Below are 115343 nucleotides of genomic sequence, written 5' to 3' on the forward strand. Positions count from 1 at the left end.
ACTCATTGCCTGCCGTATCTACTGCAGTAACCTTGATTTGATACGTCTTGCCATTTTCCAAATCATTAAGCTTGAGACTTGTCGCTGTGATCGGGCTTGCCGTCACCAACTTGCCGTCTCGATATACGTTATATCCGGCCAAGTCTGCTTCTGTATTCGCTGTCCAGGACACGGTTACATTGCCGTCACCGGCAACACTTTCCAGTCCCGTCGGTTTTAAAGGTGCTTCATTACCCACAACAAGATCATATCGGGCATCTGCGAAATTCACGAACGTGAACAGTTCCTCATGATCGTTGTCTGTAAGATTGGCGGACATTTCCATTGCATTCGAAATGGTATCAGGCAGACGAATTTCATCCCCATCAATAGAATCCGTCATCCGAAGCTTATAGGTCTCAGAGAAATCCAATCCGCTATCGATTATGAAATACAAGTGATAATCTTCCTCTCCGAAAATTTCCACGCTGCTTATTGGATATTCGGTGCCATGGCTATCAACCAACTCAAAGTCGGATGCCGATATGTGTTCTTTATTCAAGGTAAAAGGAATCGTAATACGCTCACCTGCATTTAAAGAACTCACACCGTTAAGTCCAATACTCAAAAAGGAAGTAGTAGCATCGTCCGTATAAATGGTTTCAGCCGATTTACTGATTGGATTAAACGTAGCGAGAGTATCCCCCGTTTTCAGCTTGTAGCCCTTAGGTTTGCTGTTAATAAAACCAATGCTGTTAAACACACTCGGAATTCGAATCTTAAATGCATCACTCTTGTCCGATTCCATTCCGTTCGTACCTACTGCTGTAACCTCAAAGCTTTGGAGGCTAAGCGGTGCAAGATTATGAATAAAAAATACCTTTTCCTTGGTTTCACCTATTTTTTCACCATTCTGATACACATTGAAATGATCCAGTCCTACTGCCGCTCCTACATTTAACCACTGAATAGATAAGCTCGTCCCTCCGCCATCATAAGAGAAGCCATATTGATTCTCAAAAACCGGTATCGCCGGGGCTCCTTCAGGCATAGATGTGATAGAAACTTGAGGCGATTCATTACCCGCATGATCAACTGCAGAGACACTGACATTATAGGACCTGAAATTCTCCAATCCGGTTAAGGTATAACTTGTCGTACCTGCCGGTCTTTGTGCGAAGAATGTACCATCCAGATAAATCTTGTAGTTATTCAAATCTTCCTCTGAATTCGCAGCCCATGATACCGTAATCGACTTATCGCCAGCCAGTCCTTCCAGGCCGGTCGGTTTTGCTGGTGCCGATACATCTGATCCATCGGTTAACACCAACTCAGAGTCGATATCTCCGAAAGTTATATTAGTACCATTATCATAATCATTATCAGATAGATAAGCGGACATTAACATTGAATCCGTGACCGTATCCGGCAGTTTGATTTCATCTCCGTAAATAGAGCCTGACAGCTGCAGGGTGTACGTTTCAGAAAAATCTAATCCGCTATCAATTGAAAATACTAAGTAGGGCTCGTCTTCCCCATTGACGTTCATACCTCGGATTGGCATTTGATTTCCTTGACTATCAACCAATTGAAAATCCGCTGCTGTCAGATGAGCTCGATTCAAAGTGAATGGAACGGTACTCCACTCACCATTGACATACGTGTGTACTCCTCCAAGATGAACCATAAAAGTGGATTGAGTAGCATCGTCTGAATAAATACTTTCAGCTGATTTATCGATAGGATTAAATGTGACAAGAACGTCTCCGGCCTTCATGGTATAGCCCTTCGGCTTTCCGTTAATAAAATCAAGCCTGTTGTACGGGCTAGGTACACGAAGTTTGTAAGGATTGCTCTTCTCGGATTCGATACCTGCTCGATTTACCGAGGTAACCTCAAAACTTTGAATACTGAGCGGCTTAATTTGATTGAAGGTATAGGACAAAGTCGAGGATTCACCAACTTTTTCGCCATTTTGATAAATATTATAATGGTCGGCATTTGCTAAATTCTCATCTTTCCAGCTAATCTCTAAATGAGTCCCTTCGACATTGTGCCAATATGAATATCCTGTCTCAAGCACAGGTGCCGTTGGTGCGATAAGAGTTACATCGCCTACAACCAGGTCTGTCTTGTAGTCACTGAAGAACACTTGTGTTAAATCAGAGAAACTGTTATCGGTCAGATAAGCAGCCATCAATAGAGAGTTAGAATTCGCATCTGGCAAGCTGATTTCATCGCCATCGATGGAGTCCGCCATTCGCAATGTATACGTCTCCGAGAAATCCCATCCTCCGTCGATTTCAATGGCTAAATAATATTTTCCATCTATGGGGTAAATATTCAGAGTACTAATAGGAAGACTGTTATTCTGACTATCAACCAACTCGAAATCGGATGCCGACAGATGTTCTTGATTCAACGTAAACGGTACGGAAGCTTTGCCCGTCGATGCTTGTCCAAGCAAGACGGTCAAATAAGATACAGTTGCATCGTTCGAATAAATAGATTCCGCATTTTTATCAATCGGATTAAGCGTTACAAGGGAATCCCCAGCCTGCAACGTATAGCCCTTTGGTTTTTCGTTCATAAATTCGATGTGATTATAGTAACTTTGAACACGCAGTTTGTAGGCTTTGCTCTTCTGCGATTCTTGACCTTTTGTATCTACCATCGAAACTTCAAAACTATGTACGCTTAGCGGCTCTAGCTGCAGCACCTCGTAGTAGGCACTCGTCGATTCCCCTATTTTGACTCCGTCCATATATACATTAAAGTGGTCCAGATCAAATACGATCGGAGCGTACCATGTAAAAGATACATTCGTCTTACCGGAATCATACCAATAATTAAATCCGCCATGGATCTCCGGTACAGGCGGAACATCATTCTGCTCAGCCGAATAATAGACATCATCCCTTACGGATGGCGTCAACTCGGTTACCTTCGAAAGATCCGGTCCCTCATACACCGATATTTTATCCAGAATATGCCCCGTTCCGATATTGCCATGAATTCGATACGAATAAACATCGTCACGAACGTAAACATTGTCACGCACCAAGTATGAACCTGGCGTTATGTTCACCTTATCTGCGATGTCGAGAAATTCTCCATTCTCACTTAGCGACAATCCGACCGTATCGGAGTCCGAATAAATCTCGCCGGAAACATTTCCGGTAGATGCGTCATAATCAATCTTGATGAAGCTGGCTGCATAAGCCAAAACCGGCATGCAAATAGTGAGCAGTAAGCAGCTCAACACAGCGATGCTTATTCTGCGCATAATGGATCGTTTCAACATTTATTCCCCCTAGTAGATGTATACCTTCCCATATTAAGAGACAACCTACCATATTTCAACAATTAAATAGATCAACGTTCCCATTTTTTAAGATTTTGTGTAGAAAAAATAGACTTCTGCATCCGCTGATAGACCGAGTACTCGGGAAGAATCCGATTCGCTAGATCTATCTCCTGACGGGCTAACTCCATATAGGATCGATCCTTGGTCCTATTCATGTAATTTATATATACTTTCGCCAGCTCATAATGCACCGAATGTATCCAAGGCAGCAGTTCGCCAGCCCTTCTTAGCGCAGCTATTGCTTGATCCGGCTTGTCCGCAACTACGGCGGCAGTCTTTACCCCCTGTGATTTGATTCCATAACCAACAGCACCATAGCCGAAGCATACGCCAACGAGTAGGCACAATAACAGAAGTAGAGCTCGAGCCCCGCGCCAAACTACAGTTCGAGCTTCTTGTTCAGGCAGTAGATCACAGCCCAGCATGATGAACAATCCACCGCAAAGCGGAAAAGCAAAATCGATATCAAAGCCCAAGTGGAGCAGCAACGCGATAAACAAGATCAGCGGAATTCTATGCTGATCGAATCTACGAGTACCCGAACTTACAGCAAGCGCTATGAATGCCATGAAAACCAACAGTCCAAGGACGCCTACATCCAGTACAAGCTGTAAGTAGAATTGATGGACGTACTTCACAAAATAACCCGGAGGGTGCACAATTGCCCAGCCGCCACCTCCATATCCGAGAAGCCAGTGCCGTTTGATCAATTGCCAGCTGTCCGCCCAATAGATGCGGCGAAGCTCAAATTCATCTGCCCCCCAGCTTATATTCATAATTCGGCTCGCATAACGCTGACCGACTGCAGCAATCATACCGAATAGAATCAATAAACCGAGCCCCACCACGACAGCAGCCCAGCCTCTAATCTGCTTACGATCAGCATGAAGCCAATATCGTGACGCTTCAATGGCTGCAAAGAGCAGCAATAACAGCAATACCGCACGTGACTGAGTAAGAAACAGTCCGATTCCTTGGACCGCGATAAGGGCAATATATCGTTTCCCTTTCCCTTGCAAATACGCGCGCCATCCCAGTCCAATTCCGGACAGGATGAGAATTGCCAGTACATTGGCATAGCCAAATGTCGACTCCAACCGCCCTTCTCGGAATAATCCAAACGCAAGTCCCCATATCGTGAGGAAAGCACCGAGCCATGCCCACTGTCTCATGAGTGCATCACGTTTGACTCTGGAAAGTGACGCAAACATCATAGCCAATGGCAATAAGCTCGAAATTCGCCCCGCTTCCAAGATTGCCCCTTCCAAATCGACCGCGCAGATACACGAGATCCAATAACAGCAAATGAGCAGCAATAACAGACCGTGAAGCATGGTCACTCGCAGCGGTACGGAACGCCAAATAGAATAAGCCAAGCCAATGAATAGCAGCGTATTTAACGACAAAAAGGGTACTTCAAAGAAGTACCCTGCGCAGAACGCACCTACCCAGAGGTAGGCCGTCAATAAACAATATAAAAGTGTATCTGATTTGTTGGTTTCTTGCGTCAATGTGGTCATAGTTACATGGTTCGACATGCGAATGCTAAACTCCTACTACATCCACTCAAACTTCCGTTCCTTAAAGCACCTTCGACAAGAACGCCTTCGTCCGTTCCTGCTGCGGACGTTCGAAAATCTGCGCCGGCGTGCCTTGCTCGACAATGTAGCCCTGCTCCATGAAGATGACGCGGTCGCCTACTTCGCGGGCGAAGCCCATTTCATGCGTGACGACAACCATCGTCATGCCTTCCTTCGCGAGCTGCTTCATAACCGCGAGTACCTCACCAACCATCTCCGGATCGAGCGCCGATGTCGGCTCATCGAAGAGCATGATCTTCGGCTCCATCGCTAGTGCGCGTGCGATGGCGACGCGCTGGGATTGACCGCCGGACAGCGAAGCCGGATAAGCATCCGCTTTGTCGGCCAAGCCTACTTTATCGAGAAGCTCAAGCGCTTTGGCGCGCGCTTTCTGAATCGGCCATTTGCGAATTTGAATCGGGCCAAGCGTAATATTGTCCAGCACCTTCAGATGCGGGAACAAATTAAACTGCTGAAACACCATGCCAACCTCAGTACGGATACTGGTGATGCTTGTATTCTTGTCCATAAGGGACTTGCCTTCGATCACAATATTGCCGCCGGTCGGCTCTTCCAATAGGTTAAGGCAACGCAGAAACGTCGATTTCCCTGATCCGGAGGGGCCGATGACAACGACAACCTCTTGGCTGTTGATGTCGACATTAATATCTTTGAGCACGACATTCGAGCCGAACGCTTTCGACAACCCGGTAACTTGAATTATTGGACTCATGTGCATTACACTTTCCTTTCCAATGCATTGAGCAGCTTACTTAATGAGTAAGTAAGAATGAAGTAAATGAACGCGGCAGTCAGGTACGGCTCCCATACGCGGATGTACTGCCCTTTCATGACGTTGCTCCAATACATAATTTCAGGCGCCGTAATAAGGGCAACCAGTGAAGAGTCCTTCACAAGGACGATAAATTCATTTCCGAAAGCCGGAATCATCCGTTTGATCGCCTGCGGCAGCACGATAAAACGCATCGTTTGAGCATGGGTCATACCAAGCGATTTGGCCGCTTCCGTCTGACCTTTGTCGATGGACTGAATACCAGCCCTGTATATTTCAGCCGTGTAGGCTGCAGCATTCAAAGATAAGGCGGTTATAGCCGCAACAATGGCATTCGTTTTCCCGTAAATGAGCGGAACAAGACCGAAGTGCACGATATAGATTTGCACAAGCAGCGGCGTTCCACGGAAGAAGTTGATGTACGACTGCATCGGCCACCGAAGAAACCAGCGACGCGACATTTTTCCGAAACTAACGATCAAGCCAAGAATCGAACCAAGCAGAATGCCCGATAAAGAAATTAAGATTGTATAGAGCGTCCCCTTCAATAGAAGCGGCGCATAATCCCAAATAATATCAAATCTAAAATCCATCTTAATTCGCCCTTTCGTCTTCTCTACACCGATGATTAGCCTAAGCTACAGCGAATACTCCTTAAATGGACAAGAACAAAGGACATGCGCCACTAACGCATGCCCTTCGCGTCCCTATTACTTCGCGCTTAGCAGATTCGCCGTATTCGGCTCTTCGCCAAACCATTTCTTATACACTTCTGCATATTTGCCGTTCTCGATGATCGCTTTGATCGCCGGATCCAGCTTCGCTTTCAAATCGCTGCCTTTCGGATACAGAATGCCGTAATACTCCGGCGTGAAGTTTGTAGTATCCGAAACTTCTGCGTATTTCTTGTCCGGGTTGTTCTTAATGTAATCACGTACGATCGCGATATCCGCAACTACTGCATCAGCGCCGCCTTGATCAAGCTCAAGCAAAGCAACCGCGTTGCTGTCGAACTTCTTCAAATCCGTGTTGCTGTTGCCCATAATCTTCGTCATAAGGATATCAGCAGTAGTACCGGTTTGAACCGCAACCTTCTTGTCTTTCAGGTCAAGTGCGCTCTTAATGTCGCTGCCTTCCTTCACCATGATGACGTTGATCGATTCGAAATACGGCATGGAGTAATCGTACGTTTGTTTACGATCATCCGTAATCGAAATACTGGAGACACCCGCGTGATATTCCGTGCCTTGCTTGACGCCTTCCAGCATTCCGTCCCAGCCCGTGTTATCCACTTCATACTTGATGCCGGCTTCCTTCATCACTTCATCAAGGAACTCGATATCGAAGCCTGTGATTTTGTCTTTGTCCATATATTCCATTGGAGCATAAGCCGCATCTGTTGCGAATTTGTACGTTGTAGCGTCACTGCTGTTGCCCGCTTCGCTTCCTGCGTTATTGTTGCTGCTCTTCGCGCCGCAACCAGAGAGAATTACTGCTGTCACTAGTGTAAGAATAGCTATAATATACCACTTTTTCATTCTGCTTCCCCCTATTTAGTAGCTTTAATTAACTAAGATTCTATCAAGAAAAGTGGCTTGTTTCAATTTAAATTTTTAAATTGTCAGGTAATCTCACATATTACCAAAATAAATGGATATCCACGGTCGTGAATAAATGTGAGCCGAAACCCCAGTATCTATTCTTCTCCAATTTCGATGTTTGGATTAAAATCCGCTACAACAAGCACATCCATGTGCCGACCTTCACGCAAAATGGTGTCGACCACGCATTTATGACGCAGCTTGCTCCAGAAGCCTTGACCGGATTGGCCAAGTACCATTTGCGTACTTTTCAGCACGTTCGCCTTCGCCAGCAAAGCAGCAGGTACATCGTTACGCGAGACGTTGCGCTCCACCTCGAATGTGCCGCCAAGACGCGCCGTCAGCTCCTGCAGCTCTTCAATCCGCTCCTCTTCGCCCGGCATCGCTTCCGTTTGCACGTAATGGACATGCCAATCCGCTTTGAGCCGATGCGCAATTCGGAAACCGCGGCGAATGAGTCTCTCCGCTTTCTTGTTCACCGTGACTGCTACGAAGATCGACTCATGGCGACGCCATGGGCCGCGGAGCGAGCCGTTGCGTTCCCACGATTCCAGACGCTCATCGACATCGTCGGCGATTTCCCGCAGGGCAAGCTCGCGCAGCGCAATCAGGTTCCCTGTCTTAAAGAAACCGCAGAGGGCGTCCTCTACGTCATCATTTTTATAAATATGGCCTTCCCGCATCCGCTGCTGCAGCGTGTCAGGTGCCACATCAATCAGTTCAACCTCATCGGCAAGTCGCAGCATCATGTCCGGTACGGTTTCTTTCACAGCCGTCCCTGTAATCTGCTCCACCGCATCCTTCAAGCTTTCCAGATGGTGTACATTCATCGTAGCGATGACGGAAATGCCGGCATCCAAAATCTCCTGTACATCCTCGTACCGCCGTTTGTTACGGCAGCTCGGCGCGTTGGTATAAGCCAGCTCGTCAATCAGCACAACCTCCGGGTTGCGTGCGATAATGGCATCCACATCCATCTCCGAGTAAACCTTGCCGTCACATTCAATGGACTTACGAGGCACAACCTCAAGCCGTCCGGCCTGATCCTGCGTTTCCGCACGGTCATGCGTCTCCATGAGTCCAACTACAACGTCGATATCTTTGCGCAGCAAATCATTGCCCTCGCGAAGCATCATATAGGACTTACCCACTCCCGGCGCTGCGCCGACATAGACCTTGAATTTCCCGCGGCGAATCCGCTCGATCTTCTTCTCTACCTCTTGCGCGCTGAGCCTCCGGTATGGTTCGGCTGTCAGCTTCGGCGTCGCCCGTTTCGTTGGGAGCACTCGCTCGCCCTCATGATCGGCTCTGTCCGCCATGAAGAAAACGTCGATGTTGCGCATTTGTTTCAGCACGCTGCCCGCGATAGAGCCTTGTGCGATCTCCTGTGCACGCGTCTGCTTGGAATGCCCCATGACGATGCGGGTTGCATTGATCAGCATCGCGTATTTAATGAGCGCGCGCGGAATTTGTCTTCGATTGCTCACCGTAATTTCTCGGAAGCCCGCGTACACCTTCTCGGTCAGCTTCAGAATGGAGCGCTTGAAGTCATCCCGTTCCTTCGTAGGCTCCTGGCTCGAATCCACGAAGACGACAACCTCCAGGTCGCCGCTAAGACGCTTCGCGATTTGCTGGCCGCGCCGTATATAGATGGAACCATTCCAGTGATACTGCGCCGCTACCAGGATGCGTTCCGTCGCGCCGGACGGACCGATGAAGCCCTGCTCCTCGCGGTATTTCTCCAGCGACTCATTCACGCCCTCGGCCATCAGCCGCAGGGCAATCTCTCTGAGCTTGCCAAGGTTCCCGCGCTTGAGCAGCCCGGGATCTTTAATATTGTTTAAACGCCCTTCATTTAGGCGTGACAGAATCGTTTCCGGCGATGCATCGATAAGCCTTACCTCATCCGCCAATTCCAGCAGATCCGCGGATACTGTACATTCCGCCGAGATGCCTGTCAGCTTCTGCGCAAGCTCGGTTACCCCTTCGAGTTCGTATACATTCACGGTTGTGATGATACTGATACCGTGACTCAGAAGAAATTGGATGTCCTCCAGACGCGTCGGGAATTTCGCTTCCGGCCGGTTCTCGTGCGCCAGCCCGTCAACGAGCAGCACCTCCGGATTCCGTTCCAGAATCGCATCCAAATTAAGATCTTTCTTCTCCACGTCCCCCTTGTACCAATGAATGCTCGGGATCCGCTCCAAATCAGCAAGCTGCTCCACCGTTTCAGGCCGGCGCATCGTCGATACTGCGCAGATGACAACCTCAATGCCTTGCTGCTTAAGCGCTTGGCCTTCACGCAGCATATGATAGGTTTTGCCTGAGCCGCTCACGGCACCAACATAAATTTTAAGACGGCCGCGATGAATTTTGGAGATGGATAAGAGCATTTCTTCAGGGGTTTTGCGGCGGTAACCAGCCATGACAACTTCGCCTTCCTTTCTACACCTTTAAACTTACATAATCTTCGCAAACTTATTCTTCTTTGTGTCCACCTTTATTCTAATAAACAGCACAAAAAAGAAGCCTGCAGGAATTGCCTCTTTAACACAGAGGAACGCCTCTCGCGGCTTCTAGGCACAAGTTATCATCAAAGTGTCTATATGCACGAACAATCGTTGCCTCTCGTATACGCTTTCGAGGTTAGCTGACGGATTCGGGCGTGAGAGTCGCCCTACTTAAAGCATGGACCGAGCGGTCCGTTCTTCAAGATTCACCCCAGTTGAGTGGTTCCCCCGATTTCTAAACAGAAATTCAGCGCTATAGCAGAAGATTAAGCATGAATCGTATGTTACGCCTGCGCATGTCTTTTGTAAAGGAACGCCGCAAACGGTTTCGTTCTCATTTCCAGCCAACTGGCGCGAATATAACGCTTACAATGGAGTCGATCGCAAGCAGTCTCACTCTACCTCACTAATTTGCCGTTTCTCGCAAATAAGGCGAAATAGAACGGACTGCCGGCTTCTTCTCCTTAGTTATAACCGAAGCCCATCTCAATTAACCGCAATAATAGACCGATCAGGAAACCGCAAACGGCACCATTGACCCGAATCCATTGCAGGTCCTGCCCAACTTTATCTTCTATTAATTCCACCAGTTGATCATTGTCGAGGCGATCGAGGTTCTCCTTCACAAACGAGCCGATCTTCGTGTGATTCCGCTCAATGAGTCCGGCAACCTGCCCTTTCAGCCATTGCTCGGCATCCTGAACCAGTCCATGGTTGGCTTCCAGGCGATCAAGAAGCCCCTCCAGCATCGGCCATACCTTAGCTGCAAAATCCTCCGAGCGGAGGAATGTGATTCCCTTCTCGCGCAAAGATTCGAACATGCGCGTCATCTCGCCGTCCAGATCAAATGAAGCGAGAAGCTCATCGCGCAGCGCATTCAGCTGCCCTGTTTCGGCCAAACGGGTAATCAACATCTCGAGTCCTTGATGCAGATGCTTCATAATAACAGCGCGACGATCGGTGCCCTGAACCTTGAGCTCATGGATCTTCGTCAAAATAAAGGATTGCAGCATCGTGCCCAGCTTATCCTCATCCAAATAGCCGATGAACGCGTTGACCGCAAACTGCATCAGGCCGCCTAAATTCAGCCCTTTCACAAGCGTCATCGCCGCATTGCCCAGCTCGCGGCGCATCCCCTCCGTGCTCGCCCACTCTTCCGCGCGCTCCAGCAGCAAATCGAGCAGACGCTCATCTACGCCATTCTCTACCGCGTTACGCAGGAAGCCGCGAAGCGCCGCTTCCAGATCAATACGCTCCACCGCGGAGCGAATTTCCCCCGAGACAATAGGGACCAGCTTCTCCAGCTCTATCGTACGCAGCGCTCCCTCCAGGAGGTGAGGCAGACGCTCGCTGTGTACGGCTGAATGAGCCGCCTGCCGAAGGGCCGGCAGCAGCTGCTTTGCCAGCTCGATCTGACGCAGCTTCTCGATCATGCTATCCTTAGCAAGCAGCCGATCTTCTAGAACGCGTACGATGCCGTCCGACATCTTCTGGCGATTGCGAGGCAGCAGCGCCGTATGCGGAATCGGAATTCGCAGCGGATGGCGAAACAGCGCCGTCACGGCAAACCAGTCCGCGAGCCCCCCGATGACGCCGGCCTCGAAGCCGACATGCAGCAAGCTAAGCCCTGCCCCGCTGAACGGGATCGTGGCTGCGAAACCCGTTGCCATGATGCCCAGCGATATATTTGCTATATGTTTATTTTTTCTTGAATCGTTCGCCATGTTCTTCCTCCTACTAGTGCTTCTTTACACCATACCACTTCATACGAATCAGTTGCAAAAACAGTCGTGAAAACAACAAAAAAGAGACAAGACCCGGGGTCTGTCTCTTCTCCGCCAAAGCCGCTCTTGCGCTCGTCAGCTCTTCCAGCGCTCCAGCTTATGAATGCCGCGCGTAAAGAACCCTGTCGTAAACTTCGGAAAACCCATGTCGGCGAGTTTGCCCTTCACATGTGCCTTCATGCCGTCTGCCATAAGATCGGGCAAAGTGAATTTGCCATCAACGTAACAGTGGATGCAATACTTGAAGCTCTTCGCTCCGCTTCCTTCCGTGCCGTTCTTATCGCCTTTAGCTATAGGCATGCCGCAGCTTTGACAGTTCTTGTAGCTGACACTCACGTCGAACACTCCCCGAGGGTAATTTTGGATTTATTATATGCTTTTCTCGAAAGCTTGTACATGAACGAACGGAAATTAAACTTGAAAAATAAAGCAGCCTCCTCTACAATAAGAAAAGAAAACGAAAGTTAAAGCACTTTAACTTTGTTTGGGAATGAATTACTTCATCCTAGGTTTTGACCCTATATTTTTTTGAATAAAAGTATAACCGCTTTAACTTTTATCGACAGAGGAGAATGCATACGCATGAAGGTTAGTATTTTCGATGTCGCCAAGAAGTCGGGCCTCTCTGTCGTCACGGTATCCCGCGTGCTTAACGGTGCAGGGTCTGTGCGTGAGAAGAATCGACAGAAGGTGCTTGAGGTGATGAAGGAGCTTGATTACCGCCCGAGTGCGGCAGCTCGCAGCCTCGCCCGAGGCAAGACCGGTATTATCGGTCTCATCATGACCACCATGCAGGATTCTTTCTTCGATGAAATCGTGAATGAGATTAACGGAATTCTGGCTGCGCAGGGATACTTCCTTGCTGTAGCTGTGACGAAGAGCATCACGCAGGAAGATAGTCATTACCTGATTCAAGAGGATCGCGTGGACGGCATTATGCTGCTCTCCCCGATTGAAGAAGACCATTATATTATCGAAATGAAACGACGGAATATTCCTTATGTTCTCATCGATAATCAGAAGCCGGAGAACGATGCTTACTCGATTACAGTGAACAATTTCAAGGGCGGGTACGCCGCGGCCAAACACCTGATTGAACTCGGGCACTCCTCCATTGCGCATCTCAGCGGCAGCGAGATGTTTAGAAGCACCAAGGAACGCCGCAACGGTTTCCTGGAGGCGCTTCAGGAAGCCGGCATCCAGCCGTTCGAGCTCGTTTCCGGCGAATACTCGGCTGAGTTCGGCTACCAAACGGCTAGGCGGTGGATCGAAGAACAGCAGCTTCCGGGCGCCGTCTTCGCCGGCGATGATTATATCGCCATCGGAGTTATCAATGCCTTTATGGAGGCTGGGATCCGTGTTCCGGATGAAGTTTCCGTTATTGGCTATGACGATCAACAGGTCGCTTCGCTGCTGCGCCCCCTCTTAACGACGATTCGGCAGCCGGCAGACCGTATCGGAGCAGCCGCTACAGAAGTGCTGCTTAAACGAGTCGACGGCACGATGAAGCGCGCGGCAAATCTGCGGATTGATCCGGAGCTTGTGCTCCGCCAGTCAACCGGAGCTGTCAAGAAACGCGGCTAACCGGATCATCCTTACTTAATTTCACAAATCGTTTGGAGAACAAACGTTACTATGGAAAGCCTATTCAGACAGGAGTGGCATTAATGGCTTATTACTTAGGCATAGACGGCGGCGGAACCAAAACGCACGCCCTGCTAACCGACGAACACGGCAATATGCTCGGCAAAGGCCAAAGCGGAAACGGTAATCATCAGATTGATGCTGAAGGGGCCGCTCGCCATTTGACGGAAGCCGTAACCGCGGCACTTGCGCAGGCGGGCGTCAAACACGAGGATGTACAGCATGCTTATTTCGGTCTCGCAGGCGCTGACCGGGAAGCGGATTATCGCATCCTGCATCCGATCGTTAGCGCAATCGGACTCCCCCGTTATTCGATCACTTGTGATACGATGATCGGATTGCGCGCGGGTACAGATCGCGCCTACGGTATTTCTGTCATTTGCGGTACCGGCACCAACTGCGCCGGACGCAACAAGGAAGGCGTCCATCTCCAATGCGGCGGCTTCGAATATATGCATGGCGATTTCGGCGGAGGCGGCGCTCTCAACATCGAAGCGTTCCGCACCGTAATTCGCGCATGGGACGGTCGCGAGAAGCCAACGCTGTTGACTGATTTGCTGCTTCGTTACCTGGGATATCCCGATGTGGAAACGATGCTTCACGACTTCCTTGATCATGACAAGAAAGTACCGGTCGATGTCACGAAGCTGCTGTTTGAAGCAGCGGCGCATGGCGATGAGGCGGCTATCGCTATCCTCCATCACCAAGGCGTGGAGCTGGGCAAGTCGGTGGTCGCTGTTGCGCGGCGTTTGGGGATGACAGGCGAGACCTTTGATGTCGTGCTCGCAGGCAGTCTGCTGACGCGCGGCGACCGCGGCGGCTGGATTCGCGGGCCGATCGAAGAGCTTGTTGCGGCCGTTGCCCCTTCGGCTGCGCTGGTCACGTTGACGGTCGATCCGGTCTTCGGCGCCGTCTGGTCTGCTATGGAAGCTGATGGCTTAACAATTAAGCAAGAGATTTATGACCGCATGCGGGCACTTGGCGAATTTGACGATATCAAGCTATAACATACGACTTATAATTTGGGATGGGATGTGACTAGGATGACAGAAGGATTGAAGGTTGTTGTTATTGGGGGCGGTTCCTCGTATACCCCTGAGCTGGTAGAGGGATTTATTCGATTTCATCATGAGCTGCCGGTACGAGAGCTGTGGCTCGTGGATATTGAGGCTGGACTTCATAAGCTGAATATTGTCGGAAATTTAGCCAAACGCATGGTGGAACGCTCCGGCCTTCCGATCGAGGTGCATCTGACGACAGATCGCCGCACTGCGATCAAAGGCGCTGATTTCATCAGCACCCAGATGCGTGTCGGCATGCTCGAGGCCCGCGGCAGAGACGAGTCCATTCCTTTGAAATACGGCGTGATCGGGCAGGAAACAACCGGTCCGGGCGGCATGATGAAAGCGCTGCGGACAATTCCGGTATTGCTGGATATCTGCCGAGACATCGAGGAGCTGGCACCTCAAGCATGGCTGCTCAATTTCACGAACCCTGCGGGCATCGTAACCGAGGCCATCCATACCCATTCCAACGTACGCAGCGTCGGCCTCTGCAACGCGCCGATCGGTCTGACGAAATGGTTGACTACCACATACGAGACAGCACCTGAGCACATTTATACCGAGTTCGTAGGCTTGAACCACTTGCACTGGGTGACGCGCGTGGACGTAAACGGCGTGGATAAGCTTCCTGAGCTGTTGAACAATACGGAAGGCTTTAGCGGCAAGAACGTCCCGCAAACGGGCTGGAATCCGGATTTCCTCCGCTCGCTCGGCGCGCTTCCTTCTTATTATCTGAAGTATTTCTATATGACAGATGAGATGCTGGCCGATCAGCAAGAATCCTTCAAACGGGACGGGAACCGTGCAGCAGTCGTGAAGCGCGTAGAAGACGAGCTCTTCCAGCTGTACGCTGACCCTGAGCTGAGCGAGAAGCCAAAGCAGCTTGAGCAGCGCGGCGGAGCATATTACTCCGAGGCTGCCGTTAATCTCATGAAATCGCTCTACAATGGCAAGAACGACATCCAAACCCTTAATGTCGCTAACAATGGCACGATCGACTTCCTGCCGGACAGCGCATCGATAGAGGTGAACTGTATCGTAACGAAGACCGGCCCGTTGCCGCTTCCTCTGACGAATGTCCCTCTGCATGTTAAAGGATTAATTCATGCCGTTAAAACCTACGAGCAGCTTACAATTGAAGCAGCCGTAACCGGCAGCCGCGATATCGCGCTTCAAGCGATGGTTCATCACCCGTTGGTACCAAACGTGGAAGTCGCAATCAAGCTGCTGGACGAGATGCTCGAAGCGAACAAGGATTATTTGCCGCAGTTCTTCCCACAGGCGTAATTATATAGAAAGACCGAGCAGAGAGGCTGAACTCTCTGCTCGGTCTTTTGTCATTTCTTGAGAAGCAAGTACAGGAAGTAAGGTCCTCCGATGAAGGCAATCATAATTCCTGCCGGAACACCTGAATCGACCAAGTTGCTGCCGATGGTATCCGCAAGCAGCAGCAGCCAGCCGCCCATCAGAATCGAAACCGGCACATACAAGTGCACGCGAGTCCCTACCAGTGATTTGGCGATATGAGGTGCCATCAGTCCGACAAAGGCAATTCCTCCCGTTACCGAAACCGCCGCCGCCGCAAGAGCAACGGAGATCACAAGCAGCACCATTCGTTCCCGATTCACATCTACACCGGAGCCAATCGCGGATGATTCATTGATGGACAGTATATTTAGCGCATTCGCCTTGTACAGCGTATATGGAAGCAAAATCACGAGCCACGGGAGAAGCGCCACAATAAACGGCCAATCCGTTCCCCAAATGTTGCCCGCAAGCCATTTCGCGATAAAATCCACCTTGATTCGTTCGGCAGATGAAATAATAACGACCATCGCGCCGGAGAGCGCCATAGCGAAACCGACGCCTATCAGCACCAGCTTAACCGGCTGCAAGCCGTCTTTCCTGCTGTAGGCAAACAAATAAATAAGCGCGGCTGTAATAAGTGCTCCCGCAAACCCAACGAGTGGCAGCATTATGGGGGCTATTCGGCGAGAATGCTGTGTGTTTTGCAACATCCAGTCGTAACAACGGAATACAAAAAGGGCTGAGAGATCGCATACGATCACTCAGCCTTGAGCTACTACTACTGTTGTTGGGGGAAAAGCACACCGGGAGATCTACTTGAGAGCAAATTCGGTCAAATCGGCGAAAGAAGCTCACCTAGGGATCTACCTGGCAGCAATTTCAGCCAAATTGGCGAATGAAGCTCACCTAGGGATCTACCTGGCAGCAATTTCAGCCAAATTGGCGAATGAAGCACACTAGGAGATCTACTTGGATCTACTTGGATCTACTTGGATCTACTTCTACTTGGGAGCTGCTTCAGCTTCATGCCCGCCGCTCCCGCTTGCCTGACTACCGCTCCGCCATCAGCTGCTGGCGGTACTCCGTCGGCGTCACGTTCATCTTCCTGCGGAACACTTGCGTGAAATGCCGCACATCCGCGTAGCCGATTCGCTCGGCGATTTCGGCCAGCTTGAGGCCGGGCTGCAGAAGCAGCTCCCTCGCTTGCTCGATGCGCAGACTGATGACGTAGTCCTTGTACCCTTGGCCTGTCTTCTGCTTGAACAGCTGGCTGAAATAGATCGGGTTCAAGAACACGACCGATGCCACCTTCTCAAGTGACAGCTCCTCGTTATAGTGCGCCTTTAAATATTGCAAAGCCACCTCGATTGCCTTGTCCCCGCCCTCTTGGCGATCGCCTGCCGTCGTCACCGACGATTGGCGCAGACGCCTCACCTCGTCCGGGATGCGGGTAAATTCCCGAATCATATCGGAATACGTAATATGAAACGGCACCTTCAAATAGTGGCTGAGATGCGTCCGCAGCTCCTGCAGCAGATCGCCCTCCGTTCGGTTATCCGCAAGCTGTACAAGCCCCAGCAGGCTCTGTCGGTCGAAGTTGACGACAAACCCCTGTCCATGCCGATCAATGAGCTCAGATAGCACATTTTCGATAATAAAATGCTCCAGCTGCACGTTCTTAACCGCTTCTTCAATCCGCACCATGATCAATCGGAATTCCGGGTACCGATCGATCAGCTCGCCAATGTCCATATTGCCGATATCAAGCCCCGAAGCCAGCCGCTGAAAGACGGCTTCCCGCAAGTACTTCAGGTTCGTCTTCAGCAGCTCGCTTTCCTTCGAAATCGCGGACTCCTGTTTCGCTTCGTCTGCCAGCTGGGCCATCAGCTCGACAAGGCGCGTTTTGCCGATCGGCTTAAGCAGATAGTCGCGCGCACCGAGGCGTACCGCCTTCTGGGCGTACGAGAACTCGGAATGCGCGGAGATGACGACCCATTTGACATGGGGGTACTTCCGGCGTGACATTTTCATAAACTCCAGACCATCAATGCCGGGCATCAGGATATCCGTCAGCACGATATCAATCGGCTGGCCGTCCATGAGCTTAACCGCTTCCTCTGCCGAGGCTGCCAAATGAATGGAATAGTCGGGAAAAGCCCGCTTAATCGTCCGTTTCACACCCTCACGAATGACGCCTTCATCATCCGCGATGAGAATATTAACTGCCATGGGCATTTCCTCCTTCCTTGGTCAGCGGCAGAAGAAGCGGCACCGTAATGATCGCCGTCGTCCCTTCGTTCAGCACACTCTTAAGTTCTACACCGTAGGCTTCACCATACATATGCCGAATACGCCGCTGAAGATTAACAAGGCCAATGCCGCCTTCATGCCGAACATCCTCGTTCGCTTCACGCATACTCGCTTCTTCCGGGTTAAGCAGCGATTCGTTCAACCTTGCCAGTGCCGCCTCATCCATTCCCGCTCCGTTATCCTGCACCATAATACGCAGCTGGCGCTCATCCTCTTCCGCGTAGACCCGCAGCATGCCGCACCGGTCAACAAGCGGCTCCAAACCGTATTTCACCGCATTTTCGATAATGGGCTGCAGTGTCATTTTGGGCAATGGGATGTTCAGCCACGGTTCCCCTACATCAATATCCACGGTCAACCGCCCTTCGAGCCGTGTCACGATGATCGTCAGGTAATGCTCGGTCTGTTCGATTTCCTCCCGCAAGCTGACTGCGCCTTCATCCCAATGACTGCTGTAGCGGAATAAGCGCGATAGCGACAGCACGACCTCGCCCAGTCGATCATGGCCTTTCTCATCGAGCATCCAGTAGATCATATCGAGCGTGTTATAGAGAAAATGGGGATTAACCTGCGATTGCAGCGCCTTCAGCTCCGCGTTCTTCTCACTGACAGAGGATATCTTCACCCGTTCAATGAGCTCGGCGATTTGATTCACCATCTGATTAAAGGAGGCGACCAGTATATTAATTTCCTGATAAGAGATCACATTCAGCGAGCCGCGGAAATTCCCAATCTCCACTTGCTTCATTTCGGAGATCAACCGCTTAAGCGGCGATGAAATCGTCCGCGAGAAAATCGTTGCAATGAGCGTTGCGACCAGCACAAGCGCTGCGCCTACCAGAAGCAGAAACCGCTGCGTCTCCGCTAGTTCCACATTCAGATCTTTATCCGGCGTCACGCTGAGCACCGTCCAATCTGCGTAAGGGAGCTTCGAGGAAACGATTAATTGATCATCCTGCTCCACCACAACCGGAACGCCATCATGCGGTCGTTCCAAGCTCGCAAGCCACGGTTCATCCCATGTGATGGAGGTCGTCGAAATGACTTTCCCTTCACTGGACATCAAAAAAACCTGGCTATGCGCGCCAAGCTTCAAATTGTCCATAGCCGCAATAATCGCCCTCGGACTGGTTTCAAACAGCTCAATCCCCACCTGCTTATGATTGTTCAAATCATAGATCGGCCGGCCAAAAGCAAACACGGAGCGATTCTCCACCTGATCGATAATGGAGTGTTCAAACACACCCAGCCATACCATGCTGCCGGTGGACGCTTTGATCTGCTTATACCAATCCGACTTCGCATAATCGGGGTCCACTACATTGGCGTAGTTGCCATAGTTATACACTTTCCCTTTATCGGTCAATACATGAATCCCGATAATATCTTCCTGCGACAGGAAGGCAGCGCCGAGGATATTGGTAATATTCCGCTCATTAAAATAATCGACAGCAGGGCTGTCGACTACAGGATTGCTCAGAATGCGAGCCAAATCATTATTGCCGATGACGGACTTCGACAGACTGTCATAGCCTTTCAGAAGAAGGTCAAACAAACCTACCGTCTGCGACACGTTCTGCTTGGATAAGCCGCTGACCTTCTCATGAAATTGCACCGTCGTTCGGTTATAGTACAGAATGCTGACGATCAGTAAGATTGCAGACATACTGATGAGGAACAGCACGAATAATCGGTATTGAATCGAATGAAATCCGCGCGACACTGGGCTTTCCGCCTCTCCTAAGAGTTTTGCCAGCAAAACTCATTTCAGAAGCATGAGCTTAGGGTCCTTACCCTTTTACCGCTCCGGCAACCATACCCTTCGTAATTTTCTCGGAGAGTACGAAGTAAACGAGCATGACCGGCAAAGCGCCAAGTACCAGGTATGCACCGATTGCACCAAAATTGGCGTTGTACTGACTAACGAAATTATATATGCCGAAAGGAAGAGTTTTCAACTTTTCTGCAGAGATAAATGTCGCTGCCATGATGTACTCATTCCAAATCGTGATGAACGTCAAGATTACGACTGTCATAATCGGCGGTACCGATATCGGCAGAATGATGCTGCGGAAGATCCGGTACACGCTTGCTCCGTCCATAAAGGCCGACTCTTCGATCTCGGCAGGGATACCGCGCATAAATCCACTAAGGATAAAGACGGCGATCGGCGTCGAGAATGCGATATACGGCAGAATGAGCGACAAACGTGTGTTTAGAATATCCAAGTTGCTGAAAATAACCATAAGCGGCAGAAGAGTTGCTTGCATCGGAATCATCATACCGAGCAAGAAGACCAGCGTTACAAGCGGTCCATACTTCCATTTGAAACGCGAAATCGCATAAGCCACCATGGAGCTCAGCACGATAACGCAAACCAGTGTGATCGAGGTAACGATAAGGCTGTTGCTCAAGTATTTCAGGTAGTGACCGCTCGTGTAGGCGGCTTTATAGTTACCCCATTGCGGCGAGGTCGGCAGGGAAAAGAAATGTCCGCCGAGAATTTGCTCGTTCGTTTTGAGCGAGTACATCACAAGCCAGAGCAATGGGTAAATTTGCGTGACGACAAGGATCGAGAGAAGTAGATACACGAGCCCTTTTTTAATACCTGCCATGTTCTTTGTTCTCCCTTCTAGCTGTATTTCGCTTCGACTTTTTTGAAGACGAAATTGATGACGACCGTAAAGATTAAGCAAATCATTACAAGGATTGTAGCGAGTGCACTTCCGTATCCGTATTTGAGCGATAGGAACGACATGTTGTACATATGCATCGAAATGGTATCCGTCGCATGTGCAGGACCGCCGCCCGTCATAACCCAAACAAGGTCGAAGGCTTGCAAGGAACCGATAAACGCCAGAATGATCGAGATTTTGAAGATCGGAATCGCCATCGGATACGTGATGTACCAGTCGGATTTGAAGCCTTCCGCGCCGTCGATTTTGGCCGCTTCATAAATTTCGCTAGAAATGTTCTGCACACCTGTGTATTGAATGAGCAAATGGTATCCGAAGTATTGCCATAGCGATACAAAATACAAACAGTACATCGCAACTTTCGGCTCTGTCAGCCAGCTGCGTGTCCAGCTTTCCAGTCCAACCGCGGTCAGAACGCCATTGAGCATACCGCCCATTTCAGTTGGGTTATAAATGGTTTTCCAAAGCTGACCAATGATAACAACAGACAGAATTACAGGTACAAAGTATAGCGATACCAACGTGTTTGCTTTGCGCACGTAACGATTCATCAGTGCTGCGATAAAGAGACAGATCGGAATTTCCGCCATGGAAAATACCGAGTACATCAATGTGCGGCGAACGGATGGCCAGAAGTTGTTATCTTCGGTCAGGATCGTTTTAAAGTTATCGAGCCCGATAAATTTCGCCTTGTTGATGCTGTCCCAATCCAGCAAGCTGTCGTAAACCGAAACGACGATCGGAACGAACACGAGGCAGATATAGAGAAGCAGACACGGCAGGACGAAAACTGCAATAGTGCGGGCCGGGACTTTTAAAACATTCACTGGGGTTGCCTCCTGATCGTAATGGATTGAAGAAAGTCGTAAACGGGTGGAAGCCGCTAAGAATGCTCCCACCCGCAAACGACTAGCTATTAAAGATTCTTATTTGTTCGCGTCAAATGCTGCTTGGTGCTCCTGAGCTACTGCTGCAGGGTCAACCTTTTGAACGAACATGTTTTGGATGCTGCTTAGGTGAGCTTGCGCGATAGCTGGTTTCATTGTGTTATCGAATGCCAGGTCGCCGCCTTTAACGCCTTTGAACAGGTCAAGTACGCTGATTGCAAGGTCGGAGTAGCCAGCTGCTTTGAAGTCGCCTTCAATGATTTGACCGCTACCTACTGCGTTTTTCAGCTCGAACTGTTTCTTAGGCATGTTCAGCATGAAGTAGTTAAGGAAATCTTTTGTAGCTTGCAGGTGTTCGCTGTTAGCCGAGATCGCGAATGCGGAACCCGGAGCTAGCATGAATTGGTCTGGATCGCCTTTGCCGCCAACTGTAGGGAATTTGAATGCGCCCACTTTGCCGCCAACGGAGGAAGCATCGATTGCTCCGGTTTCCCAAGTACCCATGATCATCATGGCAGCCTTACCTGTTTTGAAGAGGTTACCGCCTGTATTGTAGTCAACGGAAGTTGCGCCTTCGTTGAATGCTTTAGCTTGGATCAGATCTTGCATTTTGGATACTGCGTCTACGAATGCAGGATCGTTGAATGTTTTCTTGCCGTCTTGCACGTCTTGCAGGAATCCAGGGCCGCCGTTTGTGCGAAGCAATACGTTCATGAACAAGAACGAACCTGTCCAGGAATCCTTTTCACCGATTGCGATTGGCGTGATGTTTTTCGCTTTCAATTTCTTCACGTCATCGATGAACTGCTCGTAAGTCGTAGGAACCTCAGTGATTCCTGCTTGTGCGAACAGATCTTTGTTGTAGTAAACCACTTCGATGTTGTTACCATCAGGCAACGCGTATACGTTATTGTCGAAGCTATAGTAGTCGAGAAGACCTTTTTGGAATGTATCTTTCAGGCCGTTCTGATCCAGCATATCGTTCAGCGGAGCGAAGAGGCCAGCGTCTACGAAAGGCTTCATTTGTGCGGATGGATTCACGATCGTGATGTCCGGCACTTCTTTGGAAGCGGCTTGCGTTTTCAATTTCAGCTTCTGTTGGTCTGTGTTCAATGTGTCCAGCTCGATCGTTACGTTCGGGTGATCCTTCTGGTATTGATCCACAAGAGAGTGAAGCATTTTGTACGAAGGCGTTTCAGGATCTGGATAGATGTTTTGGAACGTGATCGTTACTTTCTCATCGCCAGCGTTCGTGCCTGCATTCGTACCTGCATTTGTACCTGTATTCGTATTATCTGCTGTGTTGTTTTCTTTGTTACCGCATGCTGTTGCTCCAAGCAGCAATGCTGCTGCCGTCAACGCAACTGCAGTTGTTTTCATCGTTTTGCTTGCCATGTTCTCTATTCCCCCTCGGGTTGATATACGCTTATTATCATGCACAGAGGCATCAGCAACAATGCGCGAAATCAAGGAGTGAGGTTTGCTTTTTCAAGGTTGTGTGAAGAAAACCAACTCCTTCTGCAAACATAAGTAGAGGAAAATGGCACAAAAAAATACAGGTTTAGGAGCAAGTGCAACGAGTTGATTAACCAGTAAGTTAAGGTTGGAGCAGCTGTGGCGAGTTGACTTTAGAAGTAAGTAAAGGATTAGGAGCATCTGCACCAATTTCGCAGCTTAATGAAACCACCTCTACCGTGCTATGATGTTTATAGCGTTAGAACATTGCTGTACTCCCCATTCCCCACATGCGAAAGGACGTTTATCCATGGAATCAATCCGTAATATTTATTGCGTTGGACGCAATTATGCTCTGCATGCAAAAGAGCTCGGCAACGATGTGCCGGAGGAGCCGATGATCTTCTCCAAGCCGACTCATGCGCTTCATCCTGCTGTAGGCAAATTGGAATTGCCGGGCACCATAGGCGAAATTCATTATGAGCTGGAGGTTGTCGTGCGCATCGGTACAAGCTATCGCCCGGGCATGCGCGCCGATGAGCTGATCGACGGCCTCGCGCTCGGCATCGACCTGACGGCGCGTGATGTACAGTCGAAGCTGAAGGAGAAGCGCCATCCATGGCTGCTCGCGAAAGGCTTCGTCGGCTCTGCGGTGCTGAGTCCGTTCACGCCGTTCACGGGCGTGGAGGATTTCACGCAATTAACCTTTAGCCTGCTTAAGAACGAAGAGACGGTGCAAGCCGGCTGTCCGCAGGACATGATCTTCTCGCTGCAGCAGCTGGTCGACTTCATCGGTACCAACATGGGATTAGGTGCCGGCGATGTCATCTACACCGGCACACCGGCCGGCGTTGGTCCGCTGGCGGACGGCGACATGCTGGAGATGAAGCTGGTTGCCGGCGGTAAGGAAGAGACATATGGTCCACTTTATGTGGACATGATTTGATTGTTGGCCGCCCCGGTTATATGGGGCGGCTTTTTTATTGGGGCCGCTTAGTGGCGGGGGCGACACCGCAATGGCGGGCAGCGCTCCAGTAACATGCAGACCTCTAGGTGAGCTTCCTGCGCCATATTCGCTGCTTCCGCTACCATGTAGACCTCTAGGCTTGCTTCTTGTGCCATATTCGCTGCTTCCGTTAGGGGAATTGGGTTAGTTTGTTTGCTGAGAGTCGGTTTTCGGAACTCTCAGCTTCTTTTCGGTGTGGTTTCTGCGCTGAGAGTTCGTTTTTCGCACTCTCAGCGTCCTTTGCCAGGGAGAATTGGGTTAGTTTGCTTGCTGAGGATCGGTTTTTGGAACTCTCAGCTTTTTTTTGGTGTGGCTTCGGCGTTGAGAGTTCGATTATCGCACTCTCAGCACCCTTCGTGGGAGAAGTTTCACAAACACAAAAAAGACAGCTCCATAAGCCCGAGCTGCCCTTCCCTTTATTCATACATCGCAAGTCCCGCTACCGAGATCGCCACGATCTGGTCGTTCTTTAACTCGAACTCCAGTGCCAGCCGATTCTCTTTGTCGATGTAGCCTATCGAATTCCCACGCGTATAATAGCTCTCTCCGTACAGCTTTTGTGCGCTCTCTTTGGTGTCGCCTAGTTTCACGCCTTTCGCCGTAGCCACTTTGGGGCCGAGCGAGTAGGCGAGCACGACATTATCGAGCGAGGTGTACTGGTATTCCTCATACATGAATAGAAAAGTCCGGCCGTTATTGAGCGTGCGCTGCGGCTTACCCAACTTGGCAACGAGTTCCTGCTCCGTGAGGCCAAGCTTTACGCCATCATCGCTTTTCTCCGCCCTCAAGTCTGTCGAGCCGACTTTCTCAATGAATGTCAGAGGCGTTTCACTCTTGCCACCACATGCCGCAAGCAGCACGGCAATGCCGCTTAATAAAATAATCAATTGCATCATTCGTTTCATTTCAAACCTTCACTCCCTCTTACCTTAAACGGCGCGAAACGCCAGCTTCCCGCTTCCAAACCCTCAGCTTACAGCATCCCACGAAGCCTGTCCGCAAGCACCTGCATCATGCTGCGCAGGACGCCAATGTTCTGGAAGCACAGCGTGAACACTTGGTCGCGGTGCAGTTGGAGCAGTACCGCCCGGCTCGCTGCTGTACAGTCTGCGGAACGAAGTCCGCTGTCGATGACAGCCATTTCGCCGAAGCATTCGCCTTCTCCAAGTGTCGCGAAGGTTTCGCTGCCCTTATGTACACGAACGCTTCCTTCTATAATACCGTACAACGTATCGCCGTAATCATCAACCCGGCAAATCGATTCCCCCGCCGCATACTCGACTTCCTCAACAAGCTGCGCTAGCGCGATGACATCCTCTTGGGATAAACGAGCAAACAGGTCGATCTTTTGAAGAATCAGCACGCGTCGCAAAATAGTATCGTTCGCCATGCCGTGCTCCTCTTCCGAAGACTCCGTGACTCCCCCGCCTGCATCGACAGCAGATGCCGCCGCAACTTCCGCTTGATGCTCATCCGTAGGTATCGCACCTACCGATGATTTCTGTGCCAGCTTGGAACGCAGACGCCTCGAAAGCAGCTTCATCATTTCAAGCGCAATGCCCGTGCGGTCAAAGATGACATCGTAGAAACCCGACGAATCGAGCTTCCACAATACAAGACCCTCCTCCGCCATGACAGTTGCCGTTCGCAAACGGCGCGTCAAGATCGCCGTCTGTCCGAAGCAATCCCCGGCCGTACGCTCATTGAGCTTCTCTGCTCCCCGATAAATACCGGTTCGTCCGCTCTGAATGAGATAAAGTGCGTCGCCCGGGTCATTCACCTGAAACACGGTAGCACCCTTCGGATAGGTCACCCGCTCCATGCGCATCGCAATCATCGACAACTCTCGGGATGACAGGCCGTCGAACAAGGAGACATTTTTCAACATCGCGATCCGTTCCATCTGCTCGCCTAACCACGACTCATCCACGGCATGACGCCCCGGTGCCGCCGCCGTCCCATCCACAACCACGCGTTTGCTTCTTGAAGCAAATTGAATGACTTGGCAAAGCCACTCATCCCCCTGCTCATTCATCCAATCTAATTCAAGCGCCGCCTCGTTCTTCACGGCATTCGCCGTCACCGTACGGGAAGCCGACATCAGCTTCGCCAGCTCCATTCGCAGGTTCCCCTGAACCAGCTGGTCGATAATTTCAGCCGCATTCGCTTGTTGGCGCGCTCCGCCTTCTGTCCAGTTAGCGTACACCGCTTGAATGGTTTTGGCCTCATAGATAAACCCGAGCAGTTGGAATATCCGCTTAATCATCGCAGAACGGACCTGCTCGACCGCTTCCGCTACTTCCTCGTAGCCTTCAACTGCGATCAGATCGCCTTGGTACGACGTAAACCGCCCATACAGTTCAAGTTCTAGCAAGATGTTCGCTTCGAACCCTTTGGCATCCACCTGCTGTATTCCTTTGCGCATCCGGGTCATCGCTTCCAGCAGCTTGTCTCTCATTTCAAAATTAGCCGGTTCATACCGCTGGAACAACAAATCGAAAGCCTGCTGCCCGCCAATTCGCTCAAACACTTTCGGCAAATGCAAGGTGACGGATTCCACATCAAAATACGTGACCAGCAGCTTCAGAATATCCCGCTCATCGTAGGCGGCCAGCGTTTCGATCGCGGCCTCCCTCGTCTCATTATGCTGCAGCATCGGCACGATATGCGGTACAAGCTCCGGTACCTGCAGTACAGCGGCGGATTGCACAGCATATTTCCGAACCTGCGGCGCCTCATCTCGCAGCAGCGGAATCAGCGGTTTGTAGAACTCGCGGATGCCAATTTGTCCGAACAGGATTGCCATTGAGGTTCGTTCATCCTCGCGGGAGCTCTCCATAAGCTCCTTCAACGTACCAACGGCGCGGAACATCCCTTCGATGCCGTAATATTTGATCAATCCCGCAATGGCCGCCGACTTCACATCCATATCCGCTTCGCTTAGCCTTGCCGTAATTTCATCCAAATGCTCATCCTTCGCATAAGCCGCCAAAGCAAGAATGGCTGCAGCACGAACGCGGCTGTGGCCTTCACCTATAAGCGCGAGCAGCACTTCCTCTTGTCCGGCCGGCTGCTTGCGTTCCATGTAACGAAGCGCCTCAACACATACCTCTTGCGAGGGATGGCGAAGCAGCCCTTCCAGATGCGGCATGAGGTCAAAGCCATCGATATCCTGCAAAATCTTCAGCGCATACAGCACCTGCACCTTATCGGGCTGCACAAGGGTATCCGTCAGCACCTTCAAGCTGGCAGGATCCATCAGATCGAGCTGCCCTTCGTTCAAGTCATGTCCCCTTGTTTTCAAGGTAGACAGAAGCGCTTCAAGGTAAGCACCCTTTACCTTCACGGCCGCTACGATGCAGACGCAAAGCAGCGTCAATATAACATAACTGAATTGCTGCGTCGTGAGCAGCTGAGACAGCAGAATCAAGCTTATTGCCGCGATTCCTTTGGCACCGTTACGAACGATGCCGTCTAAGAAGCTCTTCGCCGAGTTGCGCCACTCCGGCGGAATCGGGAACATGACGAGCTGGCTGACAGAGGAATAAATCGTATCGCCAAGCACTTTGTCGCTTCCTTTTACGATCACAACCATCGCAAGAACGGGCATCATCAGCACGCCAAGGCTTCCGGTGAACAGCGCAATCGGGAATACCAATATCGCAGTCATGACGCCAAATCGGGTCAGCAGCTTGCCAGCGACGAAGAGCTGAATAAACAAAGCCAGCAATCCCGAGAATCCATAAAAGCTACCCATAAATCCGGCCAATGCCTCGTCCTGAAGCGTACCGCGCAAAATCACCTTAAACTGATAGTCGATCAGCGTCAGCGTAATTACAAGCGCCGCCGACATGATCGCTATATATTTGAGATGCGGAACATTGCGGAATAAGCCTCCGCTCTCCTTCTTCTTCGCACCGCCACTGCCGCCTGCCTGCTTACGCTGGGGCTTGACGGAGGTGAAGAGGTCTGACCCTTTCCCTGCAAGTTTCAACAACCGGATTACCGCTACAAGCGCAAGCAGTTGTAGCGCGGCATAGAAGCAAATGAGGTTCGCTGTCCCCACCAGAGGAACGACAAGCTTCAGGCCGAAACCGCTTATGATACCGCCCATAAGGCCGCCGCTGCCGACAAGACCGATGGTCCGTTTCACCTTGCGCTGATCCAGAACGGATGCCGCAAACTGCCAGAAACAGACAATCATCAGGAAATTGAACACATCATAACCAACATAGATAACCGGATACACCCAGCTGAAATCCATGCCCACACCAAGCCGCGAGAGCAGTACCAGCGCAGAAATTAGCGGAATGAGCAGCTTCAGCAGATGATCCATCCGAAACCGCGGACTGAATCGCTGGAACAGCAGTCCGATTAACAGAAGCGCCGCCGACTGCGGCACATACATAAAGGAAAGCTGCGAGGCGCCAAAACGGGACAGAAACAGTGCATCCGCCGCAGTTCTGCCCACTGTGGAAGCCGATGAAACCGCAAACAAATAAATAAAGAGGAAAAGCACCTTCGTGTACTCTTCCTTGTCTTCGCCAAATTTGCGAAAGGTTTGACCAAACGCATTCCCCGAAATTAATTTCATACCGGCTTCTCCTACCCGAACAATTTAGTGACATCTTTTAGTAATTTTCGACAGATAGATCCCCATTCCCTCCAAAAGTCACAAACAAAGAACAGGAAAAAAGTCCCATGCAAGTTAATCGTTCAGAACAACGCAAAAAGAGCACAGACCTCTAGGATCCGTGCTCTTCCTTCACGCTCTTACTTGCTGCCCGCTGCTCCGCTGTCTGCTTCCTCCGCAGTTGTTTGATAGGCGATCAATACGATATTGCTGGCTGTTTGCTTTCGCAAATCCGATTCGAATTGCTGCAGCTGCGCCAATAGCTGTCCGTCTAGTTGGGCCGGTTTATAATTCACGAGATTCCCTCCATTGCTAGATTTCAGGTTTACTCTCATTGTTAACGGCAACAGCCCTGCTTATGCGTGGACCGGACAGATTTATGGCAAATCGATGAGCATGAATTGCCCGCCATTCTCACTTGCGACGACCAGGTCTTCTAGATCGGTAATACGTGCGGAATCGCTTCGGCTCAAACGATGCTCACCGTTTAATGTCACTTCGCCTTCCATTACGAACAGGAAGATTTTGCGTGCGGCATCTTGCTTGAACGAAACGCTGTTTCCCGCTTCCGGACGAGAAAGATAGATGGTCAGATCCTGATGAATCGATGTGATCGTTTCGCTTTGCAGTTGCTTCGAGACAATGGGAAGCAGTGCGTTCTTCATCGCAGCAGGATCGAACGACTTTTGCTCATAGGATGGCGTAAGTCCTTTCGCTTCGGGAAGGAACCACATCTGCAGCAGATTGGCTACTTCCGTGTCTGACGAATTGACCTCGGAATGCAAAATGCCCGTTCCCGCTGTCATGCGCTGTACCTCGCCGGCTCTTAGGATTTCTTTGCCGCCCGTATTGTCCTCATGCGCCAGCTCGCCTTTCATCACGACCGTAACGATTTCCATATCGCGGTGCGGATGCGTGCCGAATCCTTTGCTAGGTTGAATATAATCCTCGTTAAATACGCGCAGCGGACCAAAATTCAAATTGTCCGGATCGTAATAATCTGCAAACGAAAAACTAAAATTAAACTGTAGCCATCCCAAGTCCCCAGAATGTCTCGATGCTGCCGGATATATTGTGATCATGGTCCAGAACACTCCTCATGATTTCATTTTTTCTCACTTACTTTATGTAAGTATGTGTGCTATAGTTAGCTTTGTCAAGGAGGGATTCCATTGGATCATTTGTACATTCGCCACACGGTTGGCGGCCGATTATTTCTCGATTCGAAGAAGCATGAGCTCCCGTTCTCCGTCGCACCCGCAGAGGGCCGGGAAGGCTGGAAGCTCTGCATTGATGCCGTGGATGAGTCCATGGGCTCAGCGATTTGCCGGCACAATGACGAGCTCAATATCTTTCTCGTCGAAGATGGCGCGGTTGATCACAAGACTTGGTATTATTCTACACACGGCCTCGTCGAATATGACGCCGCAGCCAAACAGCTCATCATCTGGGCCGATGGCAAAATCGACTACACGGTCTAGCTTGCGTAAGCTCGCTTCACCTTTATACCCAGCCCCAGAAAAACCCGTCTCGCTCCCAAGCTGCACGCCCGCCGTGCAGCTTTTTGAATGCTTTCTTTACTTCCTTGTCGATGGATTCGTTGCCATTCTCATTGACATAAATAAACTGCTCCCCGAAATGCGCCTTGATATGCGCGACCGCCTGCTCCTGACGCAGCATGCCCGCCGACTTCAGCTCCTGTACCATCCACTCTGCTGCTTCTTGCGCTGTATGTTCCATTTCCCAATCGCCTCTTCCCGCTTGCATTTGTTGAACCATTTGTTCGCCAACCTCGTATGTATCCCTTAAGTACGCATACCTATTTACTAGGAGGGGTTGCCATTATGCATGTTGTGGAACCGAATGTGAAGAAGGTTAATTTCAAGCCTTATATTCTGTACGCCTTGCTGATTGTGGTCGGCGTCATCGTCGCCTTTAACGGGTTTCAAACTGTCCAGTACGGCAATGTCGGTTTGTACAAAACGTTCGGCAAATTGAATGATAACATACTGGCGCCCGGCATTCATATGAAAATCCCATTCGTGCAGAGTATCATCCAGGTGAATGTGCAGGTGACCAAAGCCGAGACGGATACGAGCGCGTCCTCCATGGATCTGCAGCCTGTCTCGACCCACGTGGCAGTCAACTATTCCGTTGACAAAACGGCCGCGTATAAGCTGATGAACAACGTCGGCGGCTCGTTCGACAATGTGATCGTGAATCCGGCTATTCAGGAAATTGTCAAAGAAGTGACGGCCCGCTACCCGGCGGAAGACTTAATCGCGAAGCGCGATGTCGTCGCGGGGGAAATTCGCGAGCATCTCACAACGAGACTGGCCAAGTACAATCTAATCGTGAATGACATTAATATCGTCAATTTTAAGTTCTCCGATGCGTTCAATCAGTCCATTGAGGCGAAGCAGGTGGCGCAGCAGCAGGCGTTGAAGGCTGAGAATGATCTCAAACGGGTGCAAATCGAGGCGAAGCAAAAGATCGCGCAAGCCCAGGCGGAAGCGGAGTCGCTGAAGCTGAAGAAACAAGAGGTGACGCCGGAGCTGATTCAACTTAAGCAAATCGAAGTGCAAGAGATGGCCGTGGACAAATGGGATGGTAAGCTGCCGAGCGTGACCGGCGGAGCGACACCGTTTATCGATGTGAGCAGCTTTGGGAGCAGCGTCGGGAAATAAGCGGGGGTAGTTAGAAGGTTGGTAAGTGCGCTTGGTAGAAGGAGGGTTAGAAAGCTGGGAGCCAAAGGTTGGGGCTCTCGGCTTTTTTGTGTTTTAATGGCGGTTGGTTGGGGGACGCGCGGCAATGTAGATCACACAAGGAACTACTTGCGCTCGCTTCACTGAACTCGCAACAATGTAGATCACCTAGGGATCCTCTTGCTCTCGTTTTGCAGAAATCGAGCCAATGTAGATCAACTAGATATCCTCTTGTTCCCGTGATGCCTCCTTATCTCGGAGACCTCGCCCCCTGAGCGAGAGTGCCGAAATCAACGGGAAACTTGACGAACGGCACCTGCCGCGGATGCGCGAGATGACGCGTAAAACCACTTTGTTTAGCGAATGAGCACTTCCTTTGTCGCCCTTGCAGGGAGTGGTTGCGAGAGCGCGAATTACCTATGCATTCCACCCGAACGGAGTGATAGGAATGGAACTTGTCAAAAGCAAGGACGCAGCTGAGTCGTTGAACGTCAGTCAAACCACGGTCAAACGCTGGGCTTCCCACTTCCCTCATTATTTTCAAAAGGATCGATTCGGCCATTATGTCTTCTCGCCCGGTGACCTGTCGATGCTCGCTTATATCAAAGAATCGCTTGAACGCGGAGAAACGATGGATATGATCGTGTTGCCGGAACCCGAGCAGAAGCCGGAACGCCTAAGCCTATTGGGTTCAGAAGTACAGACCGACGATTCCGGTCAGCAGTCCGTCCCCCACGGCTACAACGAGCAAGTGGCTGCCGCATCAGAAGCGCAGGACTCCGAGCTTCGCTGCCGCTTGGTTCAGGTCGAGCGCAGGCTTGAACAGAAGGCCGACGAGGTCGTCGCTGCGCAAATTTTGCAGCATCGCTCCGAGCTGGAGGAGCTGCGCAAGATGATTGATCATCTGAGCGCAGCAATCGAATATGCCAAGCAGCCAATTCCGCCCTTGAGCATACCTCCATACGCCGCCGAAACCGCAGCAGCTATAGAAGTGCCGGTCTCTGTCCCATCGCCTGCGCGTAAACGCGGCTTGTTTCGCTCATTATTTGTTTGGTTTTGATTTCCCCGGAAATTGAAGGGCAAAGGGGACAATGATGACCGTTACGACCGCTAGAGCGCCGATTGCCAGAACGCGTTCATCGAGCAGCAGCTGCACGAGCAGAGATAATACGATGCCGCCCATATTGCCGAACAAGAGCAGCAGCCCCGTTATTGCGCCTGCAGTGCGCGGCTCCGCTTTGGCCTCGGCAAACGAAAGCACAATAGGCAAGTCCGCCAGCAGCAGTAGACCGGCTAATGCCAGCAGCGACATAAACAGCCAAGTCGGCATCCCTGTCGCAAGGAACACAAGCAGTATCGCGCTGACCGCGAGTGACAGCACAAGCACGTTTCGTGCACGATTCCCGCGCATTGCGAAGTCCGGCAGCACCGCCGCCCCGATAATACCAGCCGCCGTCATGAGTCCAAGGCCTGTTCCGACCTGCACCGAGTTGTAACCGATTGCATCCGCCAATACTTCGAGCCATGTCGCCAGCGTAATGAAAATGCCGAAGCCTGCGAATAGGAGCAAGCTAAACAACCGAACCCACCGCTGCGACCACAGCGCCTTCAAGGTACGAAGCGCAGGAGCCGGCTCTGTATCCGTCGCCCCTTCATACAAGGGTGTCTTGCGAAGCGTCATCAGCAGCGCCAAGCAAGCGACTGCACTAATCATCGCCTGCGTCCACAGGACGGCAGGCATTCCGCCCCATCCCAGCAGAAAAGGCACCGTCACATTGGAAATCATAATGCCTACAAATAAGCTGGCTGTGCCGGCCGCAATGGCAATTGGACGTTTGGGCGGTGCCGCAAAAAGCACCGCCATTTTGTTTACAGCATTGAGCACCAGAGGCTGACCTACGGCGATGACGAACTGCCCGGCAAGCGCATATTCATAACCGGGTACGACCCGGATTAGCGCACCGGCTACGGTAAGTCCGGCACCCCAAGCAAGTGCACCGCGGAAGCTGCGATCCGATGCGAGGCCAAATGGTATAGATAACAGAACATAGACAAGCGGAAAGACTAGTGACAGCCACCCAACGGCATCTACAGATACCCCCCAGTATTCGGAGGCATCTGTTGTAATGGGCGTAAAAGTCACCCACAGCAGCTGAGTGACAGCCACTAACCCCGCATAAGCAGCGATAACGGACCAGCGCGTGCCCCCCGTCATAACGACAGCTCCGGAACGCCAAACAGCTTCTCCAGATAAGGATTCAGCAGCACGCCATCCGGATCGTACTGTTCCCGCAGACGGACGAATGCGTCCCACATCGGATAGAGCTCCTGCAGCTGCGACGCGCGAAGGGAATGCATTTTGCCCCAGTGCGGCCTTCCTCCGTGACGGAGGAAGATCTTCTCCATAGCCGCAAAATAAGTCCCATACGGCATCCCTTTATACATATGTACGGCAATATAGGCAGAATCCCGGCCATAAGCAGGACTCAGCCAGATCTCATCCCCTTTGGCATACCGGCATTCAATCGGAAAATGAACCGCGAACCGCTCCTGCTCCATAACCGCACGCATCTCTTCGATGACTGCCGGCATAGCCTCCGCAGGCAAGTTGTATTCCATTTCGTTGAAACGCACGAGACGCTGCGTCGCGAACAGACGATGGCTATACGACACCTTACTGAACTGAGGGAACTGCGCCGCAGAGAATCGGCTCACGGATCTGCACAGCTTCGGAATCCGGCGGCACAGTCCCGAGAGCAGACCGAATGCGCCGTTCTCAAGCACCACATCGCTGATATAATCGCCTACCCGCCGCGGCGTGACAGGCTCGGACGTTTCATTCATGATTTTGAGCTGACACGACTCCGCATAGGGGAACCAGTACATCTCGAAATGACGGTGCGAATCAGCAAGCGTTGACAGCTGCGTCAAGCTTTCCGTCAGCTTCGCCCGCTTGCTCTCGTAGCGCATTTTGAATGCCGAACGAAGTCTCAGCTTCACCTGCACCAGTATGCCAAGTGCACCTAGCGAGACCTGCATCCCTCGAAACGTCTCCGGATGGGACTCCATCGAGCATTCGACGACCTCGCCGCTCCCGGTTACAAGCGTCAGCCCAATAACCTGCGTCGCTATGTTGCCGAATGCCCGGCCCGTACCATGCGTGCCTGTGCTTATTGCACCTGCAATGGATTGGACGTCAATGTCGCCAAGGTTCTCCTGTGCCAGACCCTGCTTAAACAGCAGATCGCCAAGCAATTTCAGCTTCGTACCGGCCCAGACCGTCGCCGTCTCAGCTCCGGTGTCGACCTCAACCAAACCTTGCATCCGGTCTAGTGAAACAAGCACATCGCCGGAAGCCGCAATTGGCGTAAACGAATGCCCCGTTCCGACAACCCGGAGCTTCCTCCCCTCGCGCCTGCACGATCGAACGATATCGACGACCGCCTCTATCGATTCTGGATACAGAATCACACTCGGTGTTGCCTGTACGGAGCCTGACCAATTCGACCACGCTACGCGCATCGCCGCATGTCCATTCATAGAAAACAAGCCCCCATTCCGCGATAGGTTGCATATTCGCCGACGATTTGCCCATTCGACACGGCAACCATGAGCAAGAACCGCTCGCACAGCTCGCCTGCTTTGGCATGACGGAAGTAGACCGGGTCGCCAATCGCGGGCGCAATCCCGTTCTTTAGAACGCGCAGGGGCGTTTGCACTTCGCCTGCCCCCTCAAGAGGAAACAACTCCAGCCCCTCCGGCAAATACACCTGCGCCTGCTTCTCAATGCCAACTGCCCCGGAGGCTGTGTAACCGCCCCCCATACAGGTGATAATATCCGGCCTTGGACGGCGCACAACCTCCACCGCATAGCCCGCCGCAGGCTCATAGCGAAACCCCGCGTACCCGTCAAACAAGCCCGGCGCATAGAACCCTGAGCCTGCCGTAATCTCGGTCACGCATGCTTCCAGCCGCGAGCTGTCCATGCTGCCGGTGCCGCCGGCATTCACGAACCGGAGCTTCGCCCCCCTCGCTTCGAGGCCCTCCACCACTTCGCGTCGCCGCTTTGCTACTTCGGCGATCGAGCGTTTCTTCAGCCAGCGGATCACGCTGTTCTTCAGCCGTTTGCCGGGCAAATTATCGCCAAGACCGGCAATTTGCGCCTCATAGCCCATAATGCCGTCCAGCTTAAGCCACGCAGAGGAGAGAATGAGCTCCGCAACAGGACGCACTTGTTCCCAGCTCGATAATGGGGACCGCCAGACGCCAAAGTGCAATCCCGGATAATCCGCCGACATATCGATATCCAGACATAACGGGACGACGACTCCTTGTTCTGCGGCAATCCGCTCCATCTGCTGCACATGCTCGGCACTGTCGACCATAAACGTAATCGAGCGACCCTCCCCGATTGCCTTCACCAGCTCAGCAATTCGATCCGGCTGCCACTGCGGGTAACCAAGCAGCAGATCATCGAAGCCCTCGCGCACGAGCATCGCCGCTTCATCGGCGGTGTAGCACATGATCCCTTGATAGACCGGACTGCCGGCCAGAATCCGCCGCATCACCTCCGGGCAGCGGATCGATTTGCTCGCGATCCGCACCTTCTTGCTTCCCGCAGCCCGCGCAATAGCCGCGATGTTGCGATCCAGCATATCCAAATCTACGAATGCATACGGCATCGGAACGCCTTCAAGAACCGTTTTGTAATACGAATAGGTATCCTTCATAGTCGCGGCTGCACATCCTCTTTCGCCTAAGGCTTCATTAGCATGCGAATAAACTTGAGCCCATTCTTGGCAGACGGGTAACGGAAAGGGAAATCAAACCATGTTGTCTGCTTCAGCACACTCTTCATATGGGAGAACGTCCGGAAGCTTTGCTCGCCGTGATAGCTGCCTGTTCCGCTGTGGCCTACCCCGCCAAATGGCAAATACGGTGTTCCGATATGCAGCAGCGTATCGTTGATGCAGCCGCCGCCGAAGGAGATATTCCCCGTAAACAGCTGCTGCACCGCTTGATCCTTGCTGAAAACATACAGCGCCAGCGGTTTGGGCCGCGCATTCACGATCGCTACCACCTCGCGCGGGTCATCATACGTGAACACAGGCAGGATCGGTCCGAAGATTTCTTCCTGCATGATCGGGGAATCCCAGGCAACATCCTCGAGCACCGTCGGCGCGATGCGCAGCTTCACGTCATCCGTCCCTCCGCCGATGGCAGCCGTGCCATCCGCAATAAACGCGCGAAGCCGATCGTAGTGGCGGCGAGTGATGATCGCGCCATAGTCCGGATGCTCCAAAGGCGCCTCGCCGTAGAACGCAGTCACAGATTGATGAATAGCGGCAAGCAGCTCATCCTTCACGCTGTGATGCACAAGCAAATAGTCAGGTGCGAGGCAGGTCTGCCCGCTATTAAGAAACTTCCCGAATGCAATCCGCCTTGCCGCAAGAGCAATAGACGCGTCATGATGCACAATGCACGGCGACTTGCCTCCGAGCTCCAAGGTAACAGGAGTCAGATGCTTCGCGGCTGCGGCCATCACCGACTTGCCGACTTCTACGCCGCCGGTGAAGAAGATATGGTCGAAAGGCAGCGCCAGCAATTCGCGGCTCGCCTCTACTCCGCCTTCAACGACAGCGATATAGTCAGGCTGGAAACTATCGGCGATTATTGCGGCAATTAGCGATGTCATCGCCTGCGATAGCTCGGATGGCTTCAATACGGCGGTATTGCCTGCGGCGATAGCGCCTATAAGAGGAACCAACGTGAGATTGAAGGGATAATTCCAGGGGGCGATGATGAGCGATGCACCAAGCGGATCCGGCATGACATAACTTTTGCTGCCCAGATGCGTAGACGGCGTCTTGACCCGCTTCGGCTTCATCCATTTCTTCAGATGTTTCATCGCGAAGTTGATCTCGGTGTAGAAGGGGCCTATCTCCAGCGTGTACGCTTCATGCTCGCTCTTATTTAGATCCGTGTGGAGCGCTGCAATAATCGCAGCCTCGCGCTCCACTACGGCTTGTTTCAATTTCTGCAGCTGCGCCATGCGAAACGCATAACCTCGGCTTGCGCCCGTCTGAAACCAAGCCTGCTGCCGTTTCAACAGTTGTTCAAAGGAAGCCATGATATCCCTGCTCTCCCGGTCTGCCGGACGAGGCCGGCTCCCGATTGTAAGTGCTTACACGAATTCGTAACAAAGAAGCAGACGCCTTAGCGTGCCTGTGCAATGACCGCATTGTGCGCCTTGATGTAGCCATGGCGGATAATGTCGAAGCCATTCTCGTATATATATAAGCCCATCTGCTCCACCGTCATCAGCTCGCGATACGTGTGATTCATAATATCGGCCATTATGACGTAGAACAGCCTGCTTTTCCATTGGTTGCGCGGTGTTGTGAAGATCGCATAGCCGCCGTCTTTGAGGAATCTGCGGTGCCAATCGACAACCTCCGGTTTGTAGGTATCCGGGAAATGCTCCAGCAAGCCGACCGAAAGCACAATATCAAACGTCTTGCCAAACGATAGATTCCGAATGTCATCGACCACGTATTCGATATTGAAATCAGATTTATAATATACCTTCGCTCCGCCCGTAGATGAGCTTGAGCCTAGAAACGGATAAGAATCGGGAAACTCGCCGTGACGAACGGTTTTGCAATACGCGTCATAGTCGACCAGCACAACCTCGGCTCCCGGATAGAGCGCCGCCAGCTGCATCGCTTCATATCCCTCCGCCGCACCGAGAAACAGAATGCGCGGACGCGTGACATTCAGTCCTTCAAACAAAGATCGTTTGCCGCGCGGGTCCCAGACGCCATCTTGAATGCGGTGCACATAATTCCAAAAATGAATGCGGGCTACATCGCCCAAGGCCGCACTGATTTCCGAAGGCTTGAACGTGGCGAGACTCTTGAGAAACGCAGACTGCTCGCTGCCGATTTCCTTGGGAATGTCCTTATCGAACCACTCATGAAAGGCTTTGTTAAAATACGTCCACGATGTCTTCGCATCCATCGCTTTCTCATGCTCTTGCTCCCACTGCTTACGGGTTTCCGACATCGTCCGCACCTCGTACGGCTTGCCTACCCGCTCCCAGGTCAGCTGCGACCAATCCTTCACCGTATTCACCCGGATAAAGCGCTCGTACGCCTTATCTTTGTGCGGTCTTAGGTCAACCCGGTAGGAAGGCGTAAGCTCCGTTAGGCCAAGCTGCCGCTCCGAGTAGGGCTGCTCTAAGCGGGAAGTGTCTGCTTGCTTTGCTATACTCATTCCTTACTCACCTCGCTCAGTAAAATGACCAACTATACAACAAAGTATATCATCAGCCGCTCATCTTTAGTGGTGAATTATTCCCAATTCTCCCGCCGGACTAGGCTATTTTCTGCAAAGATTGCAGCAGCACCGTGTAAATCAAAGCCGGATCAAACGGCTTGGTCAAATAATAGTCCATCCCCGCCTCAAGTACCTCTTCCTGCACGCCTTTCATCGCATCGGCCGTCATCGCAATAATCGGTGTCTGCTTCGCATGCTCGATCCGGCGGATGAGCCTTGTCGACTCATAGCCATCCATAATCGGCATCTGCAAATCCATCAGAATAACATCGTATTGCTTGCCGCGCACGCTGTTCACCGCTTCCTCGCCGTTATCGACGACATCGATGAGCATCCCCATTCCCTTGAGCAGCTCCATCGCTACAAGCTGATTGATCGCATTATCCTCCACAAGCAGCACGGAAGCACCGCGCAGCAGCGCGTACTTCTCGGCAAACTCGACATTTTCCGTCTCGAGCAGCTTTACGCCAGCTTGCGGCTTAATCAGCGAAATCACTTCATCGAACAGATGCGACTGGCTGATCGGATAGAAGAGTACCTTCTCGATTGCCGGTGACGGTACGCCTCTTTGCAGCTCCATCTCGTGATAGGCGCTCGTAAGCACAATAGCCTGCGATTTGCCCGGCAAATCCCGTTTGATCCGTTCCGCAAGCTGCACCGCATCCCCGGCCTGCAGCTTCCAATCCACCATAATCAAGTCATAACGGTTATGCATGGAGATGTTATAGATCGCTTCCTGCTCCGATGCAGCCAAGCTGACAATAAACTTAAATTGCTCCAGCTGGTTACGCAGCACCTGCTGCATCTCCGGATTATCGCATATGAGCAGCACGCGCAGAAACTTCATATCGAGCTCCAGCCCCTGCCGCATAACCGGAGCATCCGTACTTCTGAACTCGGCCATGAAGGAGAAGCAGCTCCCTACGCCCGGCGTGCTTTCAACCTCAAGCTTCCCGTTCATCAGCTCGACGAATTTCTGACTGATGACAAGTCCAAGCCCCGTCCCGCCGTACCGCCGCGTAGTCGACATATCTGCCTGCGTAAAGTTATGGAACAGCTTCTGCTGCTGCTCAGCGCTGATGCCTATGCCTGTATCTCTCACTGCAAAATGCAGCGTAACGTCATGCTCACTGCGTCCCACGAAATCGATGGCGATCGCAATTTCTCCTTGATGCGTAAATTTAACGGCATTATTAACGAGGTTAAGGAGGATCTGCTTCAAGCGCAGCGGATCGCCGCTCAGCATTTGCGGTACACGGTGATCAATCGCGAAATGCAGCTTTAGCTCCTTCTCGTACGCTTTTACAGCCACAATATTAGAGAGATCATGAATAACCTCATATAAGTCAAAAGCGATCTGCTCCAGCACAATCTTGTTTGCTTCGATCTTGGAGAAATCCAAAATGTCGTCGATAATATTAAGCAAGCTTCTCGTCGATAGGATCGATTTGTTCACATAGTCCTTCTGTCTGTCCGAGAGCTCCGTTTTCTGCAGCAAATAATTAAGGCCCAGAATGGCATTGATCGGCGTCCGAATCTCATGGCTCATCTGGGCCAGGAACTGACTCTTCGCTTTGTTAGCCCCGTCGGCCTCGCGTTTGAGTTTCCAATCGGTCAGATCATGGAAGGTGACCTTGATTCTCGTCTTCCCTTTCACGGTCATAGGCAGAATCGTGACGGAGAAGCTTCGCGGGGATCGATTCTCGAAATATAGTTCCAGCTCAAACCGCCGCATCTCCTTCGTTTCGACCCCTTCGCGGAAATTCCGTTCCCATTCTTCCTCTTTGCCGATGCGCACCAAATCCGTGAGCCGCTTGCCCTCAATCCCATCCATACCCAGATCCAGCAGCTTAGCCAGTTTCGCGTTAACCGATAGTATCGTCCCATCCCCGTTGAACGCAATGAAGATATCGTTGGAATTCTCTACGATGGTCCGGTAGCGCTCCTCGCTCTCGCGCAGCTCGTCTTCCGCTTGCCTCCAATTGGTAATATCGGTGCTGGAGAGAATGATCTCCGCGACTTGTCCGTCCTGATAGATCGGCTGCACAATATTAAATGTCCGAAACCCATTGAAGCCGGACTCGTACCTGACTTCCTCACCTCGGAATGCACGATCGTAAATGGCCGCCACCATTTCAAAATGCTCCTGCGACAGTCCTTCCAAGTCGTTCAGTCGCTTACCCGTTATCTCGACATCCTTCCAGCCTTGTTTGTGCAGCAGCTGCCCTTCAATTAAGGAATAGCGGTAATCGCCGCGGCTGTCCCGGATAATCTTCGCCGTCATCCCGGATTGGAGATGCAGCAGGCGATGAAGCTCCTCGCTTGCCCGAAGATTCTTCTGCTCCAGCTCGCTCGCGCGGATCAGATAAGACCGGAAATAAATCATGGCGTAACAGCCTAATGTATTGGCGAAGCTGAGAATCATCAGAATCTTCACCGGAATGTGAATCATCTGCGTCCCGATAATTAGGAAAGCAATTTCGCTGAACAGGGTGGCATATATCCACTGGCGAAAGAGGCTTTTGACGCGCAGCATAATGAATCCAACTCCGCCTACGTATACGAGCATCGTCACGAACGCAGTGATGGTGCCAATTCCTAACGGTGACACCGTCATCCGGTACAGAATAACTAAAGCTCCCGCTATAGCCGCAGCCCAAAATCCTCCGAAGTAAGTTGCCATCAAGACCGGCACATACCGTAAATCGATAACAATGCTATCGGTCAAACGGACGCCGTAGTACACCAGAATACAGCCAAGAATTCCTTGTACAATGCCTAATCTGAGGATTTCTTTCCACTTGCTATATGTTCTATTCGTTGCAAACAGCCTGCTGGAGAAAAAGGTGATCATGGTCATGAAAGCTGCGTTAACAACCAAATCTTTTATCATTTATGCTCACCGTCCTGCTGTCGATTTCAACTATATTCACATCCAATATTCGACATAATTCGATAACATCCTCTGTTTGTCGACAAAATAAAAGAGAGGCACCGGCTCGGCACCTCTCTTCTCATTTACTTTATATTTACGGTTAATAACTCTTGGTCTCCAGCTCATTGAGCGGCTTAAAGGTGTAGCCTTGCTGCCTTGCCGCGTCGATGATTTGCGGGAGGGCTTCCGTGTTGTCTTTGGACACACTGTGCAGCAGAATGACGGCTCCCGGATGAAGCTGCTTCATGACGTTATCGTAGGCGTAACGCCAGCCTCGCTGCGCCGTCGGCTCCCAATCGCGATAAGCGATCGACCAGAACACACTCGTATACCCTTGCTCCTTGCTAACGGCGAGTACTCGACTATTGAAAATCCCCCGCGGCGGACGAAGATACTGCATCTCCTGCTGCCCGGTCAGCTCTGCTACGGCCGTCTTCACTTTGGCGAGCTCCGTTTGGATCTGGCTGCTCGGAATAACGCTCATATCCGGGTGGCTCCACGAATGATTTCCGACCAGATGGCCTTCCGCGACCATGCGCTTCACCAGCTCCGGCTTGTCCTTCACATAATGGCCCGTTACGAAGAAGATGGCCGGAACGCCCTTCTCCTTCAACACATCCAGGATGCGGCCTGTGAAGCCATTCTCATAGCCGTTATCGAAGGTCAGATACAGCTCTCTTTGTTTCGTATCGCCAAGGAAAATCGCCCCATGCTGCTCCAGAATCGGCTGGAAGCCTTCTTCTCTAATCGAGGGCAGCATGCCGCCGACGCTTTTCTTAAACCCAAAATGATAGGGGCCCCCCGGCGCACCAATCGTTTCCGATGCCATCGCCGTACCTGCAACGGATAGCATGAGGACAAGCGACGCCAACAGAGAAAGCCAAGCTTGTGGGCGAAGACGGTTTGGTTTGTACATGATGTTCGATGCTCACCACTTTCTTCTCGCATGTTGCCTGCTGCATATTGGAACCATACAGAAGTTACTGTATCCCGGAATGCTGGAAGTTATGTGAATTTTTCGGACAAGCTGCAAGGTTAGGGTCACTTCTATGCTAAAATAAGCGGAGCAAATGGCGAAAGCGAGGAGAAATCGACAATGGCTTCGATTGTGAAAATAAGAGGAAGTGTATTTATCGGCGGCTTGCAGTGGCTCCCTGCCATGACCGACCCCGAAACCGGCCTGATCCACGAATATGCAGGCGATGCGCGGGAATTTACGCCTCATGCGGTGAACACGGGGCGATCTCGCGTGGAGCAAGAAGTCGTCGTCGACTTCGTGAAACGCAAGCTGTTCACGTATGCGAATACAGGCTCTACCACGCTGCGAGTGACGAAACCGGGCGGCATCTCGGAGTTTAAGCAAGGAAAAGCCTCTGCCGAAGGCGTGACCGTCTCGGATGAAACTTGGGACGCATCCTCGGTTTCCTTCATCATGAGAGCAACTGCCGCCAATCCGCTGCGCCCGGCTGCTCCGGCAGTAGATTATGAGCTCCAAGTAACCGTTCATGAAGAAAACGGTGCAGTTGAAGTGAAGGGCAGTCACGATGGGTTCCCTTGCTTCGAGTTCTATAAGCAAGTTGATTTCGGCGATTTCGAGCTGCTGTACAGCCACGATTTCCGCGTTACGGGCGATACGCCTGCCGCCATGGCCGGAGATATGGAATATCACTTTGAACGCGTGCTCTCTGCTAGTATTGGAGCCTAAGCTAAGGAAGGAGGGCCTTTCATGGCCTTGTACCGCCGTCTCCAGACGGATGACGATTTCACCGAGGCGATGGAGCGCCAATATAAGCTTCGCGTCTACAAGGACGACCACATCGTCGATTCCGGCGGCATCATTATCCGCTTCGATGACACGACCGTCGTCAGCCAATCCAGCGTCAGCGATGTCGCTTACCACGACCGTAACGCCTGCGAGTTTTTTGAAATTCGCAAACGGTAGCGTTACGCGGAGTGCTCTGCAGGGATGATCTACAAGCCTGCTCAGCAGGGTCGTTGGTCTGCCTGTTGTTCTGCTGGGCTGTTCTGCTGGGTTGTTCTGCTGGGCTGTTTTGCAAACCTACTGCGGTTCTAATCTGCTGATCTGCCCGTCTGCTTGAAATGTTGCCTGTTGTGCAACATTCCTTCTATAATCGAGGCAGCGCAGATGAAATGTTGCTTGGATTGCAACAAATTCCTCTTCAATCGCCGCTTGGCCGCCAATTCGCATTGAAATGTTGCCTTTTAGGCAACATCTAGCCGTTTTGAGCACTCAGCGAGCTGAGATGTTGCCTATTCTGCATCTTTATTGATGATCTATACGGATCGTTCGCTCGTATACCAACCAACCGTTCCCCTTAACAAAGAAGAGCTGCCCCAAATATGGGACAGCTCTTCTTTGTTTGATAAACAGCTCGATTATTCGTAGCGAACCGTTTGAATCTCGTATGGCTTAAACGACAACGTAAGTACGCCGTCAGCACCGATGCTGCATGGTTCCATTTCATCCTCAAGCAAATTGACGATGCTCGCGCGCTTCGTACCTGCCGGCAGCTGGATTTTCACTTGATCGCGGCTTCCCGTTGATTCGTAGAAACGGAGAATCGTCCCTTCACCGCGTTCTGCCGGCTTGACGGTATCAAGCAAGACCGTGCGGCTGTCCAATTGCAGCATTGAGAACGATGCCGGCAAGGCGTTCGCCGACACGTTGCTTTCCGGCAGTCGAAGGGCAATCGCAGGGTGATTCAGTTCCGCCGCCCTTCGCACAACCTCGGCCTGACGCCAATCCTGTTCATGCGGGAACAACGAATACGTAAACTCATGCTCGCCCTGATCGGCGGTGTTATCCGGCCATTTCGGAGCGCGAAGCAAGGATAGACGCAGCACGCCGTCTTTCACGTCGTAGCCGTATTTGCAATCGTTCAGCAAGCTGACGCCGTAGCCGCCTTCCGATAAATCCGCCCAGCGATGTCCGCAGACTTCGAACTGCGCCTGCTCCCAGCTTGTATTGCGATGCGTCGGACGCTCCATGGCGCCAAACGGAATTTCATAGGTTGCCTTCGTGCTCAAGACATCCACAGGGAATGCGACCTTCAGCAATTTATGGCTCTCGTTCCACTGTACGCGCGTCTTGAAATCAACCCGCTTCTGATGATGGTACAGCATCAGATCCTGCGAAATAAGCGATTCACCCAAGCGCCATTCGAAACGAATGATATCCAGCGATTCGCCGGAGATCACCAGCTTCTTCGAAATCAGCTCCGCCTCGCCGGCTCTGAACTGCTCGAACTTAGGATCGATGTCCCATGCATCCCAGTACAGCGGTCTGTCGTGGAAGAACTGCAGCTCATTCGCCTTCGCGCCTTTAGGCAGCAATTCACGGTTCGCCGCTTTGTCCAGCCAACGGACGATCTCCCCGCGTTCATTAAATGCCAGCTTGTAATGAACGGTTTCCCACTCGTCAAGAGAACCCGCCTCGCCAGCTTGGCTTACCTGACGCTGCTTCGCTCCAGCATCTGCTGACTCCCGCAGCCAGATCGTTTTATAACCGAAAGCGGGGATAGCGGAGACGGCAATCGACAACCGGAACTTGCCGCATTCGAGCTCTACCTGATCGCATGGCAGGCGAAGGCCCTCATCGTCAAACGCGCAGATGCCAACCTGATGTGCGCCAACCTCCAGCACGAGCGTTTCATTGCGCTCCCAGCCAAGACTGTTGAACACGGCGTAAGGTGTTCCTTCGCCGACCGCACCAATCTCCCCGGCGACGGTAAGCATCGCCTGCGAAAGCCCTTGGTTGCCGAGCGCAAAAATCCGCTCGTATTCCGCAGCTGACGTTTCATACGTTTCCGTAATCGCCGTGCCCGGAATAATGTCATGGAACTGGTTGAGCATCATCAGCTTCCAGCCTTCGGCAAGCGCTTCCGGATGACCGTCTACGCCCGTATATGCACGAGCCAGCGAGCTCCAAATCTCCGCTTCGCGGTACAGCACCTCCGCTTTACGGTTGCTTCTCTTATTGCGGCCATGCGTCGTCAAGGTGCCGCGATGCAGCTCCAGATACAAGTCTCCATGCCACTCCGGCAAGGTTTGCGAGACTTCCTCTACGGATTCGAAGAAGGCAGCCGCCGTGCTGAAGCTGCTTGTCGGAAGACCCGGCATCAGCGGGCCGCGCTTCGCGAATTCAATCATTTCGCGCGTTACCCCGCCGCCTCCGTCGCCATGTCCGTACAGCAGCATCAGTTCATTCAGTTTATCCTTCTGGCGATATTCTCTCCAGTGCTCCTCGACATCCTTCGGTCTTGTATGCTCATTAATGCCATGGTTCAAGTATGAGACAATAGCAGTCCCGTCAATGCCGACCCAGCGGAACAGCTCATGCGGGAATTTGTTCGTATCGTTCCAGTTCAGCTTGGTGGTCATGAAATATTCGACCCCTGCCAGTTTCAGCAGCTGAGGAAGGGAAGCGCAGTAGCCGAACGTATCCGGCAGCCATTCGATCGCCGAGCTCTTGTTGAACTCATCGCGGTAGAAGAGCTGTCCGTACAACATTTGGCGAACAAGCGACTCCCCGCTTGGAATGTTGAGATCCGGTTCGACCCACATGCCCCCGACAAGCTCCCATCGATCGTCCGCTACGGCTTGTTTGATTTTGGTATAGAGGGCGGGATCATGCTCTTTCACAAACGCGTAAAGGAGCGGCTGGCTTTGCGAATAGATGAACTCCGGGTATTCCTCCATCAGCGACGTCATCGTCGAGAAGGTGCGGCTGGCTTTGCGAACCGTCTCCCGAACCGGCCACAGCCAAGCAATATCGATATGCGATTGACCGACCATATGCATTTTACCTTGCGCCTGATTTACCGGGAACCGTTCACCAATCTGATCACGGAGTCCCCGCTCAATGGCAGCAACCAGCTCCGGGCTATGCCAGCTATCCTCCGGTAACTGCTCTGCTTCTCTCATGGTCGCATAAAGCGCGTCCATCATTTGCTGGCGGCTGTAGTCCTGCTCCGGCAGCATGCGCATCGTCTCGTAGACAGCTTGAACGCTGTAGAGCAAGCTCTGCGCAGCCTTATTGACGCGAACCAGCTTCACTTCATAATTCGTGACCGGCGAAACGACCGGCGCTTGGTTGTTCAGCGGATCAACCGGCTCCGGAATGGGATCGAACAGCTCGATCTCAAGCAGCGGCTCGCGGCCTGCGCCTTTCAGATACAGTGGAACGAAGTCATGATTGCGGTCCAGCCCCTGGTAAGAAGCGCCGTTCACGCGCAGCAGTCCTTCGCCCCCGCCACTCATTGCCAAACCGGCCGTCCCGTCCTCCCAATGCGAAGGAATCGAGATTTGCTTCTTCAGAAAATAAGTAATGCCATGTTTCCCATCCAGGCGCGTGTCCTTCAGGATCGTTGGCTCCCCGCCCGGAAGCGTCTCATATTCGCCCGGCAAGCCATAGCGAACCTTTCTCATCTCCCAATCCAGCAAGGTCGAAGCTTCTGCCCATTGGCGCTCCGACAAGTTACGAATAAAACGATGAATGCGATACATCCCTTACACCTCACTATGCACATGCAAGGATGTGCTGATTACGTCTTCTGCGTTTCTACCGATCATCATCAGGAATTCGCCGGCTTCCACAAACGGCTTCAAGTTCGCGTCCAGCATCTGCAGATGCTCCTTGCCTACGATGAAGCTGACGGCTTTGCTTTCTCCCGGCTCAAGCGCCACGCGCTCGAAGCCCTTCAGTTCCTTCCCCGGCCGAGTAATCGAGCTTACTTTATCGGAGATATAGAGCTGAACAACCTCAGTGCCGGCAACCTCGCCGGTATTGGATACCTTCACGGTAACGACCGCCTTCCCATCCGGCGATATGACCTCTGGGAATACAGCAAGATCGCTATATTCGAAAGTCGTGTAGCTCAGTCCGAAGCCAAACGGGTAACGCGGCTTTGCATCCATCTCCAAATACCGCTTGCCCCGGCTGCGTTTGCCGTTATAGTAGACCGGCAGCTGGCCTACATGCTTCGGCACCGATATCGTCAGTCTGCCGGACGGATTCACGTCGCCGAACAGAATGTCCGCGAGCGCCGCGCCGCCTTCTTGCCCTGGGTACCAGGCTTCCAGAATGGCGTCGGCATGCTCGTCGATCCACGGCTCTACAATCGGACGTCCGTTGATATAGACGACAATGAGTTTCTTGCCTAGTTTATGAATTTCCTGGGCCAGCGTAAGCTGCACGCCCATCAAGTGAAGTCCGGTACGGTCGATGCCTTCGCCGCATTCCATATCGCTCCAAGCAAGCTCCGTCACAACGGATGCACCCGTGCGCAGATCGATGGTGCCTTCGCCAAAGTCCCGCGCACTGGAGCCGCCGAGTGCCAGTATGACGACATCGGCTTGCTCTGCACAAGCCAGAGCAGATGCGAAGCCTTCCGTGGAATCGCCTTGAATTCTACAGCCCGGCGCGTAGCGTACACGCTCCGGCGCTTCCTCTCCCAGCGCTGCTTTAATGCCGTCAAGCAGCGTCACGATCTGCCCGCGCGGCTGCGGTGACGTGTAATCGCCAAGCTGGTTGTAGATGTGATCGGCATTCGGACCGATTACGGCGATTTTGCCACCTGTCGCCTTGGACAGCGGCAGTGCCGCGCCTTCGTTCTTCAGCAGGATGATGCCTTGACGAGCGACCTCGCGCGCCAGCTCAGCATGCTCTGCGCAGCCAATAATCCGTGCGGCCTCAGCCGGATCAACGTAAGTGCGATCGAACAATCCAAGCTCGAACTTCGCCTTCAGAATCCGCAGAACGGCCACATCCAGATCCGCTTCCTCAATTAATCCGTTAAGAAGCGCGTTATGAAGATGGACGCCGAACATCGCTCCCGACATCTCCATGTCGATGCCCGCCTTGAGCGAGATTGCCGAAGCCTCCTCGCCATCTTTGGCAACATCATGTCCCCACGCAAGCATGTTGATCGCTCCGCAATCGGTGATGACGAACCCGTCAAATCCCCATTCCTCACGGAGTACTTGCTCTAACAGTTCGGCATTCGACGTACAAGGTACACCGTCGATCTCGTTATAAGCCGGCATAATCGACTTCGCGCCGGCTTCGACACCTTTGCGAAACGGCAGCAGATCGACTTCATGCAGCTCCCGTTTGCCCATATGGGCAGGACCTGCGTTGCGTCCGCCTTCGGATGCGCCGTAGCCGACAAAATGCTTCAGCGTGGCGATCAAGCTGCCTTCCCCATCAAGCCGTTCCCCTTGCAATCCCTGTACAGCGGCAACCGCCAGCTCCCCGATCATGAACGGATCTTCGCCGAAGCACTCCTCGGTTCTGCCCCAGCGCGGATCGCGTACGACGTCGAGCACCGGCGAATAAGTAGCCGCCCCGCCTTGGCTGCGCGTTTCTAGTGCTACGGCGCGGCACATCTCGCGGTACAAATCCACATTCCATGCGCTTCCGATCAGAAGCGGCACCGGAAACACGGTCGCGCCAATTGCCATATGACCGTGTGAGCACTCTTCCCCGAACAGAATCGGAATGCCGAGTCTGGACTGTTCCATCGCATAACGCTGAATCTCGTTAACAGCGCGAGCGCCTTCCTCCGGCGAAAGGCCGTTCTCCAGCGTTACTTCCGTCCATGGATCAGCACGAAGCGTGCCATAGAGGGAGCCGATCCCGCCTTTCTTGATTTGCTCCTGAAAGCCAGCATCCAGCTCGATCGTGCCATCAGCCCTCTTATGATACATTTTCCACCCGAATGGCTGGGTCATCTGACCGATCTTCTCTTCGACCGTCATATGTGCAAGCAAATCAGTTGCCCGTTCAGAGACTGTAAGCGAAGCGTCTTTGTAACGCATAATACCTTCCTCCCTTTCTCCCCCAAGACAAGCACAAGGAAGTACGCCCGAAGGAATACTTCCTTGATCTTTGAATTTATTTCTTTTCAATCGCGGATTGATAAATTTGGATGTATTGCGGCAGGTTCAAACCGTCGAACCCTTTTACGTAGCCATCCCAATCTTTCTCAATATCCTTGTCGCCGATGATGAATTGCGCCATGTTCGAATTGACGTAATCCTTGATGGAAGTCGCCAATTGAGCGATTGTATCCGTATCTTCTGCTTTCACATAAGCGCCGGATGGATACGTTTCCTTCGGTGCATACGCATCGTAGGCTGCCGTTGCGTCTGCAAGGCGTTTCTCATAGCCTGCAGCTGTCAGCGGGTCTTGAGCTGTCGCGAACAGATCACGGAATTCTTTGGACAGGTCTTTAGGTCCAAGAAGCGACCAGCTATCGTTACGTACTACATTCTCGTCTATTTTTTGAAGTCCTTCGAAGCTGTACTTTGCAGGTTGGCCCGTAATATTAAGTTCGCCAGCTTCTGCTTTCTTCCAGCCAATGCCTTCTTTAGCGCCATATTCGCTGAACAACGCGCCTTCTTCGCTATACGCATAGTCGATGATTTTGATCGCGGCGATTTGCTGTGCTTCGGACGCTTTGTTCGTAATCGCCATTGGGAACTCGCTGATGCCTTGCGATGTACCTGCAAGTTGAACGCCGTTTGGACCTTTTACCGGCGGCACGATTACCCAGTGCTTCTGACGCTCATCCGTATCTTCATAAGCTTTAACCAAGTAGCTGACAAGAGCCGTCGTAATGGAACCTACAATCTCATCGCCTTCGCGTTGGCCGAGCTGACCTACGGCTTGATCATTCTGCGTGAAGGATGCTTTGTCGATCAAACCTTCGCTGTACAGCTTGTGCATGTAAGCCAAGCCTTCTTTCCACTCCGGCTTGTTCGCTGCAAAATCCACTTTGCCGTCCGTTACCGTTAAATACTTATCGTTATCGTTATAAATAAATGAATTCATGAGATAGGAGTCAATGTTACCGTTCCAAACCGATTTGTTCGGAGCGCCTGTCAATGGAATTTCATCGGCCTTGCCGTTGCCGTTCGGATCTTTTGTTTTGAAAGCTTTCAGAACGGTATACAGCTCGTCCGTTGTTGTAGGTACAGCAAGCCCTACCTTGTCGAGCCATTCTTTGTTCATCCAGTACTTCTGCGCATGTACGCAGTGGTAGCATTCATTCAAACGTGGAATCCCGTAAATATTGCCGTCCGGTGCTGTCATCGCTTCTTTCAGGTAAGGCTTCTTCTCCATCATCGCCTTCAAATTCGGCGCATATTTGTCAATGAGATCGTTAAGCGGAATAAGCACGCCTTGCTTGCCATACGTCATCAAGTCGCCGGTCGTGAATTTCGCTTCCAGGAACACTTCCGGATAGTCGCCGCTTGCAAGCAGCAGCTGTCTACGGTCTACGAGTGCATCGGTAGGAGCGACATCCCACTTGATTTTGACGTTGAATTTCTCTTCCACGAGCTTCGTGTACTCATTATCCTCAAGCGGTGCTTTGCCCTGCGGCGCGAAAAATCCGATATTGATAGGCTCAGACGATTCAGTAGCTGTATTGTCACCTTTTGTTTCATTGCCTGCACCGGCATTCTCTTTGTTGTTGCTGCCACATGCGGAAAGAACGATACTGCTGATCAATACGATCATAAGTGATACCCAGATGGACTTTTTCAAAACGAACTCCTCCTAGAATGAATTGTTTCGTTGCAGCTGCCCGAGCTTCCCGAGCAGTTCCCCCTGATTGCCAATACGCCTAAGTCAGATCGATGCTGTCGCGCCCCACCTCCACAATTAGTTCACGCTATTGCTGAAGTTAGCCCTTTAAGGAACCAACCATAACACCTTTGACGAAATGCTTCTGCACGAAAGGATACATGATGAGAACAGGTACGCAGGCTACGACGATCAGCGCATATTTCAGCACCTGCTCGAAGCCTTTATCCCGAAGACTCTGAGCGGTATTCGCCAGCATCGATGGGTCAGCTGCGTTCAGAATCAGCATGTTGCGCAGGACGTATTGCAGTGGGAAAAGATGTTCCGATCTCAAGTAGATCAGGGCATCAAAGTAAGCATTCCAGTGGCCTACCGCGTACATGAGCGTCATTACGGCCAAGACCGGTTTAGACAATGGCAATACGATGCTCCACAGATAACGGATATCTCGGCAACCATCCATTTGCGAAGCCTCTTGCAGCTCCTGCGGAATCGAAGATTGGAAGAAGGTTCTGGCGATAATAACTTGGAAAATGGAGAACGCTCCCGGCAGCCATAGCGCCCAGCGCGTATCCAGCATGTGTAAATTTTTTACCAGCAAGTACGTTGGTATGAGTCCGCCGCTAAAAAATAACGTCACCATCATGAGGATCATGATGTATTTGCGGCCGGGCATCGTCCGCTGCGACAGCGGGAAAGCCATGAGTACGGTAAAGGTAACGTTAATCAACGTCCCGAAGACCGTATATATAAAGCTGTTATAATAACCTGTCATGAGCTGCGAGCTCTGGAAAATCGACTTATAGGCTCTAAAGGAGAAGTCGACCGGGAACAGCCACACTTTGCCCGAAACGACGGCATCCGGCGAGCTGAGGGAAGAGCTGAAAATATAAAGCAGCGGATAAAGCACAGTCAGCGTAATCGCTGCAAGCAAGAGATACAGACTTATCAGCAAGACACGGTCGCCGAAAGGTTCTCTGATTTTTTGTTTGATAAACATAGACGGCCGCCTTTCTACCACAAGCTGTTTTGTGAAACTCTGCGTGCAACGGCGTTCACACCAACAAGCAGAATCAAGTTAATGACGGAGTTGAATAATCCAACCGCAGAGGAGAAGCTGAAGTTCGCTCCGAGCAAACCGACCTTATACACATAAGTCGAGATAACCTCGGAAGTACTTAAGTTCAGCGAGTTTTGCATCAAGAAGATTTTCTCAAAGCCGACTGCCATGACATTACCCAGACTCAGAATGAGCAGCGTAATTGTTATCGGGAGCAGGGACGGTAAATCGATATGAATGATTTTCTTGAATCGTGAGGCGCCATCCATACGTGCCGCTTCATAGAGCGAAGGATCGACGCTGGCCAGTGCTGCGATATAGATAATGGATGCATAACCCATTTCCTGCCATACGCCGGACCAAACATAAATAGATTTAAATAGTTTGGGCTCACCCATGAAGTTAATGGACTCCCATCCTAGGAAGGACAAGACTCTGTCAATTACCCCAACATGCGGGGAAAGCATCAGAATAATAATCGATACCATGATAACCGTCGAAATAAAGTGAGGCGCGTAAGTGATCATTTGAACGGACCGTTTAAAGAAGCCTGTCCGAATTTCGTTTAGCGCGAGCGCCAGCAGAATCGGAATCGGGAATCCTGCCAAGAGCGAGTAGAAACTGATGATAAGCGTATTCTTAATGAGGATCGGGAAGTTCGGCGAGCTAAACAAATTATCGAAGTGTTTAAATCCGACCCACGGGCTGCCTAAGATCCCTTTAATGACATTAAAGTCTTTAAACGCGATAATGACTCCAAACATCGGTATATATTTGAAGATGATAAGATAAAGTACCGGTAAAAGGACAAGCAGGTATAGCTCCCAACTCCGCCTCATTTTGCTCCATGTCTGCGCCATCCGCATTACCCCTTTATTCAGTGTCGTATTCGGTAGCTCGATTCTAGCCCGCCGAGGACAGCACCGGCAATTCGTAAGATTCCGCGATACCACTATTTTCGCAGCGTGTGCATTTGGTGGTATTTCAGCACCGGGAAATAAGAGTACTCCTCATTTTTCTACACTTGACCTTTTTCGCCCCCGAAAACCGCCGAATATCGCGTAGCTGCCCGCAAAAAAACCTTGGCGTCCGCCGGTGCTGCCGGCATGACCCAAGGTTATAGAATGCCCATCATTTCTGCTGCTTGCGATAATCGCTTGGCGAAAGTCCCGCAACGTTCTTGAATGCACGATTGAACGAGTTGTAATTGAAGTAGCCGACCTGCACGCTAATCTCCTGTAACGATATGTCGGTACTGAGCAGCAGCTGTTTGGCTTTATCCATCCGCAGTCCGATTAAGAAGTCTACGAAATTCCCGCCGGACTCTTCTTTGAACAGCTTACTGATATTCTTCGCATGAAGGTTGAATTTGTCGCTGAGATGGTCAAGCGAGAGCTCGGGATTGGCATAATGCTCTTCGATATACGCCCGAATGTCGCCGATGACAGCACGCGTTCGCTGGGAATCCTTGAGTGCTTGCAAGCGATCGGTCGCGGCTTCGAAGATCTGCGTGCAGCCCTGCTTCAATTCAACAACCGTCTCCCAGTTTCTCCCTAGTTCAACCAGCTCTGCGCCCGCATCTTTCCACACATTGCGATAATCCTTAGACAGCTCCACAAATACGCGGCTAAGCTGTTGGTGAAGGAACTGCAAGAAGCTCTCGATTTCCTTGCGAGATGAGATCGAATCTTGGATTTGATCGAACAGCTCGTCCAGATGTCTCTTCCATCCGCTCTCAGCTAGCCTGATCGCCTGAGATAGGGAGTGTATGGTGCCAAAATAATCGTGAACGCGGAACTTGGACGCATCCAGCTCCGAAGGCTGAAGCAATCTTCCCGTTCCGAGCACCGCCTTATATTGCAGCAGGTTGCCCGCGAGCTCATACGAACTCCGAATCCCTTCGAGACTGCTAGCCATAGCCCCTGCACCGATGGTAACCGTGAAGCTCAAATTGCCCCGCACCCATTCCACGATTTGCTCTCCAATTTGCAAGCTGAGCGCATTCGCGTCCGCTTCATCCGGCACCCATACGATAGCGGCCAGCTTACTGTCTACAATCCACTCCGCCCAAACGCTTGCTCCGCTAAGCGCAGACATTTCCTGTGTAACGCTGGAGATGACAAACTTGAGAATGGATTGATCCTGGTGATGATAGGTCTCGATAAACTGCGGATAACGGTCAATTTCAAGCACGAACACAAATGCCTTCGAGCCTGCCGGATTGACATGATACGTAAGCAAATCCGCCTGCCATTCCGTTTCTCGAATAGGCACGCGCCCTTCGATGGCTTCGTTAAAGCGATGTTTCTTCTTCAAGATAACCGTTTCTTTATTCTGTTCCCTCGTTTTCGTCGTTTCCTCCATCAGATGCTCAAGCGCACCGCGGATAAACCCGAATTCATTGTCACCGGTTTTGCCATCCTCCGGTTTGATCAATGCGCTTGTACGAATCAAAGAAACCAATTGACTGATCGGTTTATAATTGCGTCTTGTTACGTGAACGACCCAGATGACGCCCAATAGAACGGCAACGATGGCAATGATGACCCAAATGCTATAGAAATTAAGGGCAAGCCGCGACAAAACGGAATCAGCAGGTCCGCTCTCGACTTCCCAGCCTGTATAAGGAGAAACATAATGGGAAAGCACGCTTCTGTTTCCTTGGCTCGCCGTGCTGTCTTCCATCAAGGTGCTGCCAAGTTTGTCGCTGATGCGTACAAAGGTCAGATTCGGATTGTACATCGGCGTAACCGCGGCTTTCAGTTTGGACAAGCTGACATTCACGACGATATACCCTTTTTTCTCCGTCGTAAAATGCGGATAGTCCTGTACAAGCGTTATGACATCCTTTGCTTTCTCCGCTGTATAGGGCTTGTAGCTTCGTTTTCCCGTCCATTTGCCCGGTGGCAGCTTCTGCTCTATGTATGGCTCTATGAATGGCTTGTCCACAAAGTCTGCAGTAATGCCCGAACCGTCACCCACAACGAAATCATCCTTTAACCGGATGAGATAGGCGGAATCGATGATCGAATAGTTAAGCTTCCAATCATCCATGAGCGTGTTGGCTTGCATATTGATATACACGTCTTCGCTCTTCGCATTAAAGAATTTCCTCAGCTCCGCAGTCGAAAGCGTGTCTCGCAAAATACGATAATCGAGCGTCTTCAGCGAATTGTCCGTGAACCTTACAACCTGCTGGGCAAGAAACTCATTGGCCTTAATCGCTTCTTTGCGATTCTGCTCGTTAAGGGTTTGGAAGAATACAACAAATAATATGGTGACTACGACAAAAAACACGGGAAGATAAGATAAAAGTAATTTACGGAACCAATTGCTGTTCATGTCCATCCCCCTTTATCTTATGTTTCCCGTGTCACAGGCTTTAAAAAAATACTCTTTATTCTACACCAGTTTATGGCTCATTGCCAAATTAACGGGGTCGAATACCGCCCGAATTACTTGGTAGCCATGCGGAAAACATGTGCGATCGGAGCCGGCCCGCTCAGCTGGTTTTCGGGAAGATGAACGGTAATGCCTTCTTGATCCCGCGTGTAGAAGACGGATTCTCCTGTATTCACGAGCTCAATCCCTGTAATCGCTTCTGTGTACGGAATACGGATTTGTCCGGACACCGGAGCATCCTCGCTTGCATAAAGGTAGGTGCAATAAACAGTGTCGCCTTTGCGCGTAAACGCACAATCGCCTGTGTAGTATGGCGCGCATATCCGCGTTCCGTAGACTGCTTCGCCAAACACTTTCATCCAAGCGCCGAGGTCCTTCATGCTCTTCACTGCGCCTTTTGGCAATCTGCCATCCGGCTGAGGTCCAACGTTCAGTGCCAGGTTGCCGCCTTTGGCTACAACCTCCATCAAAATATGAACCAATTGGCGTGCGGACTTATACTTGTCCTCAAAGCCAAACGAGAACGAGGTACCGATTGTGATGCAGCTCTCCCAAGGCACATGCAGCGGACGATCCGGGATCGTTTGCTCCGGTGTGACGTAGTTCTCATATGCGCCGCCTACTGTACGGTCAGCCGACAGCAGCCATGGCTGCGAAGTCTGACGTGCACGCTCCACCACTTCGCCCAGACGAATATCTTGATTCACCCTGCCGCCATCCCGTACCCAGCCCGCATCCAGCCATAGAATATCGATGCGGCCGTAGCGCGTCATCAGCTCCATAATTTGCTCATGCGTGAACTGGACGAATTTCTCCCACATGGAAGGATGCTCCGCCGGATTGTAAGAAGGTCCGCGCCACATATGACGGCCTCTCTCCATACCCGGTGCCCAGTAATACGGCGTATGCCAGTCCGCTTTGGAGAAATAAGTTGCGATCGCAAGGCCTTTATCACGGAAGGCATCGAATACCTGCTTGCAAATATCCGCGTAGCGGTGCGCATGGAAAGGCGTTTCCTTGCCGGTAATGCGATAGTCGGTCGTATGCGTATCCCACATGCAGAAGCCATCGTGATGCTTCGTTGTGAAGATCAAATATTTGAAGCCGCCTTCCGCAGCTACTTCCGCCCATTTCTCCGGCTCGAAACGGATCGGATTAAAGGTCTTATTCAGCGCGAAGTACTCGCGTTTCATTTCTTCATAGTCATTCGTCCAATCGACGTCGTTTCGTGCCCAATCGCCGTCTTCATCGCTAAGCGTCCACGACTCTACCATGCCAATCTGGGAATAGGGACCCCAGTGCATCATCAAAGCCAGCTTCTGATCCTGGAACCATTCCAGACGCTCCAACGTGACCGGATCCGTTGGTTTGACCCACTCCGATTCACTGCTATAATTATGAACGCCATTCTCCACTTCATGTACGGTCTCACTCATGTAGTTAGCCTCCTTAATAGTTAACGATGCTTCGCTTAGGCGAGCATAGCCCCAATCTTCTTCTCTTGGATCAGCTTCAGAATCAGCTCACCGAACAAGGTGTTTGCCCAAGCAAACCACGATCTTGTGAACTGAGTCGGATCATCCACACTGAAGCCCTCGTGCATGAAGCCTGTGTCTCCATCGGTAGCAATCAGCAGCTTCACCAGCTCCGCGATTTCCTGATCGTCGGTCGAGGTGAGTGCTTGCATAACCAAGCTGATATGCCAGATATAACGCGGCGGCGTATGCGGGCTTCCGATTCCCTTCGCGCAGCTGCCTTCGTAATAGTAAGGATTGTCCTTGCTCAGAATGAATCGGCGCGTATTCAGGTAAATCGGATCTTCCTTAGGTGCATAGCCCAGATAAGGAATGGACAGCAGGCTTGGCACATTCGCGTCGTCCATCAACGTGTAATTGCCCTGCCCATCGGTTTCATAGGCGAATATATCGCCGTAAACAGGGTGCTTGTAGATACCGAAATCGTGAATGCCAACGTCGATCTCTTCCTGCAGTGCTAGCGCTTCGCTCTGCATAGATGCATCGTCCAGCACTTCCATTGCGATTTCAGCCAAGTAGCCGAGCACCACGCTTGCGAACATGTTGGCCGGAACCAGATATCCATAGGCGCAAGCATCATCGCTTGGCCGGAAGCCGGACCAGGTCATGCCGGTGTAGCTGACCGGCGCGCCCATTCCGTTGTTGTGGATCGTATCGCTTGCCGGCCCGGATACGCGGGTGAAGCGGTACGGCGACTCTTCCACATGCTTCTGCTCTGTGCGCCATAGCTGCAGAATGCGTGCCGCCGCCTGCCTGAACGTATCGTCGAAAGCAGCAGTGCTGCCTGTCTGTTTCCAGTACAAATAGCTGATCTGAAGCGGATAACAGAGCGAATCGATCTCATATTTGCGCTCCCAAACCCATGGGCTCGGTGCAGGCAATTCCGTGATGTCGTTCTCGTACCGATTGTCATTGGCCTCTTCGTTAAAGGCATTTGCGTACGGATCGAGGAGGATGCACTGGAATTGGCGCTTCAGCAGCCCTTCAATGATGCGGCCCAGCTCCGGATCTCCCGAAGCCAGCTGGATATAGGGTCTGACCTGCGCACTGGAATCCCGCAGCCACATCGCCGGGATGTCGCCGGTAAACACGAAGGATGTCCCGTCATCCAGCAGGCGCGTGGTCGTTTCCAAGGTATTCGGAAAACATTGCTTGAACATATGAAGCAGCTTCGGATGATTAGCTAGCTCTGTGTCCGCCAGGGCTAGGATAGCTTGGATCGATTGCGGCATTTTGATTGGAGTAGTCACGCGGATTCACCTTCTTGTGCGTATTTTTAATTCCTTGCTATAACTCGGCTTGTTGCAGCTGGTGATTTAATCTCGGCGTATCCGTGAACATAACGGCCGATGTCTGCGACGCCCCATGCAGCTCGAATACGATGATTTCATTGCTGCCTTCGCGAAGCAGAGGCGCAGGCACGTACAGCGTTTGCTGCGGACCCTTGCTCCAGTAGCGCCCTAAGTTGAAGCCATTCAGGAAGACGACGCCTTTCGTCCAGCCCTGCATATCCAAGAACGTATCTGCATTGGCGTTCGCAATATGGAGCGTTCCTTTATAGAACCTCGGTCCATCTGCCTTCGAGCTGCTGTTGGCGTCAAAAGAAAGCTTCGTCAGGTCCTCCAGCGGAAGCGGCCGAATGGTCCAATCGAAGAGAAATTGGAACCCCAGCCGAACCCCTTCCGTGATTCCTTTGCGGTCCTTCAGGTAAGGACCGTAGTTGATCCTGCCCATATTTTCAACGAGAATATCGAGCCTCGCGCCTCCGGCAGGCACTTCGATCGCAAGCGATTGCAGCGTTTGCGCCCGCTCGATCACGCCTTTAAACGCACCATCGACAAAGACTAATGCCCGGTCACGTACTTCTTGCAGATGAAGCTGCTCTGAAGGCCGCGGTCCCGAGATATGCGTCGAATACAAAATAAAACCATAATTCTGCCCAACCTTCTCCATCGGAACCGGTGTAACGGATTGAACCGGCGCCGACAGCACGTCCAATTGCTCCCACATATCTGCTTGCCCAGTAAGTTCGACTTGCCCATAGGCTCGGCGAGCGATGGCAGGCGGAAGCTCCAGTGGACCGAGTTCTTCATATCGGGCAATGACTTCACGTACCGCATAATACTTAGCCGTTGGCATCCCTGTCTCATCCAGAGGGGAATCGTAGTCATAGCTCGTGATCGTCGGCTCGTAGAGATTGGGCTCCTGGCAGTTCGCGCCGTTATAGAAACCGAAATTCGTACCGCCATGGAACATGTAGAAGTTGACGGAAGCGCCGGCAGCCAGCATTTCATCCAACACCGCCGCCGCATCCGCAGCATCGCGCGTATGATGCGGTTTGCCCCAATGGTCGAACCACCCATTCCAGTACTCCATGCACATGAGCGGCGAATCCGGCTGATAATCCTTCAGCTTGTCGAAAGAAGAAGTCGGATTGGAGCCGAAATTGACCGTCGATAACACACCCGGAACCGATCCTCCTTGCAGCAGCGCATCCGTCGGCCCATCGGAGGTGAACAGCGGCACATCGATACCGCGTTTTAGAAGCGCCTGCCGCAAATAGTCCAGATACTTGGCGTCATTGCCATAGCTGCCATATTCGTTCTCGATCTGCACCGCGATAATCGGTCCGCCGTTCGTGCAGAGCAGCGGCTTCAGCCGAGGGATGAGCGCATCATAATAGGCGTCCACCTTGTTCAGATAAGCCGGATAGCTGCATCTCAGCTGCATATCGGAATCGGACAGCAGCCAAGCAGGCAGTCCGCCAAATTCCCATTCTGCACATATATAGGGACTCGGACGAACAATGGCATGCAAGCCGAGGCTGCCCGCAAGCTCGATATAAGCGCACACATCGGCTATTCCATCGAAGCAGAACTGCCCTTCATACGGCTCATGCACATTCCAGGGAATGTACGTCTCCACCGTGTTTAGTCCGCAAGCTTTCAACTTCATTAAACGGTCTTCCCAGTATTGAGGTACAATGCGGAAATAATGCATAGCGCCGGACAGAAGACGGACAGGCTTGCCCTCCACCACAAACGTATTTCCTTCTATTGAAAAATAGCTCAACCTGCTCGCTCCTTACCTCTATCTTGTAGACTTAGGATAAACGCGGGACTTCCCGTGCTCAACGGGATTTTTTCGGGCAGTACACCTTTTTCCACCCCGAGCAGGGCACTACACTATTTTCTCAAGGCCCTTCCGGGTTGAAAAAGGAGAAGTAGGCGAAACTTGCATCCCCCTATCGCGCCAAATTCGCTTGCCGGCAGCCATAAGAAAAAGCGCAGCCGATTGTCGGCTGCACCTTTTCTTAGCAGATCTATAGGTTGGAAACTTACGCTTCTTTACGTTTCACCGGGACGTAAATGTCCATCTCCACCAGCTCTTGGTCCGGGTGGCAGCGATAGTCATACAGTTCGAACTCCGCAGCCCCGGAATGCTCATAACCGGAATGCGGGAACCACTCGCTGAAGATCGCGCCCCATGTGCTTTGAATCGAGTTAGAGAACTGCTCGGTCGGCACCTTCGGCGTCGTAAACACCGCATAATCAGAAGCACCGAACTCGCGGCAAACGAGATCCTCCGGCACATTGTCGAAACTCTCCGCTTCCATGCCGATCAGGTACTTGAAGCTTCCGGTCGCCATATCGAAGCTGTGGCAGATGCCGAGCTCGATCGGGCTGTCCTTATGAACGCGGTTCGGAATGCGGCCGGACCAGCCATTCTTTAAATACTCCTGCCAGTAGGCCGGAATCTGGCGATGATTCTCGCCATCGTTTGTAGATGTTGTAAGCTCGTAGCCGATGACCTTGTAGGCGGGTTTGTTTTCAATCCGATAATCCATGCGAATGCCTCCCAAATAAGGATTGTATTTGCGCTGCAGCACATTGAGCTTCGAGTAGGCCGGCGGCTTGATTCCTTGTTTGCGGTAGTCCGCCGGCGTCACTTCGAACATGCGCTTGAATGCGCGGGTAAACGTTTCATGATTCTGAAAGCCGTAGTTAAGCGCAATGTCGAGCAGCCTTGTATCCGAATAGGCCACCTGCCAAACCGATAACGCCAGACGACGCTTACGCACGTATTCCATTACGGTTTCTCCCGCCATGGACAGAAAGACCCGGTGGAAATGGAAGTCGGACAGCCTCGCGACCTGCGCCAGCCGCGATAACGATAACTCCTCCTCCACATGTGCTTCTACGTAATCGATCGTCTTTTGAATTTGCAGCAGGTAATCCTCCTTCATTCGAATGCATGGCCTCCTCTTCCTTTGCTACACTCATTGTAACGTGACTCCATCCTATATTCTTGACGATTCTTGCTGAGCCCTGCTCGAAGCAAGAAAAAGACCGCCGTATGATACGGCGGCCTCTTGGCTGCGATCAAGTTCGTTATTTGAACTTATCCGGAAACTGGGCAATGATCCCCTGTGTGAGGCTATCTGCGAACATCATTATGTGAGCCATTCCCTCATCGAAGGCAAGCACATCCGCATTCCAATCCTTCTTCAGCCTGGCGGTCGCTGCCGCCGTTACGAGCTGTAAGTGTCGTTCCAGCATGCTCTTTAACTCTTTGTACGTCCAGTTAGGGTTAGCATCGCTTAGAAGCTTAGCCATAACATCGGCATTGCGGTACCATGCTTTATTGACCTTCTCGAAATCTGCCTGATTGCCTGCCTTCGCCGCTTCAACCAATTGACCGGCAAGCAGAATATGCTCCCTCAGCAGCTCAGCAAGTTTATTGCCCGCTTTCTCGCCATAGTACGGCTTTATGGCATTGCCGAGATCCTGCTGGTTACGAAGCAAGCGCTCCAATACCTTGTCGCGGTCCGCAAGCCCTTCAGTCGCACTCACGATGTAGGTTCTTGTCCAGTAAACATGCTCCGCCCACAGCCCTCGAAGCGCTTTGTTCAAATTCACCATCGATTGGGTATACCGTAATTGATGGGCGTGATGGTCCTGCCTTGCAGCTGAGGCACTTATCGGGGTCACCCACAGCCCAAGCAGCACGCATACGAGCGTCAGGCTTAGCAATTGTTGTCTCATCCGCATTGTTGTTCTTCTCCTCCTGTGAAGCCGGTTTGGATAGCCCCTTATATTGTGGACGTTTCCATTGATTTCATGCACGCGAGGTGTAACGCATACTTTCTTATCGTTCGAGGCAGATACCCGTACCAATTCGCCGCTCCCGGCATCTATTAACAGGAGTATACCAACTAGCAGCGATATGAATGAGAGAGTAGGGGATTAGAGATTGTCGATGATGAGAAAAAGCAGCAAAGTCGTCAAAAGCAGCCGTATTAGCAGTAAAGGCAGTACCCGCAGCAGCAGCAGTTATAGTAGGGCCGTCTTCTCGACGGGAATCCTGCGCCGGAATCCCGGTACCAACTTCGCGCTCGTTGACCTCGTCAACCTCGGCTACGCGAACGCCTTGCGAATGACCGTCCAAGTATTCGACTGGTCAAGCGGCCTGCCGGTCGCACTCACGCTAACGCCGTGCAATACGACCAAATGCTTCGTATCCCTTGCTCCGGGCACGTCGAATTTCGTATACGCGGACGTATCGAGCGTCCAATATAAGTACGAGGTGCGCATCGGCCGCAGTACAGCGAATCGCAACGTCATCCTCAACGTGTCCGGCCTCAGCCAAGAACCGCTCACGCCGCAAACAGGTAACAACGTTCTGCAGCATGCGCTTGTCCGCATTAGATGATGGGAATGAGATGGAAATGCTGCGTAATAGGCAACATTCACTCCTTCCCAAAGAGTATCACGAGCTAAAGTTGCCAGTTGTGCAACATTTCGCAGTGGATTGGCGCCTAAGTGGCTATTTCCGGTGGAAAAGTTGCATTACGAGCAGCATTTGTTTTTCGCCCCTCACGATAGAAAACCAAAAAGTGGCTGAACGGGGATCTCTCCCGTTTCAGCCACTTTTTCTGCACGCTCCGCTTCGCTTAACCCCGCTTCTTCCACGCCTTCTCGCGTTCCCCGATCAGAGGAAATTCACCGATCCGCAATCGCGCGCTGCCATAAGGGACAAGCGTCAATTCCGCGAGCTCCTGGCCTTCGGTTTTCGGATAGATCGGCGGTGTTCCCGCGTTGTTGCCTTCCATTTTCCACTCGCGCACCAGTTGTCCGGTTGCCTGCAGGCGAACAGGCGCATGCTCTGCATCGAACGGCTGATACGGCACTTCATGCTCGCTGACCGCGAAGTCGTTGTCTGCCATCAGGCCGTATTTCCAAGGCGAACCCGGGTAAACCTCCCAATCGTGGAACTTCACCCGCTTCGTCAGCAGCTGCCAGTTCTCTTGAATCGGGAGCGCATAAACGAGCGGTCCGCGTTCAACGCTGATGGCATACAAATTGCGGGAAGCCGTTGTCACAACCATCGGCAATTGCAGGGCCAGCACATCCCCGTTCTTCCATTCGCGCTCCACCTTCGCATAGCCATTAACGACATGAAGCGAAACGTTAGCCCCGTTAACCGACAAGCTTGGCGAGTCGCACCAGGCCGGTATCCGCAGCGAAATGGAAAAGGCTTCACTGGGACGATCCAGTGCCACGGCTATGTTAACCGTGTCGCGGAACGGATACTCGCCGCTCACCGTAATCGTCGCCGCCGTCGTCGATCCACTTCCAACTGTCGCGTTTACTACGCTAGGTGCATACGACACAGCCGCCAAACCGCCGTTCCCGTCAGCCATCCACAGATGGGACGTAAACTTCGGCCAGCCTTGGTGCATATTCGACGTGCAGCAGCCGAAATGCGGCTCCAGACCAAACAAGTTCGCATCAGGACCGTTGCTCCAAGCCCGCGGGGCTACGTTGCATACGATTTGATTCACCTGCTGATCGTATTGATGGGACGTCCAGTCTTTGGAGATTGCGGCAGGGAGCGCGTTGAACGCCACCTTTTCCAAAATATCGCCGAACCGTCCTTCGCCAAACACGCGGGTCAAATGCTCCATCGAATACATATATTCGACCACGGCGCACAGCTCGACGCCTTGACTTGGGCTCGTACCGGACAGCCACTCGTCACCGGAGAACATGCCATGCGCTTGACCGTGATAGGTCATCAGGCTATCGATGCCGCGATGAACCGCCGCAAGCTCAACTTCCAAGCCGCTTAGTTCATAACGGATGGCCGGTGTTTTGATGCCCATAGCCACATTGACGACATGTGTGCTCCAATCCCACTCCTCTACTTTGCGCCAGTAGGGGAAGTCATGGAAAACATCTGTCCAATCGAGCGTCTGCTCGGCCACCGCAGCTGCGAGATCCAGCAGGAACGCCTCTCCCGTCGCTTTATACAGCCACTGCACGCACAGCACCATCTCAGCTCCACGGGCCTTCGCCCATCCCTCAAGCGGGTTAGCCGCGATATGACTGTGGACGTAACGGAAGTAGCGGGTCAAGAACGGTGCAATACGCTCGTCCCCCGTCACTTCCGCATACTGCGTCATCACCTTCAGCATGATCATGTAATGCCACCAGTCATGCTTCTTATCGATATCGGTATTGACCGATTGAATCGTGCCTCGCGGGCCGAAGTTGCCGTCCTCCCCTTGGCTTGCGAGCGACCATTCCACCCAGCGCTGCGCTTTGGCAATCAGCTTCTCATCCTCGAGCAAATACGCGAGCGGCAGCAGTCCGTCCAAATAATAAGGCCCGCGCTCCCAGCTCTCGCCTTGACCGCCGATCCAGCCGTTATCCGGCCCAACATCGTTCCAATGCTCTTCCAAATGCCCGGTTAATCCATCCGCCTGAATACGCAATTGATTGCGGAGCCAGCCTGCAGGCTTAATCGCTCCTAACGGCAAAGCTTGAAATGCGGTGGCGATCAGTTTAGTCGTCGTCGTCTCCATACGAGTCGTCTCCTTCGGATCTTCTTAGTAGGATAGCTATGAAGCGAATATAGCATGATTACGCAGCTGCAGCCGATAGCCGATGACAACCCCTTTTTATCCAATCACAACATGGAGTCGATTTCCTTCCTATAGCACAAATCCTTGTAAACACTTATGATAAAAGCAAACCTCTCCGGAAGGAGCCACTCGCCAATGTTCCGATTTACTTCTCCGCCCATGCCGCATTACATCACTTCGGGTGAGGATACCTATGCAGCGGGCGGCAAGCACCCCGACCGCTCAAGTATCGGGGTCTTCGACTTGCTCGCGGTAACACGGGGCACTCTCTATCTGCAGGAGGATGGCGCTGCACTCACCATTGGCGCTAATCAGTTTGCGATTCTGCGCCCTGACCGTGCGCACAGGAGCGTGATCCCCTGCCGGGAGGAGACGCATTTCTACTGGCTCCATTTTCAGACGCTTGGCAGCTGGAGTATGGTAGCCGAGCGCGAACCGCATGTATTCCCGCCTGCCTCCGATCCGCATACCCATATCGAGACCTTCGTGTTTCATGTCCCGAGATTCGGCGAACTCCACGCAAGGGAAGGTATCTTCGAACGGCTGCAGCAGCTCTTGCAGCTCCATGCCGATTTCCACGCCGCAGCCCGTTTCCGCCAGCAAACGCTGCTGCTGGAGCTGCTGCTCCATCTGCAGGCGGAGGGCAGCAGTGCCTCCGCTGCCAAGGACCCGCAGCTTGCGCTGGCGGATGAGGCGGCCGCTTTCTTGCGCCGCAACTACAGGGAACAGCTCAGCTACAAGGAGCTGTCGGATCAGCTGCATTTTCATGCCAACTACATCGCGCTCTGCATGAAGAAGGCGTTCGGCTGTACGCCGCAAGACTACCTCACCCGCTACCGGATCGAGCAGGCGAAGCAGCTGCTCATTCATACCGGCGATCCCATCGGCAAAATCGCCGAAGAAACCGGCTTCCAAACCTTCCCCTATTTCGTCCGCTGCTTCAGCAAGCACACGGGGGCTCGTCCGAAGGAGTTTCGGCTGCGGTATCGGTGATCTGCATCAAAAAAGGCAGTTCGGGGGTCAGTTTGCTTCTGTCCCCACCGAACTGCCTGTGCATCGCACATTTATTTGACAATGCCTGCCCGGAGCTGCGTCACGCCAAACTCCAAGTACCCTTTCAAGCACGAAAGCACATACACCCAGCCTTCTTTGTTGTCCACGATTTTGCTGAGCAGCTCAGGATCATTCTCTTGAAATCCCTCTTCCTTAATAGCAATAATCGTGCTCTCGTCAGGCTGCTCTTCCAAGGTGATCGTCACTATATTGCCCTCGCCACCCCATTGAAAAACGATCCTCTTATCCGCCTCGACCTCGAGCAGAGCAATGCCCACTTCGGCATTGTATTCTTTGTAGATCAGCGTTACCGTCTTGCCTTTCTCCCATCGCTCCGAGCTGGATGAGAACCAGAAGTTGCCGATTTTCGCTGGGTCTACGAAAGCTTCGAACAGCTCATGTGCTTGTCTGGCGATTCGAAATTTGGTTAGGTTATTCATAGGCTTGTATCCTTCCTTCGTTTGGATTTGTGTAGGCGCGTAGCTGATAGATTCACTCCATCTACCATACCACATTTTAACATGTGAAAAGTAATATCTGCCCACCTGTAACTATACACGTTTTGTTCTAACGAACTGTGGAGGTCTTATTCGCGCTCAAATAGCGGCTAAAAAATTCTAATGAACCCACAGGGCCTTATTTAGTGGATTCCGGGACTATTTGGGCTCGTTTTTACCAAATAAGACCTCCTGGGTTCGTTAGAATTTAGAAACCCCGATTTCGGGCCAAATAAGACCCCTGTGGTTCGTTAGAGCGGCGAGCATGAGCGTCTACAGAATCTCCAACGCCGAGTCCCTTCCACATCTGCCGCACCAAATGTCCCCCACAACTTACAATTCACTCACGCAAAAAAGCCTCCCCGTCGTCTATTCAGACAACGGAGAGGCTCCTATTCAAAACATTACGCCGATTGCAGTTCTTCCACTGCTGCAACCTTCTGCTGCTTCGCCTTGCCAACGAACAAGGCAAGCGGGAACGCAACGGCAGCAATTAATGTCGCCAACAGATACACGTCGTTGACGCTCATCGTGAACGCCATGTTCGCGATATGCAGCTCGTTCTTATCGCCGGCCATCGCTAGATCCGTACCGTGAGCAACGGAACGCGACGCAAGCAGGGTGGTGAAGATCGCAATCGCAAAGGACCCGAATACGTTACGCGTCCAGTTGGAAATCGAAGATGCATGGCCAACCAGATGGCGCGGGATTTGCTCCATCGCCGCGTTGCTGGCAGGCATCATAACCATCGCGATACCCAGGTTACGAACCGTCATCCACCAGAGGATGTAGGAGTGAGAAACGTCGATGCTGAGCCAGCTAAGCGTCAGCGTACCGAGTGCAAGCAGCGGAATCCCCATCGCCATCAACCAGCGAGGTCCGATTTTACCATACAATTTGCCGACAACGGGCATAATAAGAGCCATAGCCAAGGAAGCCGGAAGCAAGATCAACCCTGTATCCATAGCAGATACGTGCTGGATGCGCTGCAAGAAGATCGGCGTCAGGAAGGTACCGGAATACAAGCTGATCGTCAGCACGATCGTAATAATCAAGTTTAGCGTGTAACGTCCGTACTTGAATACTTGCAGATCAAGCAGCGGAGTTTCGGTCGTGAGCTCCCGCCAAATGAACAGCACCAGCATGATGGAACCGACGACGAGAAGCGTAATGATGCGCGCCGAATCCCAGCCCCAGTTGTGGCCTTGACCAAGCGCAAGCAGCAAGGATGAGCTGCTGACGATGACAGTAATAAATCCGATGCCATCGAAGCGCTTCGGCACGCTCAGACGATAGTAAGGAATAAAAGCAAACACCAGCACGATCGAGATCAAACCAATTGGAATGTTGATCAAGAACAGCCATTGCCATGCGAAGTTTTCAAGCAGCCAGCCGCTGAACGTCGGTCCGATTGCCGGAGCCATCATTGCGGCAAGCGACCACAGCGCAATCGCCATTGCTTGCTTCTCGCGCGGCACCACTTGATAGATGATCGCCATCGAAGCAGGCAAAATCAAACCGCTGAATGCACCTTGCATCACGCGGAAAGCGATAAGCGAATATTCATCCCATGATGCGGCGCACAGAACAGATGCAACAACGAATCCGATAAGCGCGAATAAATAAAGCCGCTTATAGCTGAATTTTTCTCCCAAATAACCGACGATCGGGGCTAGTGTACCCATCGCCAGCATAAAGCCGGTCAGCGTCCATTGAATGGAGCTTAGTGTTGTATGAAAATGGTCCTGCAAAATCGGCAGCGCAATATTAATCGTACTCGATGCCAAAACACACAAAAAAGAGCCGACAAAGATCGCCGTCATAATCGGCCAAAACTTTACTTTGTCCTGCTGCTCCTGTTCAGTCAACTTGTTTTCCCCCTCAATACCAAAGCATCGTCCCGAACTGGCACCTCTCCCGGCGCTAGTTGCACATATGTCGGTATTTACATATAATCAAAACCAATGACAATCATATACCACTACCAGTAATATGTCAAAACTGACTTATGGAAAGGGACCCAGCTATGAACACCCTTGCGTATGGACTTCTTAGTTTTCTCTCTTTTTCACCTGATTCAGGTTATGATCTGATGTTGAAAATCCAGTCCTGCTGGCCGGCCAAGCACAGCCAAATTTACCCCCTCCTCTCGCAAATGGAGAGCGACGGCTACGTTTCGCACGTGCTCGTCACCCAAACGGACAAGCCGGATAAGAAAGTGTACTCGATAACCGATACAGGCCGGGACGCGCTTCGCGCTTGGCTGTCTGTGCCTGCGAACGAACCGGTGACACGCGATGAGCTGACGCTCAAAATATTCGCCATGGATCAAGGCAATCTGGCTGATAGTAAGCGCCAGCTTGAGCTGCGCGTCAACTATTGCCGCGACAGGCTGCACTGGCTGGATCGCAAAATCGAAATCTATTCCGCTAAAGAGCCTGCACCTTCACGGGGCATGCGGCTGCTAATGCAGCGAGGGCGGTTCTCCATCCAGTCCGATCTGAACTGGGCGGAATGGGCGCTCGAACAACTGCACGACGAATCGTAAAACAAAGAAGAGCTGAGATCCGGCCGACAGCAAGCATCCGGGATTCAGCTCTTTTTATTGCAATAAACTGGTGTGTCCGTATTCAAAACGGTTATGATGCTGATAGAGCTTCATTAGCAGATTGTTCCCCATAGGGCACAAAGGAAAGGAATTCCGCACATGAGTTACCATCTGACGCAGTCCGCCATCTTATCCATGTGCGGGCAGCTTTCTTATAAGAAAGGGGAATCCGCTTTCATCAGCCGGAAAGTAGCGGTTACCTATTACGATCCGGACGCCGCGCGATGCGAGGCGACAGTCAAGCTGCAGGAAACGTTCGAGGTGGGCATCCGTTTCGATGACGACGGCGATGTTACCGCCAGATGCACCTGTCCGTCCTTATCTTCCTACGACAAATATTGTTCCCATGTCGCGGCCGTCTTATTGCTCTTATACGATGCGCAGCAGAGCGGCCGGGCTCCGGGCCTACAAGACGGCAGCAGCTCCGCCTCCGGTTCCGCCGCCCTTGCCGCAAAGGCCGAGACCGATGGCGAGCTGGCCCGCGAGCTGCTCTCGATGTTCGCGCCGCAGAGCGCGAGAAAGTCGATTCGCAGCGCCCAAACACGGTTCGATTCCCGCGAACCGCTCGCCGTAACCTTCGTCTGCAAGCCGTTTACTTACAGCGGCGGCAAGCTGCTGCTTGGCATCGAGCTGAAGGTCGGAACGAAGCGGCCTGTTATTGTACAGCAAGTTCGCGAGTTACTCCGTCACATTGAACTCGGAGAACCGTTTGCGATCTCCAAATCGTTCGTCTATGATCCGCAGCTGCACAGCTTCCTGCCGGAAGACTTCGAAGTGCTCCGTCAGCTGATTGCGGTGCTGCAGCAGGAGCGTTTATACCAAGAAACATCGAGCATCTACGCCATACATGCAGCCCCGCTCAGCGGCCAGCGCATGCTGCCAATCCCGCCGGGCGCTTGGAAGTCTCTTCTCGCTGCATTGATCGGCGCGCCTTCGACGATGCTTGAGCAAGGCAACACCGTTTATCCAACCATCGCTATTTCTGAGGAACGGCTTCCACCACTGACATTCGATCTCGAGCAGCTTAATGAAAGCGGTGCTCCAAATCGCGAGCGAGGCAGCTATCACATCCATGCACAAGGCTTGGACCAGTTGGTCGTCATTGAAGCCTATGGGCTTGTTCTCGCGGAAGGCAGACCGATAGAGCTGCCGCCTGCAGCATGCCGCCGACTGGCAGAGCTGCAGCAGCTGCAGGAGCGATCCTCTTTGCCCTATATCCCGATTTTGCCGGAACAAATCGAGCCCTTCATGGAGCGCGTCGTGCCGGAGCTGCTGAAGCTGGGCACTGTCCATATCGCGGAAGAAGTGTCGCGCCGCATCACGCACCGGCCGCTCAAAGCCAAGCTGTTCCTCGACCGTGTCCGGGACAGACTGCTGGCAGCGCTGGAATTTCACTACGGTGACCTAATCATCAATCCACTGGAATCGGAGAGCGAGGTCCGCACGAACGGCCCCATTCTCGTTCGTGATGGCGAGCAGGAACGCCAGATCCTCACGCTTATGGAGGAGGCGTCCTTCGCCAAGACGGAAGCCGGCTATTTCTTGGGCGACGAGGACAGCGAGTATCACTTTCTCTATCATGTCGTGCCGCAGCTGGAAAAGCTGCTTACGGTGCATGCCACTTCGGCCGTGCGCACGCGCATTCATACGGGAAGCGTGCCGCCGATTGTGAAGGTGCAGTTCAATGAGCGGACGAACTGGCTCGATTTCAAATTCGATATCGAAGGAATACCCGAAGCTGAAATTCGCAAGCTGCTGAAATCCATTGAGGAGAAGCGGAAATATCACCGCCTGGCAACCGGCGCTCTTATGCCGCTTGAGACGGAGGCCATGCAGGAAATTATCCGCATGATCAATGAGGCTCGTTTTACGCTGAAGGATCTGCGCGATTCCGGCATTTCCATCCCGCTCTTCCGCGGTTTGCATCTGATGGATACGCCAAGACAAGGCAGCTCAGTCAAAATCGATAAGCCCCTCCGACAATTGCTGGAGAACCTGCGTAATCCCGATAATTTAGATTTCGAGCTTCCGGAAGGAATGTCGGGCGTGCTGCGGGACTATCAGACCTATGGCTATCAGTGGATGCGGACGCTTGCGCAGTATGGCTTCGGCGGGATTCTCGCAGATGATATGGGGCTGGGCAAGACCGTGCAGGCTATCGCTTTCCTGCAATCGTTCCTGCCCGATATTCGGGAAGAACGCCTGCCTGCACTGATCGTCGCTCCCGCTTCCATCACCTACAACTGGCGTAACGAGCTGCGTAAATTCGCACCGGAACTTCGGGTGGCCATTGTTGATGGCACGAAACAAGAACGAGATGCTATTCTGCGTAAGAGTTCTACGCTTGACGTCTTGATTACATCCTATCCGTTGCTGCGACGCGACATCGAAGCTTACGCAGGCATGTCCTTTCACACCTTGATTCTGGATGAAGCACAAGCCTTCAAGAACTACACGACGCAGACGGCGCAAAGTGTAAAATTGCTGCAAGCACGGCACCGGTTTGCGCTAACGGGGACGCCGGTGGAGAATCGACTGGAGGATCTGTGGTCAATTTTCGATGCCGTATGCCCCGAGCTCTTCCCGGCTAGACGCGCCTTCGGCGATCTACCGCGTGAAGTAGTCGCAAAGCGTTCGCGTCCGTTCTTGCTGCGCCGCGTGAAGACCGACGTGCTGAAGGAGCTGCCGGAGAAGATCGAGTCCACGCAGGTGTCGAAGCTGCTGCCGGAGCAGAAGAAGCTGTATGTGGCTTATCTCGCCAAGCTTCGCGAGGAAACGCTGAAGCATCTGAACAAGGATACGCTGCATAAGAATCGGATCCGAATCTTGGCCGGTCTCACCAGGCTGCGCCAGTTATGCTGCCATCCCGCCCTCTTCATCGAGGACTACGAGGGCAGTTCGGCCAAGCTGGAGCAGCTGCTGGAGCTGATCGACGAATGCCGCGAAGCAGGCAAGCGGCTACTCGTATTCTCGCAGTTCGTGGAAATGCTCAAGATCATCAAGCTGGAAATGCAGCGGCGCGAAATCCCCCATTTCTACTTGGATGGCAGCACGCCTTCTTCGGAGCGTGCCGAGCTGAGCACACGCTTCAATGACGGCGAGCGGGATTTGTTCCTCATCTCGCTTAAAGCCGGCGGCACCGGACTTAACCTCACAGGTGCAGACACCGTCATTCTCTACGACCTCTGGTGGAACCCTGCCGTAGAGCAGCAGGCCGCTGACCGTGCACATCGCATCGGACAGAAGAAGGTCGTCCAAGTCATTCGACTCGTCTCCGAAGGCACAGTCGAGGACAAAATGTACGAGCTGCAGCAGCGCAAGAAGAACCTCATCGACGAGGTGATCCAGCCCGGTCAGGAAGCGCTCTCTGCCCTAACCGCCGAGGAAATTCAGGAGCTGCTTATGGTGGAAGGATAGAGAGGCTATAAACGGAAAAAGGCCGACTCCCCCGCGTAACGTTACGGCATGTAACGCGTTCGGAGTCGGCCTTTATTGCAATCAGGAATCCTGCCGTGCGGCATTGAGCTCAATCACATTATGATCGGGATCAAGCAAGAAGATTTGAGAGAAACCCGTGATGCTATTACGGTTGTGGCGATGCGGAATATCGTACCGGTTCAGCCAATCGATCGTTTCGTCAAAGTCGGCCACGCGAATCGCAAAATGCCCATCCCGCGTATCGATGCCCCCGGCGCGCTTCGTCTCGCCCTCATGCACGAGCAGATGCAGCTGCTGGTCACCGCTGCCAATAGCATACCAAGCTCCTTCAAAATCAAACGCCGGCCGCTGAATCTCCTGCAAGCCGATCACATCCCGATAAAATGCCTTCGCCCGCTCGATATCCGTGACGATCAAGCTGACATGATGAATGCCCTCGTGGTGAATCATCGCGCTCGTTCACCGCCTTTTTTTAGCCCCATTATACCATCATTTACCGAGGCTCTGGCAGTGAAAATCGTTTCGTCCACGTCTTCCCGCCGTCAACCGTCCGATAGACGCCGGACTTCGACAGGCTCGTTACCGCCAGATAGCCGGTCGTCGGTGATACGAACGACAGCTTCGCTTCATACCCCGGCACGGTTATCGGCAAATTGCTCCATGTCTTGCCATCATTAAGCGATCGGCCGAACTGCAGATTATCCAGCGCCCCGCTTCCGGCAATGAGGAATGCTGCTTGGCGCCCGATTACCGCCATATCTGTCGGTCTTCCCGCTGGTCCGACAAGCGTGCCCGCAGGGGCAACCGGCCCAGGCGCCGGTCCGCCTCCCGCAGTCGGACGCGAAATCACTTGCTTCCAGTGCGCGCCTGCATCCGTAGTCTGGTACAGCGAGTAGGACGTCTGCGACATGCCGGAATCACCGTAGAGCAATACCCAAACATCCGAGCTGTCCGTTCCATAGATGGCTCCGCCATAGTTGACGTTGGCTTTCACCTTGAGAGAATCGGCCCAGTGGACACCGCCGTCTGTCGTACGTTTCACCTCATAACCGCCGGCTGCCAGCACCGTAATGACCCATCCTTTATCCTCTGTTATGAAATGCACATAACGGGAATTCGGCGGTGTCGTCAGCTTCGTCCATGTCTGGCCGCCATTGGCCGTCTTGAAGGTGAAGGCGCGCGTAAATCCATAGCCCACTTTCTCATTCAGAAAATCAATCCGATCGAAACCATACTGCCCTGTCGGCACCCACGTATAGCTGGAGCCGCCATTTGTCGTTTTCAGCAGCGTATTCTGCTTCGTTGCGCTCGTCTTCGCCAGCACATAGCCGACCGAATTCGTTAAAAACTCGATCTGGCTGAAGCTAAGCTTGCCTGTATTATAGATCGCTTGCCAGTGGCAGCCGCCGTCCGATGTGCCGATCATGAAGCCGTTCCCCGCCGCGCGTCCGATGTTCGCGCCTAAGAACTGGATCGCCTGCACATGCGGAGCGTCCGTGTCCGTCATCGCCGTTAAGTTTAGTCCGTGATTATCGCTTCTGCAGGCTGCGGAAGCCTCCGGTTCAGGCGCGGCCGCCGCCTTTGCAGAAGTAGCGTTGTACCCCGGCACCAGTATGGATGTCCCAAGCAGCACCGCCATCGCGAGCACAAGCATTGCAAATCTTGTTCCTCTTCCCATCGTCATCACCTCATATTCGTTAATTACCCAACAAGCCCTATTCTCTATCTCTTCTTCCTCTGACGAGTGAACGAAGCAACCAGTTGCAGGACATTGGACCAAAATCTAACACAGCTTTTACAATTCTCACATCTTCCTCTAATCATTCCTTGCTATACTGGGTTCAAATAAGCCGCAAAGGAGCTGCACCATGTCCACGTCTTCGAATTCCAGCATCATCTATACCACAAGGTTGAGCGAAAGCGACACCATGACCAACAAACTGATCTACCAAGTGAAGCAAAATCAACTGTCGGACCGAGAGTTAAACAGGCTTCAAGCCCGCTGCAGCAAAGAGCTGAGCGATCTGCGCAACGAATTGAACATCCTGCTTCAAGAGCTTCGCACGGTCGCAGATCGCAGTCATACGGACAAGCCCCTTTCCCCTTCGAAAGCTGCCTAATCCTCGTGCTCATCCTTATCTTTACATTCATCTTACTTCCTGCCTCACCCACAACCAAACCCTGACTAAGCCAAAACAAGCCCGCGGCCACTTGATTCAAATGCCGGGGCTTGTTTGTATTTTATTCGCCTGCGATATCCCAGCGGTGGCGGTATTGCTCCAGCTTGGGATGCAGTGCTTGGGATGGCTTTGAAGCCAGCAGCAGTCTTAATTTGACGATCCACTCCTCGAAAGAAGAGTAGGAGGCGAACAGATTAGCCGTCTCCGGCGTGACATACAAGAAATAAGGAGAGGGGTAAGACTCTGCCAGATGGCGAAGCGCCGCTTCAATCGGCGTATATTTCTTCCGCTTGCCTTCCAGTCCCTCTATGATAATGGTTAGCCGACCGCTGCCACCGGCACCGCCGACTTCATGCTCAGCTTCAAACTCGCGCTTCCAGTCATGCAGCCGGTCCAGCCTTTTATAATAAGGCAGCACGGTTTCCTTCGTCATCCTTCTGATGGTCTCTTCATGCAGCGGGTATAAAACCAGCCTGGCAAAACGAAGCTTCACCGCCGTATCCACAGCAAAGGCAAGTCTCTCGTTTGACATCCGCTGGAAAGAATCGTACACAATCATAGTCCCTTTCAGCTGCTCTTTAGGCGGCTCGTAGCCATATGGAACGGTTTGAGCGATGCGGTTCAAATGGATCCTCTCCCTCCCCAGGTACTCTTTACCAGTATGCAATACAGAGTATACCCTGGCAATTATGAAATCATGTCGCACTTGCGAGGCGTAAAACGTTTTTATTGAGCGTCGCGCGCCGAAGAACGCCAAAAGCCGACTTCGGATTGGATCCAGCGCAGCTAACCGGCGGATCAAGATAAGACCTCTGAGATTCGTTAGAGTAAACCAGGTTAACAAATTCCATTTATTGACGCTCTTAAATCGGTGTGCTACGTTACCCCTATAAAACGTTTTTAGAGGGCCGAGCGATGAAAAAATCAGACCGCAGCGTCACGATCAAAGATATTGCGCGCGAAGCCGGCGTATCGATTTCCACGGTTTCTTTCGCCTTTAACGGCACCGCTCCTGTCGCGCCCGAAACGAAGGAGCGCATCTTCGAGGTCATTAAACGGCTGAACTATCAGCCAAACTCTGCTGCCCGCGGCCTTGTTACACGCAAAACGAACAATATCTGTTTATTTACGCCTCATCCCGCTTCTCATTTCTTCTCTTTTTCAGGCAACAGCGTGTTTCCCCACCTGCTGCAGGGCATCGGCGAGATTCTGGATCACAAGGATTACAATCTGCTTATCTCCTGGGATAACCTTGGCCATAAAGCCAAGACGCCTAAGCTCATCAAGCTGATGCGCGAGCGAGCCATGGACGGCGTGCTGATCTGCTTGCCGAGTCACGATTCCTCTGTCATTGAAGAGCTGCTCGAGCATCATTTTCCCGTCGTCATCATTGGCAGCAACGGACTGAAGAACCAGGTCAACTCCGTCGACGTCGATAATTACGATATCGCCTACCGCAATGTGCAGCATCTGCTTGCGCTCGGGCATACACGCATTGCCTTCATCAGCCCGGGGCCGCTCGAATTTCTCGTGTGCGAGGACCGGCTCGAAGGCTACCGCGATGCGCTTGAAGAGGCGGGCATTCGGTACCGCGAGGAGTATCTGTTTATCGGTGACGATCATGAAAGAAGCGGCTACGGCGCTGCGGCTGCTTTTCTTAGCTTAAAGGAGCCGCCGACTGCCATCGTATCCGGGCGGGATGTTCAGGCTGTGGGTGTATGCGAGTATGCAAAGGAGCACCGCATCTCCATCCCGCATGATCTGGCGCTCATCAGCTTCGAAAACTCGGAGCTTGCTGAGAAATACGGCATTTCATCGGTGACAACAGATCTCTACGAGATCGGCAAGGAAGGCGCGAGACTCCTCTATAAAATGCTCACCCGCAAGAAAGAACGCAGTGCTCAGAATATCGTCATCCCCTCGGAGCTCATTATTAGGTCCAGCTGCGGCGGCGCGAATCAGAAGATAAACCATCCCGGGAGGTAGGATTTCATATGTTTCAATATGCACGGCCCATTTGGCCGGAAGGGCTAGAGCAGGAAATGAATTGTACCGGCGGCTTCAGAGCTCAGTTTCAAGGGACTGCTCGTGAAACTGAACGCCGAATTGTTAGAGTCACGGCTTCCTCCCGTTATCGTGTCTATGTGAATGGTCATTTCTGCGGACACGGTCCGGCGGCAGGACCTCATGGCTATTACCGCGTGGATGAGTGGGAGCTCTCCCCGAATGTTGTACAGGAAGGCTTGAACATCGTCGCCGTTGAAGTGGCCGGCTACAATGTGAACAGCTTCTATACGCTTGATCAGCCTTCTTTTATCCAGGCAGAGGTTGAGATTAATGGCGTTGTCGCCGCGGCGACAGGCGATCCGGCGCGAGGCTTCGACGTGTTCGTGCTGCCGGAGCGTGTGCAGAAGGTGCAGCGGTACAGCTTCCAGCGTGCTTTTATGGAGGCCTATCAAATGGATGCGCATGTCCATGAATGGCGTACGAATGTGGATTCGCACCCCGCTCCTCCTGCAGCTTGGGATGCGGTTGAAGAGAAACGGCTCCTGCCGCGGCGGGTAAGTTATCCGGACTTCGCGGTGAAAGCTCCGGCTGCAATCGTTGCCTCCGGTACTGTCGCGAGACGCTCAGATACAGGTGCTGATGCAACTGCCCCTTGGCGGGATCGCGCGTTAACCGGAATTGGCCCCTTGTTCAAAGGCTTCGAGATCAGCGAGCTTGCGCTGCTGCCTACGGATGAGCTGGGAGAGCTCGTGACGAGCTGGCGGAGCGAGACGGCAGCAGTTGCGTATGAAGGCAGCCACTTGCCGATTGAGTTTGGCACACATGACGCGTCGATACTGGCTTTTGACCGCAATCTATCCGGATTTATCGGCATTCAGTTCTCTTGTACGCGCGCTTCGCGCATTGCGGTTACATTCGATGAGATTCTCTCAAATGGCGATGTCGATCATCTTCGGCTGGAATGTTCTAACGTCATCCATCTGACTTGCGAGCCCGGCGCCTATACCTTCGAATCGATAGAGCCCTATACGCTGAAATATATGAAAATCATCGTTCTGGAGGGTGATTGTCTCCTCTCTGCCTGCTCCTTGCGAGAATACGCAAATCCCGATACGGATCGTGCCGAGTTCAGCAGCTCTGATGAGGCGCTAGGCAAGATCTTTGAAGCTGCGCGGGAGTCGTTCCGCCAGAATGCCGTAGATATTTTCATGGACTGCCCATCACGCGAACGAGCAGGCTGGTTGTGCGACAGCTTCTTCACCGCCCGTGTGGAAGCCGATTTAACCGGTCACTCCATCATTGAACACAATTTTCTCGAAAACTTCGCGCTGCCGGAGCATTTCGCTCCTCTGCCGGAGGGCATGCTGCCTATGTGTTATCCCGCGGATCATTGCAACGGCGAGTTCATCCCCAACTGGTCGCTGTGGTTCATTATCCAGCTGGAAGAATTCCGTTTCCGCGGCGGGGATGAGACGCTAATCCGTTCCTTGCAGCCGCGAGTGGATGCGCTGCTGCGTTATTTTGAAGGCTTCCATAATGAGTTTGGGCTGCTTGAGAATTTGGAGAGCTGGGTGTTTATCGAATGGTCGAAGGCGAACAGCTTTGTTAGCGGCATTAACTTCCCTTCCAATATGCTTTACGCAGGGGCGCTGGAAGCAGCGGGACGGCTCTACAATAACGAAGGCTATCTAGCGCAAGGCGCTGCACTCAAGCAGATCATCCGAGAATTCTCATTCGATGGGGAGTTCTTCGTGGATCAGGCGATAGAGAATGCGGACGGAGAAATCGAAATGACCGACAACCGCACCGAAGTGTGCCAATACTACGCTGCATTCTTCGGGATTGCGGATGCCGATGAACAGCGCCAGTGGTTCGCGAGCCTTGTTCATGATTTCAGCCCGAGCCGCGGCGCGGACGAGCCAACAATTGCCGATATCAGCGAGATCCACCCTGCAAATGCGTTTATCGGCTACTATTTACGAATGGAGCTGTTGTCGCAATTAGGTGCGTCCGCGCAGCTGCTGGAGGAAATCAAAGCGTTCTTCGGCCGCATGGCCGGGCAAACCGGAACGCTCTGGGAGCATAATCGGACGACTGCGAGCTGCAACCACGGTTTTGCCTCCCATGTTGCGCGCAGTCTGTACCGCGATGCGCTTGGCATCGAGTCGCTCGATCTGTCGCAGCATAAGCTGTCGATCGCTTTCACGGACACGGAGCTGCAATGGTGCAGCGGGAAGCTGCCGACACCGGAGGGGCTTGTTGAACTGGAATGGCGCATCGAAGACGGAGAGCTTCGTTACCGCATAACGGCACCGTCGCAGCTTACGATTGAAGTGCGTAATTTCAGCAGTAAGCCGCTTGTTCGCGAGGAGTAGGAGGAACGCATATGTCGCAGTATGAGCAAATCTATAACGAAATCGGCGATCAGCTGGTCGTGAGCGATGAAGTCGTAAAGGGCAGCATGTTCGGTGCAAAATGTTTGAAAATCAACAAGAAAGCCTTTGCCATGTTCCACCGTGGCAACATGGTCTTCAAGCTGCCTGCGGACAATGGCGCCGCATCTCTAGAAGGCGCAGGGACATTCGAACCGTCCCCCGGCAAAGCGATGAGGGGCTGGATCCAGGTCCCGCCTGACCACGCGGATCGGTGGGAAGAGCTATCGGGCACAGCGCTGCGCTATGTGCGCTCGCTGAGCGAGTAGCCGAGTTTTGTAGCAGAAGCTTTCTCGCATCGCGCGAGCTGCCGTACCGTAAGAGTCTGGATGAAATGCTGCATGTCCTGCAACATTTGTTGGAGAATAGAGATCTCCCATAGGAAATGTTGCTTTATTTACAACATATCCGCCCCATGCAGCCTCCTGAGTGTCAATCTGCACTGAAATGTTGCTAATTGAGCAGCATTTGGGCGTGTTTACCGACTGGATGGATGAAATGCTGCATGCCCTGCAACATTTGATCTAACCAAGTCCCCAATAAATCAAAAACTGCCCCAAAAGTCGACTAGTCGATTTTTGGGGCAGTTTCATGATATCAAACTTATTTCGCGCCTAGCGCACGCAAACCGAGTGCCAATGCACCGCTCAAGCCGGCGTTGTCGCCAAGACCCGGTGGCACGATGTACTCGTCGATGCCGCCAAGCAATGCTTCCGCGCTGACATAACCGTTCAGGTTCTTGCGAACCTCTTCGCGGATCATCGGGAAGAGATGCTCTTGATGCATCACGCCGCCGCCTAGAATAATACGCTTCGGGGACATCAGCAGAACCGCGCTCGACACGGCTTGTCCGATGTAGAAAGCCTCCATCGCCCATGCCGGATGATCCGCCCCAAGCTCGCTGCCTTTCACTTTCCATCTGCCTTCAAGTGCCGGGCCTGCGGCCATGCCTTCCAGGCAATCGCCGTGATACGGGCAGAAGCCTTCATATGTATCCTCAGGATGACGACGCGTGAGCACATGTCCGCCTTCCGGATGAACCAAACCATGAACAAGCTTGCCTTCCGCATATACGCCGACACCGACACCGGTTCCGATCGTGTAATAGAGGCAGCTGTCCAGTCCCGCAGCCGCACCCCAAGTCGCTTCACCCAGCGCTGCTGCGTTTACATCGGTATCCCAGCCAAATGGAACATCGAACACTTTGCGAAGCTCCGGCAGAAACGGGTAATTGCCCCAGCCCGGCTTTGGTGTTGTCGTTACATACCCGTATAGCGGGCTAGCTGGATCAATGTTAATCGGACCGAACGAGCCGATTCCGATGGCTTCTACTTCTTTCTCGCGGAAATACGCGATTACGTTCGCCAGCGTCTTCTCCGGCTGCTCGGTCGGGAAGCTCACCCGATCCAGAATTTCGCCTTTCTCATTACCGATCCCACAAACAAACTTCGTGCCGCCGGCTTCAACCGCTCCAATAAGCATTTTGCCCAGTTCCTCCCAGTCTTTGTGTCACCATGATTAGTTTGTATATTATGCAAAATAGCAAAATTACAAGCGAACAGCAAGACTTAGTTCTACTTAGTTCTAGATAATCCCGCTAAGCCAGCCCCATACCGCCTGCAGCGTCAGCCACTGGTTCGACAAGCCCATCCGATTCGTATACGGGGCATGCTCTCGAAAGTAATCCGCATGTTTGCCAATAATCGGTACGCCGCAAGCTCCGGCGGGCCCATGCTTATCCGGCTGCCATACAGGCAGGATGCCGCGCCGCCCCCGAGCCCAGCCGCCGAATGTACCCAGCCGGCTTATCATGTCAACCGCTCGATCGCTAGCCGAGTCCGACTCCCCGGTGGCATGAACAAACAGCACCGACTGCCGCAGCTCTTGCGCTATGCGGCATCTCGGCGAGCCAATCATCACAACCGGGCTAGGTGCCCCGCCCTCTTGCTCATGCAGAAGCTTCGCCGCTTGCACGGCTGCTACGCCACCGCCGCTGTGGCCGATCAGAATCGTCCGGCCTCCATGCTGCCCGCGGCGAAGTCGGCCGGCCTGAATGTCCGCGACGGCTCGCCTCCCGCCGATAGAGCGCGAAGCCCTCCGAGGGCTAAGCCGCATATCGCGCCCGATTTCCCAGAGCTGCGGGATAACGTTCCGGCTCCAGTCTCCATAAGGGAAGAGCAGCTGTGACGCAACAACCTCGTAACCTTCCCGAGTCAGTATAGCATGCAGCGCAGCGCGAAAGCTCTCCATGAATTGCGGAGCAGTCGCCAGACCGCTGAGCAAATAGAGCGAGACCTCTCCTTTTGCAGAAGCATTACTCATGCGTGCCTTCCCCTTTATGCTCACGTTCGAATTTCATGGCCGCCGCAATGCGCTCCAGGTCGCTTGGATGCGTATCCCGGAACCAGCGCACGAGCAGCGGCGGGTTCAAATCGCTCAGCGTAATAACTGCCGTCTTCTGCTGCATCGAGATAGACCCTTCCGCACTACCGAGCAAATCCATCGCATACGCATCAGCTGCGGATTCCGCGCCGCGCGAAACGTAATTGCTGACCGGCAGCGATGCGAAGGACAGCACCGCGATAATAAGCAGCAGGAGGGGCAATGCCGTCATATCGGAGCGGCTGCGAATGCCGAAGCGCTCCCCGTAGCGGCGGATACTCCATGTATAGATCCAGCCCCCGGCAACTATAACCACAAGCGAGGAACCAACAGCACCCAGTGCGCTCCACTCTAAGTGGTGCATCACATAGTGCCCCATCTCATGCGCCATAATGAGCAGAATCTCCTGCTCTGTCAGCTGTTTAAGCGTCGTATCCCAAAGTACGATTCGCAGTGAAGAGCCGATCCCTGTCACATAAGCGTTAATCGCATTCGTCTTGGTAGACATATCCGCTTCGTACACACGATCAGCGGGGATATCAGCCTTGGCGGCGAGCTCCAGAATACGTTTCTCCAGCTGCGGATTAGACAGCTCCGTAAAATGATTGTACAGCGGATCAATGACGACCGGCTGCACGTACATCATAAACAGCGTGAACGGCACGGAAATCAGCCACAGTTTCAACCACCATCTGCCCTTGCGAGAGAGAATCCAGAACGCAACCGCAGAAACAGCCAGCAGCGTCACATACCCTACACCGAAGGCAACCAGCTTATCCCGAATCCAGCCCGGCACCGGCTGCGTCGTAATGCCATACGACTTCGACAAGCTATAGCCAAACACACGAAGCGGCAAATACAGCAGGAACGAGGCCGCATCTACTAGCAGCACGAACAACGGAAAACGAATAATAAGCGGAAGCCCCCGGCGTTCCAATGCATCCCGCCAATAACGAGCCAGACCGCCGAAGAGCAGAAACAGGTAAATCAGCCATTCCCATGGTCCGCTGATGAAGAAAATCCAATTGCGCATCGCGTTCAACACTGCGCTGTCTTTCAATTGTTCCGCGCTGAAGAATGTCGCCGGATCGCCGGCGGTTCCGACATAGGCAGCCGGTACGTTATTCGGTGACGTAAACCAGGCATATACAGCCATTAAGACCGCATATACGGCTGTTACTGCGATCCATTTCCATAAACCGGCGAACTTACGAGAAGGCATAGGTTGGCACCTGCTTTTCCAATGATTGGGTTGAGATTATCATAGCACAGAAAAGAAGCCGACTCATCTTGAGCCGGCTTCCATCCATAAACACGAATTAGATAACTTCCCGCTCGTCATTACCCGGCAAGGCTGGGAATGGCGCATGCGGTTCTGCTTGATACCAGAAGGTAGTCGAAGCGATATCGCTTTGCTGAGGCAGGTAGCGGCCGCCGGAACGCCAGCCCAGATCTTGAATCGTGACGCGCAGCTCGGATTCGAAGCGGATCGGATCCTGTACATGCCAGCGATACATCCCGAAACGTTGTTGGCTGCGATACAGGCCATCCGGCTTAATCACTTGGTGCATACCGAGGAACGGCGTGGAGTAAACCCCGTATTGCCCCTGCGGATGCTCCCAGTTCCATGCGCCGCCGAAATAATCCTCCGTGCCTGTTCCACAGATCGTCGGGAACTCGCTGTCCCCGTCCATGAAGAACTTGATTTCGCCTTCGCCCCACCAGCCGGTATTGTTGACCTGCCAAGCGAGGTAAGTGCCGACGTAATGGCCTTTACCTTTAACGCCGTCAATTAGGGTATGGACATCCTTGTAAGCGACCGGATTGCTTCTTCTCCACTGAGCATGGAAATACGCCATATCCTCCGGCACTTCCGTAAGGGTGTAGTCGATTTGATAGTACAGTACGGCATTCTCGCTTGTTGACGTATTCTCCATCGTAAGGCGTGCCGAACCGCGGAAAGGCATTTGCCAGTAGCTGTTCATTCCGCCGGCCGGGTTAACCGCAACCGGGAAGGAATTCACATTGCAGCGCTCTTGCCAGCCATTACAGAAGAAATCGCCGACCGGCACTTCCACGGAAGGCGTTTCTTCATTGTCCCAATAAATGCGGAAGATCAAGTTGCGCCATGAACCGGGATGACAGGTAAGCCAAATATGTTGAATCGCGCCGGGTCCGGCAATTTCACCCATCGTAAGCGTTTCTCCAGCTGCAATTTGGACCGACGGCGATACCTTCCAGCCTACACCCAAGTCACGCGCGCAGTTTGCACCTGTACCTTCAGCGGCCATGCCGCCCTTACCCGGCTCACCCGTAAAGTTCTCCGGGCTGATCGATCTTGTTTTGGCATTCGACAGTCTTGCTAGGTTTCCAATCCCCATATCCAAGCCATTAAAGTTATACACGCTGTACACTCCCCACGATAGAATGAAAACGGTTTACTTTTGTAACATGGCACCTATGCTACTCCCGACTGGGACAAACTGTCAACGTTTTTTTACAAAAAAAGCAAGTCCGCCAAATGGCTGGACCTGCTTCTCGTTAATGCTGCATGAGCTTCTGCTGTTCTTTCCAAAAGGCATTCCATGCCGCCAATGTATCCTTCACCGTTGCTTCCCCGAGGAGCATCTGCTGCTCCGCTTTGGTCGAACGCTTCTCCCATTCCAAGTAGCTTGGATACTGAATCGGCAGTCGATAATACATATACTTATCCGGGTTATTGGTCATCTCAATCAACGGCTTATAGGGACCGGTTATAAAAAAGGGATCTGACGCAGCAGTCGTATGTATCGGCACCAGTCCATACCGTTTGCCAAAGGAGATGTTCTTCTCCGGGCTCGATAGGTATGCGATGAGCTTCCATGCCTCTTCCTTATGCAGCGATTGCGTGGGAATTCCCCAGCCTGCCGCTCCGACTGTAATTAACGCTTTCCCGTTCGGACCTGCGGGCATCGGAGCGGTAGCCCAGGTACCATGCGGCATTTTTGCCTGGAGCGTCTGAATGACATCCGAATCCTGGAGCAGCATGGCCGTCTGACCCGAGGTGAACGCATTGACCTGCTCTTCAAAACCCGAATACAAGGACTCCTCCGGCGAGGCGTTCTTATAAAGCAGCGCGAACAACGACAGTGCCTGCTCCGCTTCAGGCGACGAATATGCACTCGTGCCGTCCGTGCGGAAGGCGCCGTCATCAAGGTTCATCTGATCGCCATTGTACGTCCGGATCATCGTATCAAAGATCGAATTGGCTCCCTTCGCGCCGCGGAAGGAGAAGCCGTAGCGATTCTTCGCGGGATCGGTCAGCTTAACGGCCGTCTCGTACAGCTCCTGCCATGTTGTCGGCGGAGTCAGTCCCTGGCTGGCGAACCAATCCTTGCGATAATAAAGCTGCCGTTCGTACAGGCCATTGGCCAGAAAATAAAGCTGTCCCTTCACACTGCCAACATTCAGCGGAATCTCCGCAACGGTCGAGAAATCCTTCCACTTCGCTGTATACGTATCCAGTGGATCTATGTACTGTTTACTCACATAATCGGCAATATTAACATCCCGTACCTCGATAACATCGAGATCTTGTTTAGCAGCCAGCATCGTCCGAATCGTCTCATCCGCTTGGTCAAACGGAGGTGAGATCAACTCCACGTGAATCATCGGATTCTCTGCCTCGAATTCGTCAATCTGCTCTTTCAAAATGCTCGTTCGCTGAGGGTTCGTCAAACTCTCCATCATCTTAAGGGTAACCTTCTCTATCGGAGCATTCGCCTGCACCTGTTCGCTCATGAGACTGGCATCTTCCGAATCCGAATGGTTCTTGGCGCTGCAGCCTGTGGTTACAGTCAACATCATCAATGCGTAAACAAACGGACGCAGCTTTCTAGTAGGATGAACTCCCATAGCTATGGCCTCCTGCCTGCATAACTGACATTTTCGACTAGGCGATGCGCGCAGTCCTCCGGCAAGAGAGGGCGGCTGAATATATAACCCTGAACATCGTCGCAATTCAATTCACTTAGCAGCTTCACTTGCTCCATCGTCTCGACGCCTTCGGCAGTCACGCTCAAATTCAAGCTGTGCGACATAACGATAATGGCTCCGACAATCGCCCGTTCCTTCGGGTTCTCAATCATGTCGTCCAAGAAAGACTTGTCCACCTTGAGACGATGGATGGGAAAGTTCTTCAAGTAACTGAGCGAGGAATATCCGGTTCCAAAATCATCGATCGATATTTTGACGCCCAGCTCCGATAGGCCTTGCAACGTAAGAATGACCTTCTCGACATCCTGCATCGCGATGGATTCCGTAATTTCAAGCTCCAGATACTGCGGTTCAAGGCCTGTTTGCTGCAACACACCCGACACGGTTTCAATAATGCTGTTGTTTTGGAATTGATGGATGGATAAGTTGACGGAAACCTGTACCGCAGGTAATCCGGCATCCTGCCAAGCCTTATTCTGCTTGCAGGCGGTATATAGAATCCATTCCCCGATCGGAATGATGAGTCGGGAATCCTCGGCAATCGGGATAAATTCAGCCGGCGAGATGAGCCCATGCTCATGATGCTTCCACCTGACAAGCGCCTCGACGCCGGCGATTCGTCCGGTTGCAAGCTCATATTGCGGCTGATACATCAGCAGCAGCTGCTCCCGCTCCAATGCCTTGCGCAAATCCCGTTCCAGCGACAGATTGCCATACGATTTCTTCTCCATCGCTGCATCGTAGAACCGGTGGCTGCTCCGACCGCTTTCCTTAACGCTGTACATGGCCATATCGGCATTCTTGATCAGCGACTGTCCGTCCTCACCGTGCTGCGGATAGATACTGACGCCGATACTGGCGGAAACAAACAATTCTTTGTCCTGATAATAGATTGGCTGCTGGATGAGTGCCGCAATTTCATAAATAACGGTTTCAACCTCGTCGTATTCGCCAATCTGGGGCATCAATACGAGAAACTCATCTCCGCCAAATCGCGCAATGGTGAATGACTTATCGAGCTGCCGCTTCAGCTTCTCCGAAATATCGATGAGCAGCTTGTCACCCGCACCATGTCCGAACGTATCGTTAATGATCTTGAGTCGATCCAGATCGATAAACAATACGGCAAAACGTTGTCCATACTGCTTAGCGACACCGATCTCCTTCTCCAAGAGTTCATTAAACAGCTTGCGGTTAGCCAAGTCCGTCAAATGGTCGTGATAGGCCATATAGCGGATTTTGGCTTCACTACGCCTGCGTTGGTACAAATAGTTGAGCAGATACGTCACGATCGCGATGGTTAGCACACTTGCGAGCGTAGTATTGCGAATTTTACGCGTATCCTTCACCAGCTCCGAGACCGGAATCACCGCCTCCACCCTCCAGCCGGCGGTGGACAGCTTGCCTGCCACAATCAGCTGCTGCGTACCGTCCACCTTGATCGTAGCGGTATCGATGGAAGACAAAGAAGCATCCTTGTCGATATTGGTCCAATTCAGCTCGGGAATGGCATAAACGTCTCCTTCACTGGCACCGCGGGCTGCGCTTAGCAGGCGATTACTTCCACCCAGCAGCACAATTTCACCGCTGTCGCCCAGCTGTCTCTCCGACAAGGTATCATTCAGCACTCGAGTACTAATTTCGACCAGGAGCAGATAGCGTTGTCCGGAGCCCAGCGTCATACTGCGGCTGATGGCAAACGACGACAAACCGGACAAGTAGCCCTTACTCTTCGTTTCATGCCATACGATTCTGCCTCCGCTCAAAGCTTGTTTATACCAATTCGTATGTGTGTAGTCGATACTAGGTACATCAGGGGGGGTTGTCGTAATTGCTTTTAGTTGAGAATCCTGAGGCAAGAGGTGGACGGCCGTAATTTCGCCTTTACTGAAGAAACGGACCGCAATGGTTGTTTTGATGGCATTCGCGGCGGTATAGCGATCCAACTGCCCGCTGCTCGCGCTGCTGTAATCGGCCAAATTGCTTAAGATCACGCTATCCGTAATAAAGTTATAAGTCAGATCCTCGTAATTCCGTAACGTGAGGTTCAGCTTATCGACAGACTGCATCACCATCTGCTGCGTGGAGAGCGTCATCTTCTCTTTCAGAATCGACTTGGATTGGGAATAGGAGAAGAAGCTGATTCCGGCGACAAGCAAGGTAGAGCATAATAATATAAATACAAAGGGCTTGAAATTCGCCTTCACAAACTCCGCCTCCTAATTCAGCTTCTTTATCTATGTAATGAAGCGGTTTTTCGACAAATCGCCCTAAAAATCGTGCTTTTGGACTAATCTGATACTAATGTACCACACAGTCGTTAGTAAAGTTATTTAGTAACTGTTAGATTTCTATTTATTCTTCAAAAAAAACAAAAAAACGTTCCTTTCAGCTTGAAAGGAACGTTACTTTAGCAGGCGATACAGATCATCGACCGACCTCATCGCATATTCGAAACGGACAGGCTCTCCGCCCTCCAGAAGTACGAGGCAAGGCACGCTGGAGATCCGCCATCCGTCTCGCAGGGTTGGCGAGAAATTGATATTCATCGTACGAATCGGCGTTGTGCTGCCGGCCGCTTCTACGATTTCGAGCATACGCAGCCCCAGCTTGCATGTTCCGCAGAGCGGCGTGAAAAAGTAGATCGCTTCCCGTTCATGCTCCGCTTTAGGTTGTCCCAGCCATTCTTGTTCGGTAATCTCTTGAAAAGCCATTTGCTTACTCCGTTCATCTTCCAGTATGCTGCGGACTACTACGGACGCTTATTTGCGCCCGTAATCCGCTTTGATTTCGCCCCACTGCTTCGTCTGCCACTTGACCACTTTATTGGAATACGTATTGGTTTGCAGCCACTTGACGGCGCGGTCTACCATGCCCCAAATCTCCGCCGTAGACGCATCCCTGACAAGGGTAGAGGATACTTCTTTCTGCCTCACCCATTTGAGCGCATTCATCGAATCGCTGTACACCGTCTTATTGCTGCCAAGCTTCTTTAAATAAGCTAGTCCATGTACAATGGCAAGAAACTCTCCGAGGTTATTCGTGCCTTTGGATATCGGGCCAACGGCAAAGATCACTTCGCCTGTTTGCGTATCCACACCTTTATACTCCACAGGTCCGGGATTTCCGTTTGTTCCTACGTCAACCGAGATGCTGTTATAATCAATCTCTTCGCTGCCCGCATCCGCTGCGGCGCTCTTGCGTTTGAAGCTCTGCCCGGAACTGCTTCCGGCGCTGCCGCTGCCCTGTCCCCAGTGCTTCTTCCATCCGCCTTGATAGGCTTCTTCGGCTGCAGCCTTTGTTTCGTACGACTTGAATTTAGCATCATCAAATCCGCTCGTTTGCGCCTGACACTCGCTCCAATTGCTGTATACGCCGGGTTTTCTTCCTACCCAAACGACATAAAACTTCTGCTTCGCCACCTACGCACCTTCTTTAACCAAAGATTCACTGCCGTAGACCTTCACTTGATTCCGCCCCTGCTGCTTGGCCTCGTAGAGCGCCGTGTCCGCATGGCGAACGAGCATATCTCTGTCGATCAAGGCCGTCGGCGTTAAGGCTGCCACACCTACACTAATTGTAACCGAGCTGCTGACGCGCGAAGCACGGTGAGGAATAGCCAGCTTCATGATCTGGCGACCCAGCATGCTGCCAAACTCCGCCGCATCTTCGAGGTTCGTCTCCGGAAGCAGTGCAATAAACTCCTCACCGCCGTACCGCGCGACGAAACCGCCGTTCGGCAGGGGTAAGCCGCTTAGCACGCCAGCCACTTGCCGCAAGCAGGTATCCCCATTTTGATGCCCGTAGCTATCATTATACGCTTTAAAATAGTCGATGTCGCAAAGGATAACCGACAGCGGAAGCGCCCCGTGAACAGCCAGCTCCCATTCTTTGTCGAACAGGTCGTCAAAATGTCGGCGATTGGCAATGCCCGTCAATCCGTCGACATTGGCTAATTGAGAAAGCAGCTGATTCGTTTCCTGCATTTGCTGTTCGGCAAGCTTACGCTGCGTAATGTCTCGAAAAATAACCATAATAGCAGACTCTCCGTTATATTGCATCCAAGATGCGGTCACTTCCACATGGATCGACTGTCCATCGACGCGCAAATAAACGCTCTCGAAAGGCCGCAGGACATCCCTGCTCTCAAGCACTTGCTCGACATGTTTCCTAGCTCTCGTCAAATAATCCGGATGCACCATACTTCGAAGCGGACGCTCCATTAACTGCTCCAGACTGCCGTCTCCCAGAAATTGAACCGCCTTCTGATTGGCCAATACAAGCTTACCGTCCGCGATGACCATAATCGCATCCGGCGACAATTCCACTAGGCAACGATAACGATCTTCGCTCTCTTGCATGTCTTTCTCCGCTTTCTTCCGCTCGGTAATGTCGCTGCCAACGACGATCACCTCCATCGTTACGCCGTTTTCCCTAATCGGCATGACGCTGTTCAGGTAAGTGTAACCCTTTAGTTCGGATTCATATTGAAACTGTTCCCCTGCCCATGCTCGATCGTACACGCTCCTAATGTAAGCATGCATATTCTTCGGCATGATCTCTTCCATGGTCTTGCCGATGTCCGCCTGCGTCAGCCCGAGCCTATAGAACAGTTGACCGTCAGCCATCGTGTAGCGATATTGGCCGTCTACCTTCTTAATCTTAAACGTAATGCCACACTGCTCTCTTAGCAGCGTTGCATACTCCAATTGAAGCGCCTTGAACTGCGCCCCCGCTCTGTGCATCCGGACGTAATAGAAGCGGCCCCACAAGAGAGCCGCCGTAATTGTACCTATAATTGTAGTTGTACTTGCCCAAGTCGTCATGTCTGCGCACCTGCTTGATCGGTTTATCAGTCATCATTCGACAACAATGGTGAATTTCCTCTAGGTGTCTTGTCGCTGATTGTGTACTCTTCTTACGAACTGAGCGGTAAAATGGAAAGTTTAATCTCGCCTGTCTTCACGCTCATCCTTAGCGTACGACTTACCTGGCCGCCAACTTCAGCCTTAATGGGTTCTATATTCAAATGCTGCAGCATGAGCTGCACTTGCTCCAAGTTGCGGCTTCCGATTCGGAAGTAATCCCGTTTCTTCGGCTGTGCGCCCCCAAATAGCTGGATAATCAGGTTGTGCTTGCGGCAACCAAACTGCTCCACCATCTTGCGAATGAGTAAGGGTACGCCGGTTGTGGCAAAATGGCCCGGCCGTTTGAGCTCGTCCTTCGCGGAGAGCGGATGCGGAAGCACAATATGAATTAAGCCCGCTACTTTCTTAACCGGGCAGTAAGCTGTAACCGCCACACAGGTGGACAGGGAGAAGGTTGTGATTGTCTCTACTTGGTTGCCTGAACAAACCCATTCTCCCAATCCAACGACTCTATTCATGCTGACTGACTCCTATCCACTGTGGCGGTTACATTTCTTTGCTGCTACGTCAGTATAGCAACTAAATGTTAGATCTTTTCTAGAGTAAGGGGGACATTCCAAAAAAGTTTCACTCATACTTTTCAAACTTTTTTTAATGATTGAAAAATGCGAGCTGGATGAAGAACAATACCGCGAACAAATAGAAGATCGGGTGGACGTCTTTGATTTTGCCGCGTACCAGCTTTAGAACGGGATACACAATGAAACCGACGCCGATGCCCGTTGCAATGCTGTACGTTAACGGCATAAGGACGACGATTAGGAATGCGGGGAAAGCTTCCTCGATGTCATTCCACTCGATTTTGCGCAGCACATTCAGCATCAAGAAACCAACGATTATAAGCGCAGGCGCAGTGATTGCCGGAATGCCGGCAAGTACGGATACAATCGGTGAGAAGAATAAGGTAACCGCAAGAAGGATACTAACGACAACGGCTGTAAGCCCGGTTCTGCCGCCGATCGCAACGCCTGCACTGGACTCGATATAAGCCGAAGTCGGACTTGTGCCAAGCAGCGCACCGACGGTCGTGCCGGCGGCATCAGCCAGCAGTGCCCCTTGGGAACGCGGGAATTTATTGTCTTTTAGCAGATTGGCCTGCTCCGCCACGCCCAGCATCGTACCAGTCGTATCAAACAACGTGATCAGAAGGAAGGTAAAAATGACCGAGTAGAGCCCTTTCGAGAACACGCTGCCAATGTCCAGCTGGAAGGCTGTTGCTGAAAGTCCGCTCGGCATCGAAACGACCGCATCCGGGAAGTGCATTTGTCCGGTTATCAACGCAATAATAGCTGTAATGATCATGCCTATAAATAGGAAACCCCGTACGCGGTAAGCCATTAGAATAAGAGAAATTACAAGACCTACTATAGTAAGCAGCGTCATCGGCGCAGAGAGATCGCCCAGTGTCAGCAGCGTTGCCGGGGAGTCGACGATGATCTTCGCATTTTGCAAGCCGATGAATGTAATGAACAAGCCGATCCCTGCCGTGATGGCATGCTTCAGACTTGTTGGAATCGCATCCAGCAGCGCGTAGCGGAACGAAGTGAGCGACAGCAGCACGAACAGAATGCCCGCGACAAAAACAGCCCCAAGCGCAACCTGCCATGAGATCCCGCTTCCTCCTACAACAGTGAAGGCAAAATAAGCGTTTAACCCCATTCCCGGCGCAATGACGATCGGATAGTTCGCGCCTAGTCCCATGATTAAAGTTGCGACGATACTCGCGAGCACCGTTGCGATGAATACGCCATGGAAATCCATGCCCGCTTCGCTCAGAATACCCGGGTTTACGATGACGATATAAACCATGGTTAGGAAGGTTGTGATCCCTGCCATGATCTCCGTTGACACGGTAGTGCCACGTTCTTGCAGTTTAAATAGTTTGTCCATCTCTTGCAGCGCCTCCTGTAAACCTTGTTGACCTAGCTTCCCCCAAATAAAAAAAACCTAACCTGCAAGCATAGGGAGTGTCATAGATACACGTATCCCTATGCTCGTAGTTAGGATTCTTCGGCTCCTTGTAGAAACCCTCAAACCATATTGTTGAGGATATACGAACGATTGATTAATGTTTAATTGGGTAAATCCTTTACTAGGTTAATGGTTTTAGGCAGTGCTGTCAATGAAAAATTGCGATTTTCGATGGTTATAAGCGAACTATTCGAGCGAATTTTTGATTATCGTTCGGATTTTTGACTGTGAAAATTTCTTTTGCGGGAATGTTGTCTCTGTTCGCCTTTGTGTGAATCGAAACCTGATATAATAGAATGCAGTTTATGAATTCATGGGCAGGAGAAGCCAATTATGACGATGAAACTCCCTTTTTCCATCGATGATGCCGCGTGGACCGAGCTGGTCGCGCAGGTAGGCAAGCAATTCGACGACCTCACGCTCAAACGAGGCTTTCAATATTATAAGCAGGATCGGGTCCATACGGTCACGATGCCTGAAACCGCAATCGTAGAGGCTGCGGTAGACGGCTCCGATATGTTCGATGTCACGCTGCAGCTGGACGATATTCCGAGCTCTGTTTGCTCTTGTCCTTTAAAAACCGGCCGCTGCACGCATATTGCCGCGGTCTTGCTCTATTACGCCGCCGTGCAAGGGCGTTCCGTACTTGCCATTGTGAATGCGCGCTCAGCAGCGGCCGCGAGTGCCAATGCCGCTGCTAAAGGCGCTAAAGTCAGCGGAAAAGCTCCATCGGCAGAACGCCCGGCAGCACTCCGAGCGGATGAACTCGCAGCGCTGAGCATCGCCGAATGGCATTCGCGGTTCGGCAGGACGCTCGGCCCTTTCAACCACAGCCCCCGCTTCCTGCAGGAAGCGAAGGAAATGCTCACAGGCATCCACAATATGAGGCCTGTGCTTACACTGGTGCTGGAGCAGCTGTTTAACCTGCACGCTTACTTGTTTGTGCTGGAGAAACTGGTAAAGCCGGCGCAAGAAGACTGGCGCCATTCCGGCCATTTCATGGGCTACCATACCCAGCTTGCCATGGATGAGCTGCTTGAAGCTGCTCTTCGCTGTATAGACGAACCGCTTCCGATTACATCGGAGTCTGAATATTGGCCGCGCGTGAAGGAAACGCTGGCGTATTTGCGGACGCATATGCTGAGGGAAGATCGCAGCTTAAACTGTTTTGCCAAGCTGTATCAGGTGTTCTGGATGAAGTGGATCCGGCCGAATTTGGATGGCAGCACAGAGCTCGTGCAAGACGAATTGCGCGAGCTTCAGCAAGCTGAGGATGTGCATGGGCAGCATCTGTCGCGGGTGCCTTGGATGCTGGCGCAATGCTTGATGTACTTCGAGCTGAACCAAGACGAGGACGCTTGGGCGCTGCTGAAGTCCGAAGGCAAACGGGCTTCCCTGCAGCCGGGCCAAGTGGATCCTTTATTAGAAGCGCTCGTACAGGTCGAGGCATGGCCGAGGCTTGTGAGCTGGCTGGAGCAGGTCGGTCCGATGCTTAGCCGTTACCGCAGCGACGACTTCAATTCCTATGGCGGCTATTGGGAGACTGCGCTCACGCACGTTGAAGATGCGGAGCCGCGGATGTGGGCGACACTTGGCGCCATGCTTCCCTATTCACGCAGTCTCTACGAAGAGGCGCTGCTCTCTTACGGCAGATGGCAGCAGTGGATGGATTATCAAATCAGTTCGGGCAAAGAACCGCTTGAATTCAAGGTTGGCGTCCTGAAGCCGATCGAGAAAGAAGCGCCCGAGCTGCTGCTTCCTTTCTACCATCAAGCGGTTGAGCGATACGTGCTGCTGAAGAATAGAGACAGCTATAAGGCTGCCGTGAAGCTGTTGAAACGTCTGAACAAGCTGTATAAGAAAACCAAGCAGGACGAACGCTGGGACATCTTCATTAGCGCCTTTAGTGCGCGCCACAGCCGACTTCGGGCCTTACAAGAAGAGCTTCGGAAAGGAGGACTGCTGTCATGAGCACGTACACGGAGACGGTTTCGATTCAAGTCAGCCTGACTACGCATGGCGATGCACTTATTCACGGCTCGGTACCGAGCTTCGTCGTGACCGGCGTCTATGTGAAGCACCGGTTATTCGCATGGCATGCGCCCTCCTTCTACGGAACGGAGCTGGAGATCGAGAAGGTCCAGGACATGGAGTTTGTCGTGCTCCCCTCGGAGCATGTCATTCCTTTCTTTGGCGAGCGCCGACTGCTGGAGCATATGGAGTGGAACTGGGAAAATGATGCGGCCACGCTGGCGGCGCTGGCACCTGTTCTCGCCGCGTGTCTGGCGGAACGGAAATATGTGCCGAGCTTCGCGGCTTACCGGCGCGGCAAGCTGCAGTGGGTTTGGGACGAGGCGCAGCTGGATGCCGAGGCACTTGGGCTGCTTCGGCATCATGGCTTGCTGGCCGAAGCCGATGTAGGTGATGGCCGAGAAAGCGGGGATGATGCTTTCTTCGCGGGTTTGCGCGCCGCGTTCTCGGCGGCTGTCTTCGCGCAGTATTATGGCTCGGAAGAAACAGCGGCCGACTTGCGCCGCGACTTCCCGCTGCTCTTTGCGAAGGATCGTGCATCGGCCGTGACCGGCATGGATGCACAGGCCTGGCTTGTCGCTTCCGGCTGGAAGGCGGATACGTCGCCGTTTCGGCCGCTGCTCCAGCTGCTTGAGCCGGAAGAGGGCGAGGAAGATTGGCAGCTTGCGCTCGTGCTGCAAGATAAGCGCGAGCCTTCGCTGCTCGTTCCGCTGCGGCTGACGAGAGACGGCTCGGCGCTAGGCTCGTGGCCGACTTCGTGGTCACCGCATGTACGCGAGCGTTCGGCCGCTTGGCTGGCGCATCTGCAGGCAAGCTTGCCTGCAGAGCGGCTTGCCGGCGGCAACGACGATGTCTTGAACTGCCCGCTGACCGATGATGCCGCATGGCAGTTCTTGACCGAAGGCAGCCAGCGGCTTCTCGCCGCGGGCTGGCAGGTGCTGCTTCCCGCTTGGTGGGAAGCAGCCAGCCGCAAGAAGCCGCGACTGCGGGCAAAGGTTCGCCCCGGCGCAGGCGGCGATCGATCGAGCGGCGGCGGTTCGCTGTTCGGCCTTGATTCGCTCGTTGATTTTGACTGGCGGATTGCGATCGGGGACACCGATTTGACCGAAGAGGAATTCGCGGAGCTGGTTGCCCGCGGCGAACGGCTCGTCCGTTTCCGGGGACGCTGGGTGCCGCTTGATCCCGTGCTTCTCGCGCAAATTCGCAAGGCGATGGCAAGCGTGGATCGCAGCAGCGGCTTGTCTTTTCAAGATATTATGCAGCTGCATTTGCTTGGGAATGGTGCGGACGGTGCGGGTGACGGGTCGACGGATAACGGCGGTGCTGCAGAGGCAGATCCAGGCCGTGTTCAGCTTGAGGTGGAACTGAATGAGCATCTGACGAAGCTCATGGCGCAGCTGATTCAGCAGACGGAATGGCCTTCGGCCCCTGTCCCTTCTACCTTGCAGGCGGAGCTGCGCAGCTATCAGCGGGATGGTTTTGCATGGCTCGCTTTCTTGCGCCGCTTCGGACTTGGAGCTTGCCTCGCCGACGATATGGGCCTTGGCAAAACGGTACAGTTCATCACCTACCTCCTGCATGTGAAGGAAATGGCTGAGCTGAGCGATGGTGGCAGCGGTGGCGCTGGAACGATGCCTTCTCTACTTATCTGTCCGACTTCCGTGCTTGGCAACTGGCAGAAGGAGCTCAAGCGCTTCGCTCCATCGCTGCGCATCATGCTTCATTACGGAAGCAAGCGGCAGAGCGGCGAGGCGTTCCTCGCGGAGGCAAAGGAAGCGGATCTTGTACTGACATCGTTTGCTACGGCCGCGCTGGATCAGGATACGATCAGCAGCCTGCACTGGTCTGCCATCTGCCTGGACGAGGCGCAGAACATCAAGAATGCCGGGACCAAACAATCCGTCGCCGTTCGCAGTTTCCCTGCCCGGCACCGCATTGCGCTGACCGGTACACCGATTGAGAATCGACTGTCCGAGCTATGGTCGATCTATGATTTTATCAATCCGGGGTATCTCGGCAGCTCGCGTTCCTTTAATGAACAGTTCAGCCAAGCCATCGAGAAGGCGCGCGATGAGGAACGCACGCAGGATTTGCAGAAGCTGGTGAAGCCGTTCATGCTTCGCCGCAAGAAGAAGGACCCGGCGATTCAGCTGGATTTGCCGGATAAGAACGAGATGAAAACCTACATTAATCTCACCGCGGAGCAAGGCGCGCTCTATGATCAGACGGTTAATCAGCTGATGGAGAAGATGCAGTCGCTGGAGGGAATTGAACGCAAAGGCGCTATCCTCGCTGCGCTTACGCAGCTCAAGCAGCTATGCGATCATCCGATGCTGCTCACGAAGGAACCGATTCCGGAGCCGGATGAGGAAGGTTTGCTTGCGACTGAACCATTGATCGGCCGTTCGGCTAAGCTGGAGCGATTGCTCGCGATGGTGCGGGAGCTGCGCGAGGAAGGCGAGCGCTGTTTGATTTTCACGCAGTATATCGGGATGGGGCAGATGCTGCAGCGGGTGCTGGGGCAGGAATTGCAGGAGTCGGTGCTCTATCTGCACGGCGGAACGTCCAAGACGGGCCGCGACCGGATGATCGAGCAGTTCCAGTCGCAGACACTGCCGGCTGCGGAACAGCCGAATGTGTTCGTGTTGTCCATTAAGGCCGGGGGCGTCGGACTGAATTTGACGGCGGCGAACCATGTTTTCCATTTTGACAGGTGGTGGAACCCGGCCGTGGAGAACCAGGCCACCGACCGGGCGTACCGGATGGGCCAGACGCGCGATGTGCAGGTGCATAAGTTCATCTCGCTCGGCACGCTGGAGGAACGCATCGACGAAATGCTGGAGAGCAAGCAGCAGCTGAGCGACAACGTCATCACAAGCTCCGAGGGCTGGATCACCGAGCTGTCGACCGATGCACTGAAGGACTTGTTCACCCTGCGCCGCGATTGGATGGTCGGATAGAAAATAGGCTTTCTCAAAGTGCCGCTGGCTGTAGGCGGTGTTTGAGAAAGCTTTTTTGTTGATTGATTGTATGTAAGTGCCTCGGTAAAATTCTAACGAACCGTAGAGGCCTTATTCCCGCGAAATAAGCCCCTAATTTATTCTAACGAACCGTGGGGGCCTTATTTGGGGAAATTGGAGCAGTTTAGGGCAGTACATCCCATAATAAGGCCTGTAGGATTCGTTAGATTTTCAAATGCAGTCTTTTGGCTCAAATAAGCCCTCTGTGGTTCGTTAGAGTGAAAGTCTGCTGAGGAATCGCTGTGATGCAGCGGATAATCCCCTCTCAATCGGGTATATGTAGACCGGAGCTGCACCATGCGCATCCTTCCCATCCTAACAGTCCGCACAACAAAGGCGACCCTCCCGGGCCGCCTTTTTCAATCTATTTCACCTCAACCGCAAAATAATACTCCGCCTGCCCTTGGTCCAGGAACCACTCGCAGTGGATGTTATAGAGGTACACACCTTTCGCGGTGGGCACGTAATAGGAATCGCCGCCGCTGAAATCCTTGTTTGTATTGGTCAAGGTGAACTCTTTAATCCCGGGCGGTGGGACTTGCTCAATCAGAGAACCCCCTTTCACCGTGACGGGTTCTATTTGCGGAATGGATGCATCCACACTTGAGCAGGTTGCCGAATCCCCTATGGATGAGCCGCACCACGAGTAGGCGCTCAGCTTCACAGGGATCGCTTCCCCGTCGATCGTAATCTTCGGTAATGGAGGTTTCGCGTCCTTGATCCATCTTGAAGCGATTGCTTCTTGGACCGAACCCTCCGATGCCTCGTTCTGATTCGAGCCGACAAGGAATCCTCCGTAGAATGAAGACGCCAGCGCGATCAGCGCAATCAATATGATATGGGTTCTAGTCAAGCGAGCTTCCCCCCTTTACCTCAACAGACGGCCGCCCTACACGTAAAGTTGCAAACCACTATACCCTTGCACGCAAAAGATCCCAGCCATCATTCGGCTGGGTTCTCTCTACGCTCATGCTGCAAAAACCACCGATACAGCTCCGTGCTCCGGTACGTTTCGCTCATGATGGGATGCTTCAGCCCCGGGTAGCTCGTGAAGGCGATATTGCCGCCGATCGCTTGGAGTGCCTGCACCATATCGCGCGATCCGCTCACCGGCACAACATCGTCGTCTTCGCCGTGGAACGCCCAGATCGGGACGTTCTTCAGCAAGGCTGCCGCCTCGGGCTGGTACCAGCCGGAGAGCGGCGCCACTGCCGCGAACCGCTCCGGATAACGCGCCGCCAAGTCCCATGCGCCGTTGCCGCCCATGCTAAACCCGGTTAAATAAATGCGCCGCTCATCGATCCGGCAGCTCGCAACGAGATGATCGATCATCGCCATGACGCCATCTCGCTCGATCGGCCAGAACGAGTGTGTCCCGCACTGCGGCGCCGCAACGACAAATTTGAAAATACCGCGGCTCTCCGCAATCGCCGGCAGCCCGTATCCGTCAAGCGCGCTGAGGTCGTCGCCGCGACGATTAATGCCATGAAGAAACACGATCAGCGGCCAGTCCTTCTCCTCTTGCTCGTCATACGCCGATGGCAGAAAGAGCTGATAGCCGATCGAGATGGATTTTCTGATTTCGGTACGCAAGCTTTGCTTATACAATGCCATTCGCAGCGCCCTCCCGCCAATTAACCTGGTAAAATAATACATCCGCTGCGGCGGAATGACAACAATAAAATAGGACACCTCTTCAGGTGTCCTGCTGCAGCTAGGATGAGACCGGATAATTCACTTGAAATTGCGCGCCTGCCACCCATTCGCCTCGTTCGAAGTCCCTTCCGATCACGAGTACACGGTCGGGATGCACTTCTACATAATAGCCCTGGCTGCCATCCTTATGCTCATCCTCATCCGTCCACAGATAAGCAGTTGAAGCGGCATTTAGCATCGCCGGCAGCTGCCCGCCTCCGTCGAAGAAAGTATGCGGCGCATCTAATTCCCAGTGCGTGTGCCCGGTGAATAGGATCGCTTGGCGGTGTTTCGCCAGCACCGCTTTGAGCTCCGCATCCTGCGTGACGCCGTACCAGTTCTGCGCTTCAAGCGAGCCTGCCACAGTATCCTTCAATGGCTGATGCAGGAATACGAACACCGGCTTATCGGGCGAAGCCTCTTCTCCCAGCTTCGTATCCAGCCAAGCAAGCTGCGTCTCGGACAACGTGCAGTACAGACCAATCCCCTCTTCCGTCCCGAGGAAGATAAAATGGTACCCGTCGATCCAATGATCATGATACATGCCGGTCATGCCGGTTAGCGCTGTGAACAGATCCATGTGATGCCGCCATTCATCGCCAATATCATGATTGCCGCTCGTCACATACAGCTTCGGGAGCGCCTCCCGGCTCGCATTCCAAATGCGATGAAATTCCTCATACTCCTCTATAAGCCCGTTATCCGTCAAATCCCCAGCGTGCATGATGCCGCAGCTTCCTTGACCATTCACCGCAATATCGGCAAGTGCCCGCTCCAAATTACGATTATGCTCATGCGACGGATCATTGGTAATATGCGTATCCGTAATGACTTGGAAGGAGAGCAAAGGCCGCTCCAGCTGCTCTTGGTTTCGTTTCGTTTCCATAGAATGCGAATATCCCCCTATTAAGTCGGTTTCAATGCCCCTTGCTACTCACCTGCAAGCCGATAACACCAACAAGAATCAAACCAATCCATAAGAAGGAGATCGGAGGCAATTTCTCGTCGAAAATAAAATACCCGGCTATCGTAATCAGCACGATTCCGACGCCTGACCAGACCGCATATACAACGCTAACCTGCAAATAACCAAGCGCGTAATTAATTAACGTAAAGCTTGCCGCATAACAAACAAACATGATGATCGAAGGAATCAGCTTCGTGAAGCTTGCGGACAATTTCATCGAAATCGTACCGGTTAGCTCGAAGGCGATGGCAATCGCCAGTAGTATCCATCCCACGGTGCTCTCACCCTTCATCATGGCTGCTTATGCAGAGCCAATTCAGACATAGAAACGATAATGGCATCCGCATCGGGCAGCTTCGACCCTGCATCGTCACTCGCGTCAGCCGCAATGCCGATGGCAACAGCCGCTCCGGCAAATTTGGCCATTTTCATATCCCCGTTGGTATCCCCGATGACGGCTACCCGCGAAGGAGAGAGCGACAGTCTCGAACAGGCCAGCTCTACCATATCCGGGAATGGCTTGCCCCGCTCCACCTGATCCGTACCGATACATGCTGCAAAATAAGACGTGAGCCCCAGCCACTCCAATTGCCTCACGGCTGCGTCTGTCTCATCTGCAGTGACGACGGCAAGTGTAATCCCATTCTCGCGGCATTGCTCCAGGAATGGAAGCACGCCGGGAAGCGCTTTAGCTGCTCGCGCCGCATTCAGCTGCTCATCCGCAAACTGCCGGCATTGCTGCACAGCAAGCTTCGCCTCCGCCCATGATAGGCCGGCAAGATAGCCTTGCCAAGCGAGCACGGCAACCAGATCATCAATCGTGCCCATCGCAAGGGGACCATTACGATCGTAGTCGATGATCTCCCCGTTCGAGGCATGTCGCGTCCCCCACAAGGTTGCGATATCGAGCTGCATCGGCGGCAAACGGTTAGCCTCGAGATGGTTAGCGAACGCGGCCAGCATATGCTCGCTCCATTTGCCCCAAGTGAAGATAAAATCGATCAACGTTCCGTCCTTATCAAATAAAATAGCATCAATCGGATAACTGACGCCTGCTGCTGTCAATTGATTCAAGTCGTCGTCCCCCTCTTTACCACTATACTCATATCATGCGCCTTCATCAATCGCAATTTGTTCAAAAAATATTTAATTTTCATTGAATATTTGCGTATTTTCTTATTTATCATTATAAATTCAGTAATTATTGAACTAATGAAGTGAGGTTATTTCGTTTCCCCTATCGGTTTGGTATAATTTCACGGAACCCTTGTACATTCGGAGTCGGAGGCGGAGAACGTGAAGAAAGTCACTTCGGGGAAACTGAAAGAACCGGTGTCGCCGCGCGAGCAGTTTCGCATGAAAGTCATCGATGCCATTGCCAAAACGATGGACTTGTACGGCGTTAATTATTCCTTCGGCCAGCTCTACGGCATCATGCTCTTCGAGGATCGGCCAATGACGCAAGAAGAGATGCAGGCCAGCATGAACATGAGCAAGAGCAACATGAGCTACGCCGTTCGCGCGTTAATCGATTCCAAAATGATGGTCAAGCTGGAAGAGAAAGCTGACCGCAAAGAGCTCTACGAAGTCGAAGCCGATTTCTTCAAAGCCTTCCAGCAATTCTTCGCTGCGAAGCTGCAACGGGAAATAGATGTCATGCGCGGCGCTATTGACGAAGTGTTCCCCTCCTTATCGGAGATGATCCTCGAGCTTGACACCACGGAGGAAGAGCGGATGTTATGCCTCAAGGATCTCCATAAATTGAAGCATGCCGTACGTTATTATGAATGGCTGCAGCAGTTCGTCCATCAGCTGGAGACCGGACAATTCTTTCAAGGATTCACAACCGAACAATAGGCAAAAGAACCTCCAAACCCACTGCAGCAGTGGCGTTGAAGGTTCTTTTTTTCATTAGCTCAATCAGCTGTCCCCGGCTCCATCTTCTGCTTAAACGCGGTCAAATTCATCTCACCCGAGATGAACAAACGCTTCAATAAATATGGATTCTGCAGCGAGGTTGTCATGCCGTCATCGAACGTAAATGCGTAATCATACCCGCTGTCCTTCACGATCTTCACGGTCTCAAAGCTGCGCAAGCCATACGGATAAGCAATGACCCGAACCGGTTTGGACAAATGCTTCTCAAGCAGCGCCTTAGAGCCGGCAATTTCATCGACTTGACCTTTCGCAGTATGGAGAGGCAAATACGGATGCGTCCGCGTATGCGACATCAAATCCCATCCGCTGCTGTTAAGCTTATTTACCTCGCTCCAATTCATATAATCCGGACCGCCAACCCAGTTGGTGACCAGAAACTCCACAGCCACAAAGCCATACTTACTCAAGATCGGAAACCCATTCGTAACGTTATCTTTATAGCCATCATCGAACGTAATCAGCACATTCCGTCCATCGTTTGGTATTTTCCCTTTCATTAATTGGTCAAACTGAATCAGGTTGATGCTCCGATAGCCTTGTTCGTGCAGCCATTGCATCTGTTCCTCGAGATGAGCCGGACTGACCACATACGCCCCTGTTTTCTTATCCGTAATGGAATGATAGCAAAGCACCGGAATTTGAACCTCGGACTCACTGCTTGAGGCAAAAACAACAGCCGCTTTCTTAAAGGTAAGCAGCTGATTCACGCCGATGGTAAACGACATGATTGCAAAAATAAAACCAGCCACGATAATAAGCAGCTTACGGCTTCTATGTCTCTTCACGAGCTCTCTCCCCCCTATTTCAGATTTGCCCGACACACCATTTATGTCTAAACCATACTAAATAGTTCTAATTATAAAATAGAGATTCAAATCAGTAGTTTACTATGTTACTATACATCACATAGATGCATGCATAGACGATGAAATGGAGTGTTATTACTTATGTTGAAACGCACGTCGAAATTGATGCTGAGCATCGCCCTGCCGGTAGCTTTACTTGCTGCAACGGCACAACCTGCAATTGCTGCTTCGAAGAAAACAGAGCTGCTTGTTTCCGCTGCTGCAAGCTTGAAAGACAGCCTTGCTGAGATTGAGAAAGGTTATGAAGCCAGCCATCCTACGATTGACTTGGTGTTTAACCTGGGTTCATCCGGTACGCTGCAGAAGCAAATCGAGCAAGGTGCACCTGCTGACCTGTTCCTCTCCGCGGGCCAGAAGCAAATGGATGCGCTAAGCGATGCGAAGCTAATTGAACGCAGCTCGCTGCTGCTGAAGAATGCGCTTGTCATGGTCGTGCCAACCACTAGCAAGAAAGCTTTCAACACGGTTAAGCAATTGACGGATAAAGATATTAAAACCATTGCAATCGGTCAACCGGAATCCGTTCCGGCCGGCCAATATGCGAAAGACACCTTAACTACCCGTAAAGTATGGGATTCCGTCGAGTCCAAACTTGTCTACGCTAAAGATGTTCGTCAAGTGCTGACTTACGTTGAGACTGGGAATGTGGATGCCGGATTCGTTTACAAGACCGATGCGCTCACTTCCAAAAAAGTAAAAGTGGCTCTTCGTATTATCCCAGGTGTTCATAAGCCGATTCTTTACCCGGCCGGTATCGTGAAAGATACGAAACATCTGAAAGAAGCTGCTGATTTCTATGCGTATTTACAAGGAAGCAAGGCTGATGCTATTTTCGTGAAATACGGCTTCTTGCTGCCATAAGTCAGGATGATGAGTAATGGATTGGCCAACTTTTCTTGAACCTATATCGCTTTCCATCCAAGTATCGCTGATCGCCAGCGTCATATTGCTGGCGCTATCCGTCCTCATCGCTTGGCGGATGGCCCGAATGAGATTCTTCGGCAAGAGCATCATCGATGCAATTCTGATGCTTCCGCTTGTGCTGCCGCCAACGGTCATCGGATTCATCCTGCTCATTGCCTTCGGCCGAAGGAGCTGGCTCGGCAAGCTCTATGAGAAACTGTTCGGCGGTCCGATCATCTTCACTTGGGAAGCTGCAGTCATCGCTGCTGTAGTTGTCGCGTTTCCGCTAGCTTATCGTACAATGAAAGCTGGCTTTGAGGGAATAGACCGCTCACTGGAAAATTCGGCAAGAGTGTACGGAGCGACCGAGTGGCAGGTCTTTCGCTACATTACGTTTCCTCTCGCTTTTCGCTCCGTGACGACCGGCTATATTCTGGGCTTTGCGCGCGGACTAGGCGAATTCGGAGCAACGCTCATGATCGCCGGGAATATTCCGGGCAGAACGCAGACCATTCCTACCGCCATTTATGTTGCGATGGACGGAGGCAGTATGCGGATGGCATGGGCATGGGCCGGCTCCATGGTGATGCTCTCCTTTATCATGCTCCTAATCGTCAATCGATTAACGAAAGAAGATCACGAATAGGAAAATCCCCTTTGCCTCGCTTGCTGCGTGGTGAAGGGGATTTTTGGCATAGAAAGAAGCCCCGCGCAAACGCAAATGCCGGTGCGTACCGAGGGGCTGTTTGAACACTGATTACAGATCGAGCAGAATCCGACCGCTCTCCCGCAAATCATAGCCGCGAATGCTCCGCAGCTCATTCTGAAACGAGTCGGATTGCAGAATCTGAACGACCGATTCAATCCACCGCAGATTGTCCGCTCGTTTCAGCATGACCAAATCATAACGCTCCTGAATGAGCGGCACGAAATCGACGCCTCCGACGATGCTTGCCGCCTGCTCAATGCCAACGCCGACATCGGCTTCGCCTGATGCGATTTTGCCGGCGATCGCCAGATGGCTATGCTCTTCATCTTGGTAACCGTCAAGCTGCTGCGCAGAAATCTGATGCAGCCTCAGCTGTTCATCAAGCAGCACGCGTGCACCCGAGCCCTGCTCCCGGTTCACGATTCGAAGTCCGGGCTGGCTCAAATCCGTCCAGGCCTGCACTTGTTTCGGATTACCTTGCTTTACATAAAAGCCAGCCGTGCGTGCAAGCAGATGAACAACAATGACCGGCTTGCCGACTAGCAGCTTCCGAATATAGGGCAAATTATAAGTACCGGTGTCGCCATCGAGCAAATGGGTACTCACGATGTCGGACTCGCCCTTGTACATGGAGATCAAGCTGTCCATGCTGCCGACGAATGAACGGAGCGGCCGGAAGCCGGGCAGCTGCTTCTCAATGTGCTTGCTCAGCATGTCCAGGCTGATATCATGGCCCGTTATGACAAGAGAGCGTTCTGACGTAGCACTCGGTATCGGCACGTTCGGATGAGGCGCAGCTGAAGTCATGTTCCCCTGCTGCGATTGTAACTGGCGCTGCCCCTGCAAAGCTGCTTGGACAGGTGTTGCAGCTCCTTTTGCCCGATGCTTGTACACATCAAGGGCGGAAGCATCCACGCGGATCTGCTTCCCGACCCGGTAAGAAGGGAGCTCGCCCTTCTTGATCAGATCATATACGGTGAGCTTGGATATTTTGAGCAGCTTGGCTATTTCTTCGGTCGTATAGGACGTATCGCTGGACATAGACACCTCTGCTTATTCGTACTGTTGGTTCAATTATGACAGCCATTTCTTGTTGTTTCAACATGAATAGAAGGTGTATGATGGTTAAATACTTAGAACCAGAGGGATTTGCACAACATGAAAATCAGAGATTGGGATTCAAATTTAAAAATCCGCCTTGGCGGAGAAGCAGCTTTTAACGTTATTTTCTGGACATTCTTTCCTTTCCTCTCCATCTATTTCACCCGCGAGTTCGGCAAAGGCTGGACCGGCATTCTCCTCGTTTTGTCGCAGCTGTTATCCGTTTTTGCAAATTTACTCGGCGGCTACTGTGCGGACCGTTTCGGACGCAAGCGCATGATGGTTTTTGCCGCTTATGGACAAGCGGTCGGCTATGGACTGTTCGCCGTTGCCGCATCTCCTTGGCTGTCGATGCCAATTCTAGGCTTTATCGGCTTCACGATGGCAAGCTTCTTCGGTGCCTTGTACTGGCCTGCCAGCCAAGCGATGGTCGCCGATGTGGTCGAAGAGAAAGATCAAGCGAGCGTCTTCGCCATCTTCTATACGGCGGCTAACGTGGCCGTCGTTGTCGGACCCCTGCTCGGATCGATCCTCTATGAAGACAATCCTTACACCGTGCTGGTTATAGCGGCCATTATCTGCATGCTGCTCGCTCTCTTCATGAATTACCGCCTGCAGGAGACGCTGCCGGAGAAACTTGCCGAACGCAAACGCTCCAATGCCGGTGATCCGTGGTACCGCTCCGTTGCTGTGCAGCTGCGGGACTACAAGGTTATCGCGACAGACCGCGTCTTCTTGCTCTTCACCATTGCCGGCGTGCTGCTCTCGCAAACGTTCATGCAGCTTGACCTCTTGTTCCCGGTCTTCTTGAAGGAAACCATTCAGCAGGCTTCGATCTTCTCGTTCAAGGACTGGCATCTGGAAGTCACCGGTCAACAGCTGTTCGGCCTGATCGTATCAGAGAACGGACTGCTTGTTGCCCTCTTCACCGTGCTTGTAACCAAATGGATTGTCGGCTTCCGCGACCGCTACATCTTTATCGGAGGCGCTTTGCTCTATGCCGTTGGCATTCAGATGTTCGGCCTCATGTCCACCTTCTGGGGGTTCACGCTCGCAATTGCGATTTTCACTTTGGCGGAGCTGATGTCCGCAGGACCGCAGCAAGCCTTCATCGCCAGGCTCGCGCCGGAAGAGATGCGCGGGCAATATTTTGCCGCTGCCAGCTTGCGCTACACGCTCGGACGGACGCTCTCGCCACTTACCATACCGCTTACCAGCTGGATTGGTTTCACCTGGACGTTTACGTTGCTCGCCGTTCTGGCCGCATTCTCTGCGGTCATTTACAACATCATGTTCAACCTGTTTGATAAGCAGTCGGCTTAAGCGGCAATATGAAAAACCTTACCCTGCATCGGCGGTTCGCACCTCCAAGCTAGGTAAGGTTTTTTCTGTTGCGCAGCTGCCTAATCTCTACCCATATAGAACAGCTCTTCCATCACGCACCAAAGCCTCTCCGCTTCCGGCTTTTCCGTCCACGGCTCAAAATGCGGCTCCATCGCCACTCCCCAATCAGGCGGCGTTTCCTTCGTGGACAGCAGCCCCTTCCGAGGTGCTTCCACGATCGCGGGGAGCTCCTGATACGAGAAGATATATTCGCCCAGACTGCCGATTATATAATATTTGTTGAACAGCCTTGGCTTCTCTTCCTGCAGCTGATAATGCAAGAATACATAGCTGGCATACTGATCCGGCTTCAGCCTCGACAGACTGCCAACCCGCTGCGTGGGCCGGTAATCGGGAGACCGCCAAGGTACGTCGGACAACGGAAGATCATCGTGAAAAATATCGTTCATGCGCAGCTCATACGTGCCTGCATCTCCGCTGATACTCGGCCACGTTTCGAGCAGAGCGGAGAGTTTCTCGTCCGCCGACCATAAGCGAGCCCGCTCGACATCATTGCTCGCGCTGTCACTAGGGCTGCCTTGCAGCTGCTCCAAGTACGTAAAGAGGTACCGCCCTTCGCGAAAAACGCTGCAGGTCTCTACGCCCTGCTGTTTCAGCCGCTTCTTTAATGAAGCATCCGCTGCCGCCAACTCGGTCAGAAACGCCTCTTCCATGCCCGGCTTAATGGCAGAAATCCAGATGATCCGTTCGATCTCATTTGTCATGTTATTCACTCCAAGGCTCCTGATAGGAAGGATCATTAACGAATCGGGCCATGCCAAGCTCAAGCGTCGTGTGGCTGCCCGGCTCAATCGTCACTTGCAGCCATTTGTCGTTGACCTCCGCCGTAGCTGTTGCCGATTGCGGATTGAACAAACCGCTCGGCAGCTTCTCCATCGTCGTGGAAGCGCTAAGCTGGCTGCCGTCGTTCGCAGCGGCTCCAAATACCGTGTATGCCACATTCGTGAATTGATGCTCCCCGAATGCGCCTGCTTGCAAGATGACGCTGCGGGACTGCGTCGGGTGAAGATTGACCAGCTTCACCGTCGTACGGTCGGCTTCCAGCTTCTCGACCAGCGCCGCCACATCGGCAGGCAATCCCGGCCGTTTGGCATCTGCATCGTAATAGCGGAGACGCGCCTGCAGCAGACCGCCGTTATACAGCGGAGATGGCGCCCCGAGTGTGAGCTGCAGCAGACCTTCCAGCGTTACCGTGTTCCGAATTTGCAAGTAATCGTCACGATAGCCGGCAGGGTCTTCCGTATCCGTCCGCATGAAGCTGAGACGCTGATAAATTTGAGTCAAATTGTAATTCAAGATCTCTTCCGGATAGCTTGGATATTCCCCTTCCAAATAGGAAACCCAGCAATAATCATGCCCAGCCTGGTCCTTGTTCCGGAAATAACGGATTTGATTGTAGTCCGGTTTCGCGTAATTGCGCAGCGACTTAAGCAGCCTATGGTCGGCTTCTTCCATCGACATGTACCAGAGATGCGTCGGATAGAACGGCTCGATGGTCGTAAATTCGAAAGCATGGTCCTTCCATGTCACCGTCTTCCCGTCATCATCAAGAATAATATTCGAGGTCGTGTACGCGTACCAACCCGGATCGCCGAATTTATTAGGCAGATAACGGGTGCCATCCTCCCCGACAATCGCCTTATCGTTCATGATGGTCAACTGGGAGCGCAGAAAATCCATATACGCAGGATCACGTTCCAGCAGCAGCGCATTTTGTGCAGCTACGCCAACGCCTTGGCCAATGCTTACCCAGCCATGCGGCCAAGTCCAGCCATACCAGCCGCCATACCATTTGCCGCCGTTATGCTCCCCGATAATCCCATTCAACCCGACATTATCCGGAATCAAACCGCCGTTCTGCTTCGCCCTGTCGATCCAAGCGTCCACGTATTCCTTCACCCATGTTTTATACTTGGGATCGCCTGTGTGCAAATACGCATTGGTCACCATACTGGTGGCGAGCAAATTCAGCGGAATATCGCCGCGCGAGGCACGCTCAACAATCGCTTTGCCCATGGCCATTGCGCCTTCGTCATGCTTCAAATCATCCAGCGTCGTTACGCCCGGCACGTCTTGGAAATGCAGTCCGTAATGCTTCATCCAATCGATATAGTACCAGCCGCTAAAATGAGTCTTGAAATTGCGGTCCGTCGCACCCTTGCTGCCGGAATGCGGATATGGAATGATGCGGTGCTCCGGGTCATAGTTGATCGCTTCCGGGTCTTCGTTCAGGAATAATCCGGCAAAACGCTTCGCCCGCTCCTTGATAACCGGGTCATTCGGATCCATCAAGCCCATATGGTAAAACATCGTATACCCTTCGCCTTGGTGGAACCAATCATAGCCCTGCTCATATTCCTTCTCGACCATTTTGTGGCCGGTACCGGAATCATAACGCGCGAATTGCGCCGTAATCGCGTCGAATTCCTTTTTCGATAACGTCTTGAACTTCTCATGACCGCCCAATATATAGAACAACGGCCAATTGAAAAAGCTCTCGTACATATCGTCTAAGGCGTCGATGCCGGTATGGGTATCCGTGGTTGGCCACAGAATCGTGCCGTCAGGACGGATATAGCGCTCTAATAACGGCTCTACTGCGTCATTCATCAGATTAATGAGCTGGCGTTCCAGAAGCGCCCACTTCGGCGGCTCATAGAAAGCAAGATTAGCCTGCAGTTTAAGCATAGCCGTTCTCCTTCTTCCAGTTCTCGAATTCGATCCTCGCTTCTGCGTTTGGCGGGTAATGAGTGTGCAGGGACGCGCCTTCGTCCAGCTTCATTTTGATCCAGCGCTCCTCCAGCTCATCATGTGCTCTGGCAATCTTCACGATATCCTCCACGCATTGCGGCGGAATAGCTACAGCTCCGTCACGGTCTACCAGGATAATATCGCCCGGCACCACAGACACTCCGCCGCAGCGAATCGGTTCATTGAAACCGACGGACATCAGCGAGCGTGGAATCGCGCCGCCGTGAACGCCTCTTGCCAGCACGGGGAAATTAACTGCTTTTACCCGCTGCAAGTCGCGAATACAACCATCCACGATAATAGCTTGGCCGCCAAGGTAGCGCAGACGGCGCGTGAAAATATCGCCGATAACGCCTGTTTCCATATGGCTGCCGGTATCGATAACGAGCACATCATTCTGCGTAATCGACTCCAGCGCAACCCGGTGCGGTGATTCCGGCAATGTATCGTACTGCTGCTTCACGAGGTCCTCGCGCAGCGGAATGAAACGCAAGGTTACGGCACGGCCTACCGCGCTTTCTTGACCTTCGGGGAAACTCAGCGGCATAATGCCTTGCATATAAGCGTTGCGGTACCCCATCTCTACAAGCGTATGGGAAGCTGTGCTCACACTGACAAGCTTCAATTCCTCCAGCAATTCATCGCTGATCGTGTGGGTGTTTTTCACAATATAGGTCATGGTCGTAAACGCTCCTTTAGGGGGTTAATTAGTATAAGCCGTTAATGATCGCGGGGCGGGATTAGACAAATAAGGACGGGCTGTCGGCGAATAAACCCATCACTCGGCTGTGATCCTCCGGCGCCAATCCTTGGCCGTCACAATAAGAGATGTTGGCCCGAAGCGAGCTGCTTGATGCAGTGCCCGTCAGCGTGACATGAATATCCGGATTTTGCAGGCTGAAACGCATGCCCGGTTCAACCAGCCCTTTAGGCTCCGTGCGTCTCAGAAAAGCCAGACTCTCCATCCGCCTAGCCGCTTCGCCGATCAGCTCATCATTTAGAAACTTCGCAGGCGCATCGGCCAGCAGTCCCATGCCCAGCACACTGCCGTTAATAACCGCGATGTTCTTCGCTTTGGCGAGTGGAATGATCTCTTTGGCAGCCGAATAGTCGAGCAGCATGTACCGCGCGTAGAACTGGATGGAGTCGAATACATCCGTCTCCATGTAGCGCTTCAACAAATCCAGGTTGCGCGTCGTTACGCCGAGAAAACGAATCTTGCCTTCCTCCCGCAGCTTCAGCATCGCCGGAATCGCTTCGTTGATTATGACGTCATACGGCTTCTTCTCCACATCATGGAGCTGAAGCAGATCGATGTGATCCGTCTGTAAGCGCTTTAGACTTTCTTCGACGGAGTTCATGATGCCTGCGTAATCATAATCCTTATCGAAACGCGCCGCTTTCGTGGCGAGTACAATCTTCTCGCGTCTTCCGCCGGCTAGCGCCCGGCCGAAGCGTTCTTCTGATAAGCCGCCTCCGTATAACGGGGCCGTGTCGATGAAATTAATGCCCAGATCCAGCGACTCGTGAATGACTCGCTCAATTTCCGCCTCGTTGACATCCTTAAAGTCGCCTCCGATCGGCGCCCCCCCAAGGCCAAGCTTGGATACCTTCAATCCCGTGCGTCCGAATGTCGTATATTCCATGCCCCAGCGTCCTTCCGCTTATGAAGTATGATGATTTTGTTATTCCGTCTTCCATAAACTCAATATATACTATTATTATCGCGAATCGGATACCTGCTTTTTGCGATTTTCATACCAACTTTTTGCGGAGCTGAAGAAGATGTACGATGCCCATTTTTTAGCTAATCCTGATTTCAACCGTTTCCCGGCCTACCCGATCGGTGTCGGACATATCTACGAAGAGCCGAACCACTATGTTAACGGCATGCGTTATGCCGAGAATTTCTACAATTTTCACTTTGTCGTACGCGGCAGCGGTTGGCTTCGAACGAGCGTTGGATCCGTTGAGCTCAAACCCGGCATGGGCTTTGTCTATGCGGAGGATCAGTATCAGCATTTCGGAACGTACGCAGATGACCCGTGGGAAGTGTGGTGGATTTATTTGAGCGGGGAAGGGATTCGGGATTTGATCGGCGATAAGCGGATCGGTGAAGTATGGGCGTTCTCGTTTGAAGGCAACACGCGGCCGATCGCGCTCATGGAAGAGCTTTGGGACGCAGCAAGCAAGAATGACATGTCCTACGTCCCTCGGTATGCCGCGCTATCGTATGAGATCCTGCTCGAAATTCTGCTCCATTCCGTCGACCTAAACGCGCCAAGCGAGACCGGCTTGGTTCATGCCATCAGACGCACCGCGGAATTCATGCGCATGAACTGCGCCAAGGATCTGCCGCTGCAGAAGCTGGCCGATCAATGCGGAATAAGCCCGGCTTATTTCAGCCGGACCTTCCATATGCAGATGGGCATGCCGCCCTTGACGTATTTGAACATGCAGCGTATTGAGCTATCGAAGCAAATGCTCATTACAACGTCCAAACCCGTGAAGCAGATCGCCCTTGAGGTAGGCTTCTCAAAGCCGAGCTACTACATCGAGCGCTTCCGACTCGCCGAAGGCGTCACGCCCTCTGTGTTCCGCGACCGATACATAAGACCGGAGGCGGTGCCGCAGGCACCTCTGTGATGAGGAGTTCGGCCTCAGGGCTATTGCGCAGTTAGTCGGCGATTTCAGTGGATGTGTGGCTCCTAGAGCTACACTTGCGCAGTTAGTTATCGGTTTCAGTGAATGGTGTGGCTCCCAAGGCCACACATCCGGAGTAAGTTAGCTATTCCTGTGAATGTAGGGCCCCCAGAGCTACACATTCCTGAGGCAATCCACTGGAGCGCTGGTCGCTGGGTGCAATCTTGACCTTTTGGACTCTTTGCGCAACATTGGCCCTGCCCGTATGCGGCTAACGAATCGTAGAGGTCTTATTTGGGCGAAAATCCCCCAAAATAAAATCTAACGAATCGTAGGAGCCTTATTAAGGGAAATTCGAGTGGTAAGGGGCGTTTGGATACCAAATAAGACTGCTAGGATTCGTTAGAATTTCAAACCTGCTCATTTGGCCCAAATAAGCCCTCTAGGATTCGTTAGAGTCAATCCATCTGATCCAATATGGGAAAGGCTGCCCCCAAAGGGGGCGATGTTGCCAACACAAAAAAGCTGTCCCCAAAGTCACAAGTTGCACTTTGGGGACAGCTTTTCATGCTAAATCCTAAGCCTGCGGCTGCGGCACGATCTGATACACCGCCGCTCCCGCTCCTGCTGCTTCCTCGCCGGCACCGCCGAGAATCGTCCAACCATGCGACAAGACGCCCGCCAGTCGTGCCTTCTCAGCCGGCGTCAGCGTAGCGATCACCGCTTCGCGACCTTCCTCCAGCACGAGCTCAGGCTCTTGGACGAATGCAATGGCAATCCAGCTGCGGATGCCGCGAATGGTGTTGTACTTGATCTGGTAACCCGAGCGAACCGCCGCTTCGAACGTTGCCGGTTCTTTGGCAGCGAATGCCGCCAGCTCCTCGTAATTAAACTCGTAAATGCTGGTGTCGTCCTTCGGCAAATCGCCTTGCTGAGTGCGTTGAATCAGCTCATCGTCCGACCAGCCCAGCACACGAAGCGATTCAATCAGCATCGCGTCCCATTGGGATAACTTCACCCGTTCCGTTCCTTCTGCTGCCATCATGATTTCCTCCCTGCTATATCAATCAGCTCTTACTCCACAGCCACAAAATGTCCCGGGCTAACTTCCCGCAAATCCGGCACGACTGCCCCGGCTTCCTTCGTCCAGATCACTCGCTCGGTTACTGCACGCGGGTCGGGCACCGGAATCGAAGACAGCAGCGCCTTCGTATAAGGATGCTGCGGATTCTCGTACAGTTCCTCGCTTGATGCCACCTCGACCAAACGGCCGCCGTACATGACGCCGATCCGATCCGAAATATGCCGCACCATCGACAAATCATGCGCGATGAAGAGATACGTCAATCCAAACTCCTGCTGCAAATCTTCCAGCATGTTAATGACCTGCGCCTGAACGGATACGTCGAGTGCCGAGATCGGTTCATCGCATACGACGAAGTCAGGTCGCACCGACAATGCTCTTGCTATCGAGATCCGCTGGCGCTGACCGCCGCTGAACTCATGGGGATAGCGAAGCAAATGCTCTCGCTTCAGTCCAACCCGCTCCAGCAGCGCAGCCACGGCATCCTTACGCTCAGAGCCGCGGTGCAGCCCGTGAATATCCATAGGCTCCCCAATCAGCTCAAGCACGTTCATGCCGGGGTTAAGCGACGAATACGGATCCTGGAAAATCGATTGGATGCGGCGGCGGAAAGGCTTCAACTGCCGCTCGCCAAGCGATGACAGCTCATGGCCGTCAAAATGAACCTCGCCCGCCGTATAGTCATACAGCCGAAGCAAGCAGCGGCCGACAGTAGACTTGCCGCTGCCGGACTCGCCGACAAGGCCGAACGTTTCTCCGCGTTTGATGCCGAAGCTGACGCCGTCAACGGCCTTCAGCACCTCGGTCGGTCTGCCCCATACATCCGTATTCTTCGTGAAATGCTTCTTAAGTCCCCGCACTTCTACGAGCAACTCATCGCGTCGTTCACTCATGGTTGCCGCCCTCCTTATCAACCGTTAACCAGCACAGCGAGCGGTGCCCCGGCGAAACCTCCGTAACCGGCGGCAGCTCGGCGCACTTGGACATGGCATGCGGACAGCGTGCCATGAACGGGCAGCCCGGCGGCGGGTCCAATAGATTCGGCGGCGTGCCGTCGATCGGGACCAGCCTTTCCTTGGAGCCCTTGTCCGGCTTCGGCAAGGAACGAAGCAGTCCTTGCGTATAAGGATGCTGCGGACTGTAGAAGATTTGCTCTACCGGTCCTTCCTCCATTACCATACCGCCGTACATAACGACAACGCGGCTGCACACCTGCGCCACTACGCCCAGATCATGCGTAATGAGCGCAACTGCGGTTTGGGTGCGCTCCTTCAGATCCTTGAGCAAATCCAGAATTTGCGCTTGAATCGTCACGTCGAGCGCCGTCGTCGGCTCATCGGCAATCAGCAGCTCCGGCTGGCAGGACAGCGCCATCGCGATCATAACCCGCTGACGCATACCGCCGCTGAACTCATGCGGATACTGACGTACGCGCCGCTCCGGCTCCTTAATGCCGACTTGCCGCAGCATTTCGATGGCTTCGGCGAGCGCCGCTTTCGGCTTCAAACCGCGATGGCGCTGGATGACTTCCGCCATCTGATCGCCAATCCGCTGCACCGGATTGAGCGCCGTCATCGGATCCTGGAATACCATCGCGATCCGATTGCCGCGCAGCTTGCGCCATTCTTTAT

Annotated in this window: 91 protein-coding genes, 1 pseudogene and 2 riboswitches (2 of these 94 running past the window's edge); of the genes and pseudogenes, 24 read left to right on the forward strand and 68 right to left on the reverse strand. The window is 52.5% G+C overall.

Annotated features, from left to right (window positions below):
- The 8 genes from AC6ESO_RS17275 to AC6ESO_RS17310 all read right to left on the reverse strand — a co-directional run.
- Positions 1-3283, reverse strand: partial view of an S-layer homology domain-containing protein gene (locus AC6ESO_RS17275; RefSeq protein WP_497092436.1) — the 5' portion only. It extends 1454 nt beyond the left edge of the window; the window shows 3283 of its 4737 coding nt (coding positions 1-3283); its start codon is at positions 3281-3283; its stop codon lies off the left edge, out of view.
- 71 nt (positions 3284-3354) lie between these two features.
- Entirely contained in the window at positions 3355-4884 is a 1530-nt protein-coding gene (locus AC6ESO_RS17280; protein WP_497092437.1) for an O-antigen ligase family protein, read from the reverse strand.
- 43 nt (positions 4885-4927) lie between these two features.
- Positions 4928-5650 (reverse strand): ATP-binding cassette domain-containing protein, encoded by a 723-nt coding sequence (locus AC6ESO_RS17285; RefSeq protein WP_494821491.1) that lies wholly within the window; start codon positions 5648-5650, stop codon positions 4928-4930.
- 14 nt (positions 5651-5664) lie between these two features.
- Positions 5665-6312, reverse strand: coding sequence for an ABC transporter permease subunit (locus tag AC6ESO_RS17290; RefSeq protein ID WP_494821325.1), 648 nt, complete (start codon positions 6310-6312; stop codon positions 5665-5667).
- 117 nt (positions 6313-6429) lie between these two features.
- Positions 6430-7257, reverse strand: coding sequence for a transporter substrate-binding domain-containing protein (locus AC6ESO_RS17295; protein ID WP_494821326.1), 828 nt, complete (start codon positions 7255-7257; stop codon positions 6430-6432).
- Positions 7258-7415: 158 nt separating this feature from the next.
- Positions 7416-9746, reverse strand: coding sequence for a histidine kinase (locus AC6ESO_RS17300; protein WP_497092438.1), 2331 nt, complete (start codon positions 9744-9746; stop codon positions 7416-7418).
- A 194-nt stretch (positions 9747-9940) separates the two neighbouring features.
- Positions 9941-10093: riboswitch (cyclic di-AMP (ydaO/yuaA leader) on the reverse strand.
- 201 nt (positions 10094-10294) lie between these two features.
- Positions 10295-11554 carry a DUF445 domain-containing protein gene (locus AC6ESO_RS17305; protein ID WP_497092439.1) on the reverse strand — a complete coding sequence of 420 codons (1260 nt, stop codon included), beginning with the start codon at positions 11552-11554 and terminating at the stop codon, positions 10295-10297.
- A 135-nt stretch (positions 11555-11689) separates the two neighbouring features.
- Positions 11690-11950, reverse strand: a complete 261-nt coding sequence (locus tag AC6ESO_RS17310) for a zinc ribbon domain-containing protein (protein WP_497092440.1) — start codon at positions 11948-11950, stop codon at positions 11690-11692.
- A gap of 246 nt (positions 11951-12196) precedes the next feature.
- On the opposite strand from AC6ESO_RS17310, the gene AC6ESO_RS17315 reads away from it, so the two are divergent.
- The 3 genes from AC6ESO_RS17315 (at position 12197) to AC6ESO_RS17325 (ending at position 15609) form a co-directional block, all read left to right on the forward strand.
- Positions 12197-13198, forward strand: a complete 1002-nt coding sequence (locus AC6ESO_RS17315; RefSeq protein ID WP_497092441.1) for a LacI family DNA-binding transcriptional regulator — start codon at positions 12197-12199, stop codon at positions 13196-13198.
- 83 nt (positions 13199-13281) lie between these two features.
- Positions 13282-14265 carry an N-acetylglucosamine kinase gene (locus AC6ESO_RS17320; protein ID WP_497092442.1) on the forward strand — a complete coding sequence of 328 codons (984 nt, stop codon included), beginning with the start codon at positions 13282-13284 and terminating at the stop codon, positions 14263-14265.
- A gap of 36 nt (positions 14266-14301) precedes the next feature.
- Positions 14302-15609, forward strand: a complete 1308-nt coding sequence (locus AC6ESO_RS17325) for a 6-phospho-beta-glucosidase (RefSeq protein WP_497092443.1) — start codon at positions 14302-14304, stop codon at positions 15607-15609.
- Between the two features lie 50 nt (positions 15610-15659).
- On the opposite strand, the pseudogene AC6ESO_RS17330 reads toward AC6ESO_RS17325, so the two are convergent.
- From AC6ESO_RS17330 to AC6ESO_RS17355, 6 genes and pseudogenes are all read right to left on the reverse strand, one after another.
- Positions 15660-16298 (reverse strand): annotated as a pseudogene (locus AC6ESO_RS17330) (FecCD family ABC transporter permease); the annotation flags it as partial.
- 382 nt (positions 16299-16680) lie between these two features.
- The gene (locus tag AC6ESO_RS17335; protein WP_497092444.1) at positions 16681-17859 is read right to left on the reverse strand and encodes a response regulator; all 1179 of its coding nucleotides are present in this window, start codon (positions 17857-17859) and stop codon (positions 16681-16683) included.
- Positions 17849-19663, reverse strand: coding sequence for a sensor histidine kinase (locus AC6ESO_RS17340; RefSeq protein ID WP_497092445.1), 1815 nt, complete (start codon positions 19661-19663; stop codon positions 17849-17851). Before AC6ESO_RS17340 ends, AC6ESO_RS17335 begins: the two co-directional genes overlap by 11 nt.
- A 67-nt stretch (positions 19664-19730) precedes the next feature.
- On the reverse strand, positions 19731-20555 hold the full coding sequence (locus tag AC6ESO_RS17345) for a carbohydrate ABC transporter permease (RefSeq protein WP_497092446.1): 825 nt from the start codon (positions 20553-20555) through the stop codon (positions 19731-19733).
- 17 nt (positions 20556-20572) lie between these two features.
- Positions 20573-21463, reverse strand: a complete 891-nt coding sequence (locus AC6ESO_RS17350) for an ABC transporter permease subunit (RefSeq protein ID WP_494821338.1) — start codon at positions 21461-21463, stop codon at positions 20573-20575.
- A 99-nt stretch (positions 21464-21562) separates the two neighbouring features.
- Positions 21563-22918, reverse strand: a complete 1356-nt coding sequence (locus AC6ESO_RS17355) for a sugar ABC transporter substrate-binding protein (RefSeq protein ID WP_497092447.1) — start codon at positions 22916-22918, stop codon at positions 21563-21565.
- Between the two features lie 370 nt (positions 22919-23288).
- Here AC6ESO_RS17355 and AC6ESO_RS17360 point away from each other — a divergent pair, with 370 nt between their 5' ends.
- Positions 23289-23924 (forward strand): fumarylacetoacetate hydrolase family protein, encoded by a 636-nt coding sequence (locus AC6ESO_RS17360; RefSeq protein WP_497092448.1) that lies wholly within the window; start codon positions 23289-23291, stop codon positions 23922-23924.
- 476 nt (positions 23925-24400) lie between these two features.
- Here the strand turns inward: AC6ESO_RS17360 and AC6ESO_RS17365 are convergent, their stop codons facing one another.
- From AC6ESO_RS17365 to AC6ESO_RS17380, 4 genes are all read right to left on the reverse strand, one after another.
- Positions 24401-24889 (reverse strand): hypothetical protein, encoded by a 489-nt coding sequence (locus AC6ESO_RS17365; RefSeq protein WP_497092449.1) that lies wholly within the window; start codon positions 24887-24889, stop codon positions 24401-24403.
- Positions 24890-24957: 68 nt separating this feature from the next.
- A complete protein-coding gene (locus AC6ESO_RS17370) occupies positions 24958-28578 on the reverse strand; it encodes an Npt1/Npt2 family nucleotide transporter (protein WP_497092450.1) in 3621 nt (1206 codons plus the stop codon).
- A gap of 179 nt (positions 28579-28757) precedes the next feature.
- A complete protein-coding gene (locus tag AC6ESO_RS17375) occupies positions 28758-28913 on the reverse strand; it encodes a hypothetical protein (protein WP_494821343.1) in 156 nt (51 codons plus the stop codon).
- An 81-nt stretch (positions 28914-28994) separates the two neighbouring features.
- Complete coding sequence (locus AC6ESO_RS17380) at positions 28995-29699, reverse strand: pirin family protein (protein ID WP_497092451.1); 705 nt, start codon at positions 29697-29699, stop codon at positions 28995-28997.
- A gap of 90 nt (positions 29700-29789) precedes the next feature.
- On the opposite strand from AC6ESO_RS17380, the gene AC6ESO_RS17385 reads away from it, so the two are divergent.
- Entirely contained in the window at positions 29790-30098 is a 309-nt protein-coding gene (locus tag AC6ESO_RS17385) for a hypothetical protein (protein WP_497092452.1), read from the forward strand.
- Between the two features lie 22 nt (positions 30099-30120).
- Here the strand turns inward: AC6ESO_RS17385 and AC6ESO_RS17390 are convergent, their stop codons facing one another.
- Entirely contained in the window at positions 30121-30357 is a 237-nt protein-coding gene (locus AC6ESO_RS17390; RefSeq protein WP_210661813.1) for a DUF6953 family protein, read from the reverse strand.
- Between the two features lie 104 nt (positions 30358-30461).
- Here AC6ESO_RS17390 and AC6ESO_RS17395 point away from each other — a divergent pair, with 104 nt between their 5' ends.
- Positions 30462-31304 (forward strand): SPFH domain-containing protein, encoded by an 843-nt coding sequence (locus AC6ESO_RS17395; RefSeq protein WP_494821346.1) that lies wholly within the window; start codon positions 30462-30464, stop codon positions 31302-31304.
- Positions 31305-31770: 466 nt separating this feature from the next.
- On the forward strand, positions 31771-32382 hold the full coding sequence (locus tag AC6ESO_RS17400) for a MerR family transcriptional regulator (RefSeq protein ID WP_497092453.1): 612 nt from the start codon (positions 31771-31773) through the stop codon (positions 32380-32382).
- On the opposite strand, the gene AC6ESO_RS17405 is transcribed toward AC6ESO_RS17400, so the two are convergent.
- The 7 genes from AC6ESO_RS17405 to pdaA all read right to left on the reverse strand — a co-directional run bounded on the left by AC6ESO_RS17405 (position 32365) and on the right by pdaA (position 42511).
- A complete protein-coding gene (locus AC6ESO_RS17405; protein WP_497092454.1) occupies positions 32365-33537 on the reverse strand; it encodes an MFS transporter in 1173 nt (390 codons plus the stop codon). The two genes, AC6ESO_RS17400 and AC6ESO_RS17405, sit on opposite strands and share 18 nt — an antisense overlap.
- Complete coding sequence (locus AC6ESO_RS17410) at positions 33534-34862, reverse strand: D-arabinono-1,4-lactone oxidase (protein ID WP_497092455.1); 1329 nt, start codon at positions 34860-34862, stop codon at positions 33534-33536. The genes AC6ESO_RS17405 and AC6ESO_RS17410 overlap by 4 nt, the downstream gene beginning before the upstream one ends.
- Entirely contained in the window at positions 34859-36052 is a 1194-nt protein-coding gene (locus AC6ESO_RS17415; protein ID WP_497092456.1) for an amino acid deaminase/aldolase, read from the reverse strand. Before AC6ESO_RS17415 ends, AC6ESO_RS17410 begins: the two co-directional genes overlap by 4 nt.
- A 26-nt stretch (positions 36053-36078) precedes the next feature.
- Positions 36079-37452 (reverse strand): aldehyde dehydrogenase, encoded by a 1374-nt coding sequence (locus AC6ESO_RS17420; RefSeq protein ID WP_497092457.1) that lies wholly within the window; start codon positions 37450-37452, stop codon positions 36079-36081.
- 86 nt (positions 37453-37538) lie between these two features.
- Complete coding sequence (locus AC6ESO_RS17425) at positions 37539-38597, reverse strand: class I SAM-dependent methyltransferase (protein WP_497092458.1); 1059 nt, start codon at positions 38595-38597, stop codon at positions 37539-37541.
- A gap of 100 nt (positions 38598-38697) precedes the next feature.
- Entirely contained in the window at positions 38698-41553 is a 2856-nt protein-coding gene (locus AC6ESO_RS17430; RefSeq protein WP_497092459.1) for a response regulator, read from the reverse strand.
- Positions 41554-41695: 142 nt separating this feature from the next.
- A complete protein-coding gene (pdaA, locus tag AC6ESO_RS17435) occupies positions 41696-42511 on the reverse strand; it encodes a delta-lactam-biosynthetic de-N-acetylase (RefSeq protein WP_497092460.1) in 816 nt (271 codons plus the stop codon).
- 180 nt (positions 42512-42691) lie between these two features.
- Between pdaA and AC6ESO_RS17440 the strand changes: the two genes are divergently transcribed.
- Positions 42692-43300: a DUF3238 domain-containing protein gene (locus tag AC6ESO_RS17440; protein WP_497092461.1), complete on the forward strand. Its 609-nt coding sequence runs from the start codon at positions 42692-42694 to the stop codon at positions 43298-43300.
- 21 nt (positions 43301-43321) lie between these two features.
- A complete protein-coding gene (locus AC6ESO_RS17445; protein WP_494821356.1) occupies positions 43322-43537 on the forward strand; it encodes a hypothetical protein in 216 nt (71 codons plus the stop codon).
- A 455-nt stretch (positions 43538-43992) separates the two neighbouring features.
- On the opposite strand, the gene AC6ESO_RS17450 is transcribed toward AC6ESO_RS17445, so the two are convergent.
- The 11 genes from AC6ESO_RS17450 to AC6ESO_RS17500 all read right to left on the reverse strand — a co-directional run bounded on the left by AC6ESO_RS17450 (position 43993) and on the right by AC6ESO_RS17500 (position 62253).
- A complete protein-coding gene (locus tag AC6ESO_RS17450) occupies positions 43993-47121 on the reverse strand; it encodes an alpha-mannosidase (RefSeq protein ID WP_497092462.1) in 3129 nt (1042 codons plus the stop codon).
- Between the two features lie 3 nt (positions 47122-47124).
- Positions 47125-49434, reverse strand: a complete 2310-nt coding sequence (locus AC6ESO_RS17455) for a glycoside hydrolase family 3 N-terminal domain-containing protein (RefSeq protein WP_497092463.1) — start codon at positions 49432-49434, stop codon at positions 47125-47127.
- A gap of 76 nt (positions 49435-49510) precedes the next feature.
- Positions 49511-51166 carry a type 2 periplasmic-binding domain-containing protein gene (locus AC6ESO_RS17460; protein WP_497092464.1) on the reverse strand — a complete coding sequence of 552 codons (1656 nt, stop codon included), beginning with the start codon at positions 51164-51166 and terminating at the stop codon, positions 49511-49513.
- 139 nt (positions 51167-51305) lie between these two features.
- Positions 51306-52205 carry an ABC transporter permease subunit gene (locus tag AC6ESO_RS17465; RefSeq protein ID WP_494821360.1) on the reverse strand — a complete coding sequence of 300 codons (900 nt, stop codon included), beginning with the start codon at positions 52203-52205 and terminating at the stop codon, positions 51306-51308.
- Between the two features lie 14 nt (positions 52206-52219).
- The gene (locus AC6ESO_RS17470; protein ID WP_494821361.1) at positions 52220-53125 is read right to left on the reverse strand and encodes an ABC transporter permease subunit; all 906 of its coding nucleotides are present in this window, start codon (positions 53123-53125) and stop codon (positions 52220-52222) included.
- 271 nt (positions 53126-53396) lie between these two features.
- Positions 53397-55607, reverse strand: a complete 2211-nt coding sequence (locus AC6ESO_RS17475) for a helix-turn-helix domain-containing protein (RefSeq protein WP_497092465.1) — start codon at positions 55605-55607, stop codon at positions 53397-53399.
- Between the two features lie 113 nt (positions 55608-55720).
- Entirely contained in the window at positions 55721-57103 is a 1383-nt protein-coding gene (locus AC6ESO_RS17480; protein ID WP_497092466.1) for an alpha-L-fucosidase, read from the reverse strand.
- 35 nt (positions 57104-57138) lie between these two features.
- The gene (locus AC6ESO_RS17485) at positions 57139-58434 is read right to left on the reverse strand and encodes a glycoside hydrolase family 125 protein (protein ID WP_497092583.1); all 1296 of its coding nucleotides are present in this window, start codon (positions 58432-58434) and stop codon (positions 57139-57141) included.
- A 55-nt stretch (positions 58435-58489) separates the two neighbouring features.
- Complete coding sequence (locus AC6ESO_RS17490; RefSeq protein WP_497092467.1) at positions 58490-60274, reverse strand: glycoside hydrolase family 35 protein; 1785 nt, start codon at positions 60272-60274, stop codon at positions 58490-58492.
- Positions 60275-60539: 265 nt separating this feature from the next.
- A complete protein-coding gene (locus tag AC6ESO_RS17495; RefSeq protein WP_497092468.1) occupies positions 60540-61448 on the reverse strand; it encodes an AraC family transcriptional regulator in 909 nt (302 codons plus the stop codon).
- Positions 61449-61593: 145 nt separating this feature from the next.
- Complete coding sequence (locus AC6ESO_RS17500; protein ID WP_497092469.1) at positions 61594-62253, reverse strand: glycosyltransferase; 660 nt, start codon at positions 62251-62253, stop codon at positions 61594-61596.
- A 208-nt stretch (positions 62254-62461) separates the two neighbouring features.
- On the opposite strand from AC6ESO_RS17500, the gene AC6ESO_RS17505 reads away from it, so the two are divergent.
- Positions 62462-62914, forward strand: coding sequence for a hypothetical protein (locus tag AC6ESO_RS17505; protein WP_497092584.1), 453 nt, complete (start codon positions 62462-62464; stop codon positions 62912-62914).
- Between the two features lie 241 nt (positions 62915-63155).
- On the opposite strand, the gene AC6ESO_RS17510 is transcribed toward AC6ESO_RS17505, so the two are convergent.
- On the reverse strand, positions 63156-65069 hold the full coding sequence (locus tag AC6ESO_RS17510; protein ID WP_497092470.1) for a beta-L-arabinofuranosidase domain-containing protein: 1914 nt from the start codon (positions 65067-65069) through the stop codon (positions 63156-63158).
- A gap of 195 nt (positions 65070-65264) precedes the next feature.
- Between AC6ESO_RS17510 and AC6ESO_RS17515 the strand changes: the two genes are divergently transcribed.
- The gene (locus tag AC6ESO_RS17515; RefSeq protein WP_497092471.1) at positions 65265-66122 is read left to right on the forward strand and encodes a helix-turn-helix transcriptional regulator; all 858 of its coding nucleotides are present in this window, start codon (positions 65265-65267) and stop codon (positions 66120-66122) included.
- A 71-nt stretch (positions 66123-66193) separates the two neighbouring features.
- Here AC6ESO_RS17515 and AC6ESO_RS17520 read toward each other — a convergent pair whose 3' ends face one another.
- Complete coding sequence (locus tag AC6ESO_RS17520; protein ID WP_497092472.1) at positions 66194-66622, reverse strand: SRPBCC family protein; 429 nt, start codon at positions 66620-66622, stop codon at positions 66194-66196.
- Positions 66623-67083: 461 nt separating this feature from the next.
- A complete protein-coding gene (locus tag AC6ESO_RS17525) occupies positions 67084-68547 on the reverse strand; it encodes a DHA2 family efflux MFS transporter permease subunit (RefSeq protein WP_497092473.1) in 1464 nt (487 codons plus the stop codon).
- A gap of 158 nt (positions 68548-68705) precedes the next feature.
- Here AC6ESO_RS17525 and AC6ESO_RS17530 point away from each other — a divergent pair, with 158 nt between their 5' ends.
- Together AC6ESO_RS17530 and AC6ESO_RS17535 are read left to right on the forward strand one after the other, a co-directional pair.
- Complete coding sequence (locus AC6ESO_RS17530) at positions 68706-69227, forward strand: PadR family transcriptional regulator (protein WP_497092474.1); 522 nt, start codon at positions 68706-68708, stop codon at positions 69225-69227.
- Positions 69228-69386: 159 nt separating this feature from the next.
- The gene (locus tag AC6ESO_RS17535; RefSeq protein WP_497092475.1) at positions 69387-72704 is read left to right on the forward strand and encodes a DEAD/DEAH box helicase; all 3318 of its coding nucleotides are present in this window, start codon (positions 69387-69389) and stop codon (positions 72702-72704) included.
- Positions 72705-72785: 81 nt separating this feature from the next.
- Here AC6ESO_RS17535 and AC6ESO_RS17540 read toward each other — a convergent pair whose 3' ends face one another.
- Positions 72786-73175 carry a VOC family protein gene (locus AC6ESO_RS17540; protein ID WP_497092476.1) on the reverse strand — a complete coding sequence of 130 codons (390 nt, stop codon included), beginning with the start codon at positions 73173-73175 and terminating at the stop codon, positions 72786-72788.
- 43 nt (positions 73176-73218) lie between these two features.
- A complete protein-coding gene (locus AC6ESO_RS17545; RefSeq protein WP_497092477.1) occupies positions 73219-74403 on the reverse strand; it encodes a WD40/YVTN/BNR-like repeat-containing protein in 1185 nt (394 codons plus the stop codon).
- Between the two features lie 190 nt (positions 74404-74593).
- On the opposite strand from AC6ESO_RS17545, the gene AC6ESO_RS17550 reads away from it, so the two are divergent.
- A complete protein-coding gene (locus AC6ESO_RS17550) occupies positions 74594-74845 on the forward strand; it encodes a hypothetical protein (protein WP_497092478.1) in 252 nt (83 codons plus the stop codon).
- Between the two features lie 121 nt (positions 74846-74966).
- Here AC6ESO_RS17550 and AC6ESO_RS17555 read toward each other — a convergent pair whose 3' ends face one another.
- Positions 74967-75530, reverse strand: a complete 564-nt coding sequence (locus AC6ESO_RS17555; RefSeq protein ID WP_497092479.1) for a hypothetical protein — start codon at positions 75528-75530, stop codon at positions 74967-74969.
- Between the two features lie 290 nt (positions 75531-75820).
- On the opposite strand from AC6ESO_RS17555, the gene AC6ESO_RS17560 reads away from it, so the two are divergent.
- Genes AC6ESO_RS17560 through AC6ESO_RS17570 form a run of 3 tightly spaced genes read left to right on the forward strand, consistent with a single transcriptional unit; the run spans position 75821 to position 79613 of the window.
- The gene (locus AC6ESO_RS17560; protein ID WP_497092480.1) at positions 75821-76891 is read left to right on the forward strand and encodes a LacI family DNA-binding transcriptional regulator; all 1071 of its coding nucleotides are present in this window, start codon (positions 75821-75823) and stop codon (positions 76889-76891) included.
- An 8-nt stretch (positions 76892-76899) separates the two neighbouring features.
- Positions 76900-79287, forward strand: coding sequence for an alpha-L-rhamnosidase-related protein (locus tag AC6ESO_RS17565; RefSeq protein WP_497092481.1), 2388 nt, complete (start codon positions 76900-76902; stop codon positions 79285-79287).
- 11 nt (positions 79288-79298) lie between these two features.
- Complete coding sequence (locus tag AC6ESO_RS17570) at positions 79299-79613, forward strand: hypothetical protein (RefSeq protein WP_497092482.1); 315 nt, start codon at positions 79299-79301, stop codon at positions 79611-79613.
- A gap of 334 nt (positions 79614-79947) precedes the next feature.
- Here the strand turns inward: AC6ESO_RS17570 and AC6ESO_RS17575 are convergent, their stop codons facing one another.
- The 11 genes from AC6ESO_RS17575 to AC6ESO_RS17625 form a co-directional block, all read right to left on the reverse strand.
- Positions 79948-80826 carry an ROK family protein gene (locus AC6ESO_RS17575; protein WP_497092483.1) on the reverse strand — a complete coding sequence of 293 codons (879 nt, stop codon included), beginning with the start codon at positions 80824-80826 and terminating at the stop codon, positions 79948-79950.
- Positions 80827-80928: 102 nt separating this feature from the next.
- Positions 80929-81666, reverse strand: a complete 738-nt coding sequence (locus AC6ESO_RS17580) for an alpha/beta hydrolase family protein (protein ID WP_497092484.1) — start codon at positions 81664-81666, stop codon at positions 80929-80931.
- Positions 81659-82948 (reverse strand): M48 family metallopeptidase, encoded by a 1290-nt coding sequence (locus AC6ESO_RS17585; RefSeq protein ID WP_497092485.1) that lies wholly within the window; start codon positions 82946-82948, stop codon positions 81659-81661. The genes AC6ESO_RS17580 and AC6ESO_RS17585 overlap by 8 nt, the downstream gene beginning before the upstream one ends.
- A 97-nt stretch (positions 82949-83045) precedes the next feature.
- Positions 83046-84131: a DUF2961 domain-containing protein gene (locus AC6ESO_RS17590; protein ID WP_494821385.1), complete on the reverse strand. Its 1086-nt coding sequence runs from the start codon at positions 84129-84131 to the stop codon at positions 83046-83048.
- 136 nt (positions 84132-84267) lie between these two features.
- Positions 84268-85620, reverse strand: a complete 1353-nt coding sequence (locus tag AC6ESO_RS17595; RefSeq protein WP_497092486.1) for an ABC transporter substrate-binding protein — start codon at positions 85618-85620, stop codon at positions 84268-84270.
- Between the two features lie 2 nt (positions 85621-85622).
- Positions 85623-87908: a putative bifunctional diguanylate cyclase/phosphodiesterase gene (locus AC6ESO_RS17600; RefSeq protein WP_497092487.1), complete on the reverse strand. Its 2286-nt coding sequence runs from the start codon at positions 87906-87908 to the stop codon at positions 85623-85625.
- Between the two features lie 198 nt (positions 87909-88106).
- Complete coding sequence (locus AC6ESO_RS17605) at positions 88107-88415, reverse strand: thioredoxin domain-containing protein (RefSeq protein ID WP_494821388.1); 309 nt, start codon at positions 88413-88415, stop codon at positions 88107-88109.
- A gap of 48 nt (positions 88416-88463) precedes the next feature.
- Positions 88464-89123, reverse strand: a complete 660-nt coding sequence (gene rnhA / locus AC6ESO_RS17610; protein ID WP_497092488.1) for a ribonuclease H — start codon at positions 89121-89123, stop codon at positions 88464-88466.
- Positions 89124-90527, reverse strand: a complete 1404-nt coding sequence (locus AC6ESO_RS17615; RefSeq protein ID WP_497092489.1) for a GGDEF domain-containing protein — start codon at positions 90525-90527, stop codon at positions 89124-89126.
- A gap of 92 nt (positions 90528-90619) precedes the next feature.
- A complete protein-coding gene (locus tag AC6ESO_RS17620) occupies positions 90620-91087 on the reverse strand; it encodes a chemotaxis protein CheD (protein WP_497092490.1) in 468 nt (155 codons plus the stop codon).
- 133 nt (positions 91088-91220) lie between these two features.
- Positions 91221-92519: an NCS2 family permease gene (locus AC6ESO_RS17625; RefSeq protein WP_497092491.1), complete on the reverse strand. Its 1299-nt coding sequence runs from the start codon at positions 92517-92519 to the stop codon at positions 91221-91223.
- 87 nt (positions 92520-92606) lie between these two features.
- Positions 92607-92706, reverse strand: a riboswitch (purine riboswitch).
- Between the two features lie 227 nt (positions 92707-92933).
- Between AC6ESO_RS17625 and AC6ESO_RS17630 the strand changes: the two genes are divergently transcribed.
- Positions 92934-94571, forward strand: a complete 1638-nt coding sequence (locus tag AC6ESO_RS17630; RefSeq protein WP_497092492.1) for an SWIM zinc finger family protein — start codon at positions 92934-92936, stop codon at positions 94569-94571.
- Complete coding sequence (locus tag AC6ESO_RS17635) at positions 94568-97591, forward strand: DEAD/DEAH box helicase (protein ID WP_497092493.1); 3024 nt, start codon at positions 94568-94570, stop codon at positions 97589-97591. Before AC6ESO_RS17630 ends, AC6ESO_RS17635 begins: the two co-directional genes overlap by 4 nt.
- Before the next feature lie 424 nt (positions 97592-98015).
- On the opposite strand, the gene AC6ESO_RS17640 is transcribed toward AC6ESO_RS17635, so the two are convergent.
- The 5 genes from AC6ESO_RS17640 to AC6ESO_RS17660 all read right to left on the reverse strand — a co-directional run bounded on the left by AC6ESO_RS17640 (position 98016) and on the right by AC6ESO_RS17660 (position 101387).
- Positions 98016-98504, reverse strand: a complete 489-nt coding sequence (locus tag AC6ESO_RS17640) for a hypothetical protein (protein ID WP_497092494.1) — start codon at positions 98502-98504, stop codon at positions 98016-98018.
- Between the two features lie 89 nt (positions 98505-98593).
- On the reverse strand, positions 98594-99265 hold the full coding sequence (locus AC6ESO_RS17645; RefSeq protein ID WP_497092495.1) for a carboxylesterase family protein: 672 nt from the start codon (positions 99263-99265) through the stop codon (positions 98594-98596).
- A 100-nt stretch (positions 99266-99365) separates the two neighbouring features.
- Positions 99366-100232, reverse strand: a complete 867-nt coding sequence (locus AC6ESO_RS17650) for a metallophosphoesterase family protein (protein ID WP_497092496.1) — start codon at positions 100230-100232, stop codon at positions 99366-99368.
- A 31-nt stretch (positions 100233-100263) separates the two neighbouring features.
- The gene (locus AC6ESO_RS17655; RefSeq protein WP_494821496.1) at positions 100264-100605 is read right to left on the reverse strand and encodes an SMR family transporter; all 342 of its coding nucleotides are present in this window, start codon (positions 100603-100605) and stop codon (positions 100264-100266) included.
- Positions 100605-101387 carry an HAD family hydrolase gene (locus tag AC6ESO_RS17660; RefSeq protein WP_497092497.1) on the reverse strand — a complete coding sequence of 261 codons (783 nt, stop codon included), beginning with the start codon at positions 101385-101387 and terminating at the stop codon, positions 100605-100607. Before AC6ESO_RS17660 ends, AC6ESO_RS17655 begins: the two co-directional genes overlap by 1 nt.
- A 222-nt stretch (positions 101388-101609) precedes the next feature.
- Here AC6ESO_RS17660 and AC6ESO_RS17665 point away from each other — a divergent pair, with 222 nt between their 5' ends.
- Complete coding sequence (locus AC6ESO_RS17665; RefSeq protein ID WP_497092498.1) at positions 101610-102170, forward strand: GbsR/MarR family transcriptional regulator; 561 nt, start codon at positions 101610-101612, stop codon at positions 102168-102170.
- Between the two features lie 59 nt (positions 102171-102229).
- On the opposite strand, the gene AC6ESO_RS17670 is transcribed toward AC6ESO_RS17665, so the two are convergent.
- Positions 102230-103036, reverse strand: a complete 807-nt coding sequence (locus tag AC6ESO_RS17670; RefSeq protein WP_497092499.1) for a polysaccharide deacetylase family protein — start codon at positions 103034-103036, stop codon at positions 102230-102232.
- 162 nt (positions 103037-103198) lie between these two features.
- Here AC6ESO_RS17670 and modA point away from each other — a divergent pair, with 162 nt between their 5' ends.
- Complete coding sequence (gene modA, locus AC6ESO_RS17675; RefSeq protein ID WP_497092500.1) at positions 103199-103978, forward strand: molybdate ABC transporter substrate-binding protein; 780 nt, start codon at positions 103199-103201, stop codon at positions 103976-103978.
- A 16-nt stretch (positions 103979-103994) separates the two neighbouring features.
- Positions 103995-104666 carry a molybdate ABC transporter permease subunit gene (gene modB / locus AC6ESO_RS17680; RefSeq protein WP_497092501.1) on the forward strand — a complete coding sequence of 224 codons (672 nt, stop codon included), beginning with the start codon at positions 103995-103997 and terminating at the stop codon, positions 104664-104666.
- Positions 104667-104777: 111 nt separating this feature from the next.
- Here the strand turns inward: modB and AC6ESO_RS17685 are convergent, their stop codons facing one another.
- Positions 104778-105770 carry a substrate-binding domain-containing protein gene (locus tag AC6ESO_RS17685; RefSeq protein WP_497092502.1) on the reverse strand — a complete coding sequence of 331 codons (993 nt, stop codon included), beginning with the start codon at positions 105768-105770 and terminating at the stop codon, positions 104778-104780.
- A gap of 117 nt (positions 105771-105887) precedes the next feature.
- On the opposite strand from AC6ESO_RS17685, the gene AC6ESO_RS17690 reads away from it, so the two are divergent.
- Positions 105888-107153, forward strand: a complete 1266-nt coding sequence (locus AC6ESO_RS17690; RefSeq protein WP_497092503.1) for an MDR family MFS transporter — start codon at positions 105888-105890, stop codon at positions 107151-107153.
- 80 nt (positions 107154-107233) lie between these two features.
- On the opposite strand, the gene AC6ESO_RS17695 is transcribed toward AC6ESO_RS17690, so the two are convergent.
- The 4 genes from AC6ESO_RS17695 to AC6ESO_RS17710 all read right to left on the reverse strand — a co-directional run bounded on the left by AC6ESO_RS17695 (position 107234) and on the right by AC6ESO_RS17710 (position 111631).
- Positions 107234-107947 carry a hypothetical protein gene (locus AC6ESO_RS17695; RefSeq protein ID WP_497092504.1) on the reverse strand — a complete coding sequence of 238 codons (714 nt, stop codon included), beginning with the start codon at positions 107945-107947 and terminating at the stop codon, positions 107234-107236.
- A complete protein-coding gene (locus AC6ESO_RS17700) occupies positions 107940-109922 on the reverse strand; it encodes a DUF8034 domain-containing protein (protein WP_497092505.1) in 1983 nt (660 codons plus the stop codon). The genes AC6ESO_RS17695 and AC6ESO_RS17700 overlap by 8 nt, the downstream gene beginning before the upstream one ends.
- Positions 109915-110664, reverse strand: a complete 750-nt coding sequence (locus AC6ESO_RS17705) for an RraA family protein (protein WP_497092506.1) — start codon at positions 110662-110664, stop codon at positions 109915-109917. Before AC6ESO_RS17705 ends, AC6ESO_RS17700 begins: the two co-directional genes overlap by 8 nt.
- Before the next feature lie 61 nt (positions 110665-110725).
- Complete coding sequence (locus AC6ESO_RS17710; RefSeq protein WP_497092507.1) at positions 110726-111631, reverse strand: aldo/keto reductase; 906 nt, start codon at positions 111629-111631, stop codon at positions 110726-110728.
- A gap of 139 nt (positions 111632-111770) precedes the next feature.
- Between AC6ESO_RS17710 and AC6ESO_RS17715 the strand changes: the two genes are divergently transcribed.
- Positions 111771-112631 carry a helix-turn-helix transcriptional regulator gene (locus AC6ESO_RS17715; protein WP_497092508.1) on the forward strand — a complete coding sequence of 287 codons (861 nt, stop codon included), beginning with the start codon at positions 111771-111773 and terminating at the stop codon, positions 112629-112631.
- A gap of 574 nt (positions 112632-113205) precedes the next feature.
- Here the strand turns inward: AC6ESO_RS17715 and AC6ESO_RS17720 are convergent.
- The 3 genes in view from AC6ESO_RS17720 to AC6ESO_RS17730 are tightly spaced (at most 32 nt apart) and all read right to left on the reverse strand, a layout consistent with a single transcriptional unit that may run on beyond the window.
- Positions 113206-113670, reverse strand: coding sequence for a hypothetical protein (locus AC6ESO_RS17720; RefSeq protein WP_497092585.1), 465 nt, complete (start codon positions 113668-113670; stop codon positions 113206-113208).
- Between the two features lie 32 nt (positions 113671-113702).
- Positions 113703-114605: an ABC transporter ATP-binding protein gene (locus AC6ESO_RS17725; RefSeq protein ID WP_497092509.1), complete on the reverse strand. Its 903-nt coding sequence runs from the start codon at positions 114603-114605 to the stop codon at positions 113703-113705.
- Positions 114598-115343 carry the 3' portion of an ABC transporter ATP-binding protein gene (locus tag AC6ESO_RS17730; RefSeq protein ID WP_497092510.1) on the reverse strand. It continues 244 nt past the right edge of the window, so 746 of the gene's 990 nt are visible here — the last part of the coding sequence; its start codon lies beyond the right edge, outside the window; the stop codon is at positions 114598-114600. Before AC6ESO_RS17730 ends, AC6ESO_RS17725 begins: the two co-directional genes overlap by 8 nt.

It is taken from the genome of Paenibacillus rhizoryzae (assembly GCF_059686995.1).

Excerpts from the sequence above, each read along its gene's own strand:
- AC6ESO_RS17445 (WP_494821356.1), top strand. The coding sequence starts at position 43,322 with ATGGCCTTGTACCGCCGTCTCCAGACGGATGACGATTTCACCGAGGCG.
- AC6ESO_RS17595 (WP_497092486.1), bottom strand. The coding sequence starts at position 85,620 with ATGGGAGTTCATCCTACTAGAAAGCTGCGTCCGTTTGTTTACGCATTG.
- AC6ESO_RS17650 (WP_497092496.1), bottom strand. The coding sequence starts at position 100,232 with ATGGAAACGAAACGAAACCAAGAGCAGCTGGAGCGGCCTTTGCTCTCC.
- AC6ESO_RS17505 (WP_497092584.1), top strand. The coding sequence starts at position 62,462 with ATGATGAGAAAAAGCAGCAAAGTCGTCAAAAGCAGCCGTATTAGCAGT.
- AC6ESO_RS17625 (WP_497092491.1), bottom strand. The coding sequence starts at position 92,519 with ATGGACAAACTATTTAAACTGCAAGAACGTGGCACTACCGTGTCAACG.
- AC6ESO_RS17480 (WP_497092466.1), bottom strand. The coding sequence starts at position 57,103 with ATGAGTGAGACCGTACATGAAGTGGAGAATGGCGTTCATAATTATAGC.
- AC6ESO_RS17295 (WP_494821326.1), bottom strand. The coding sequence starts at position 7,257 with ATGAAAAAGTGGTATATTATAGCTATTCTTACACTAGTGACAGCAGTA.
- AC6ESO_RS17690 (WP_497092503.1), top strand. The coding sequence starts at position 105,888 with ATGAAAATCAGAGATTGGGATTCAAATTTAAAAATCCGCCTTGGCGGA.
- AC6ESO_RS17570 (WP_497092482.1), top strand. The coding sequence starts at position 79,299 with ATGTCGCAGTATGAGCAAATCTATAACGAAATCGGCGATCAGCTGGTC.
- AC6ESO_RS17645 (WP_497092495.1), bottom strand. The coding sequence starts at position 99,265 with ATGGCATTGTATAAGCAAAGCTTGCGTACCGAAATCAGAAAATCCATC.
- pdaA (WP_497092460.1), bottom strand. The coding sequence starts at position 42,511 with ATGTACAAACCAAACCGTCTTCGCCCACAAGCTTGGCTTTCTCTGTTG.
- AC6ESO_RS17315 (WP_497092441.1), top strand. The coding sequence starts at position 12,197 with ATGAAGGTTAGTATTTTCGATGTCGCCAAGAAGTCGGGCCTCTCTGTC.
- AC6ESO_RS17635 (WP_497092493.1), top strand. The coding sequence starts at position 94,568 with ATGAGCACGTACACGGAGACGGTTTCGATTCAAGTCAGCCTGACTACG.
- AC6ESO_RS17465 (WP_494821360.1), bottom strand. The coding sequence starts at position 52,205 with ATGTTTATCAAACAAAAAATCAGAGAACCTTTCGGCGACCGTGTCTTG.
- AC6ESO_RS17345 (WP_497092446.1), bottom strand. The coding sequence starts at position 20,555 with ATGGCAGGTATTAAAAAAGGGCTCGTGTATCTACTTCTCTCGATCCTT.
- AC6ESO_RS17725 (WP_497092509.1), bottom strand. The coding sequence starts at position 114,605 with ATGAGTGAACGACGCGATGAGTTGCTCGTAGAAGTGCGGGGACTTAAG.
- AC6ESO_RS17365 (WP_497092449.1), bottom strand. The coding sequence starts at position 24,889 with ATGAAACGAATGATGCAATTGATTATTTTATTAAGCGGCATTGCCGTG.
- AC6ESO_RS17545 (WP_497092477.1), bottom strand. The coding sequence starts at position 74,403 with ATGGGAAGAGGAACAAGATTTGCAATGCTTGTGCTCGCGATGGCGGTG.
- AC6ESO_RS17560 (WP_497092480.1), top strand. The coding sequence starts at position 75,821 with ATGAAAAAATCAGACCGCAGCGTCACGATCAAAGATATTGCGCGCGAA.
- modB (WP_497092501.1), top strand. The coding sequence starts at position 103,995 with ATGGATTGGCCAACTTTTCTTGAACCTATATCGCTTTCCATCCAAGTA.
- AC6ESO_RS17540 (WP_497092476.1), bottom strand. The coding sequence starts at position 73,175 with ATGATTCACCACGAGGGCATTCATCATGTCAGCTTGATCGTCACGGAT.
- AC6ESO_RS17420 (WP_497092457.1), bottom strand. The coding sequence starts at position 37,452 with ATGGCTTCCTTTGAACAACTGTTGAAACGGCAGCAGGCTTGGTTTCAG.
- AC6ESO_RS17605 (WP_494821388.1), bottom strand. The coding sequence starts at position 88,415 with ATGGCTTTTCAAGAGATTACCGAACAAGAATGGCTGGGACAACCTAAA.
- AC6ESO_RS17515 (WP_497092471.1), top strand. The coding sequence starts at position 65,265 with ATGTTCCGATTTACTTCTCCGCCCATGCCGCATTACATCACTTCGGGT.
- AC6ESO_RS17325 (WP_497092443.1), top strand. The coding sequence starts at position 14,302 with ATGACAGAAGGATTGAAGGTTGTTGTTATTGGGGGCGGTTCCTCGTAT.
- AC6ESO_RS17370 (WP_497092450.1), bottom strand. The coding sequence starts at position 28,578 with ATGAAATTAATTTCGGGGAATGCGTTTGGTCAAACCTTTCGCAAATTT.
- AC6ESO_RS17430 (WP_497092459.1), bottom strand. The coding sequence starts at position 41,553 with ATGATAAAAGATTTGGTTGTTAACGCAGCTTTCATGACCATGATCACC.
- AC6ESO_RS17550 (WP_497092478.1), top strand. The coding sequence starts at position 74,594 with ATGTCCACGTCTTCGAATTCCAGCATCATCTATACCACAAGGTTGAGC.
- AC6ESO_RS17300 (WP_497092438.1), bottom strand. The coding sequence starts at position 9,746 with ATGGCTGGTTACCGCCGCAAAACCCCTGAAGAAATGCTCTTATCCATC.
- AC6ESO_RS17415 (WP_497092456.1), bottom strand. The coding sequence starts at position 36,052 with ATGAAGGATACCTATTCGTATTACAAAACGGTTCTTGAAGGCGTTCCG.
- AC6ESO_RS17400 (WP_497092453.1), top strand. The coding sequence starts at position 31,771 with ATGGAACTTGTCAAAAGCAAGGACGCAGCTGAGTCGTTGAACGTCAGT.
- AC6ESO_RS17450 (WP_497092462.1), bottom strand. The coding sequence starts at position 47,121 with ATGTATCGCATTCATCGTTTTATTCGTAACTTGTCGGAGCGCCAATGG.
- AC6ESO_RS17280 (WP_497092437.1), bottom strand. The coding sequence starts at position 4,884 with ATGTCGAACCATGTAACTATGACCACATTGACGCAAGAAACCAACAAA.
- AC6ESO_RS17320 (WP_497092442.1), top strand. The coding sequence starts at position 13,282 with ATGGCTTATTACTTAGGCATAGACGGCGGCGGAACCAAAACGCACGCC.
- AC6ESO_RS17500 (WP_497092469.1), bottom strand. The coding sequence starts at position 62,253 with ATGCGGATGAGACAACAATTGCTAAGCCTGACGCTCGTATGCGTGCTG.
- AC6ESO_RS17410 (WP_497092455.1), bottom strand. The coding sequence starts at position 34,862 with ATGAATGGACATGCGGCGATGCGCGTAGCGTGGTCGAATTGGTCAGGC.
- modA (WP_497092500.1), top strand. The coding sequence starts at position 103,199 with ATGTTGAAACGCACGTCGAAATTGATGCTGAGCATCGCCCTGCCGGTA.
- AC6ESO_RS17470 (WP_494821361.1), bottom strand. The coding sequence starts at position 53,125 with ATGGCGCAGACATGGAGCAAAATGAGGCGGAGTTGGGAGCTATACCTG.
- AC6ESO_RS17575 (WP_497092483.1), bottom strand. The coding sequence starts at position 80,826 with ATGCTTATTGGAGCGGTTGAAGCCGGCGGCACGAAGTTTGTTTGTGGG.
- AC6ESO_RS17535 (WP_497092475.1), top strand. The coding sequence starts at position 69,387 with ATGAGTTACCATCTGACGCAGTCCGCCATCTTATCCATGTGCGGGCAG.
- AC6ESO_RS17495 (WP_497092468.1), bottom strand. The coding sequence starts at position 61,448 with ATGAAGGAGGATTACCTGCTGCAAATTCAAAAGACGATCGATTACGTA.
- AC6ESO_RS17620 (WP_497092490.1), bottom strand. The coding sequence starts at position 91,087 with ATGAATAGAGTCGTTGGATTGGGAGAATGGGTTTGTTCAGGCAACCAA.
- AC6ESO_RS17395 (WP_494821346.1), top strand. The coding sequence starts at position 30,462 with ATGCATGTTGTGGAACCGAATGTGAAGAAGGTTAATTTCAAGCCTTAT.
- AC6ESO_RS17530 (WP_497092474.1), top strand. The coding sequence starts at position 68,706 with ATGAACACCCTTGCGTATGGACTTCTTAGTTTTCTCTCTTTTTCACCT.
- AC6ESO_RS17485 (WP_497092583.1), bottom strand. The coding sequence starts at position 58,434 with ATGCCGCAATCGATCCAAGCTATCCTAGCCCTGGCGGACACAGAGCTA.
- AC6ESO_RS17520 (WP_497092472.1), bottom strand. The coding sequence starts at position 66,622 with ATGAATAACCTAACCAAATTTCGAATCGCCAGACAAGCACATGAGCTG.
- AC6ESO_RS17390 (WP_210661813.1), bottom strand. The coding sequence starts at position 30,357 with ATGGAACATACAGCGCAAGAAGCAGCAGAGTGGATGGTACAGGAGCTG.
- AC6ESO_RS17585 (WP_497092485.1), bottom strand. The coding sequence starts at position 82,948 with ATGCCTTCTCGTAAGTTCGCCGGTTTATGGAAATGGATCGCAGTAACA.
- AC6ESO_RS17360 (WP_497092448.1), top strand. The coding sequence starts at position 23,289 with ATGGAATCAATCCGTAATATTTATTGCGTTGGACGCAATTATGCTCTG.
- AC6ESO_RS17580 (WP_497092484.1), bottom strand. The coding sequence starts at position 81,666 with ATGAGTAATGCTTCTGCAAAAGGAGAGGTCTCGCTCTATTTGCTCAGC.
- AC6ESO_RS17615 (WP_497092489.1), bottom strand. The coding sequence starts at position 90,527 with ATGACGACTTGGGCAAGTACAACTACAATTATAGGTACAATTACGGCG.
- AC6ESO_RS17355 (WP_497092447.1), bottom strand. The coding sequence starts at position 22,918 with ATGGCAAGCAAAACGATGAAAACAACTGCAGTTGCGTTGACGGCAGCA.
- AC6ESO_RS17290 (WP_494821325.1), bottom strand. The coding sequence starts at position 6,312 with ATGGATTTTAGATTTGATATTATTTGGGATTATGCGCCGCTTCTATTG.
- AC6ESO_RS17655 (WP_494821496.1), bottom strand. The coding sequence starts at position 100,605 with ATGAAGGGTGAGAGCACCGTGGGATGGATACTACTGGCGATTGCCATC.
- AC6ESO_RS17685 (WP_497092502.1), bottom strand. The coding sequence starts at position 105,770 with ATGTCCAGCGATACGTCCTATACGACCGAAGAAATAGCCAAGCTGCTC.
- AC6ESO_RS17380 (WP_497092451.1), bottom strand. The coding sequence starts at position 29,699 with ATGATCACAATATATCCGGCAGCATCGAGACATTCTGGGGACTTGGGA.
- AC6ESO_RS17455 (WP_497092463.1), bottom strand. The coding sequence starts at position 49,434 with ATGCGTTACAAAGACGCTTCGCTTACAGTCTCTGAACGGGCAACTGAT.
- AC6ESO_RS17710 (WP_497092507.1), bottom strand. The coding sequence starts at position 111,631 with ATGGAATATACGACATTCGGACGCACGGGATTGAAGGTATCCAAGCTT.
- AC6ESO_RS17425 (WP_497092458.1), bottom strand. The coding sequence starts at position 38,597 with ATGAGTATAGCAAAGCAAGCAGACACTTCCCGCTTAGAGCAGCCCTAC.
- AC6ESO_RS17705 (WP_497092506.1), bottom strand. The coding sequence starts at position 110,664 with ATGACCTATATTGTGAAAAACACCCACACGATCAGCGATGAATTGCTG.
- AC6ESO_RS17405 (WP_497092454.1), bottom strand. The coding sequence starts at position 33,537 with ATGACGGGGGGCACGCGCTGGTCCGTTATCGCTGCTTATGCGGGGTTA.
- AC6ESO_RS17700 (WP_497092505.1), bottom strand. The coding sequence starts at position 109,922 with ATGCTTAAACTGCAGGCTAATCTTGCTTTCTATGAGCCGCCGAAGTGG.
- AC6ESO_RS17335 (WP_497092444.1), bottom strand. The coding sequence starts at position 17,859 with ATGGCAGTTAATATTCTCATCGCGGATGATGAAGGCGTCATTCGTGAG.
- AC6ESO_RS17510 (WP_497092470.1), bottom strand. The coding sequence starts at position 65,069 with ATGGAGACGACGACGACTAAACTGATCGCCACCGCATTTCAAGCTTTG.
- AC6ESO_RS17630 (WP_497092492.1), top strand. The coding sequence starts at position 92,934 with ATGACGATGAAACTCCCTTTTTCCATCGATGATGCCGCGTGGACCGAG.
- AC6ESO_RS17475 (WP_497092465.1), bottom strand. The coding sequence starts at position 55,607 with ATGAACAGCAATTGGTTCCGTAAATTACTTTTATCTTATCTTCCCGTG.
- AC6ESO_RS17440 (WP_497092461.1), top strand. The coding sequence starts at position 42,692 with ATGGCTTCGATTGTGAAAATAAGAGGAAGTGTATTTATCGGCGGCTTG.
- AC6ESO_RS17720 (WP_497092585.1), bottom strand. The coding sequence starts at position 113,670 with ATGGCAGCAGAAGGAACGGAACGGGTGAAGTTATCCCAATGGGACGCG.
- AC6ESO_RS17565 (WP_497092481.1), top strand. The coding sequence starts at position 76,900 with ATGTTTCAATATGCACGGCCCATTTGGCCGGAAGGGCTAGAGCAGGAA.
- AC6ESO_RS17305 (WP_497092439.1), bottom strand. The coding sequence starts at position 11,554 with ATGGCGAACGATTCAAGAAAAAATAAACATATAGCAAATATATCGCTG.
- AC6ESO_RS17715 (WP_497092508.1), top strand. The coding sequence starts at position 111,771 with ATGTACGATGCCCATTTTTTAGCTAATCCTGATTTCAACCGTTTCCCG.